Annotated in this window: 111 protein-coding genes and 11 pseudogenes (2 of these 122 only partly in view); 51 read left to right on the top strand and 71 right to left on the bottom strand. The window is 69.0% G+C overall.

Going from position 1 to position 111,613, the window contains the following annotated elements; translation table 11 throughout:
- Positions 1-155 (top strand): annotated as a pseudogene (locus tag ABT114_RS29320) (IS5 family transposase) (it extends 680 nt beyond the left edge of the window).
- Between the two features lie 425 nt (positions 156-580).
- Here ABT114_RS29320 and ABT114_RS29315 read toward each other — a convergent pair.
- The 14 genes and pseudogenes from ABT114_RS29315 to ABT114_RS29245 all read right to left on the bottom strand — a co-directional run bounded on the left by ABT114_RS29315 (position 581) and on the right by ABT114_RS29245 (position 14,939).
- Positions 581-1,345 carry a hypothetical protein gene (locus ABT114_RS29315; protein WP_351145882.1) on the bottom strand — a complete coding sequence of 255 codons (765 nt, stop codon included), beginning with the start codon at positions 1,343-1,345 and terminating at the stop codon, positions 581-583.
- An 822-nt stretch (positions 1,346-2,167) separates the two neighbouring features.
- Positions 2,168-2,428 (bottom strand): annotated as a pseudogene (locus ABT114_RS29305) (transporter); the annotation flags it as partial.
- A gap of 210 nt (positions 2,429-2,638) precedes the next feature.
- Positions 2,639-3,196 (bottom strand): DUF3291 domain-containing protein, encoded by a 558-nt coding sequence (locus ABT114_RS29300; RefSeq protein WP_351145881.1) that lies wholly within the window; start codon positions 3,194-3,196, stop codon positions 2,639-2,641.
- A 686-nt stretch (positions 3,197-3,882) separates the two neighbouring features.
- Complete coding sequence (locus ABT114_RS29295) at positions 3,883-4,275, bottom strand: DUF6262 family protein (RefSeq protein WP_351145880.1); 393 nt, start codon at positions 4,273-4,275, stop codon at positions 3,883-3,885.
- A 488-nt stretch (positions 4,276-4,763) separates the two neighbouring features.
- The gene (locus ABT114_RS29290) at positions 4,764-5,993 is read right to left on the bottom strand and encodes a PP2C family protein-serine/threonine phosphatase (protein WP_351145879.1); all 1,230 of its coding nucleotides are present in this window, start codon (positions 5,991-5,993) and stop codon (positions 4,764-4,766) included.
- A 377-nt stretch (positions 5,994-6,370) separates the two neighbouring features.
- Positions 6,371-6,811, bottom strand: coding sequence for a VOC family protein (locus ABT114_RS29285; protein WP_351145878.1), 441 nt, complete (start codon positions 6,809-6,811; stop codon positions 6,371-6,373).
- Between the two features lie 157 nt (positions 6,812-6,968).
- Entirely contained in the window at positions 6,969-7,280 is a 312-nt protein-coding gene (locus tag ABT114_RS29280) for a transposase (RefSeq protein WP_351145931.1), read from the bottom strand.
- A gap of 346 nt (positions 7,281-7,626) precedes the next feature.
- Positions 7,627-8,056, bottom strand: a pseudogene (locus tag ABT114_RS29275) (transposase); the annotation flags it as partial.
- Positions 8,057-8,231: 175 nt separating this feature from the next.
- Positions 8,232-9,101 (bottom strand): alpha/beta fold hydrolase, encoded by an 870-nt coding sequence (locus tag ABT114_RS29270; protein WP_351145877.1) that lies wholly within the window; start codon positions 9,099-9,101, stop codon positions 8,232-8,234.
- 335 nt (positions 9,102-9,436) lie between these two features.
- Positions 9,437-10,522 carry an S-(hydroxymethyl)mycothiol dehydrogenase gene (locus tag ABT114_RS29265; protein ID WP_351145876.1) on the bottom strand — a complete coding sequence of 362 codons (1,086 nt, stop codon included), beginning with the start codon at positions 10,520-10,522 and terminating at the stop codon, positions 9,437-9,439.
- Positions 10,523-10,575: 53 nt separating this feature from the next.
- On the bottom strand, positions 10,576-11,793 hold the full coding sequence (locus ABT114_RS29260) for a cytochrome P450 (protein ID WP_351145875.1): 1,218 nt from the start codon (positions 11,791-11,793) through the stop codon (positions 10,576-10,578).
- 41 nt (positions 11,794-11,834) lie between these two features.
- Positions 11,835-12,821, bottom strand: a complete 987-nt coding sequence (locus tag ABT114_RS29255; RefSeq protein ID WP_502988411.1) for a PDR/VanB family oxidoreductase — start codon at positions 12,819-12,821, stop codon at positions 11,835-11,837.
- Between the two features lie 122 nt (positions 12,822-12,943).
- Entirely contained in the window at positions 12,944-13,708 is a 765-nt protein-coding gene (locus ABT114_RS29250) for an IclR family transcriptional regulator (protein ID WP_351145874.1), read from the bottom strand.
- Positions 13,709-14,192: 484 nt separating this feature from the next.
- Positions 14,193-14,939 carry an SDR family NAD(P)-dependent oxidoreductase gene (locus tag ABT114_RS29245; RefSeq protein ID WP_351145873.1) on the bottom strand — a complete coding sequence of 249 codons (747 nt, stop codon included), beginning with the start codon at positions 14,937-14,939 and terminating at the stop codon, positions 14,193-14,195.
- A 240-nt stretch (positions 14,940-15,179) separates the two neighbouring features.
- Here ABT114_RS29245 and ABT114_RS29240 point away from each other — a divergent pair, with 240 nt between their 5' ends.
- Positions 15,180-16,781, top strand: a complete 1,602-nt coding sequence (locus ABT114_RS29240) for an FAD-binding oxidoreductase (protein WP_351145872.1) — start codon at positions 15,180-15,182, stop codon at positions 16,779-16,781.
- A 214-nt stretch (positions 16,782-16,995) separates the two neighbouring features.
- On the opposite strand, the gene ABT114_RS29235 is transcribed toward ABT114_RS29240, so the two are convergent.
- The 10 genes from ABT114_RS29235 to ABT114_RS29190 form a co-directional block, all read right to left on the bottom strand.
- A complete protein-coding gene (locus tag ABT114_RS29235; RefSeq protein WP_351145871.1) occupies positions 16,996-17,940 on the bottom strand; it encodes a helix-turn-helix domain-containing protein in 945 nt (314 codons plus the stop codon).
- A gap of 14 nt (positions 17,941-17,954) precedes the next feature.
- Positions 17,955-19,247, bottom strand: a complete 1,293-nt coding sequence (locus tag ABT114_RS29230) for an oxidoreductase (RefSeq protein ID WP_351145870.1) — start codon at positions 19,245-19,247, stop codon at positions 17,955-17,957.
- A gap of 212 nt (positions 19,248-19,459) precedes the next feature.
- Entirely contained in the window at positions 19,460-20,536 is a 1,077-nt protein-coding gene (locus ABT114_RS29225) for a maleylacetate reductase (RefSeq protein WP_351145869.1), read from the bottom strand.
- 14 nt (positions 20,537-20,550) lie between these two features.
- Positions 20,551-21,447, bottom strand: a complete 897-nt coding sequence (locus tag ABT114_RS29220) for a hydroxyquinol 1,2-dioxygenase (RefSeq protein ID WP_351145868.1) — start codon at positions 21,445-21,447, stop codon at positions 20,551-20,553.
- Positions 21,444-21,917, bottom strand: coding sequence for a DoxX family membrane protein (locus ABT114_RS29215; protein ID WP_351145867.1), 474 nt, complete (start codon positions 21,915-21,917; stop codon positions 21,444-21,446). Before ABT114_RS29215 ends, ABT114_RS29220 begins: the two co-directional genes overlap by 4 nt.
- Positions 21,910-22,905, bottom strand: coding sequence for an alpha/beta hydrolase fold domain-containing protein (locus ABT114_RS29210; protein ID WP_351145866.1), 996 nt, complete (start codon positions 22,903-22,905; stop codon positions 21,910-21,912). Before ABT114_RS29210 ends, ABT114_RS29215 begins: the two co-directional genes overlap by 8 nt.
- Positions 22,895-23,308, bottom strand: a complete 414-nt coding sequence (locus ABT114_RS29205; RefSeq protein WP_351145865.1) for a metal-sulfur cluster assembly factor — start codon at positions 23,306-23,308, stop codon at positions 22,895-22,897. Before ABT114_RS29205 ends, ABT114_RS29210 begins: the two co-directional genes overlap by 11 nt.
- Entirely contained in the window at positions 23,305-24,384 is a 1,080-nt protein-coding gene (locus tag ABT114_RS29200) for an amidohydrolase family protein (protein ID WP_351145864.1), read from the bottom strand. The genes ABT114_RS29205 and ABT114_RS29200 overlap by 4 nt, the downstream gene beginning before the upstream one ends.
- Before the next feature lie 52 nt (positions 24,385-24,436).
- On the bottom strand, positions 24,437-24,859 hold the full coding sequence (locus tag ABT114_RS29195) for a GlcG/HbpS family heme-binding protein (protein ID WP_351145863.1): 423 nt from the start codon (positions 24,857-24,859) through the stop codon (positions 24,437-24,439).
- Positions 24,856-26,517: a GMC family oxidoreductase gene (locus ABT114_RS29190; protein ID WP_351145862.1), complete on the bottom strand. Its 1,662-nt coding sequence runs from the start codon at positions 26,515-26,517 to the stop codon at positions 24,856-24,858. Before ABT114_RS29190 ends, ABT114_RS29195 begins: the two co-directional genes overlap by 4 nt.
- Positions 26,518-26,742: 225 nt before the next feature.
- Here ABT114_RS29190 and ABT114_RS29185 point away from each other — a divergent pair, with 225 nt between their 5' ends.
- The 3 genes from ABT114_RS29185 to ABT114_RS29175 are packed head-to-tail and all read left to right on the top strand — an operon-like array spanning position 26,743 to position 29,463.
- A complete protein-coding gene (locus tag ABT114_RS29185) occupies positions 26,743-28,074 on the top strand; it encodes a Rieske 2Fe-2S domain-containing protein (protein WP_351145861.1) in 1,332 nt (443 codons plus the stop codon).
- A gap of 7 nt (positions 28,075-28,081) precedes the next feature.
- On the top strand, positions 28,082-29,044 hold the full coding sequence (locus tag ABT114_RS29180) for a PDR/VanB family oxidoreductase (RefSeq protein WP_351145860.1): 963 nt from the start codon (positions 28,082-28,084) through the stop codon (positions 29,042-29,044).
- Positions 29,041-29,463: a nuclear transport factor 2 family protein gene (locus ABT114_RS29175; RefSeq protein WP_351145859.1), complete on the top strand. Its 423-nt coding sequence runs from the start codon at positions 29,041-29,043 to the stop codon at positions 29,461-29,463. The genes ABT114_RS29180 and ABT114_RS29175 overlap by 4 nt, the downstream gene beginning before the upstream one ends.
- Positions 29,464-29,482: 19 nt before the next feature.
- On the opposite strand, the gene ABT114_RS29170 is transcribed toward ABT114_RS29175, so the two are convergent.
- Together ABT114_RS29170 and ABT114_RS29165 are read right to left on the bottom strand one after the other, a co-directional pair.
- A complete protein-coding gene (locus ABT114_RS29170) occupies positions 29,483-30,181 on the bottom strand; it encodes a TetR/AcrR family transcriptional regulator (RefSeq protein WP_351145858.1) in 699 nt (232 codons plus the stop codon).
- 511 nt (positions 30,182-30,692) lie between these two features.
- A complete protein-coding gene (locus ABT114_RS29165; protein WP_351145857.1) occupies positions 30,693-31,892 on the bottom strand; it encodes an FAD-dependent monooxygenase in 1,200 nt (399 codons plus the stop codon).
- A 163-nt stretch (positions 31,893-32,055) separates the two neighbouring features.
- On the opposite strand from ABT114_RS29165, the gene ABT114_RS29160 reads away from it, so the two are divergent.
- The 4 genes from ABT114_RS29160 to ABT114_RS29145 all read left to right on the top strand — a co-directional run bounded on the left by ABT114_RS29160 (position 32,056) and on the right by ABT114_RS29145 (position 35,680).
- The gene (locus ABT114_RS29160) at positions 32,056-32,847 is read left to right on the top strand and encodes an IclR family transcriptional regulator (RefSeq protein WP_351145856.1); all 792 of its coding nucleotides are present in this window, start codon (positions 32,056-32,058) and stop codon (positions 32,845-32,847) included.
- Positions 32,848-33,308: 461 nt separating this feature from the next.
- Positions 33,309-34,115: an ABC transporter ATP-binding protein gene (locus ABT114_RS29155; RefSeq protein ID WP_351145855.1), complete on the top strand. Its 807-nt coding sequence runs from the start codon at positions 33,309-33,311 to the stop codon at positions 34,113-34,115.
- Positions 34,112-34,873, top strand: coding sequence for an ABC transporter permease (locus ABT114_RS29150; RefSeq protein ID WP_351145854.1), 762 nt, complete (start codon positions 34,112-34,114; stop codon positions 34,871-34,873). Before ABT114_RS29155 ends, ABT114_RS29150 begins: the two co-directional genes overlap by 4 nt.
- 15 nt (positions 34,874-34,888) lie before the next feature.
- Positions 34,889-35,680, top strand: coding sequence for a MerR family transcriptional regulator (locus ABT114_RS29145; RefSeq protein ID WP_351145853.1), 792 nt, complete (start codon positions 34,889-34,891; stop codon positions 35,678-35,680).
- Between the two features lie 78 nt (positions 35,681-35,758).
- On the opposite strand, the gene ABT114_RS29140 is transcribed toward ABT114_RS29145, so the two are convergent.
- Both ABT114_RS29140 and ABT114_RS29135 read right to left on the bottom strand, forming a co-directional pair.
- Positions 35,759-35,983, bottom strand: a complete 225-nt coding sequence (locus ABT114_RS29140) for a hypothetical protein (RefSeq protein ID WP_351145852.1) — start codon at positions 35,981-35,983, stop codon at positions 35,759-35,761.
- 1,037 nt (positions 35,984-37,020) lie between these two features.
- On the bottom strand, positions 37,021-37,341 hold the full coding sequence (locus ABT114_RS29135; RefSeq protein ID WP_351145851.1) for a transposase: 321 nt from the start codon (positions 37,339-37,341) through the stop codon (positions 37,021-37,023).
- A 76-nt stretch (positions 37,342-37,417) separates the two neighbouring features.
- Here ABT114_RS29135 and ABT114_RS29130 point away from each other — a divergent pair, with 76 nt between their 5' ends.
- Positions 37,418-37,831, top strand: coding sequence for a hypothetical protein (locus ABT114_RS29130; protein ID WP_351145850.1), 414 nt, complete (start codon positions 37,418-37,420; stop codon positions 37,829-37,831).
- Positions 37,832-37,930: 99 nt separating this feature from the next.
- On the opposite strand, the gene ABT114_RS29125 is transcribed toward ABT114_RS29130, so the two are convergent.
- Together ABT114_RS29125 and ABT114_RS29120 are read right to left on the bottom strand one after the other, a co-directional pair.
- Complete coding sequence (locus tag ABT114_RS29125) at positions 37,931-38,740, bottom strand: enoyl-CoA hydratase/isomerase family protein (protein WP_351145849.1); 810 nt, start codon at positions 38,738-38,740, stop codon at positions 37,931-37,933.
- A 16-nt stretch (positions 38,741-38,756) separates the two neighbouring features.
- The gene (locus ABT114_RS29120; RefSeq protein WP_351145848.1) at positions 38,757-39,374 is read right to left on the bottom strand and encodes a TetR/AcrR family transcriptional regulator; all 618 of its coding nucleotides are present in this window, start codon (positions 39,372-39,374) and stop codon (positions 38,757-38,759) included.
- Positions 39,375-39,462: 88 nt separating this feature from the next.
- On the opposite strand from ABT114_RS29120, the gene ABT114_RS29115 reads away from it, so the two are divergent.
- From ABT114_RS29115 to ABT114_RS29095, 5 genes are all read left to right on the top strand, one after another.
- Complete coding sequence (locus ABT114_RS29115; protein ID WP_351145847.1) at positions 39,463-40,668, top strand: enoyl-CoA hydratase-related protein; 1,206 nt, start codon at positions 39,463-39,465, stop codon at positions 40,666-40,668.
- Positions 40,665-41,876, top strand: a complete 1,212-nt coding sequence (locus ABT114_RS29110) for an acyl-CoA dehydrogenase family protein (protein WP_351145846.1) — start codon at positions 40,665-40,667, stop codon at positions 41,874-41,876. The genes ABT114_RS29115 and ABT114_RS29110 overlap by 4 nt, the downstream gene beginning before the upstream one ends.
- A gap of 12 nt (positions 41,877-41,888) precedes the next feature.
- Positions 41,889-43,019 (top strand): acyl-CoA dehydrogenase family protein, encoded by a 1,131-nt coding sequence (locus tag ABT114_RS29105; protein WP_351145845.1) that lies wholly within the window; start codon positions 41,889-41,891, stop codon positions 43,017-43,019.
- A 9-nt stretch (positions 43,020-43,028) separates the two neighbouring features.
- Positions 43,029-43,220, top strand: coding sequence for a hypothetical protein (locus ABT114_RS29100; protein WP_351145844.1), 192 nt, complete (start codon positions 43,029-43,031; stop codon positions 43,218-43,220).
- 442 nt (positions 43,221-43,662) lie between these two features.
- Positions 43,663-45,180: a class I adenylate-forming enzyme family protein gene (locus tag ABT114_RS29095; RefSeq protein WP_351145843.1), complete on the top strand. Its 1,518-nt coding sequence runs from the start codon at positions 43,663-43,665 to the stop codon at positions 45,178-45,180.
- A 113-nt stretch (positions 45,181-45,293) separates the two neighbouring features.
- On the opposite strand, the gene ABT114_RS29090 is transcribed toward ABT114_RS29095, so the two are convergent.
- Both ABT114_RS29090 and ABT114_RS29085 read right to left on the bottom strand, forming a co-directional pair.
- Positions 45,294-45,761 carry a contact-dependent growth inhibition system immunity protein gene (locus tag ABT114_RS29090; protein ID WP_351145842.1) on the bottom strand — a complete coding sequence of 156 codons (468 nt, stop codon included), beginning with the start codon at positions 45,759-45,761 and terminating at the stop codon, positions 45,294-45,296.
- Entirely contained in the window at positions 45,716-46,087 is a 372-nt protein-coding gene (locus tag ABT114_RS29085) for a hypothetical protein (RefSeq protein ID WP_351145841.1), read from the bottom strand. Before ABT114_RS29085 ends, ABT114_RS29090 begins: the two co-directional genes overlap by 46 nt.
- Before the next feature lie 265 nt (positions 46,088-46,352).
- On the opposite strand from ABT114_RS29085, the gene ABT114_RS29080 reads away from it, so the two are divergent.
- Positions 46,353-47,063 (top strand): hypothetical protein, encoded by a 711-nt coding sequence (locus ABT114_RS29080; RefSeq protein WP_351145840.1) that lies wholly within the window; start codon positions 46,353-46,355, stop codon positions 47,061-47,063.
- Between the two features lie 243 nt (positions 47,064-47,306).
- On the top strand, positions 47,307-47,456 hold the full coding sequence (locus ABT114_RS29075) for a hypothetical protein (protein ID WP_351145839.1): 150 nt from the start codon (positions 47,307-47,309) through the stop codon (positions 47,454-47,456).
- Here the strand turns inward: ABT114_RS29075 and ABT114_RS29070 are convergent, their stop codons facing one another.
- The 3 genes from ABT114_RS29070 to ABT114_RS29060 form a co-directional block, all read right to left on the bottom strand.
- Positions 47,457-47,927: a PH domain-containing protein gene (locus tag ABT114_RS29070; protein WP_351145838.1), complete on the bottom strand. Its 471-nt coding sequence runs from the start codon at positions 47,925-47,927 to the stop codon at positions 47,457-47,459. It abuts the gene before it with no gap.
- Positions 47,928-49,553: 1,626 nt separating this feature from the next.
- The gene (locus ABT114_RS29065) at positions 49,554-50,576 is read right to left on the bottom strand and encodes a S66 peptidase family protein (RefSeq protein ID WP_351145837.1); all 1,023 of its coding nucleotides are present in this window, start codon (positions 50,574-50,576) and stop codon (positions 49,554-49,556) included.
- A gap of 371 nt (positions 50,577-50,947) precedes the next feature.
- Complete coding sequence (locus ABT114_RS29060) at positions 50,948-51,919, bottom strand: AraC-like ligand-binding domain-containing protein (RefSeq protein WP_351145836.1); 972 nt, start codon at positions 51,917-51,919, stop codon at positions 50,948-50,950.
- A gap of 941 nt (positions 51,920-52,860) precedes the next feature.
- On the opposite strand from ABT114_RS29060, the gene ABT114_RS29055 reads away from it, so the two are divergent.
- From ABT114_RS29055 to ABT114_RS29040, 4 genes are all read left to right on the top strand, one after another.
- Positions 52,861-53,256, top strand: coding sequence for a peptidoglycan-binding domain-containing protein (locus ABT114_RS29055; protein WP_351145929.1), 396 nt, complete (start codon positions 52,861-52,863; stop codon positions 53,254-53,256).
- 1,373 nt (positions 53,257-54,629) lie between these two features.
- Positions 54,630-55,436 (top strand): hypothetical protein, encoded by an 807-nt coding sequence (locus ABT114_RS29050; RefSeq protein WP_351145835.1) that lies wholly within the window; start codon positions 54,630-54,632, stop codon positions 55,434-55,436.
- On the top strand, positions 55,433-55,780 hold the full coding sequence (locus ABT114_RS29045; protein WP_351145834.1) for a carboxypeptidase-like regulatory domain-containing protein: 348 nt from the start codon (positions 55,433-55,435) through the stop codon (positions 55,778-55,780). The genes ABT114_RS29050 and ABT114_RS29045 overlap by 4 nt, the downstream gene beginning before the upstream one ends.
- 91 nt (positions 55,781-55,871) lie before the next feature.
- Entirely contained in the window at positions 55,872-56,939 is a 1,068-nt protein-coding gene (locus ABT114_RS29040; protein ID WP_351145833.1) for a T6SS phospholipase effector Tle1-like catalytic domain-containing protein, read from the top strand.
- Between the two features lie 180 nt (positions 56,940-57,119).
- Here ABT114_RS29040 and ABT114_RS29035 read toward each other — a convergent pair whose 3' ends face one another.
- Positions 57,120-57,614: a tetratricopeptide repeat protein gene (locus ABT114_RS29035; RefSeq protein ID WP_351145832.1), complete on the bottom strand. Its 495-nt coding sequence runs from the start codon at positions 57,612-57,614 to the stop codon at positions 57,120-57,122.
- 344 nt (positions 57,615-57,958) lie between these two features.
- Positions 57,959-59,083 (bottom strand): hypothetical protein, encoded by a 1,125-nt coding sequence (locus ABT114_RS29030; protein ID WP_351145831.1) that lies wholly within the window; start codon positions 59,081-59,083, stop codon positions 57,959-57,961.
- 532 nt (positions 59,084-59,615) lie between these two features.
- On the opposite strand from ABT114_RS29030, the gene ABT114_RS29025 reads away from it, so the two are divergent.
- Positions 59,616-60,383 carry an SDR family NAD(P)-dependent oxidoreductase gene (locus ABT114_RS29025; protein WP_351145830.1) on the top strand — a complete coding sequence of 256 codons (768 nt, stop codon included), beginning with the start codon at positions 59,616-59,618 and terminating at the stop codon, positions 60,381-60,383.
- 600 nt (positions 60,384-60,983) lie between these two features.
- Positions 60,984-61,122: pseudogene (locus ABT114_RS50660) on the top strand (Tn3 family transposase); the annotation flags it as partial.
- A gap of 29 nt (positions 61,123-61,151) precedes the next feature.
- On the opposite strand, the gene ABT114_RS29020 reads toward ABT114_RS50660, so the two are convergent.
- Complete coding sequence (locus ABT114_RS29020; RefSeq protein WP_351145829.1) at positions 61,152-61,559, bottom strand: (2Fe-2S) ferredoxin domain-containing protein; 408 nt, start codon at positions 61,557-61,559, stop codon at positions 61,152-61,154.
- Positions 61,556-63,553 carry a heavy metal translocating P-type ATPase gene (locus ABT114_RS29015; protein ID WP_351145828.1) on the bottom strand — a complete coding sequence of 666 codons (1,998 nt, stop codon included), beginning with the start codon at positions 63,551-63,553 and terminating at the stop codon, positions 61,556-61,558. Before ABT114_RS29015 ends, ABT114_RS29020 begins: the two co-directional genes overlap by 4 nt.
- Positions 63,554-63,648: 95 nt before the next feature.
- Here ABT114_RS29015 and ABT114_RS29010 point away from each other — a divergent pair, with 95 nt between their 5' ends.
- Entirely contained in the window at positions 63,649-64,038 is a 390-nt protein-coding gene (locus ABT114_RS29010; protein WP_351145827.1) for an ArsR/SmtB family transcription factor, read from the top strand.
- 66 nt (positions 64,039-64,104) lie between these two features.
- Here ABT114_RS29010 and ABT114_RS29005 read toward each other — a convergent pair whose 3' ends face one another.
- A complete protein-coding gene (locus ABT114_RS29005) occupies positions 64,105-65,253 on the bottom strand; it encodes an MFS transporter (protein WP_351145928.1) in 1,149 nt (382 codons plus the stop codon).
- 44 nt (positions 65,254-65,297) lie between these two features.
- Positions 65,298-65,465 carry a hypothetical protein gene (locus tag ABT114_RS29000; protein ID WP_351145826.1) on the bottom strand — a complete coding sequence of 56 codons (168 nt, stop codon included), beginning with the start codon at positions 65,463-65,465 and terminating at the stop codon, positions 65,298-65,300.
- Between the two features lie 74 nt (positions 65,466-65,539).
- Here ABT114_RS29000 and ABT114_RS28995 point away from each other — a divergent pair, with 74 nt between their 5' ends.
- Positions 65,540-65,887 (top strand): DUF6233 domain-containing protein, encoded by a 348-nt coding sequence (locus ABT114_RS28995; RefSeq protein ID WP_351145825.1) that lies wholly within the window; start codon positions 65,540-65,542, stop codon positions 65,885-65,887.
- Here ABT114_RS28995 and ABT114_RS28990 read toward each other — a convergent pair.
- Positions 65,821-66,060 (bottom strand): annotated as a pseudogene (locus ABT114_RS28990) (hypothetical protein); the annotation flags it as partial. The gene ABT114_RS28995 and the pseudogene ABT114_RS28990 sit on opposite strands and share 67 nt — an antisense overlap.
- Positions 66,061-66,281: 221 nt before the next feature.
- Here ABT114_RS28990 and ABT114_RS28985 point away from each other — a divergent pair.
- Positions 66,282-67,730 carry a serine/threonine-protein kinase gene (locus ABT114_RS28985; protein WP_351145824.1) on the top strand — a complete coding sequence of 483 codons (1,449 nt, stop codon included), beginning with the start codon at positions 66,282-66,284 and terminating at the stop codon, positions 67,728-67,730.
- Here the strand turns inward: ABT114_RS28985 and ABT114_RS28980 are convergent.
- Positions 67,721-68,602, bottom strand: coding sequence for an SDR family oxidoreductase (locus tag ABT114_RS28980; RefSeq protein WP_351145823.1), 882 nt, complete (start codon positions 68,600-68,602; stop codon positions 67,721-67,723). The two genes, ABT114_RS28985 and ABT114_RS28980, sit on opposite strands and share 10 nt — an antisense overlap.
- Before the next feature lie 88 nt (positions 68,603-68,690).
- On the opposite strand from ABT114_RS28980, the gene ABT114_RS28975 reads away from it, so the two are divergent.
- Positions 68,691-69,269, top strand: a complete 579-nt coding sequence (locus ABT114_RS28975; RefSeq protein ID WP_351145822.1) for a TetR/AcrR family transcriptional regulator — start codon at positions 68,691-68,693, stop codon at positions 69,267-69,269.
- A 224-nt stretch (positions 69,270-69,493) separates the two neighbouring features.
- Positions 69,494-69,625 (top strand): annotated as a pseudogene (locus ABT114_RS50655) (IS256 family transposase); the annotation flags it as partial.
- Between the two features lie 41 nt (positions 69,626-69,666).
- Here the strand turns inward: ABT114_RS50655 and ABT114_RS28970 are convergent.
- From ABT114_RS28970 to ABT114_RS28935, 8 genes are all read right to left on the bottom strand, one after another.
- A complete protein-coding gene (locus tag ABT114_RS28970; RefSeq protein WP_351145821.1) occupies positions 69,667-70,938 on the bottom strand; it encodes an ABC transporter permease in 1,272 nt (423 codons plus the stop codon).
- Between the two features lies 1 nt (position 70,939).
- Positions 70,940-71,623, bottom strand: coding sequence for an ABC transporter ATP-binding protein (locus ABT114_RS28965; RefSeq protein WP_351145927.1), 684 nt, complete (start codon positions 71,621-71,623; stop codon positions 70,940-70,942).
- Positions 71,624-71,640: 17 nt separating this feature from the next.
- Positions 71,641-72,693, bottom strand: a complete 1,053-nt coding sequence (locus ABT114_RS28960; RefSeq protein WP_351145820.1) for an efflux RND transporter periplasmic adaptor subunit — start codon at positions 72,691-72,693, stop codon at positions 71,641-71,643.
- Positions 72,694-73,221 (bottom strand): hypothetical protein, encoded by a 528-nt coding sequence (locus ABT114_RS28955; protein WP_351145819.1) that lies wholly within the window; start codon positions 73,219-73,221, stop codon positions 72,694-72,696.
- A gap of 381 nt (positions 73,222-73,602) precedes the next feature.
- The gene (locus ABT114_RS28950; protein WP_351145818.1) at positions 73,603-74,121 is read right to left on the bottom strand and encodes a hypothetical protein; all 519 of its coding nucleotides are present in this window, start codon (positions 74,119-74,121) and stop codon (positions 73,603-73,605) included.
- 50 nt (positions 74,122-74,171) lie between these two features.
- Entirely contained in the window at positions 74,172-75,362 is a 1,191-nt protein-coding gene (locus ABT114_RS28945; RefSeq protein WP_351145817.1) for a sensor histidine kinase, read from the bottom strand.
- A 43-nt stretch (positions 75,363-75,405) separates the two neighbouring features.
- Positions 75,406-76,071 carry a response regulator transcription factor gene (locus ABT114_RS28940; protein ID WP_351145816.1) on the bottom strand — a complete coding sequence of 222 codons (666 nt, stop codon included), beginning with the start codon at positions 76,069-76,071 and terminating at the stop codon, positions 75,406-75,408.
- Positions 76,072-76,200: 129 nt separating this feature from the next.
- Positions 76,201-76,455 (bottom strand): helix-turn-helix domain-containing protein, encoded by a 255-nt coding sequence (locus ABT114_RS28935; RefSeq protein ID WP_351145815.1) that lies wholly within the window; start codon positions 76,453-76,455, stop codon positions 76,201-76,203.
- A gap of 327 nt (positions 76,456-76,782) precedes the next feature.
- On the opposite strand from ABT114_RS28935, the gene ABT114_RS28930 reads away from it, so the two are divergent.
- A complete protein-coding gene (locus tag ABT114_RS28930) occupies positions 76,783-77,373 on the top strand; it encodes a hypothetical protein (protein ID WP_351145814.1) in 591 nt (196 codons plus the stop codon).
- Between the two features lie 36 nt (positions 77,374-77,409).
- Positions 77,410-77,736, top strand: a complete 327-nt coding sequence (locus ABT114_RS28925; RefSeq protein ID WP_351145813.1) for a hypothetical protein — start codon at positions 77,410-77,412, stop codon at positions 77,734-77,736.
- A gap of 646 nt (positions 77,737-78,382) precedes the next feature.
- Here the strand turns inward: ABT114_RS28925 and ABT114_RS28920 are convergent.
- Entirely contained in the window at positions 78,383-78,691 is a 309-nt protein-coding gene (locus ABT114_RS28920; RefSeq protein ID WP_351145926.1) for a transposase, read from the bottom strand.
- A gap of 477 nt (positions 78,692-79,168) precedes the next feature.
- On the opposite strand from ABT114_RS28920, the gene ABT114_RS50650 reads away from it, so the two are divergent.
- The 6 genes and pseudogenes from ABT114_RS50650 to ABT114_RS28885 all read left to right on the top strand — a co-directional run.
- The gene (locus ABT114_RS50650) at positions 79,169-79,486 is read left to right on the top strand and encodes a hypothetical protein (RefSeq protein ID WP_502988414.1); all 318 of its coding nucleotides are present in this window, start codon (positions 79,169-79,171) and stop codon (positions 79,484-79,486) included.
- 99 nt (positions 79,487-79,585) lie between these two features.
- The gene (locus tag ABT114_RS28910; protein WP_351145812.1) at positions 79,586-80,113 is read left to right on the top strand and encodes a hypothetical protein; all 528 of its coding nucleotides are present in this window, start codon (positions 79,586-79,588) and stop codon (positions 80,111-80,113) included.
- Between the two features lie 186 nt (positions 80,114-80,299).
- A pseudogene (locus tag ABT114_RS28905) lies at positions 80,300-80,608 on the top strand (transposase); the annotation flags it as partial.
- 230 nt (positions 80,609-80,838) lie between these two features.
- Positions 80,839-81,072, top strand: a pseudogene (locus tag ABT114_RS28895) (IS256 family transposase); the annotation flags it as partial.
- Between the two features lie 113 nt (positions 81,073-81,185).
- Positions 81,186-81,881, top strand: a complete 696-nt coding sequence (locus ABT114_RS28890) for an alpha/beta fold hydrolase (RefSeq protein WP_351145811.1) — start codon at positions 81,186-81,188, stop codon at positions 81,879-81,881.
- A 218-nt stretch (positions 81,882-82,099) separates the two neighbouring features.
- Positions 82,100-82,597 (top strand): annotated as a pseudogene (locus tag ABT114_RS28885) (IS3 family transposase); the annotation flags it as partial.
- On the opposite strand, the pseudogene ABT114_RS28880 reads toward ABT114_RS28885, so the two are convergent.
- Both ABT114_RS28880 and ABT114_RS28875 read right to left on the bottom strand, forming a co-directional pair.
- Positions 82,591-83,400: pseudogene (locus ABT114_RS28880) on the bottom strand (IS701 family transposase); the annotation flags it as partial. The pseudogenes ABT114_RS28885 and ABT114_RS28880 overlap by 7 nt on opposite strands.
- A 139-nt stretch (positions 83,401-83,539) precedes the next feature.
- Entirely contained in the window at positions 83,540-84,034 is a 495-nt protein-coding gene (locus ABT114_RS28875) for a GNAT family N-acetyltransferase (RefSeq protein WP_351145810.1), read from the bottom strand.
- A gap of 495 nt (positions 84,035-84,529) precedes the next feature.
- Between ABT114_RS28875 and ABT114_RS28870 the strand changes: the two genes are divergently transcribed.
- The 3 genes and pseudogenes from ABT114_RS28870 to ABT114_RS50645 form a co-directional block, all read left to right on the top strand.
- Entirely contained in the window at positions 84,530-85,168 is a 639-nt protein-coding gene (locus ABT114_RS28870; RefSeq protein WP_351145809.1) for an NPCBM/NEW2 domain-containing protein, read from the top strand.
- Positions 85,169-85,348: 180 nt separating this feature from the next.
- Entirely contained in the window at positions 85,349-86,338 is a 990-nt protein-coding gene (locus tag ABT114_RS28865) for an integrase core domain-containing protein (RefSeq protein WP_351145808.1), read from the top strand.
- Positions 86,339-86,363: 25 nt separating this feature from the next.
- Positions 86,364-86,720: pseudogene (locus ABT114_RS50645) on the top strand (IS701 family transposase); the annotation flags it as partial.
- Positions 86,721-86,901: 181 nt separating this feature from the next.
- On the opposite strand, the gene ABT114_RS28860 reads toward ABT114_RS50645, so the two are convergent.
- The 5 genes from ABT114_RS28860 to ABT114_RS28840 all read right to left on the bottom strand — a co-directional run bounded on the left by ABT114_RS28860 (position 86,902) and on the right by ABT114_RS28840 (position 90,840).
- Positions 86,902-88,065, bottom strand: coding sequence for an LLM class flavin-dependent oxidoreductase (locus tag ABT114_RS28860; RefSeq protein WP_351145807.1), 1,164 nt, complete (start codon positions 88,063-88,065; stop codon positions 86,902-86,904).
- A gap of 66 nt (positions 88,066-88,131) precedes the next feature.
- Positions 88,132-88,569, bottom strand: coding sequence for a nuclear transport factor 2 family protein (locus ABT114_RS28855; protein WP_351145806.1), 438 nt, complete (start codon positions 88,567-88,569; stop codon positions 88,132-88,134).
- Between the two features lie 354 nt (positions 88,570-88,923).
- Positions 88,924-89,835 carry an SDR family NAD(P)-dependent oxidoreductase gene (locus ABT114_RS28850; protein ID WP_351145805.1) on the bottom strand — a complete coding sequence of 304 codons (912 nt, stop codon included), beginning with the start codon at positions 89,833-89,835 and terminating at the stop codon, positions 88,924-88,926.
- 148 nt (positions 89,836-89,983) lie between these two features.
- Positions 89,984-90,496: a flavin reductase family protein gene (locus tag ABT114_RS28845; protein WP_351145804.1), complete on the bottom strand. Its 513-nt coding sequence runs from the start codon at positions 90,494-90,496 to the stop codon at positions 89,984-89,986.
- Positions 90,497-90,507: 11 nt separating this feature from the next.
- Positions 90,508-90,840 carry a hypothetical protein gene (locus ABT114_RS28840; RefSeq protein WP_351145803.1) on the bottom strand — a complete coding sequence of 111 codons (333 nt, stop codon included), beginning with the start codon at positions 90,838-90,840 and terminating at the stop codon, positions 90,508-90,510.
- Positions 90,841-91,788: 948 nt separating this feature from the next.
- Here ABT114_RS28840 and ABT114_RS28835 point away from each other — a divergent pair.
- A complete protein-coding gene (locus ABT114_RS28835; protein ID WP_351145802.1) occupies positions 91,789-93,357 on the top strand; it encodes a class I adenylate-forming enzyme family protein in 1,569 nt (522 codons plus the stop codon).
- A 34-nt stretch (positions 93,358-93,391) separates the two neighbouring features.
- Here the strand turns inward: ABT114_RS28835 and ABT114_RS28830 are convergent, their stop codons facing one another.
- From ABT114_RS28830 to ABT114_RS28810, 5 genes are all read right to left on the bottom strand, one after another.
- The gene (locus ABT114_RS28830) at positions 93,392-94,210 is read right to left on the bottom strand and encodes a maleate cis-trans isomerase family protein (RefSeq protein ID WP_351145801.1); all 819 of its coding nucleotides are present in this window, start codon (positions 94,208-94,210) and stop codon (positions 93,392-93,394) included.
- Positions 94,207-95,064 (bottom strand): alpha/beta fold hydrolase, encoded by an 858-nt coding sequence (locus ABT114_RS28825; RefSeq protein WP_351145800.1) that lies wholly within the window; start codon positions 95,062-95,064, stop codon positions 94,207-94,209. Before ABT114_RS28825 ends, ABT114_RS28830 begins: the two co-directional genes overlap by 4 nt.
- 83 nt (positions 95,065-95,147) lie before the next feature.
- Positions 95,148-95,963 (bottom strand): alpha/beta fold hydrolase, encoded by an 816-nt coding sequence (locus tag ABT114_RS28820; RefSeq protein WP_351145799.1) that lies wholly within the window; start codon positions 95,961-95,963, stop codon positions 95,148-95,150.
- A 2-nt stretch (positions 95,964-95,965) separates the two neighbouring features.
- Positions 95,966-97,306, bottom strand: coding sequence for an MFS transporter (locus ABT114_RS28815; protein ID WP_351145798.1), 1,341 nt, complete (start codon positions 97,304-97,306; stop codon positions 95,966-95,968).
- Between the two features lie 319 nt (positions 97,307-97,625).
- Complete coding sequence (locus ABT114_RS28810) at positions 97,626-98,321, bottom strand: TetR/AcrR family transcriptional regulator (protein ID WP_351145797.1); 696 nt, start codon at positions 98,319-98,321, stop codon at positions 97,626-97,628.
- 187 nt (positions 98,322-98,508) lie between these two features.
- On the opposite strand from ABT114_RS28810, the gene ABT114_RS28805 reads away from it, so the two are divergent.
- The 10 genes from ABT114_RS28805 to ABT114_RS28760 all read left to right on the top strand — a co-directional run bounded on the left by ABT114_RS28805 (position 98,509) and on the right by ABT114_RS28760 (position 107,582).
- A complete protein-coding gene (locus ABT114_RS28805; protein WP_351145796.1) occupies positions 98,509-99,456 on the top strand; it encodes a PDR/VanB family oxidoreductase in 948 nt (315 codons plus the stop codon).
- A gap of 64 nt (positions 99,457-99,520) precedes the next feature.
- Entirely contained in the window at positions 99,521-100,759 is a 1,239-nt protein-coding gene (locus ABT114_RS28800; protein ID WP_351145795.1) for a Rieske 2Fe-2S domain-containing protein, read from the top strand.
- Positions 100,746-101,606: an alpha/beta fold hydrolase gene (locus tag ABT114_RS28795; protein WP_351145794.1), complete on the top strand. Its 861-nt coding sequence runs from the start codon at positions 100,746-100,748 to the stop codon at positions 101,604-101,606. Before ABT114_RS28800 ends, ABT114_RS28795 begins: the two co-directional genes overlap by 14 nt.
- Positions 101,607-101,612: 6 nt before the next feature.
- Positions 101,613-101,753 (top strand): hypothetical protein, encoded by a 141-nt coding sequence (locus ABT114_RS28790; protein WP_351145793.1) that lies wholly within the window; start codon positions 101,613-101,615, stop codon positions 101,751-101,753.
- Positions 101,750-103,066: a peptidase dimerization domain-containing protein gene (locus tag ABT114_RS28785; protein WP_351145792.1), complete on the top strand. Its 1,317-nt coding sequence runs from the start codon at positions 101,750-101,752 to the stop codon at positions 103,064-103,066. Before ABT114_RS28790 ends, ABT114_RS28785 begins: the two co-directional genes overlap by 4 nt.
- Positions 103,063-104,058, top strand: coding sequence for a DODA-type extradiol aromatic ring-opening family dioxygenase (locus ABT114_RS28780; protein WP_351145791.1), 996 nt, complete (start codon positions 103,063-103,065; stop codon positions 104,056-104,058). The genes ABT114_RS28785 and ABT114_RS28780 overlap by 4 nt, the downstream gene beginning before the upstream one ends.
- Positions 104,055-104,912 carry an alpha/beta fold hydrolase gene (locus ABT114_RS28775; protein WP_351145790.1) on the top strand — a complete coding sequence of 286 codons (858 nt, stop codon included), beginning with the start codon at positions 104,055-104,057 and terminating at the stop codon, positions 104,910-104,912. Before ABT114_RS28780 ends, ABT114_RS28775 begins: the two co-directional genes overlap by 4 nt.
- Complete coding sequence (locus tag ABT114_RS28770; RefSeq protein WP_351145789.1) at positions 104,909-105,940, top strand: LLM class flavin-dependent oxidoreductase; 1,032 nt, start codon at positions 104,909-104,911, stop codon at positions 105,938-105,940. Before ABT114_RS28775 ends, ABT114_RS28770 begins: the two co-directional genes overlap by 4 nt.
- Entirely contained in the window at positions 105,937-107,349 is a 1,413-nt protein-coding gene (locus tag ABT114_RS28765; protein ID WP_351145788.1) for an MmgE/PrpD family protein, read from the top strand. Before ABT114_RS28770 ends, ABT114_RS28765 begins: the two co-directional genes overlap by 4 nt.
- Positions 107,350-107,357: 8 nt before the next feature.
- Positions 107,358-107,582 (top strand): hypothetical protein, encoded by a 225-nt coding sequence (locus ABT114_RS28760; RefSeq protein ID WP_351145787.1) that lies wholly within the window; start codon positions 107,358-107,360, stop codon positions 107,580-107,582.
- Between the two features lie 158 nt (positions 107,583-107,740).
- Here the strand turns inward: ABT114_RS28760 and ABT114_RS28755 are convergent, their stop codons facing one another.
- A complete protein-coding gene (locus ABT114_RS28755; RefSeq protein WP_351145786.1) occupies positions 107,741-107,950 on the bottom strand; it encodes a hypothetical protein in 210 nt (69 codons plus the stop codon).
- 72 nt (positions 107,951-108,022) lie between these two features.
- Positions 108,023-108,604, bottom strand: a complete 582-nt coding sequence (locus ABT114_RS28750) for an Imm21 family immunity protein (RefSeq protein ID WP_351145785.1) — start codon at positions 108,602-108,604, stop codon at positions 108,023-108,025.
- Between the two features lie 141 nt (positions 108,605-108,745).
- On the opposite strand from ABT114_RS28750, the gene ABT114_RS28745 reads away from it, so the two are divergent.
- On the top strand, positions 108,746-109,198 hold the full coding sequence (locus tag ABT114_RS28745) for a hypothetical protein (protein WP_351145784.1): 453 nt from the start codon (positions 108,746-108,748) through the stop codon (positions 109,196-109,198).
- Here the strand turns inward: ABT114_RS28745 and ABT114_RS28740 are convergent.
- From ABT114_RS28740 to ABT114_RS28720, 5 genes are all read right to left on the bottom strand, one after another.
- Positions 109,180-109,434 (bottom strand): hypothetical protein, encoded by a 255-nt coding sequence (locus tag ABT114_RS28740; RefSeq protein WP_351145783.1) that lies wholly within the window; start codon positions 109,432-109,434, stop codon positions 109,180-109,182. The genes ABT114_RS28745 and ABT114_RS28740 overlap by 19 nt on opposite strands.
- 3 nt (positions 109,435-109,437) lie before the next feature.
- Entirely contained in the window at positions 109,438-109,572 is a 135-nt protein-coding gene (locus tag ABT114_RS28735; RefSeq protein ID WP_351145782.1) for a hypothetical protein, read from the bottom strand.
- 120 nt (positions 109,573-109,692) lie between these two features.
- On the bottom strand, positions 109,693-109,980 hold the full coding sequence (locus tag ABT114_RS28730; RefSeq protein ID WP_351145781.1) for a hypothetical protein: 288 nt from the start codon (positions 109,978-109,980) through the stop codon (positions 109,693-109,695).
- 57 nt (positions 109,981-110,037) lie between these two features.
- On the bottom strand, positions 110,038-111,294 hold the full coding sequence (locus ABT114_RS28725; protein WP_351145780.1) for an MFS transporter: 1,257 nt from the start codon (positions 111,292-111,294) through the stop codon (positions 110,038-110,040).
- Between the two features lie 76 nt (positions 111,295-111,370).
- On the bottom strand, positions 111,371-111,613 hold the 3' portion of the coding sequence (locus ABT114_RS28720; protein ID WP_351145779.1) for a benzaldehyde dehydrogenase. 1,212 nt of this gene lie beyond the right edge of the window; only the last 243 of its 1,455 coding nucleotides appear in the window; its start codon lies off the right edge, out of view; it ends in the stop codon at positions 111,371-111,373.

Raw genomic sequence — 111,613 nt, 5'->3', positions numbered from 1 at the left:
GAACGCCTTCCACCCTTGCTCGCTGCTACGAGCGCCGAGCCACCGTCATCAACGCCTTCTTCGATCTCGCGGACACGATCATCACCGTCCGTAGCCTGCTCCGCAGAGCCTGGACCAGTCACCGCTGGGACAACCGCCCGAAGCCTCGCCCATAAGTACCCGCCCAACTGCGCAAACTCTAACCTCGCGCTTTCACGAACGAGTCTGCCCGAAGCGTGATCAAGAAGGTGAGGAGTGCCTCTGACCTGGGACGATGGGACTTGTCTAGGGCCCTGGTCGTCGTCAAGAAAGCTGCACTCCTGAACGGAAAATCCCAGGCATGGGCGGCAGGAAGGGCTTCTTGTCCTCCATGCGTCCCGGCAGCGCCATCAGGCAGCCGGCACGAGGGTGACCTCGTGTCCGAGGGCTTTGAACTGGCGGACGAGGTCGCGGGTCTTGCGTTCAGGGTTCAGCCGTCGGGAGAGAGTCCGGCCCCAGATCGGCGTCACCCTCAGTCCAGCACGGGTAAGGAGGTGACGCCTTCCTCGCTGCAGCGCATCGATTTCACGGGCCCCGCTTCGAGGGACGCCCCTTTGTACGTTCAGCCACTCCGTTTGGTAACCGTCACCGGCGGGCTATAAGCGTCTTTAACGTCTCCGACTTCCTGCCCGCTATAATCGAGGGTAGGCCGCACAAGACTTTGATATTTCTCGGCTCGACCGGCCAAATATTCCTTCTTGCCATCGCCGAAGTCGACCGGAATCCACTCGTCTCTATCAGCGCTAGTCACGTTCACTTCAAGGCCAAACGTGCAATCGCGCGTCGGAGAAACAAAGTAGATCTCGAATGTGCGGGCGTCACCTTTATCCAAGGTCACTGTTTCAGTGAATGCCGCGCCGCCGAACTTCACATTGGTCTCCTGACCCTTTTCGGGGTACCCCTCAACAACCCTGGGTCGAGGCCTGGGTTCAGACAGATCGAAGCCGATGACGGTACGCTGCACATCGTCACCACCATCGCCGATGGGTTTGGGGATCACGAGGGTTCCGTTCATGGCCGTATCCGTGCACTGAAGGTCGGCCACCCTCATCCCCTGGATGATAGTGGTTCCTTCGTGCAACGCGTTGATGGTGATTCGACGTGAAGTGAGGCCAATCTCACGACCCTCGTGATCACGAAACCAACCGGACCACCGCGGATCTTCCATGTCGTAATTCGCCGCCTCCCCGAGCTTCCCAATGGGCTCCGGAAATGCATAGTTATATGCATACCATTCGGGATAGCCGGGGGTAAATTTCACCGGCGGACCATCTGCGATCTCCTTCTCGTCTTGCTCCTTCTTTTTCTCTCGCTCCTCAGCTGACACTGCCGCATCTGCACTCTTCTCTGAGGGAGCGAGTGCTTTCCAGGCAATAACCCCACCGATAATCGCGCACGCTAAAGGCACAATCACCGCTGCAACTACGAACTCCGGCTTCTTCCACCAGGGCGCCTCAGGCGGCGGCGGGGGCTGCGGAGGGTTCGGGGGCGCTGGGACAGGCCCGAATGGTGGCGGGACGGAGGGTGGAATGGAAGACGACACAGATCCCCCGAACAATGGACTCTCTCTGCGGGAGATCGTGTCTAGCAGAGACGACCTTTCGGCGCCAACTCAACGTCGAAAAACGGACATTGCCTCTTCTAGGGTTGGCTGAAAGCTATCTCGTTCAGGGGTGAGCCGTGGTCCGATGCACGGAACTGAAGGAGGGCACCCTGATCAGGCAGACGCTGGCAGACCGATGGTGCGGCGAAGCTCAGGCCATAGGTGACGAGTCGAGCACACGAGATGTCACATACAAGGCGGGTCCACGGTACTGCCCTGAGCATTGGGCGTGACCTGGGGATTCTCGGCCTGCGTGGGTCAGATCCTGGTCCACGCCTGGTCCACACGTACTGATGAACAACGCGACAGGGCCGGATCAAGGTGAGACAGGCCCCACGCAGAAGGGGCGCCCCTCATCGGGGGACACCCCTTCTGGCACGCTTCGACGGCGTCGTCGACGAGGCGGTGCAAAGCGGCGCCGAGGCAGTGGGGATGGTCAGTCACGGAGTGGCCATCCGGGTCTGGCTCGCGGCCCGCGCGCTCAACGTCACCACCGAAGACGTGGATGGCGTCCCGCCACGCACGACCATGCCAGCCGCCGGCGCGCTACGCCGCGGCGTAGCTGAGACGGAACAGGCCCTCGGCGCGCTCCAGATCCCGCTCCGTGCGCAGCTGCAGCTCCAGGTCGCCGGTGCCATGGTGACCGAGCCCCGTCACATCCCGGGTGAAGCCCGCAACGAGGTCGGCCTCCTTCGGGTCCGCCTTGAGGTAGACGAGGACCTTGGTCTGCTGCGGCGGGCAGACACAGGCAAAGTTCCGCAGCCGCTGGTAAGCGCGGTACTGCTTGCGCTGGATCCGCGTGACGCCTTTCCGGCCGGACGCAGGCGGCTCTCACGCAGAACCTGTCGACGACGCACCCGCGCCGCCGAGCGGACCGGCTTCCACCACCTGCACGCCACCCCGGCCCACCCCCTCACCCCGAGGATCGGACCACCGGACAGCAACGGCACACGGCCACGCCGCGCCGAAAAGCCCGCACACCACAGGCACACACAGAGTTCTAGAGACGCTTCTTTGTCAGCGAACCTGGTCGCTCTTCGGCCCGATGCCTTTGATCCTGGTCGGAGTTCCGTCCGGGGCGAATGAGTGGTGGAAGGTGAAGGCGTGCGGCACGGAGCCGTGGTCGTGGAGGTGCTCCAGCCTGGAAACCCCGTCCCGCCAGGTGGGTATCACGCCGTCGGAGACCCACCAGCACACGTAATTCGGATGCCCTGTCCTCTCGAACCAGTCGTAACGCCTGTTCAGCGCCTCACGGTGCAGACCGGTGTAGACGGCGTCGAAGGCGGGGCGCAGGTCGGTCCAGAGTGAGAGTGTCGCGGCCAGGGCGGTGGTTTCCACCGTATAGCCCTTGCTGTACCAGGTCGGTACGGCGAACTCTCCCCATGCACCCCAGTCCGCCTCGAAGAGCATGCCCCGGTCACCGTCTGCCGCTTCAGCACGCGCGAGGTATCCGGGGTGCTGACCGATCTTCCGGTAGACGGCCTCACCACTGTCGTAGAACTCGCGCGTGAGAGGTGCGGGATCGGCGAGAGGTGACTTCAGGACGCCGAATGTGTACAGAGCAAGATGGGGCATGCGTCTCTCCCTGGTTGGGGCTGCCCGGCGTGGACCCGGTTCGGTGGCTTACGCATGGGGGCGAGGGTTGGTGGGGCATGACCGACTCATCCCGTCGCGGGTGGCCCAGCCTGATGGAACCCCTGTGCGGCCGTGGGCGACCACCGAAGGCCAGGTAAAGGTAGCTGCCTCTGCGAGCCATGTCGAAGTTGCGATTTCCCTGTCCAAGTGGCCTCTTGCACAGGTCCTTGCGGGAACTGGGGCGGTGGCGCTGCCTGCCGCCGTGGAAGTCCGCATCGGCCCAGCAAATGCCGAGAAGCAGCATCGACAACCCCGCTCAAGCCGGTGTGCCGGGGCGACGCCAGCGGCGTTGTCGGCGTCGACTGGGTTGGATGACGGAACGACTGGGTTCACTGTCAAAGGACAGTTGCTGTAACTCGCCTGGGAGGTCTCATGGGACAGCCCGTCCACCGGGACGGTGGACGGGCCGTGGAGTGGTTGGGCGGGAGGGATCAGGACTTCGGTGCCGGTTCGGCGATGCGGGCTTCGAGGTCGGCGACGCGCCGGTCCTGGAAGCGCAGGTTCGAGCGGACGGCCGTGAGTCGCTCGTCGAGGGTGCGGTTGTCGGTGGTGAGCTGGCGGACGCGCTGTTTGAGGGTGGTGTTCTCGGTGGTGATCCGCTGGATGGCGCACTCGGTCCACTCAGCTCACAAGTCGTGTAACTGGCCGAGGAGTTCGCCGATCTGAGTGCGCTGAGCGAGGATCTCGGCGTGGGCGGCCTTGAGGGCGTCCTCGGCGTTCAGGGCGCGTTCGCGCCAGGTCGCTTCGCGTTCGTCGTCCTGTTCAGCGAGCGTGCGGGATTGGTGTTCGCCGGCCTGAGCCATAGCTGCGGCGACCGCGGCTCTGGCCTCGACGTTGTCGTAGAGGAAGGTGCGTGAGACGTCCGCTCGACGGGCGACGTCGGCGACGCTGACCTGGGCTTTCTCGCGTCGGAGCCGGGCGATGGCCTGGTGGACGCGTTCAAGGGCGGGTTCGGTCTTGCGGCGGCGTGCGGCCAGGGCCGCCGCGGTGCGAGGTTCGGGAACGGTGGCGGTGTTCATGCAGCGTCCTGTTCGGGGTCGTCGCCGTCGGCTGTGCACGTATCGCTGTACTCGTCCTGCTCGTCGCTGCGCGCGTCGGCGAGGTCGACGGCGCGGAAAGCGGTGGACCACACGCGGTGGAAGTAGTCCTGGGGTTTGCGCAGGTCCAGGGCGAGGGCGTCGTCGAGGAGGCCGAGGCCTGCCAGCGCCTTCTCCAGGCCGTCGATGGCGCGGGCAGTGGGCTCGAAGTGGCGGTGGAGGTAGTCGGCTGTCGCGTCATCCGGGGCGCCTTCGGCCAGCAGCCGCCACTGCTCGCGCTTACGACGCCAGTAGTACTGCGAGCGGGGTGTCCGCCGGCAGTCGGTGATCCAGGAACGGAAGACGTTTCCGCCGCGCTTGTGTTTCCGCTGGACCAGCAGGGTGTGCCGGGGCAGGAGCCGGTCGGCGGTGGCTGCGACGTGCTCGCGCTCGATGATCCCGGCGATGTGTGCGGGGATGGCGACGAACCCTCATGGAATCCTGTTCAGGCGGGCCATGAGGACGGTGATGTCGTCGTGGTGGCCCTCGGGATGCTGGTGCCGCATCAGTGCCTCACAGGTGTCCTCCAGCGACGAGCGCTGGGCGGTGAGTCTGCGGCCGAGCGCGCGGAGTGCCTCCTCGATGTCCTGCCCGCGGGTCTCCACCAGGCCGTCGGTGCACAGCAGGAGGAGGCTGCCGGGGTCCGTGAGGAGTTCCAGGGTGTCGAAGGTGACGCTGCCCACTCCGATCGGTGCGCCGACGGGGACCTTCAGCAGTTCATTGCTGCCGTCGGGCCCCACGAGGACTGGCGGAAGGTGGCCGGCGCTGGCGAGGGTGGAGCGGCCGGTCGTCGGGTCGTAGACGCAGTACAGGCAGGTGGCCAGCTGGGTGTGGCCCAGGTGCTGTGCGAAGGCGTCGAGCTGGGCCAGTAGCCGCCCAGGGGGCAGGTCCAAAGTGGCGAGGGTTCTGACCGCCGTGCGCAGCTGCCCCATGACGACCGCTGCGTGCAGGCCGTGACCTGCCACGTCGCCGATGGCGAGTCCGACTCGGTGGCCCGGCAGGGGGATCACGTCAAACCAGTCGCCTCCGACCTGCGTGGTGCGACTGCTGGGGTGATACCGGTAGGCGATCTCCACCCCTGGCAGGCGAGGGGGCGGCGTGGGAAGCAGGCTGCGCTGCAGCACCGCGGATGCCGTCGCTTCGTCGCTGTGGATCCGGGCGTTGTGCAGGGCCACGGCCGCCCGCTCGGCCACCTCCTCACAGGCTGTCAGGTCCGCGGCGACGAAAGCGGGGCGGTCGGGTTTGCGCCCGAACACCAGGAAGCCGAGGGCCCCGCCGTGCGCCACCAGAGGCACCAGCAGGACGGAGGAGCCCTTCAGCACCAACCGGGCGGCCGGGCTGTCGAGCTCCGCCGGAAGTTGCTGCAGGACCTCATCTCCTACCTGGGGAATGAGGACTGGTTCGATCTCCGCAAGGAATCGGGCCATGGCCGTGCCGGTCGTGTAGACGAAGGTCTTCCCCGGGCGGAGTTCCTCCCGGCAGTCCAGGTCCTCATGGTGGACTGCCGCCACGCGGTGCATCACCACCGCACCCTCCAGGCCCTGGGGCGCGAGGTCATCTTCCGACGCGACGACCTGATCGCACAGATGAACCGAAGCGAAGTCGGCGAACCCCGGCACCGCCAGGCCGGCCAGTTGGCCGGCCTGGTTCTTGAGATCCAAGGTTGTGCCGATAACGCGCACGGCGTCGCACAGGAAGGTCAGCCTGGCCGTGTCGGTGCTGGTGGCCGCACCGGGTGTCGCTCGGCGATCGGAGCCCGGGAGCGTCAGAGCGCATCGTTGTGTCTCTGGCGGCAAAGAGGCCCCCTGACGTGTGCCGGGCGCAGCCGCGCCCCTGGGATGACAAGGACAACTGCGGCCAGACCCGGCCCTCGAGACTGCCCAGACTTTCCGTTATGACCCTATCGCCCCAGCTCAGCAGAGGCGTTCACTCACAGGGGTGGTCCGCGCTGGTGGATCGGCGGTGTGGTGAAGAACCCGTGATCGAATTCCTGGCAGAGGACACTAGGTCGGCGCCTTTGTGAGCGGACTTCTCTTTCTCAGCTCAGCTGCTCGGCCAGCGCGAGGATGATTCCGCTCGGCCCGCGGAGATAGCAGAGCAGATAGCCGTCCTCGTAGCGCGTCACTTCGCCAACGAGTTCGGCGCCGTGCGGCCGGAGGCGGGCGAGGGTGTCCTCGATGTCGTCGACGGCGAACATGACGCGGTGCAGGCCCAGCGTGTTCGCCGGGGTGATCTCCGGCTTGGGGGTGATCGCCTTCGGGGTGTGGTACTTCGCCAGTTCGAGCCGGCCCGGGGCGTCCGGGATCCGCATCATCGCGATCTCGCATCGCATGTCGTCGAGCCCGACGACCTTTCCCGCCCAGCTTCCTTCGATCGGCATCCTGCCTTCCAGCTCCATGCCGAGCTCGGTGAAGAAAGCGACGGCAGCGTCGAGGTCGTCGACGACGATGCCGACGTTGTCCATGCGCTGAATCGTCATGTCCCCGAGGATAGGGGCCGCGTCCGACGCCGTCGGCTCAACCAGCCGTCTCGCCGGTCACCACTCCTTCTTACGGTTGTCGGGGTCGAGCGGCGGCACCGTCACCTTCGGGAAGTCGCGCTCGCCGTGCTCCCCACCGGGGAACCCACAGACGCCCCTATAACGGAGGGACGCTGGATACCGTCCTGACCAGGTTAAAAACCTCTGGGGCGGCATATCGCTTGAGGCATCGGGTGCTCTCACGTCGGGTCTTGCCCTCCTGAGTGCGGCGTTCGTAGTACGCCTGGGTGTGGGGATCGAAGCGCAGCCGAGTGAACACGATCCGGTGCAGGGCGGCGTTGGCCTGGCAGTCGCCGCCACGGTTGAGCCGACGCGAGGTCCGACGGCCCGAGGAGTACTCGATGGGACTGACTCCACACAAAGCGGCGAAGGAAGCCTCGGTTTTCAGCCGCTCGGGGTTGTCTCCCATGGTGATCAGGAGAGCGACGGCGCGGTCCGGGCCGATGCCCACCGGTACGAGCAGCTGCGGGGCGTGGCGTTCGACGAGCCGGGCCAGGCGCTGATTCAGCTCATCGATCTCCGGTGAGCTGCTCGATGCGCTGGGCCAGCAGGCTCAGGGTGATGTGGGTGGCCTGGGCCACGGCGTCCTCGTCGTCCCCGTCGCGCAGGCTGAAGCGCGCGCAGGTGCCGAACAGCTCGCGGTTGCCCAGGCTGGACAGCCGCTCCCGCAGGGTCGGGCCGGCTATGACCAGGACAGCTTTGAGCTGGTTGATCGTCTGAGTACGAGCCTTGACCGCGGAGTCCTTGGCGAGTTTGACGAACGAGTACGGCCAGCCGGGTATGAACTGGTCCGAGGAGCGACCGCCGCGGCCGTAGACGTGACAGAACAAGCCATTGGCGCTGGTGGGGGCATCAGGGCGGAGCCAGTGGCTGACGTCGACCGCGAGGACCAGGCGCCCGTAGGCGGCCTGCGGCATGGGCAGGCCGGCCAGCACCTGCCGCAGTCGGGGCACGTCCACGTTCCCGTTGTTCAGCGCGTCGTACATGGCGCCGTGCCCGCGCCGGTGCTCGGCCACCAGCGTCAAATCCACCGGCGTCCTCACCGGCCCGTCCGCACACAGCAACGCGTCCACCAGCTCGAACAGCTCGTCCCCCGCGCGCGGTCAGGGAGGCGAAGAGGTCGTCCCGGAAGCGGGACGCGGCCGCGAACGCTTCCCCGGGACCGGTGTCAGGCAGCAGACTCAACCTCACGGCCTCCGTCACGATCAGTGCACCTTGGTCGGAGCACATGATCAGACGAAGGCCGCCCCAGCGTCCGGCGAACACCACGGTCAGCGACCCAGTTCGAGACACATTTCGACATCGGAAGACGGTGTGCCGACAGCCGGGGATGAGGCCGGCCGGCGAACCCGTCGAAGCCCTATGTGCCCACGGCGCCTTGGACGAATCGCCGAAGGTGCGTACGCACAGCGTCGGGCTGCTCCAACCAGGGCTCATGCCCTGCGCCCTCGATCCGGGTCAGCGGAAGAGCGAGGCGGAGCGCGAGTGATTCAAGCGCCGAAACAGGACGGGGATCGTCGGCCCCACCGAGGAGCTCCGCCCGCGCAGGCAGGCGCGCACGTAGATCGGCAAGGTGCTCATCGAGCGGATCCGCGCGCCCTTCCCTGCCAAGCTCGCTGTTCATAGACCAGTTGACCGGGCGACGTCGCCGGGCGCCCTGGGCTGCCCAGTGCCACCCGCGTTCGGGATCGGCGTGGTCGGTGAACCAGGCCAGCGTGAGCAGCTCGACTTCCTGCTCCTCCGTGCGGTGCGGCAGCTCCTCCAATGCGCGGAGCCGCGCCTGCTGCGCCGCGGACATGCGGCGGCCGCGCTCCACTCTGTCCCCGGTACGCCAATCACCAACGAATGGCCCGCACATCAGCAGCATTGCGGCAACCCGGTCAGAGTGCCTCAGGCAGAACCGGCTCGCCAGATCGGTGCCGTAGGAGTGCCCAATCAGCACGGCCCTGGGCACGTCCCATGCGTCGAGCAACTCGGCGAGATCGTCGACATGTCGGGCGAAGGAATGAGGGCCCCGCCACGGGGATCGGCCCGTGCCACGCTGGTCATACCGGTACACAGGCGCGAGGTCCGCGATCACGGGGGCAACATCGCCCAGATAGTCCGGCAGACCCGGACCGCCATGGAGCAGGACCACGGCCGGCTTCCGAGCCGTGTCTCCCAGCGCCGTCCAGCACACCTGCGCCTCGTCGGTCATCGACACGAGACCCTGCGTCTCTATCAAAGTCACCGCGAAGAACCTACCGGTGTCACTGAGGCTCCGCCAAAGGCTAATGAGCCAGAGCCTGTAATTCCCCATGGAGGCCGCTGGTCCTGAAGGGACGGAAGATGGTGATCAGTCTGAGCGGGATCGCCGATCGGTCCGCCGGCACGGCGGAGGACAGGACGCCCGGCGGCCGCGGTCAGCGCAGGGATTTCCACTCCACATGATGAGTCATGGGAAAGACGTCACAGGAGAAGGATCAGGAGAAACCCCAGGCCACGACCGCTTTCTGGCCCCCGCCTGTCACGATTCAGCGGCCAGAGCGTCAAACATGACCAGGTGTTCGATGCGCATGGCGGCCATCAGAGGATCACCACCGAGCGCAGCACATCGCCCTCGTGCATGCGGGCGAAGGCGGCCTCGACGTCGTCCAGCGAGATCGTCTCGGTCACGAACGCGTCCAGGTCCAGGCGGCCCTGGAGGTAGAGGTCGACGATCATCGGGAAGTCGCGGGACGGCAGGCAGTCGCCGTACCAGCTCGACTTCAGTGCCCCGCCCCGCCCGAAGACGTCCAGCAGCGGCAGCTCCAGTCTCATCTCGGGGGTCGGTACGCCGACCAGGACGACCGTGCCGGCCAGGTCGCGGGCGTAGAACGCCTGCCGGTAGGTCTCCGGACGGCCGACTGCCTCGATGACGACGTCGGCACCGAAGCCGCCGGTCAGCTCCCGTACCGCTTCGACGGGGTCGGTTTCCTTGGCGTTGACGGTGTGGGTGGCGCCCAGGGCGCTGGCCGTCTCCAGTTTCCGGTCGTCGAGGTCGATGGCGATGATCTTCGCCGCGCCGGCCAGTCGGGCCCCGGCGACGGCCGCGTCACCGACACCACCGCAGCCGATGACCGCCACCGTGTCGCCGCGGCCGACGCCGCCGGTGTTGATCGCCGCGCCGATGCCGGCCATCACGCCGCAGCCGAGCAGTCCCGCAGCGGCGGGTGAGGCGGCCGGATCGACTTTGGTGCACTGCCCCGCCGCCACCAGCGTCTTCTCGGCGAACGCGCCGATACCGAGGGCCGGCGACAGCTCGGTGCCGTCGAGGAGGGTCATCCTCTGGCGGGCGTTGTGCGTGTCGAAGCAGTACTGCGGGCGTCCGCGTCGGCAGGCGCGGCAGCGGCCACAAACCGCCCGCCAGTTGAGAACGACGAAGTCGCCGGGTTCGACGTCCGTCACGTCCGGGCCGACCTGTTCGACGACGCCGGCCGCCTCGTGGCCGAGGAGGAAGGGGAAGTCGTCTTTGATGCCGCCCTGCCGGTAGTGCAGGTCCGTGTGGCACACCCCGCACGCCTGTACGTTGATCACCACCTCTCCCGGGCCTGGATCCGGCACGACGATCGTCTCGACGCGCACGGGTTCGCCCTTCGAGTGTGCGACGACACCGCGTACGTGCTGGGGCATGGCTGGTCCTCTCGATCTGATCTGACTGCTGGGGGCGGCGGGTCGTGCGCGGGTCACCTTGCCGTTCGGATCCGTACCGGGAGCGCGGCCCACGAGCGGAGCGTGTTGTTGAGGTGGCGCCGCGGTTCGCCCGCGAGCTCGATGTGGTCGACGCGGCGGGCGAGGGCGGTCAGCAGCGCCTCGGCCTCCAGGCGGGCGACGTGCTGGCCGACGCACTGGTGGATGCCCATGCCGAAGCCGACGTGGCCGGAGGGGTCGCGGGCGAGGTCGAAGCGGTCGGGGTCGTCCCAGCGGGCGGGGTCGCGGTTGGCGGCGCCCAGGAACATGAGGATCTTGCCGCCCTCGGGGATGACGGTGCCGGCCACGGAGACGTCGGTGGTGACCGTGCGGAAGAAAGTTTGCACCGGGGACTGCCAGCGCACCGCCTCGTCGAACGCCACCCGGGCCAACTCCGGCCGTTCCCGCAGCCGCTGCCACTGGTCGGGGAGGGTGGCGAAGGCGTAGAGGGTGGCCGCAAGTCCGTGGACGGTGGTGTCCACGCCGGCGGTGAGCAGGGAGCGCACCACCAGGGGCGCCTGCTCGCGGGTGAGGTCGCCCCGGTCGGCGGCAGCCCAGATCGCCGCGCCGAACCCCTCCTCGTCGAGCGCCTCGCGGGCGCACTGGGCGCCCACCCAGGCCGACAGCTCGGCCATGCGGGGTGCGTCGGCCTTCACCAGATCGTTGCGGGGTCCGAAGGCGTTGAAGGCCATGTTGCCGTAGGGCAGGAGGTTGTCACGTCCCTCGGGTCCCAGGCCGACGGCGTCGGGGAAGACGCGCAGGGGGAAGGCTTTCGCCAGCCTGTCGAAGGCGTCGAAGTGCGTGCCCTCGCCCGCCAGTACGGCGTCGACGAGTTCCTCGGCCGTCGTCTGCCACCTCTCCCGCAGCCGGCGCAGCGCGGGCGGGGCGAGGATCTCGCGCAGTACGCGTCGTGGGGCGTCGTGGTGCGGCGGGTCCGCCTCCAGCAGCAGGCTCGGGGGCCGCCAGGGCTTCTCGTGGCGGAAGTTGGCCAGGCCCACGCCGGCGGCGGACTGGAAGGTCTGCCAGTCGACGAGCGCGGCGTGCACCTCCTCGTAGCGGGCCAGGGCGTGGACGTCGTAGCGGGTGAGGTGGACGACCGGGCCGGCTTCGCGCAGGGCCTGGTGCAGTGACTCGGGGTGCTCCAGGTGTTCTGGAGCGAACGGGTCGGCATTACTGGTAGGTGGTGTGACGGAGGTGTGCAGCGTTTCGGTCATGGCGGCGGCTCCCAGCGCGTTCCGTGGGCGGTTTCGGCGGCTCAGATGTCCAGGACGAGGCGGTCGCCGCAGGAGCGGGACACGCAAGGGAACATGCAGTCGTTGGCAGCACGTTCGTGTTCGGCCAGGAGCGAGTCCCGGTGGTCGGGCACTCCTTCCAGCACGGGGGTCAGGCAGGTTCCGCAGGTGCCCTGCTCGCAGGAGGAGAGGACGTCGGCTCCGGCCCGGCGGATGGCCTGCAGGACCGAGACGCCGGGTTCGACTGTCACCGTGCTGCCCGTCCGGCGCAGCTCCACCTCGAAGGGGGTCCCGCGCACGGGCGCCGTCTGAACCGCCGCGGCGAAGCGTTCGGTGCGCAGACTGTATGACGGCCAGGTCGAACACGCCCGCTCCATGGCCGCCAGCAACGGCGCCGGTCCGCAGCAGTACACCTTGGTTCCCGGTGCGGGTTCGCCCAGCCAGGTCGCGAGGTCCAGCAGCCCGCACTCGTCCTGCGGTGCGAGGTGAACGCGGTCGCCGTACGTCTGCGACAACTCCTCGCGGAATGCCATCGAGGGGCGGGTGCGGCCCCCATAAAGCAACGACCAGTCGACGCCCATCAGTTCGGCCTGCTGGATCATCGGCAGCAGTGGGGTGATGCCGATGCCGCCCGCGACGAACAGGTACTGCCCGGCCGGCACCAGCGGGAAGTTGTTGCGAGGGCCGCCGATACCGACGAGGTCACCGGGGGCGAGTCGCTCGTGCACATAGGCCGAACCACCCCGGCCCGCCGGTTCCCGCAGGACCGCGATGCGGTAGCTGTGGGCGTCCCAGCGGTCGCCGCACAGCGAGTACTGCCGGATCGTCCCGTCCGGCAGGACCAGGTCGATGTGCGAGCCGGGCGTCCAGTCCGGCAGCCGTCCGCCGTCCGGGCGGGAAAGGGTGAGGGACACGACGCCGTCGGCGACGGCGTCCTTGCTGCGGATCTCCAACGTCACGGTGGTAGTGCTGCGTTGGGGAGCCGCCGAGATCAGGGTGTGTACGACCACGTTGTCGCCTCCCGTCTGTGGAATGCAGGAAGGATGCGCGTGGACGCGGTCACACCGCGACGCCATTCTCATTCAGTGAGAGAGGAACTTCGTGGGGAAGTCATACGGCCGTTGCGCCGCCGTCACATGGCTCCTGTCGAGCTGCGGGCGGCCAGGGCCCTGGAGATGCCACGGGCTGCGGTACGTACCACGGGGACGATGGCGTGACCGTGCGCGTCGTTCGGCACGATGACCGCCAGTGCCGCCGCCACTGAGCCGTCGCCGTCGCGGACCGGGGCGGCGATGCCCAGGGCCTCCTCGTGCACGTAGCCCGGGCAGTAGGCGTATCCCTGCTGCCGTATCTCGGCGAGCACGGCACGCAGACGCGCGGGCGAGGCCGGAGTGCGGGGGGTGTAGGCGGTACGAGAGCCGGCGAGAATGCGTTCCCTGAGGTCGGCGGAGCCGTGAGCGAGGAACACCAGGCCGCTGGAGGACGCGTGCAGTGGCAGCCGCCCGGCGATGCGGGTGTAGTTGACCACCGATCCGGGAGCGGAAAGCCGCTCCAGGAAGAGCACGTCTTCGCCGTCGAGAACGCCCAGCTGTACATGGTGGCCGACCACGTCGTGGACCCCCTCCATGAACGGCATGGCCGCGTCGCGCAGGGAGAGCGCGGGGGACGCCCGGGTCGCCAGCTCCCACAGGCGGACCCCGATCCGCACCTTGCGGTCGTCGTCCCGGCTCAGGAATCCGTGGGCGACCAGCTCGGCCACGAGCCGGGAGGCCGTCGCCACGTGCAGCCCCGTGCGACGTGCGATCTCGGAGACAGCCAGTGCGGGTGCGTCCTGGCTGAACGCCTCCAGGATGCGCGCCGCCCGGGAGAGAACCGACTCACCGTGAGGTGTCTTCATGTCGTGCCACTTCCAGCCGGACCTTCGAGCTGCCGGACGCCAGAGTGACACAGCCGAACATTTTCGGCAGCTGCCCGTAGCCCGGCCGAAAGAGTCGGTCGCACAGATCCGCTGGGGCGCCGCAACCGCGCCCCGTTGACGGCTCACCGCGGCAGGCCGGCACAACGAGTCCTGGCTTGTCCAGCCGCAGTTCCACGACCACGCTGGACGCTGGTCCCCCGAAATCCGGAGCCGACGTCCAGGACGACATCACCGTGCGCCAGGGCTAGCGGTTGTGTTCCTCCTTCCAGGCCGGAAACCTCCAACCCGATGGACGAGTGCATCACCGCGCGTATGTTCAACGACCCCGACAAGGGGATGCTCTTTGCTCCCCCGGTCTGATCCGGCAAAGACGAATGGCCCCGTCGCGAGACGCGGCCATTCGTTCTTGCGCTGGACTTGGCGAGGCGCATTGGTAGCCGCCGGCGCGTGAGCAATGCGACCGCTACATGATCGCGCCAGCCCCGCCGTCGACCACGATGTTCGTCCCCGTGACCCATGCGGCCTCGTCGGAGGCCAGGTACAGCCCCGCGTAGGCGACTGCCATCGGATCTCCCGGCTTTCCGGTGATCGTGCGCTCGAGCACGGGAGCGACGGGGGCGTTGGCCCCCATCTCCTCGTACATCGCGAGAACCGGCGGTGTTCCCATGGCGCCGGGGCTCACCGAATTCACGCGGACTCCGACAGCAATGCCCTCGGCTGCGAGCTGACGGGTCAAGGCCATGACCGCACCCTTGGCAGCGGCGTGAGCGGCCTGCGGCAACGTCCGGACGCCCGCGAGACCCGCTGCGGAACCGATGTTGACGATCGCACCGCGCACCTTCGCGAGGTGGGGCCATGCGATCTGCGACGCGCGCCAGACGAGATGCAGCTCGTTCTCGATCGTGAAGACATAGTCCTCGTCGCTCTGCTCGGCGAACGGAGCGAATTTCGGCATGCTCGCGTTGTTGTAGAGCACATCGATGCGCCCGTGCTTCGCCACCGCGTCCTGGATCCACGTCTGGACGTCGGAGTGATTGCTCAGGTCGACGGGAGCGCTGGAGTCGATGGTGCCGCCCTCGGCCTCGACCAGGCGGACAGTGCCGGCTGCACCCTCCGGGTTCAGGTCGCAGCCGACCACCGTGGCGCCCTCTCGTGCCAGGAGCTGTGCCGTCACCCGGCCCATTCCGCTGCCGATCCCGGTGAGCAGCACGACCTTGCCTTCAAGACGACCGGACACTGTCACTTCCTCCTTGGTTCTCTGCTGACGTGCCCGATCCCAGCACAGCGCACCGACGCGAGCTTGCTCCTCGCCTACGACGTGCAGGGAGTGCACAACTCTGTGCGGGATCTGCTCAGTCCGCTTGCACCGACCACCGTCCAGGCGCGTGCGCGAGTAGAACGGCCTGAAACCAACCACTCCGCAAACTGTTCAAGGGAGAGACGAGGAGCCATGCTCTACACCACCCGACCGATCCCACCCGGCTTGACCGAGGGCGACCTCGACCGTGCACTCGTCGCGATCGCCGCCGCGATCGGTGACGACAAGGTGGCCACCGACGCCGAGTCCCTCGCGGATTTCCAGGATCCCTACCAGTTTCCCGGTTCCGCCACGAACATCCCGTCGGGTGTCGTCAGCCCGACCAGCGTCGAGGAGGTCCAGGCGATCGTCCGGATCGCCAACGAGCACCGCGTCCCGGTCTGGCCGATCAGCCGTGGGAAGAACAACGGCTACGGCGGTGCCGCGCCGCAGGTGCGCGGCGCGCTGATGCTGTCGTTCAGGAACATGAACAAGGTCCTCGAGATCAACGAGGAGCTCGGCTACGCGATCGTGGAGCCGGGCGTGAGCTGGTTCGACCTGCACGACGCCATCGAGGCGGGCGGCCACAACCTTGTCGCCTCCATCGTCGACATCGGCTGGGGTGGCGTCGTCTCGAACACCCTCGAGCACGGTCTCACCTACATGCCGTACAGCATCGACCAGGCGTCGCACTGCGGCTTCGAGGTGGTGCTGCCGAACGGCGACCTCTTGCGCACCGGCTCCGGCGCGATGGACAACAACCCGACCTGGCCTCTCTACAAGCGCGGCCTCGGCCCGACGTCCACCGAGCTGTTCATGCAGTCGAACTACGGAATCGTCACGAAGATGGGCTACTGGCTGATGCCGAAGCCCGAGATCTACATGCCGCTGTGGCTGCAGCTGTGGGATGACTCGCAGATGCCCGCAGTGGTCGACGCGCTGCGCCAACTCATGCTTGACGGCACGATCGACATGCGCCCGCAGCTGTCGAACACCCTCTGTATGGCGTCGATGATGACCGCCCGAGCGGAGTGGTACGACGGCCCGGGCGCGATGCCTGAGGAGGTCATCGAGAAGATCGCCAAGGACCTCGGGCTCGGGCGCTGGATGATGCGCTTCGCGCTGTACGGCGACGAGGCGGTCGTGGACTACAACTTCGCCAAGCTCAAGAAGGGCTTCGAGTCGATCCCAACGGTCTCGGTCTTCGGCGAGAAGCACGGTGCCGACGAGTGGGAGACCCTCCCCAACCCGCACGAGCGGGTCCAGATCGGCGTTCCGAGCCTCGACCTCTACAAGATGGCCGGCTGGTCGGGCGGCGACGAGGGAGGGCACGTCGACTTCTCACCGGTGGTCCCGCTGACCGCACAGCACGCGAAGGCCGCCCAGGACCTGTTCTCCAAGATGTGCACCGACGCGGGCTTCGACTACCTCGGCGGAATGCTGCCGATCAACGCGCGGGCGACGACGTTCATCAACGTCATCCCCTTCGACACCAAAAACGAGACGCAGGTGCATGCCGCGTACGAGCACGCCAAGCGGATGGTCGCGGCAGCCGGGAAGCTCGGCTACGGCGAGTACCGCGCCCACCTGTCGTTCATGGACCTCGCGGCGGACCAGTTCGGCTTCAACGACCACGCGCAGCGGCGGTTCAACGAGACGATCAAGGACACGCTCGACCCCAACGGCATCATCGCGCCCGGCAAGTCGGGAATCTGGGGGACGCGCTTCCGCCAGGCGGGCTTCCCGCGACAGTAGACCTTCAGCGCAGCTGGGCCCCGTCCGCACGGACAGGGGCCCATCTCTGCCACTGCCCGGCTACGCAGCAACTGGCAGACGGACGCGGGAAAAGACGATGTTCTCGGTTGCGGCACGGCGGGCCCCGTCAGGCTGGCTGGCGAAGCGCGCCGATCCATACCGCTCGCCCTCCGAAGGCGGTCTTGCTGGACGGTTCCGAGCGATTGCTGTGCTGTCAGGCGCCACGGCGCAGATCGCGCGGGGAGCACCCGTAGGTCTGACGGAACACACGACTGAAGCTCGCGGGGTCGCGATACCCCCACCGCGACGCAATCGACGCGATCGAGGCATCGCTCGACTGGCGCAGATCGGCCAGTGCCCGTTCGAGCCGCTGCTCCCGGATCCAGGCGGACACGCCACATCCGGACGCGGCGAACAGTTTGTGCACGTAGCGCGTGGAGACGAAGTGTGCGCGCGCGATCTGTTCGGGCCCGAGCCCGGGGTCGTGCAGGTGCTCCAGGGTGTAGCGGCGCATCCGTCCGAGCAGGGCGCTCGAGCGAGTCGCCGGGGTCGGACCAGCGTCGCTGCCACTGTGCAGGGTCCACAGCATGGCGACGAGCACGTCGGACAGGCCCTCCGCCTCCTGCTCGGAGACAGGTGAGCTCTCGACGGTGCGCGCGAGCCCGGCGAGGAACGGCGTGCCGAGCCGGACCACGGACTCCTTGCCGTGCGCGATCTTCATCGCCGTACGCCGGGCGATGCCGTTGCCCCGCGCGCCGAGCAGCCACTTCGGGAAGCTGAACACCGCCACGTCCAAGCCGTCGCGCGCCTCGAAGGTCGAAGGCCGCGAGGTGTCGTGGAACGCGAGGGCGCCAGGTCCCAGCACGCAGGAACGATCGTCCTGCTCGATCCTGCAGGAGCCGTTGCGTAGCAGGTAGAGCAGGATGCAGTCAGGGTCCCCCTCGGCGATCATCCGAGAGGTCCGTCTGGCGGTGTGCGGCGCGCCGATGATCGAACGCACCGCGACGGCGCCCACCCGGCCGCCGGTGAGCCGCGCCTCGAACGGGCGCGGCCCGACCGACTCGACGCCCATCGGGAAGAAGTGCTCGGCGATGCCCGCCGACCAGTACTCCGGACGGTCGGACGGGGCGACCGCCCAGGTGTCGAGCAAGGTGCTCATCGCTGGGCGATCTCTCAGTGCTTCTTCTTCGGCAGGGCACGGGCGACCGCATCGGCCGTCTTCATCAGGAAGGCGTTGCCCGCGGCCCACACGACGAAGTTCTGACCCGGCGTGGAGACCTTCGCCCCCGGGTCCTCGCGACCCATCTCGGGGTTCTTGTGGCACGCCACCGGGATGTTGAGGACGAGCCGGCGCAGGCATGAGTTGGCGTGGTCGCACCACACGATCTCGGAGGTCCGGCCTTCGACGACCTTCAGTGCGTAGTCCGGATCAGCGAGTATCTGCCGGGCGAGCATCGTCGCATCGGCGTGCCCGGCGACGATCGCCTCGTCGGCCTGCTGCGGGTCGGGCGTACTCGACAGGAACAGCCGAACACCGTCGCCGACCGCCGCACGGAACGCCTGCGGCTCACCGTGCGCCAGCATGTTTCCAGAAGCGGACGGGATGTTGTCTCGCATCGACTCGTAGTTGCCCTCAGTGAGGGAGATGAAGTCGACGCCGGCCTTGACGATGTGGCCGGCCACCTCGGCGAAGCCATCGGTGTCCTGGCCATCAGGCATGTGGTCGTTCACGCTCATCCGGATGCCCACGGGGAAGTCGGGGCCGACCTCGGCGCGGACCGCGGCAACGGCGTCCCGCAGCGCACGGGCCCGGTTCTCTGCGGAGCCGCCGTACTCGTCGGTCCGCTTGTTCGCCAGCGGGGAGAGGAACGAGGAGTAGAAGTAACACATGTGCGCGGCGATCTCGACACCGTCGAAGCCGGCCGCCTGCGCCCGCCGCGCCGACGTGACCACGTCGCGCTCGAGGCCCTTGATCTCCTCGACCGTCGCCTCGTGCGGGAGCGGTGTGACGCGGCCGCCCGGGACATAGAGATGGTCGGGCAGTCCGCCGGAGCCGAAGTCGACCGGCTTCGGGCTCGCGGCTGAGATCCATGCGCCGTTCCGCGGCACGCCCATCCGGCCGAAGCTCGGGAAGAGTTGCGCGAAGATCGGCGATCCGGCCGCGTGCACCGCGTCGACCAGGCGGGCGAGGTCCGCGACGAACTCGTCCTTGTCGAAGCGGAGGTTCGGGAAGAAGGGCGACTCGTTCCACGCCCGCTCGCTCGCCACCGAGCCGCCGACGATGATCAGGCCCACACCGCCCCTGGCGCGCCGCGTGAGGAATGCGATGGTCTGCTCGCTCGGGCGGCCATCCTCCGTCGGACGAAGCACTGCCATCGGGCCGAGAACGATGCGGTTCTTGAGCTGCAGCTTGTTGACGGTGAATGGTGAGGCCAGCACCTCGGTGGTGGTGCCCGACGTCGTCACATTCCTCTCGTCTCCTTGGTGATGGCGGTTTTCACCGCCCTGGGTCGGGTGCAAGGTGCGCCCGTGCGCGACCGGGCGGGCATCTGCCTCCTCCGGCTTCGGGTCTGTGACGATCGCATCATGGTTCTCAGCCATGGGAATCCTTCCGAACTGGGTGGATCACAGTGCACACGTACGAAGGGCCCGCTGTACGGGCCCTTCGGAGCCGTTACTCAGTTCTCCGTGCCGCCCGACGCCATCGGGTCCGCGCCCGCCCACGCCGCGCGCAGGAGCTGCCGCAGACTGTCAGCAGTGACCGGGCGCGGGTTGTTCACCGGAACAGCCTCCAGGATCGCGTGCACAGCGTCCTCGATGTGCTCCTCGGCGAAGCCGTAATCGCGCAAGGCGGTCGGGGCGTCCACTGCCCGCCGCAGCCGCTGCAGGCCCTCGACGGCTGAAGTGGCGCCGAAGGCGTCCGCGATCCGCCGTGCGGCCTCCGGCGCGGCAGGCGCGTTGAAGGCGAGGACATAAGGCAGAACGACCGCGTGGGTCTGGGCGTGCGGCAGGTTGTAGGCACCGCCCAGCACATGGCAGATCTTGTGGTGCAGGCCCGAGCCCGCCGACGAGAACGCCACCGCCGACAGGTAGGCCCCGTACAGCACCTGCTCGCGTCCCGGCAGGCCGGCCGGGTCGCCGACGACGTCCGGCAGGCCGGCCGCGAGAGCACGGATGCCCTCCCCCGCCAGGACCCGGTCCACCGGGTCGGTGCGCGGGGCCCACATCGAGTCCACGCAGTGGGCGAGCGCGTTGAGCCCGGAGGCGACGCTCATCGCCACGGGCAGGGACAGGGTGAGTGCCGCATCGTAGACCACCGAGCGCGGCAGGACCCGTGGGTCCGACCCCGTGGTCTTGCGGGCACCTTCCGTCAGTCCCCAGACGCTGGTCACCTCCGAGCCGGCGTAGGTCGTGGGGACGGCGACGATGGGGAGTCCGCTGGTCAGAGCGATGGCCTTGGCCAGGCCGGTGGTGGAGCCGCCGCCCACGCTGACGATCAGGTCCACCTCATGCGCGGCGGCCGCGGCGCGGGCCCGTTCAGCGGCCGCGACCGGGACGTGCATGAGCACCTCGTCGTGGCACAGGACGACCGGCAGCTCCGCGGTCACCTTCCCGGCCAGGTCGTTCTCGGTCGCGGAGGCGATCACCATCACCCGCGAGCCGCCCAGCCGCTCCACCTCGGCGCGCACCGCCGTGGGCGCGTCACCAGGCGCGAAGCGGACGCGTTGCGCCAGGGTCTCGTGCTCGAATCGCATAGGGGGTTCTCTCCTCAAGGGGCTTGTGGGGCGAGCACGATGTCGAACCACACACGAGACCAGCTCTGCGCGCCCAGGTCCCGCCCGCCGGGCGCGGGAGTGCCGGGCGGCTGTCGCTCGAACCGTTTGACGAGGGAGTCCTTGACGCCGAACACGGCGTCCGAGCCGAGCAGTTCGTCGCCTTCGACGAAGATGTGTGTGACGAGGGTGCGCAGGTCGGGTGCGGTGACCTTGAAGTGCAGATGCGAAGCGCGCAGCGGCGAGCGGGCGGTCTTCTCCAGCAGGGCTCCCACGGGCCCGTCGTGCGGGATGGGGTACGGGGTGGGCGTGAGGCCCCAGAAGGAGTAGCGGCCCCGCTCGTCCGTGTGGAGGTGAGCCCGCCCAGCCAGACGGCCCTGGTCGTACTGGACGTCGTAGAAGCCGTCCTCGTCGGCCTCCCACACGTCCAGGCGCGCCCCGGCAACGGGCTTGCCGTCGATGTCGGTGACGGTGCCCTCGACCCAGCAGGGCTCGCCGGCGGCGCCGCCGGACGTGTCGCCGCCGAGGGGGATCTCGGGAGCGCCGTCGACGAAGAACGGGCCGACCACGGTGGCCTCGGTGGCCATGCCGTCGGCCTCGTGATTGATGTTGATGGTCTGCATGGAGGCGCCGAGGACGTCCGAGAGGAGGATGAACTCCTGCCGGGTGTCGGTGGTGATGTGGCCCACCGCGGTGAGGAAGTCGATGGCGTGCTGCCACTCGTCCTCGGTCAGCCGGACTTCGCGGAGAAAGGCGTGCAGGTGCCGTACGAGGGCCTGCATCACCTCCTTCATACGGGGCTCCGGGGTGTTCTCGAACGACGCGAGCACCCGACGGACCAGTTCGTCCTCGACCTGACGCTGCTGTTCGGAGACTGCGGGAGGGGAGGTCACGGTGTTGCTCCTTCCATGGGTGGCGGGGTGGCCGGCGCCTGCCCGGGCCGTCCACCCGTGAGAGCAGACGCAAGCAGGCCGCCGGCCAAGGCGACGTTCTTGAGGAAGTCTCCCTGCTGGTGGACGCGTTGCGGGCCGGGTGGCTCCTTCCAGAAGGGGAAGGCGGCGAGGGTGGTGGGCACCAGGGACCCGGCGAGAGCTGCGGCGCAGGCCCTCGGGGCGACGCCGGCGGCGAGCGCCACAGCGGCGGTCACGTGGAGCGCCGCGTTGGCGCGGACCAGCTGGCGGTCGGTGAAGCGGTCCAGCGGCGGCACCGCCCTGCGGCACCGATCGAGCAGGGACGAGGCCGCCTGCGCCGGGCCGTCCGGGCGCCGCCACACCTGGCTGCCTCCGGTGACGAAGACGGCGGCCAGGGCGACGCGGGAGAGGGCGCGCCCCACATCCCTGCCGCGTGCTGGTCTCTCAGGCATTCCAGGGGTCCGTTCGCAGGTGGCGGTCGAAGAAGCGCTCGACGAGGGCCGGTGTCAGCAGCGTCTGCCGTTCGGTACCGGGGCTGCGGGAGGAGCGCACGGTGGCGCTCCTCGGCCGCAGTTCCCAGTCGCCCGTGTTGAGGAAGCTGTGGTCGGCCCCGTGGACGAGCAGGAGATGGGACTCGGCGCCGGCGGCGGTCAGGGCGTCGTGCAGGCGGACACTCTGCCGGGGGCCGACGAGGAGGTCGGCGTCGCCGTGGAGCAGCAGGACGGGCGGTGCGTCCGGATGTGCCTGCCGCGCCGGGCTGGCTGCGACGGCGGCTTCGGGCCGATCGGCCGGGCGGCCGCCCAGCAGGCCCCAGGCCGGGTCGGAGGCGTCCACCCCCAGCACGCCGCCCGGCAGGGCGTCGTCGTCGAGCCGGAGCAGGTCGGTGGGCGGGTAGCCGGCCACCACCGCCCGGACGCCCGGCACCGCGGCCGTGCCGTCGGGTGCCGTGGCGAGCGCCGCGAGCAGTGCGAGGTGCGCGCCGGCCGAGCTGCCCCACAGGCCGATCGCGTCCGCGTCGATCCCGTGGTCGTCGGCGATGGAGTGCAGGTGGCGCAGCGCGGCCAGCACGTCGTGCAGCTGTGCCGGCCACTGCGCGGTGTCGGAGGAGCGGTACTCGATGTCGGCCATGGCGTAGCCGCGCTCGGCGAAGAGCCGGGCGAGGCGTGGCCCGTAGCCGCGGCGCTGGTGGCGCCAACCGCCCCCGGGGAACCAGACGATCGCCGGGGCCGGGGTTCCGGCCGATGCGGCCTGTGGGAGGTGGAGGTCCATCCTCAGGTCCGCCCCGCCGTCGGCGGCGCGGAACGCGATGTCACGCACCACCCGCACCGGAGCCGGGTCGACTCGCTCGGGCGGGGGCGGGGCCTGGCTGAGCCCCTCCATGAAGCGGCTCATGATCTCTGCGTTGCGGGCCGCCGCGTCCCGCGCGGTGTCAGTGCTCATCGTCGCGTCCGGCGGCAGCCGCGCTGCTCGCGACGAGCAGCGGGAGGGTACGGCGTTTGCGCGCGCGGTGCTCCTCCAGACGCTGCCGGTAGTCGGGGGCGAGCCGGTCCTGGGTCCAGTCGTAGTCGTCGGCGAGGCTGATCTCGACGGACGTGACGCCGGGCAGCGCGGCGAGGCGCGCGTGCGCCTCGCTCGCGAAGGAGCCGATGAGGACGCAGCTGGGCTCGGTCACGCCGACGGTGGCCGCGACGTGCCAGGCCCCCGTCCCGGCGGGGTCCTCCTCGACGCGGACACCGCTGACGAGTCCCATGTCGTCCAGGCCGGCCGGGACGCCCGCCGTGATGCTGCACGGGTCGACGATCTCGTTGAGGACCGCGCGGACCTGGGCTTCGGTGACGGTCACCGGGCACCTACCGGGACCTCGTCGCCCGCGGGCTCGATCCGCCCGCCCCACGCGGGCTGCAGCTCGTCGGTGTCGAACTCGTCCCCGCTGATGCGCTCGCGCAGCTTCTTCTCGTCGATGCCGTGCAGGCGCAGGAAGTTGCGGCCCAGGATGCCGGCCTTGATCTCCTTGGTGAGCTCCGGCATGCCGTACTCCTCGACGAGGTCGCGGGGCATCTCGAAGTTCCAGAACGCCTCGATCACCGGGCGAGGGTGGACCGCGTCGCAGCCGGTGGCCCAGATGATGCGGTCGCCCCCGCCGGCCTCGAGGAAAGCACCGATGGCCTGGGCGAAGCGCCGGGGTGCGTAGACGGCCATGAACGAGGTGGCCTCCAGGTTGACCCAGATGTTGCGGAACGACTCCAGCTGCAGGGCCGTCTCCTCGACGAAGGCCATACCGCCGTGGACGACCTCGAATTGCAGGTCGGGGAAGGCGAGTGCGGCGGCCTCGACGTCGGCCACGCCGAGCGCGGAGCTGGGGCCGGGGCCGACCGGGAGGGCCTTGTGGATGGCGACGACCTTGATGCCGTGCTGGCGGGCCCGTTCGAAGACGGGGAAGCAGACCTCCGGGTCGCCCATGTCCAGTGCGGTCACCCGGCCGTCGACGACATCGATCGGGTACAGCTTGAGGGCGTTGACGCGGTGCTTCTCGACGAGTTCGTCGACCCGGTCCAGCACGCCGGGCCGCAGGGGCGAGACCGCGCCGTAGATCAGCACCCGCTCGGGCCACTTCTCGCGCATCTCCAGGCCGACGTGCAGCGCAGAGCCGCCGTCCTTGAAGTGTCCGTAGATGGGTGTCTCGTGGAAGGCGACGATGTCGGTCTGGCTCTCGGCGAGCAGGGCCCGGCCGATGATGTCGGCACCGGCGCCCTGCATGTAGGTGGAGCGCTCCAGGGTGTAGGCGGGACCGCTGGTGCGCTTGTGCAGGCTGTAGAGGTGCTCGCCGATGGCGGCTCCGACGGGCGGGGTGACGCAGTTCTCGGGCCTGAAGTTGTAGTTGTGGGCCACGCCTTCGACGACGAGGTTGCCTTCTATCACTGCTCTTCTCCTCGGGAGTGAATGCGGTTACGGGATGGGCGAGCGGCCGTGTTCAGGCGAGCAGGTCGGCGATCGCTTTCAGGGCTTGGCGTGCAAGGCGGTCGTCGGTGGCGGCGTCCGCCCCGCCGATGCCGATGGCGCCGATGACTTCGCCGTCGTCGACGGTGATCGGTACCCCGCCGGGGACGGGGAGCAGCCGGTCGTCGAGGAGGTGCACGGGCGCGATGGCCATGGCGGGGCTCGCGGCGAGTTCCGCGAAGGCCGAGGTGGCCATGCCGGAGACGGCCGCGGTGTGGGCCTTTCGGCGGGCGGTCTCGATGCCGATGGGGCCGACGCCGTCGTCTGCGAGGAGCACCTTGGCGCCTCCGCTGCGGTCGGTGACGACGGCGCAGATGGCGGCGCTCTCGGCCCGGGCGGCTGCCAGCGCGGCCTCGGCGGCAGCGTGGGCGATGACGTAGCTCAGCGGCGCTCTCATGCCGCGCTCCTGTCCACGACGGAGGTACGGGTGGCCGTCGGGATGCCGCGGATCAGGTCGCCGGCCCGCTCGGCGACGGCGATGACGGTCGCGTTGACGTTGGCGCCGGGGACGGTCGGCAGGACGGACGCGTCGACGACCCGCAGTCCGTCTATGCCGTGCACACGCAGCTCGGGGTCGACGACGGCCTGGTCGTCCGTTCCGATGGCGCAGGTGCCGCTGGCGTGGTTGCCCGGGTAGGCGACCTCTCGCAGGAAGGCATCCAGCTCGGCGTCGGTGCGGATCTCGGGGCCGGGCATGCGTACCGCCTCGATCATGGGGGCGACCTCGGGGGTGTTCAGCAGCGCCAGGGTGGTGCGGACGATCTCGCGCAGGCCGGCGAGGTCGTCCGGCTCGGTGAGGAAGTTGTAGAGGATGCGCGGGGCGTGGGACGGGTCGGCGGAGCGCAGCCGGACCGAGCCCTTGGCACGCGGGGTGGCGACGGCGTTGAGGGCCACACAGTGGCGTCCGCGCAGTGGTTTGATCCCGGGGAACCAGGGGCGTGCGTCGAAGCCGCCGGCGAGGATGCCGAGGAAGCCGTCGGGCCGGTCCAGGTCGGGGCGGGTGCGCACGTAGGCGGAGAGGAACTCGGGCATTCCGCCGAGCGGTCCGCTGCCCGCGAGGAGCCAGCGCACCCCGTTGACGAGCAGACGGTCGGCCCGCAGGTGCTCGTGGAAGGTGACCGGCTCCTTGACGTCGAAGGCGACCGGGGCGGCCACATGTTCCTGCAGGTTGGCGCCGACGCCAGGCAGTTCGGCCTGTACCTCGATGCCGTGCTGCTGCAGCTGTGCGGCAGGTCCGATACCCGAACGCATCAGCACTTGGGGTGAGTTGAACGTACCGGCGCTGAGGATCACCTCGCGGGCGGCCCGGACGGTCCGGCTGCGGCCTTCCTTGACCAGGCGGACGCCGATGGCGCGTCTGTTCTCCAGCAGGACGGTGTCGACCAGCACTCCGGTGAGCAGCGTCAGGTTGGGGCGCTTGCGCAGGACGGGGCGCAGGTAGGCGGCGGCGGTGCTGTGGCGCCGGCCGCGGTGCAGGGCGTTCTCGCACTGGCCGGCGCCGGTGGGGTCGCCGGCCTGGGTGTCGTCGGGGATGGCGATACCCAGCGAGCGGGCCGCGCGGTCGAGGCGCTGCCCGAAGGGGCCGCGCCGGGAAGCGGTCGACACGGTGACGGGGCCGTAGCCGCCGTGGTGATCGGTGTCCCCGCGCCAACTGCGCTCGGAGCGGCGGAAGTAGGGCAGCAGGTCGTCCCAGCCCCAGCCGGTGGCGCCGGCCTTGACCCAGTCGTCGTAGTCGAGGCGGTGGGCGCGGACATGGGTCGAGCCGTTGATCGATCCGGTGCCGCCGACCAGGCGGCCCCGCGGGACCGGGACGGTCCGGCCGCCGAGGCCCGGTTCGGGCTCGCTCTCGTAGCCCCAGCTGATGTTGTCGCGTCCCGACAACAGGCCCACGCCCACGGGGAGTCTTACGAGCAGATCGCGGTCTGCGGGCGGGCCCGCCTCGATCAGCAGAACACGGGTGGCCGGATCGGCGGACAGGCGGGCCGCCAGGACGCAGCCGGCGGTTCCGGCGCCGACCACGACGTAGTCGTACGCGGTGCTGTTTCCGGCGCTCACGCGGAAGGTCCAGACATCGTCGTCTCCTTCGTGCAGGGGAAATACGCGGACCGGCGCGGGCCCTCGCAACGGCCCGGCACCTCGGCGCGGCGCCAACGTAACAGCGGACTCGTCACCCCGCCAGACCCTTGCAAGCATTTCATCAATGCAGGTCGGAAGCATTGACAGGAATTCATCAGGGCCGTACAAACGGCGTCACCGCCTCAACGCCGAGGAGACACCCGCATGACCGAGACCAGCATGGCCACCACCGCAGCCGGCACCGTTCCGGACACCGGCACCGGTTACGGCCGCAAGCCCGCCACCCACGACGCCCGCCTCACCGAGGTCGGTCCCGGCACGCCGATGGGAGAGGCGCTGCGCCGCCACTGGCACCCCATCGCCCGCTCCGCCGGCCTCACCTCCGAGGTCCCGCACCGCGCCCGCCTGCTCGGAGAGAACCTCATCGTCTTCCGGGACGGCCAGGGCCGTGCCGGCATCGTCTTCGAACGCTGCGCGCACCGCGGCAGCAGTCTCTACTACGGCCGCATCGAGGAGGACGGCATCCGCTGCTGTTACCACGGCTGGAAGTTCGACGTCCAGGGCCACTGCCTGGAACAAGCCTGTGAAAAGGACGGCGGCCTGCGCCGTAATCTTGCCCGACAGCCCTGGTACCCGGTCGAGGAGCGCTACGGCCTGGTCTTCGTCTACATGGGCCCGCCCGACCTCAAGCCGCCGCTGCCGCGATACGAGTGCCTGGAGCCGCTCGGCGAGGGCGAGTCCCACCACACGGACTGGATGGCCCCGGGAACCGAAGTCCTCGGCTTGGAACAGGACTTCAACTGGCTCCAGATCTTCGAGAACGCCGTCGACCCCGTGCACGCCGCCTGGCTGCACTCCAACCACAGCGGCTACCAGTTCCAGGGCACCGGGACGACAGGCTTCCCCGAGGACTACTACGACACCACCACGGCCGCCGAACGCACCTCCTACCACCGCACCGACCACGGAGTGAAGTACATCTGGCGCTACCAGGACACCAAAGGCGAGGGCAGCGAGCCCGTCGACCTGGACTGGTCGGTCGAATGCCTGCTGCCGAACATCCTCGCCCTGCCCGACTTCGTCCGGGCCACCCCCGACGTCCGGCACGACATGCTGATCTGGGTGGTGCCCGTCGACGACACCCACCACCGGCTGGTCTTCTCCATCCGCTCGGCCGACCCGGAGCGGGCTGCCTCTTTCGTCTTCGGCATCAAACAGAACGGCAAGAACGGCTGGGAGCTGACCGAGGAGGAGCAGCAGCGCTTCCCCGGCGACTACGAGGCCCAGCGCTCGCAGGGCGACATCACCCAGCACTCCGAGGAAACCCTCGCCCCCTCCGACCGCGGCGTCGTCATGCTCCGCCGCATGCTGCGCACGATGGTCGACGACGTCGAGGCCGGTCGCACCCCGCCCGGCGTCGCCGCACCCGGTGAGCCGGCCCGCCGCGTGGAGGCCGGTCTCTTCACCCGGCCGGAGCCCGAGGCCAACGCCACGGGCGCCGCGGGGACAGCTGCCCCCGCGGCCTCGGGAGCGTGACCGGGACGTGAGCACCACCTGGACGGACGCGGTCGTCGTCGCTCGCCACGACGCCACCCCGCGCATCGCCGTCTTCGACCTCGCCCGGGCCGACGGCGGTGAGTTGTGGGAGTACGAGCCCGGCGCCCACATCGACGTACAGCCGGGCGCGACGGCACCGGTCCGGCAGTACTCCCTGTGCGGACCGCCAGGGCTGCGCAAGCAATACCGGATCGCGGTGCTCGCCGAGCCCGCCTCGCGCGGCGGTTCGCGCGCCATGCACGCCCTCGCCGAGGGTGACGCTCTGCGCATCGCCGCCCCACGCAACCGCTTCGGCCTCGCTCCCGCGCTGCGCCATCGGCTCTTCGCGGGCGGCATCGGTATCACCCCTCTGCTGTCGATGGCCCAGGCCCTCGATGCCACGGGCGGCGACTACGACCTGCACTACTGCGCCCGCAGCCGTGCCGAGGCGGCCTTCGCCGCCGACTTGGCGAGCCATCCCCGCGTCACCCTGCACTTCGACGACGGGGGTCCTGCGGGCCGCCTCGACCTGGCCCGGGATCTGGGGGCACCCACCTCAGGCGTTGCGGTCTACGTCTGCGGCCCGGGCGGCTTCATGGACCACGTACTGGGCCAGGCCACGGCAATGGGATGGCCCGAGTCTGCCCTGCACAAGGAGCGTTTCAGCGCGGCTCCGGCCTCGGCCGGAGCCGACCAGGGACAGCCGGGCGGCTTCACCGTGCGCCTCGCCTCGACGGGGGCGGAGTATCCCGTCCCCGAGGACCAGAGCGTCCTGGACGTGCTCCTGGCGAACGGCGTCGAGGCGGCCTCCTCGTGCGGCCAGGGCATCTGCGGCGAGTGCATCGTGCGGGTGCTCGGCGGCGAGCCGGACCACCGGGACGACGTCCTGACCGCCGACGAGCGCGCCGAGGGGCTCTTCACCCCGTGCTCGTCCCGCTCGAACTCCCCGATTTTGGAGCTGGAACTGTGACCACCACGCCTCCCTCCCTTTCCACCCGGCCCGCCGCTCCGGCCACGGTCGAGGAGGCGGAGGCCGCCTGGCGCGCGGCCCAGACGCTCCCCGACCCGGAGCCGGCCCTGCGCGCCCTGCTGCACCCTGACTGCGTCATCGTGCACTCGGCGGTCGGCCACCTGCACAGTGCGGACGAGTGGCTGCGCTACGCGGGCCGGCTGGGCCGCACCAGCCAGGTGGACACCTTCGAGGTGACGGTGCGGAGGTTCGGCGGCACGGCCGTGGTCTCCTGCCTTCAGGAGATGCGCGTCGCCTTCGTTCCGGAACTGACCCCGTTCGTCATCCAGGCCGCTGTCACCCGCGTCTGGGCCGAGTCGCCGTCGGACGGCTGGCAGCTCGCGCATCTTCAAATGGCACGACGGATGCCGCCGGGGTGAGCGCCGTGCCGTCCGGCCCTCAAGCTCCAGGCTCGGGCGCGGACTCGGTCTCCTCGGACTCCCCGTCCGCTGCCGACTCGCCGAACGCAGCCTCGGCCAGCGCAGAGATCATCCGGGACACCTGCTCGGCATAGTGCTCGGTGAACTCCTGCGATGCCGGATCCTGCTGAGTGAACTCACGGGCGATCCACGGCAGGACAACCGGTGCGATGGACGCGGCGAAGAATGCAAGGGACACAGCACCGACATCGAGATCAGAGCGAAACTCGCCACGGGCCTGCCGGGCACGCAGCCCCTCGACGGTCTTGAACAGTTCGGCAGCCCGGTCGTCCTCGGCAGGCGGCCGTGCGCCGAACTCTTCACGAGCCAGCGTGCGCGCCCAGTCCGGGTCCTCGTGCGCCATGTGCACATAGCGCTGGACGGCCTCGGCGTAGGGGAGGGCGAGGGTGAGCGGCATGGTGGTTTCCAGCCACTGCTCGCTCAACGCCTCGTAGAGGCCGCGCTTACCGCCGAAGTAATAGGTGATCAGCTGGTGGCTGACGCCGGCGGCCTTCGCAATCCGCACGACCCGCGCGCCGTCGAAGCCGTGCGTTCCGAACTCGGCGGCGGCCGCAGTCAGGATGGCGCGCCGGGTACGCACCGGATCACGCCGGCGCCCGGGATCCTCGGGGCTTCTCCGGCTCTGCCGCTTACCTGACGTCGTCTCCTCCGCTGCCACGGTCCGACCCTACCTGCAGGGCGGTTCCCGGCCCTCCCCCCTGCACCCACCAGCCAGAAAGCTTCCTGTGCCGCACCCCGCCGTCACCCCGAAAGGCACTGCCCTCGTGTACACCCTGGACGCAACGCCCGGTACGTGGCGTCCAGGGACACCGAGGTCGATTACACACTCCTGCCGCGTACTTCAGCACGCCCCGCGGTCCTGTACCGCACCGCCGAAGAGTTTTTGGATCCCATCCCGGTCGGCGCTGGAACGATGGCTGCCGGTGGATAAGCCACGGCGGACCATCCACCTGTTGCCTACCAGGGACAGCGTCGCAACCGCACCGTCGAGACCAGGGCCGCCAAGGTGGTCTCCGGGTACCACCAGCGGAGACCACCACATATGCGGGCCGAAGAACCTGTTCCAGGGTGTCCCCCAAGCCTGGCAGCAGGACAGCCAGGCTCATCCCCCACCCGTAGTTCAAGACTTTCGGGGGGACCATCTGAATCCAGGGCCGGGAACAGAGTGGCTACGCGTCGAGCACAGCCTCGGCGTCGTAGCCGTAAATCCAACCGCTGGCCAGCAGTGGGTCGGCGTCGGCGAGGGAGGCGTCACGAGCCTGCTGTTCGGGCCCGTCGGCAAGGTGGTTGACGTTCTTACGGGCTCGGCTCACCTCTTGCAGGCGGGTGGTACGACCAATTCGCGCAGTCTCGTACCGGGCCAATGCCTGCTCCGGGGCATCCCCGCCCTCCGCCAGGCAGCGAGCGAGGACAGCGGCATCCTCAATGGACTGAGCGGCGCCCTGAGCGAAGAAGGGGAACATGGAATGTGCCGCGTCACCGAGAAGCGTCACCCGGCCAAGGGACCACTGCCGCAGCGGCGCCCGATCGAAGAGAGCCTGGCGCATGGGAGCCCCGTCGGCTGCCGCGATCAGGTCGGTTACCCGCGAATCCCAGCCGGCGTACTCAGCAAGAAACTCCTCAGCCGTGGCGGTCGCGGTCCACGATTCCTCGGCGTATTCCCCAGCCGGGGCCGCGGCGAAGATGTTGACGGCCTTGCCGCCTGCGAGTGGGTAATGAACAAAGTGGCGTCCAGGACCGATCCACAGGGTTTGGGCCGGACGGAGCGTGAATGCGGGCGCCGCCTCGGCGGGCACGATCGCGCGGAACACACACAGCCCCGAATACTCGGGCGGTCCAGGTTCCGCTACCGCCTCACGGACGGCGGAGTGGATGCCGTCTGCCCCGATCACGATGTCGGCCTCGGACCGGCTCCCATCGGCGAAGTGCAGCACCGCACGATCACCGTCCTGCTCCACCTTCGTGCACCGAGCCCCAAGCCGGATCCACTCGTCCGGCACAGCCGATCGCACCGTGGCGAGCAAGTCCGCCCTGTGCACTGCATAGGTGCGCTCGCCGTACAGTTCCTCACATCGACCGCTCAACTGTTCCACCGAAAGTACGTCGCCGTTCGCCCAACGCCGGAACTCCCAGCCCCACTCCAGCGGAACGGCACCGCACAGGAATCGGTCCATGACGTCGAGCCGACGCAGCATCCGCACGGCATTCGGTGCGACGATCAGCCCGGCACCGACCTCGGCGACCTCGGGCGCCTGCTCGTAGACGGTGGCGGTGAGCCCCGCCCGGCGCAGAAAGCCGGCGGCGGCGAGACCTCCGATACCGCCGCCGACGACGGCAATTCTCGGTCCATGCTGTGTGAGAGCGGACATCGCCCCACTCCTTCCTATGTAGGCATCGAGGTGAAAACCCCACTGACCGTTTGATGTTCATCGCACCCACCGGCAACTAGGAACAGCCCTGTCCGTTCAATGGACAGATACCAATCGCTCTGCGGGAGAAGCCGGAGCCTGAGACGGGAAAGAAGGAAGCGAGATGCCCCACTCCGCGCAGCCCGGCCGCAGCGTGAGCGCACGCCTGCTCGACGTACTCTTCGCCTTTCGGCCCGGCAGGCCCCAGCTCAGCCTCGCCGACCTGACCCGCGAGACCGGGATACCCCACGCCACCGTCCACCGGCTGACACGGGAACTGGTCCGGGCAGGCGCACTGGACCGGTCCCCGGACGGGGCCTTCACCGTGGGCCTGCGCCTATGGCAGCTGGGCACCCTCGCCCCGCTGAGTGCTTCGTTGCGCGCGGTCGCGCTCCCGTTCATGGACGACCTGCACACCGCCCTCCGCCAGCACGTCCAGCTCTCCGTTCTGGAGGGCGCCGAGGCGGTCCTCGTCGAGCGCCTCTCCGCGGGCAGGGCGGTGGACGTCGTCTCGCGGCTCGGCGGACGGCTGCCGCTGCACAGTTCCGGCGTCGGCAAGGTACTCCTCGCCCACGCCGACCACGAACTGCTGGACCGGATCCTGGCGCAGGACCTGCCGGCGTACACCGGACGGACAGTCACCGCTCCGGACCAGCTGAGAGCCCAACTGGCCGAGTGCCGTGAAAGCGGCGTCGCCGTCGTCCGCGAGGAGACGACGGCTGGCGTCGACTCCGTGGGCACGCGCATCCTCGACTCCGAGGGTCGGGTGGTCGCCGCCCTGTCGGTGGTCGTCGCCTCCGGATCGGTTGACTTGCACGCCGTACGCCCCGCCCTCATAGCCTCCGGCCTGGCGGTCTCTCGTCGCCTGGGGTGGCACCCGTCGGCCGGGGTCCAAGTCACAGGGCCCAGCCACTGACTGTGATCACCGGTGCGGCGGCATGCGTCGGCGTCCGGCCCTGGCACCAACCCGACCGGCGACACTGGGTGATCGCCCGCCGCAGCGCTTCGCATGCCTTGAGCGAACGTGCTCGTGCTGGCCGGGGGTGGCAGTCTGCCGGGCAGATTGTCTGGCAGGGCGGTTTCGGGGTTTCCCGCTCGTCGCCGGTGCCGCTCTGACGATCCGGCTCATGACGGACCCCGACTCTGAAAGACGCTGGGCCAAGTGCGAGTTCGGCGTGGCACGATCGCTCTGAGCCAGCAGGTGATCGACTTTGTGATCCGACGCCGCCGCCCCACGGGACGACCCGCATCAGCGCCAGCGATCTGGATGCCGCGGCCGGAACCGGCTTGACCTTGACGCTGGGTCAACCCTCCATCCTTCCGGCAGGGGTGTCCTCGCAAACGCGTGGAACAGCTCCGCAAAGGAGGCTGATGACCATGACGGCCCAAACGATCGCCGGTCCGGCGATGCGCGTGCAGGGTCTGGAGAAGTCGTACGGGAAGCTCGAAGTGCTGTGCGGTGTGGACTTCGACGTGGCGCCGGGCAGCATCTTCGCCCTGCTCGGCTCCAACGGGGCGGGCAAGACCACTACCGTGAGGATCCTCGCCACGCTCCTGAAGGCCGACGCAGGGACGGCGAGCGTCAATGGCTTCGACGTCGCCACGCAACCGGCGAACGTGCGGGAGTCCATCAGTCTCACCGGGCAGTTCGCGGCCGTCGACGAGATCCTCAGCGGTCGGGAGAACCTCGCCCTCGTCGCCAGGCTGCGCCACCTCAAGGACCCGGGCGCGATCGCGGATGACCTGCTGAGACGTTTCTCGCTGAGCGAGGCGGGCGCGCGGCGAGTGTCCACGTATTCGGGTGGGATGCGCCGCCGGCTGGACATCGCGATGAGCCTCATCGGGAATTCGCCGGTGATTTTCCTGGACGAGCCGACGGCCGGACTCGACCCCGAGGCGCGCATCGAGGTGTGGGATGCGGTCAAGGAGCTCGCCGGCCACGGAACGACGGTGCTGCTCACCACGCAGTATCTGGACGAGGCCGAGCAGCTGGCCGACCGGATCGCGATCCTCCACCAGGGTCGGATCATCGTGAACGGCACCCTCGCCGAGCTCAAGCAGCTCTTCCCGCCCGCCAAGGTCGAGTACGTCGAGAAGCAGCCGACTCTGGAGGAGATCTTCCTCGCGGTCATCGGCGGCGACAAGAGCGACGCCACTGGCACGACAACTGGGGGACAAGGATGACCGCGTACTTCTTCAGCGACACTGCCGCGCTCACGGGGCGGACCCTGCGCCATGTCACACGCAGCATGGACACCATCATCACGACCGTCATCACGCCGGTCGCCATGATGCTGATGTTCGTCTACGTGTTCGGCGGCGCCATTGATACCGGGGCGGTTTCGTACGTGAACTACATGCTGCCCGGCATCCTGCTCATGACCATCGCATCGGGCATCTCCTACACCGCGTACCGGCTGTTCACCGATGTGAAGAGCGGGATCTTCGAGCGATTCCAGTCCATGCCGATCGCGCGGTCAGGTGTGCTGTGGGCTCACGTCGTCACCTCTCTGGTCGCCAACCTGATCGCGCTCGTGCTCGTCGTGGGCGTCGCTGTGCTCATGGGCTTCCGCTCAGGGGCAGGAGTGTCGGCATGGCTCGCGGTCGCCGGCATCCTGCTCTTGTTCACCCTGGCGCTGACCTGGCTCGCCGTGATCCCCGGGCTCTCCGCGTCGTCGGTCGAGGGAGCGGGCGCGTTCGCCTACCCGCTCATCTTCCTGCCGTTCGTCAGCTCGGCGTTCGTGCCCACAAAGACGATGCCCGGCCCGGTGCGCTGGTTCGCCGAGCATCAGCCGGTGACGTCGATCGTCAACACGATCCGTGCTCTGTTCACAGGGCAGCAGGTCGGCGACGACATCTGGATCGCGCTCGCGTGGTGCGTGGGCATCCTCGTCGTGGCGTACGTCTTCGCGATGATCGCCTATCGCCGGAAGATCGCCTGAGGCAGGCTGAGACCCATGCTCACCATCAGCCAGCTGGCGGCGTACGCCGGGGTGACAGTACGGGCGGTACGCCACTACCACAAGATCGGGCTGCTGCCCGAGCCCGAGCGCGACCGGTCCGGGTACCGGACCTACGATGCCGCCGCGGTCGTGCGACTGATCCGGATCCACGCCCTGGCCGATGCCGGCGTGCCGCTGGCCAGGGTGCAGGAACTCCTCGACGCCGGCCCGGAGGAGTTCGCCGGCGGCGTCCAGGAGATCGACAAGGATCTGCGCGCCGAGATCCGGCGGCTGCAGGACACCCGCAGCCGACTCGCCCGGCTCGCCGCCGGAGAGCACCTGGCGCTCCCGCAGAGCGTCGTGGACTACCTCGACCGGCTGCGCGGTCTCGGCGTCGGAGAGCGGTACATCGAGCTGGAGCGGGATGCCTGGATCATGATCGCCGCGCAGGTGCCGCACCTGATCGACTCCGTGATTGCCAAGAAGCACGAGGAGCTGGACGACCCCGACATGGTGAGGCTCTACAGCTTCTTCACCGGGGAGCCCGACTGGCTGGCCGGCGATCCACGGATCGTCGAGATCGCCGACATCCTGGAGCGCCTGATGATTCGCGCCGTGGAGGCCGGCGAGGTGGGTGCCGACGGCTTCGACGATCAGTTCGTCGCCCTGATGGACTCAACCATGCTCGAGTCCGCACCGGGCGCCGAACTGGTGTTGGCGATTCTGAAGGAGCGTGGCTGGAGGGGCTGGACCCGCATCGAGCGAGTGCCTACCGACAGGCTCAACACTGAGCTGCCGCCATCTTGAAGTGGCAGGTCACGGGGCTGGTGTGACGTTGTTCGGGGTGTTCGTGCTGGTCGGGGCGGCAGTCTGCCGTGCAGATCGTCACTCACCGACAGGGCCAGTGGCTGCGAGCCCGGTTGCGTACTCACCCAGGAGCGCTCCGAGGTACCGGACGTAGGGGTCCCGCCGAACAAGGAGCCTTGTCATCGTCTCTCCCACTGGACTTCGACGGGCGAGCGCTGCGCCGGCGCCGAACGTGAGCGGGTCGGTGATGGGGGCGAGACGCCACTCACTCCCGGTGAGTTTCGACCAGACGAGCGCAGACACGCACTCCTCCTGGCCGTGGTCAGGTTGAAGGGGCCTGTGCGGAGATGCACGTTCAGCGGGGGCAGTTGTTGACGTGGCTGCCCGTTGAACCAGGCGCCGGGGATCTGCAGGAAGCCGGCCGCTTCAGCCATCGACTCGCCCGTAGCGATTTGGACAAGTTGGACCGCGGCAATGCGGCGGAGCTTGAGACTCCGCGGGAGGGGGCGAGGAGTGGAGGCTTCGCGGAGGACGGCAAACCACCCTCGGGCAGGTGTTACAGAATGTGCTCTGGAAGGTAGCCGCGTGGCCGGGGAGCAAGGACCGGCTCGTCGCCGGCAGGTATCCGTGGCTGCTGGGACTGGAATGCCTGCTTGATCTCATATTCGATGATCGGCGAGTGCTTGGAGGGCAGTAGGTTCCAGGTCCTGCCCCAGGCTGGATCCAGGTTGGAGGGAGCGTACTTGGCCAGGTCCTGGAGCTCTTTCCACAGCTCTCTCAGGGGCAGGTTCAACAGCTGCGATGCTCAGTATTGCTGCCGTTGCTGGGACAGAGGGGCGCGAATCGGCCATGGTTCGCCGACTGTCGGTGGGACTTCAGACCGTCGCCGGTCGCTGGCCAGCCGTCCCCGACACCGCAGCAGCCACGAACCCCTGAGCGCTGCCTTGCGGCTGGTGTCTGAGCTAGGACTTCGGGGCCTGCAACGCTGCTCTGGGCAGGGACCATCCCCGCGGGCGCGGGGAGCAGGAGGCAGGCATGACGTGGGACGGGATCCCGTGGGGAGCATCCCCGCGCGCGCAGGGATGACCCCGACGCCAGCAGGACGTCCAGGCGGCCTTCGTACTGCTCCCCGCACGCGCGGGGATGGTCCCCACCAAGGCGTTCAAAGAAGCCGTCGCCGGGGTGAGGTGTGACACGAGCTGATCTCCCAGTCGGCCGGGAATATGAACAGCGCCGAATCTGCCCCGCCCCACCCACCTCAGGCAAAACGATCAAGAGACCGCTTCACGATCATCGGATTCGAGAACGGTTCTGACACACGCACGCATTGCGCACCAGAGTCACACGCTCGCGTCAAAACCGGTATCGGTCAGTTCCGCGCCGAGCGCGTACTTCCAGTCGATCGCCCGGACCGCCATCGCGGCGGCCTGCCGGTCGGTCAGGTTCTCCGTGAACTGCAGCACCGTGACCAGCGACAACACCGCCGGCGCAAGGCCCGGCGCCCCCACGGCGTCCGACGCCTCGGTGAACGGCTCGTCCGCGAACACGTCGCTCAGCCGGTCCCGTGCCCGCATCGCCAACGTCCCGTGAGGGAACGCCGTTCGAGCAACCGCCACGGTCTGTGCCGGGATCTCTGGCAGCCCCTTCGGCTGCAACGACACGTGCCCCCCGTGGCCCACGACGCGCTCAGGGCCACGGAGACATTCATGCCGAACGCGCGACGCTCACCCAGCCGAATTGCGCAGCAGAGTCGGCCGCCACGACCAAGCCGAGCCACTCGCCCGGGAAGCCCTTGACGAGCATCGGGAAGAGGACCGGTTCGCCCTGGTCCTGCGGCTCGGCCTGGCGCGCAGCCTCAGCGGCCAGGTCCGCTACAAGCAAGCCCTCGCCGAGGCGCAGCACGCCGACGAGGTGCGCCGAAGCCTGCCGGAGGATCAGCGGCGCGCCGAGACCGGCGCCGTCGAACTGGCAGAGGCCACCGCCCTCCTGGGCCTGGACCGAAGCGCCGAGGCCCTCCTCCTAGCCGAGGCAGCCCATGACGCCTGCCTGACCGCCTTCGGACCGGACCACCGCCGCACCAAGGAGGCTCAAGTACTACTCGACCGCACGAGAGACGTGAGAGCCACGCCCGACCGGAACCGTCACAGCTGAAGCCGTCCCCGAGCGACCACGAGCGTATCGTTGGCGGGCAACTCGGACCGGCTACTCGGCGCCGTTGAAGCGGCCTCTTGAATCCGCCGAGTGAGGGGCTCACCGCCCCTGGAACGACGGCCTGCGACGGCTGAGGAAGGCGTCGACGCCCTCGACGACGTCCTCGCTGCGGTTCACCACGTCCACGGCCATCCCTAGCGTGTCGAGTGCCTGGTCCAGAGTCATGTCAGCGGCGCGGCGCATGAGCCGCTTGACGACCGATGCGGCGAGCGGCGCGGCGTCGGCCAGCCGACCGGCCAGCGAGCGCACGGCGTCGTCGAACTCGGCATCGGGCACGACTTCGCCGACCAGCCCCAGCCGCTGGGCAGTGGCCGCGTCGTACACCTCGCCCAGCAGACTCATCCGCAGAGCCGCCTCCAGCCCCATCGCTCGAGGAAAGAACCAGGCACCGCCCTCGTCCGGCAGCAGCCCGAGGCGGCCGGAGGTATCCCCGATGCGGGCACGCTGCCGCGCGATCCGCAGGTCGCAGGCTAGCGCGAAGGTCAGGCCGCCGGCCACGGCGGCGCCGTTGATTGCGGCGACCACGGGCTTGGCGACCGCGAGCAGGCTCCGGACCACGGTGTGCCCGGTGTCCCGCATGACGAAGCCGTGCCCGAACGGATGGGCGTCACCCTGGTCGATCTCCTCCGAGTGCTGGACGTCGCCTCCGGAGCAGAACGCGTCGCCGGCCCCGGTCAGCACGGCCACGCGGGTCACGGCGCTCCGGTCGAACACACGGAGGGCATGGCACAGCTCGTCGCAGAGTTGCTGGGTGTAGGCGTTCTTGCGTTCGGGGCGATTCAGGACGATCTCGGTGATCCGCTCATCACCCCCGAGCGGACGCACCAGGATGTCGCGGTAGCTGGTCATGAGGGCTCCTCTCGCCTCACGATGCCGACGGGCTCAGATAGCGGGTCAGCAGTTCCGGGATCTCCCGGCTCGCCACTTCGGGGTGGGCGCGGATGGTCCAAGTGTCCAGGCCGTCGAGCACGGTTCGCACGGTCGCGGTCAGCACCTCCGGTTCGCCGGCGCGGATGCGTCCGGCGGCCTGCCCGAGCTGGATGAGCCGCAGGGTCGCCGCGAACGCGCGGCGTTCCTCGGTCCGCGACTGCTCCCGGAGCAGGTGGCTGGCCTGGATGCGAGCCCGCGCCAGGCGCAGCAGGCCGCGGTACTCGCCGTTCAGTCGAGTAATGGTCGCGACGATGGCCGCGAGGGTTGCCTCCAGACCGGCGTCGAGCAGGTGCTCGATCGACTCGACCTGCTTCGTCTGCTTCTCGTACTCCTCGAAGCAGACGGCGAGACAGGCCTCGATCGCGTGGTCCTTCGTAGCGAAGTGCGAGTAGAAGGTCCCGATCGACACGCCTGCCCGGTCGGCCACGACCTCACCGGTGAACTCGCCGGTCTCCGCGATGACGTCGAGGGTGCAGCACTGGAGCAGCCGCCGCGTACGGGCGGCCTTGCCGCCGGGGCCGGACGATCTGTTCGTCGAACTTGAAGTGACCATCACTGAAGACTATAGCCCAGATTATTGACTAGTACTAAGTTTCTTGCTTACTTAAGTGAGTGTTACTCAATAAATCTTGGAGGCACTCATGACCCAGCCGCTTCTGCGTGACGTGGACGATGGCGTCGCCATCCTCACGTTCAACCGGCCCGATTCCGCGAACGCCTGGTCGGTCGACCTGCACGTCGCCTACCTCGAGGCGCTGCGGGAACTGGCCGTGGACAAGCGGGTGCGGGCGGTCGTGGTGACAGGCGCTGGCAGGCACTTCTGCGTCGGTGCGGACCTCTCCCAGCTCGATGCCGTACAGAACGGTGAGGAGCTACCACCCGAGCTGACCTCGGATTCGCTCCTCGAGCCCATCGACTTCCCCAAGCCGCTCATCGCCGCTGTCAACGGCTCTGCCGCAGGCATCGGCCTCGTGCACACACTGCTGTGCGACGTTCGGTTCGCCTCCGAGAACGCGCTCTTCACGACTTCTTTCGCGGAGCGGGGCCTAGTGGCCGAACACGGCGTCTCATGGCTGCTGCCTCAAGTGGTCGGACGCGGTCATGCGCTGGACCTCCTGTTGTCGGCCCGCCGCGTCGGTGCCGCGGAGGCCGAGCGAATCGGCCTGGTCCACCGTGTGGTTCCGGCCTACGAGCTGATGCAAACTGCGGTGGCCTATGCCCGCCAGCTCGCGGCCAACTGCTCGCCGGCTGCCATGCAGATGATCAAAAAGCAGGTCACGCGACACTCCACGCTGCAGCTGACAGAGGCGGAGAACGAGACGCTGCCCCTGGTCGACCGGTCGCTCACCGGTGCCGACTTCAAGGAGGGTGTGCTCAGCTTCGTCGAGCGTCGCGTGCCCCACTTCCCGCCGTTGGGGAGGGGGACCTCGTTCGACGAGCTGCCCTCGGTGGCGGACCCGGGTGCGGTCGCCGAGAAGTTCTTCGCAGCCACGGTGCGCAACGACTGGGACGCCGCCCTGGCGCTGCTGAGCCCCCGAGCCCGGGTGGCGAACCATCCCGGTCCGCCGCCGTCCGGCGTGGAAGGTCTGACCGAGCGCTGGCAGCGGCTGCGCGACTCGGTGGGACCGTGGGAGTACGTCAACGTCCGGCGCCTGGTCGCCGACAACGGCTTCTGCGAGCAGCATCTCGTCCGCTTCACCGATCTCGGTGTCGAGGCCGAGGCCTGCGTCGTGGCTTCGCTCGACGACAAGGGACTGATCGTGAGCCTTGATGAGTACGTCGACGGCGCAGCGCTGCGTGACGCCATACGGCGTCGCCGGGAGGAGCAGCCGGAGCCCGTCCGATGACCGCCGTTGAGGAGACCGGCAGCGGCACGTTCCGCGACGAGGTGCGCGCATTCCTCCGCGAGTACCTCCCCGCCGACTGGCGGGGCGTCGGCGGGCTCGAACCAGATGCTTACCGTGGGTTCCGCGAGCGCTGGCGTGCGCTCCTCGTCGAGCATCGGCTGATCGCGCCGTCCTGGCCGCGGGAGTACGGCGGCGGAGGGCATACTGCCGTGGAGAGCGCGATCGTGGCGGAGGAGTTCGCGCGGGTGGGCGTCCCCCGCGGCGGAGCCAACGACCCCTTCAGCATCCAGATGATCGGGAACACCCTGCTCGCATTGGGCACCGAGGAGCAGCGCCGGCGTTTCCTCCCGGGAATCGTCGACGGTACGTATGTATTCTGCCAGGGCTTCTCCGAGCCCAACCACGGAAGCGACCTCAGCAACATCACGACGCGAGCCCGCCGTGACGGCGCCGAGTGGGTGATCGACGGCCAGAAGATCTGGACCTCCAACGCGCTCACGGCGAACTGGGTCTTCGTACTGTGTCGTACCGGAGACAAGGACACCAGCCGCTACCAGGGCCTGACCCTGTTGCTCGTGCCTTTGGACCAGCCCGGCATCGAGCGACGACCGATCCGGATGATCAACGGGGTCGATGAGTTCTGCGAGACATTCTTCACCGGCGCTCGCACCGACGCCGATCTCGAGGTGGGCGGCGTCGGCGGAGGCTGGCAGGCCGCGACCCGGCTGCTGACCTTCGAGCGCGGCGAGACCACCGCCACCTTGCCGGTCCGCTTCCGCGCGGAGCTCGACCGGCTGCAGACCCTGCTCGAGCGGCGCGGAGCCTTCGCGGATCCCCTCGTACGGCGGGACTTCGCGTGGTGCTGGTCTCGTGTAGAGCTCATGCGGCTCAACGGCCAGCACAACCTGGCCCGCTGGAACCAGGGCGAGTCGATCGGATCCGAGTCCTCCCTCGAGAAACTGTGGTGGAGTGAACTGCACGGCAAGATCACCGGTCTCGCCTGCAGGGTGCTTGGCGCCGAGGCGACCACGTACTCCGGCCAGGACCCGGTTAGCTATTTCCTCTGCGACGAGCCCGGGGCGCCGGTGGACTCCGTCTCGTCATGGGTCAAGGTGCACCTGAGCACGCTCGGCGAGACTATCGCGGCCGGTACCTCCGAGATCCAGCGCAACATCATCGCCGAGCGGCTGCTCGGGCTCCCCCGCTGAAGGAGGAACGACATGGGCTTCTCGACCAACGAAGACCACGAGAGCGTCCGGCGGAATGTCCGCAGCTTCCTCGCCAAGTCGGGTACGGAGGCCGACGTACGCCGGATCATGGAGTCCGAGCCGGGCCACGACGTGGTCGGCTGGGCGAAGCTCTGCTCGGAGCTGGGCGTGGCCGCCATCGGCATCCCTGAGGAGCTCGGCGGTGCGGGTTTCGGGTTCGCGGAGCTGGCGGTCGTGCTCGAGGAGCTCGGAGCCGCGTTGTATCCGAGCCCGCTTTTCGCGAGCCGCGTACTCGCCGCCGAGGCACTGATACGCAGTGGCGACGAGACAGTGGCCGACGCGGTGGCCGCGCTTGCCGGCGGCGAGACGATCGGCTGCCTGGCGCTCTCAGAAGACACCGGTACCTGGCAGGCCGACCGGATCTCCGTCACTGCCACCCCGGTCGGCGACGGGTACGCGCTGAAGGGGCGAGCGTCGTTCGTTGTGGACGGTGCGGTCGCCGATCTGGTGGTCGTCGTCGCAGACCTGGCGGGTGAGCCGAGCCTCTTCCACGTCCGGTCAGGTGCCGAGGGCCTCGAACGCGAACCTCTCCAGACCGTGGACCTGACGCGGCGCCAGGCGCGCCTGACGTTCGACGGGTGCATCGCCCGCCTGGTCGGCTCTCCCGGTACGGCGCCGCGGGTCGTCGACTCTGTGCTGGACCTCGCGGCCATCGCCTTGGCTGCCGAACAGGTCGGTGGGGCACAGCGCTGCCTCGATCTGGCCGTCGACCACGCGAAGAACCGGATCCAATTCGGCCGGCCGATCGGGTCATTCCAGGCCATCAAGCACAAGTGCGCCAACGTCCTTCTTGAGCTCGACGCCGCGCGCTCTGCCGCACGCACCGCTGCTTGGTCGGTCGACAACGCTCCGGACGACATTCCGGTGCTCGCTTCCGTGGCGAAGGCGCACTGCTCGGAGATGTACGAGCTGGCGGCCCGGGAGTGCATTCAGATCCACGGCGGCATGGGGTTCACCTGGGAGTTCGCCGCCCAGTTGTACTTCAAGCGGGCGTACTCGTCGGCCCTGATGTTCGGCACCCCCGACCACCACCGTGAGGCCCTCGCCCGCCGACTCGGGCTTGGTACCCGATCGGTGGCATGAGGAGGAGCGATGAGCACGGACGAGCTGCAAGACAAGGTCGCTCTCGTCACTGGGGCCACGAGGGGGCTGAGCCGGGCCATCGCCGAGGAGCTCGCTGCGGCCGGCGCCATCGAGACTGCGTCGCCCAGGGCACCAGACGGCGAGGCCGCCGCCACGCCACCACGATGCACCGAAACCGCGGCGCGGATCACCATGACGTGACCGCCCTGCGCGCTGGCTCTACAGGGCACCCTCCGCCGCCAACCACGCCTCAAGGGCGTCACGGCATGCCTCGGACCGTTCGTACTCGTACTCACCGCCACGGCCCACGCGGTCCATCGCCCACTCAAGGGCCAGCCGCGGTCGGATCGAGCAGGCCGTCCCGAAACCGCTGAGATCGGTCGTCCTCGGCGATCGCCTGGTCGCCGATACAGGTGAGCCGGGCACCTTCGTCTGAGGGGGGATCACGTGCTCGGCTCCATCGGCCCCAACATCGCCGGGGGGGGACCGATGAGATGCAGCGCAACATCATCGGGGAGCGGATCCTGGGGCTCCCGCCGGAGCCGCGCGTCGATAAGGGCGTGGCCTGGAGCAAGGTACCCCGATATCCGAACCACGGAAGGGAAACACCTTGGAACCCACACAGATTAAGCAGGTCCGCGCCATGACCATGGCTGCGCTCCTCGACGAGCACGCTGCCTGGACGCCGGAGGCGCTGGCACTCACGGTTGCCGACCGCGCGCACACGTTCGCCGAGTTGGCCGCGGCCGCGGACCGCTATGCGCGGGCGTTCGAAGCTTCCGGGGTCCGGCCCGGCGACCGGGTGCTGTTCCTCGCGCACAATGGGCTGCCGTTCGTCGCCGTGCACTTCGCCGCTTCGCGCGCGGGTGCGGTCCTGGTGGGCGTCAACTGGCGGCTCTCGGCGTTCGAGATCGCCCAGATCGTCCAGGACTCCGCGCCCTCGCTGGTCCTGGCCGAGCACGACCTGCTCGACCTGCTCGCCCAGGCCGAGGGACTCCCGCGGGTGGTCACGCTCGACGGTCCCCGCTCAGACCTCGAGGAGTGGCTGGCGAGCGGCGACGCGGTGGGTCTGGCCGACCACAGCGCCCCCGAGAACGTCCTCATGATGCTCTACACGACAGGTACAACAGGCCGGGCCAAGGGTGTCGTGATCAGTGAGCGAAACGTCAACCAGATGCTCCGCGAGGTCAGTGTGCGCTGGCTGATGCGGCCCGACATGAGCTTCGTCGCCGTACTCCCGCTTTTCCACGTCAGTGGCACTGGGGCGATCTTCAGTACTCTGTTCGCCGGCGGCGAGGTGATCCTCCCGGCGGATGCGTCCGCAGAGACCATCGCCCGCACGATCGACGAGCGGAAAGTCACGCATTCGGCTCTGGTGCCGACGGTCCTCAACAGCTTCGTGCACGATCCATCGCTGCAGAAGTACGACCTGTCCAGCCTCGAGGTGCTGATCTACGGAGCGGCCCCGTCCGGCGGGACCCTCATCCAGGACGCGATGGCGCTGATGCCGCGGTGCGGCTTCACTCAGGGGTACGGCCTGACCGAGACGACCGGCGGGGTCTCGGTGGCTCCGCTGCGGCACCATGGCGAGGAGGACGACCGCCCTGGCACCGTGGGCCAGGCCTGCACGAAGTATGAGATCAGGGTCGTCGACCCGGCCACGCTCGAGGACGTCCCGGCGGGCACAGACGGCGAGGTCTGGCTGCGCGGCCCACAGAACGCCCTGGGCTACTGGGACCGCCCCGAGGAGACGGCTGCCGCCTTCCTGCCGGACGGGTGGTTCCGGACCGGAGACATCGGAGTTCTCGACGAGGACGGCTACCTCTATCTCAAGGACCGGCTGAAGGACGTGATCATCTCCGGTGGGGAGAACATCTACTCGGTGGAGGTCGAGAGCGCGCTTCTCGCGCACCCCGAGATCCTCGAGGTGGCGGTGTACGGTGTCTCCGACGAGCACTGGGGCGAACGGGTCAAGGCCGTGGTGGTCAGGATCCCGGGCTCGACTCTGGACGAGGCCGGGGTGCTGGAGCATGCACGCACCCGGCTGGCGAGGTACAAGTGCCCGCGCGTCATCGAATTCGCCGCGGAAATGCCCAAGAGCGCCTCGGGGAAGATCCTCAAGCACGCGCTGCGCCAACGGGAGGCAGACGTCACCGGATGAGAGTGGTTCGCCGCCTGACTCACGGCCGCCCCGCGACACGGCCAGGACCGCGCCCACTCGTGCGGCAGCAGCCCTCGTAGGCAGTGCGATCACACCGGCCCGCGCCAAAACACCTACCGAGTCAGGAACCTCGCGGTCTCCTGCATCAAGGACGGCGGCAGATCGGTCAGCTCCGAGACGACTACGCCCAGCTCCCGGCCGAGCTCGGGCCGCTCTTTCCAGACTGCTGGACTTCTGGTCAGAACGGCGGACAGCAGATCGCCCTCGTACATGTCGCCCTCGGCCATCGGGTCGTCCCGCAGCACCTCCAGCGCGAGCGGCAGAAGATAAGCAAGTCCCACGTCCTGCCCGATCAACAGACGCATGTCCTCGACGGTCAGCTCGCCGATAGGCCGACGCCGAAGGGCGTGCACCGTCGCAACAAGGCGACTTGCCTCAGCCGACGGGGTCGGCCAACGGTCGCGCTCAAGCTCCTCCAGAGAGCGGTCACGGTCTACGAGTCGAGTCACCGGTCGATCATCCCACGCCACAGATCTCAAACGCGGTCTCCGAGCGCGAATTGTTGTTGCGGGGAGCACCATCGGCAGTCGGGGTTGGTGCGGGAGTTGATGAGGTCCCGCACCCGCGCGCGGGTGCGGGGGCGGTGCAGGACGCTGGCGTGGTCGAAGTCGTCGTCGTGGAGGCAGCACACGGCGTGCATGAAGTGACTGACGGCTTCAGCGGCTGCAAGGGCGTTGAGCGGGAGGACGCCGGCGGCTGGCGTGCCGGGGACGTGTTGCGCGGCAGCTCGGTCGGCGGGGGCGTGCATGTCGATGGCGAGGTCGGTGGGGTTGATCAGTCCGTCGCACCACAGGCAACCGGTTCCGGGGAGAAGAGTCGGCTGACCCTCCGTCGCCGCTGCCTGCACCCGTTGCTGATCTCGTACGCGCCTACCTGGCGGAACAGCCCCGCCTCGCCCGTGCCAGCAGCCACAGCACGCACTGTCCTCCAAGCCCCCCCGTTCCCGTCATCGCTCAGGCCCTCGGCTACCACCCCAAGACCACCCCTCACCTGGGCGTCGAAGCAGGTGGAACCTGGAGCCGATACGCCCCGGGCGATCACCGAAGGTGAGTCCCAACCGCGAACTCATGCGGCCCCGGCTGTCCTGGCAGCCCAGCCGCTACCTTCCTCACATGGAACGGGCCATCATCCTGAGCAGCCTCGCCGCGAGTGGAACTGACACCGCCCCGCAGCGGCTCACCGAACTTGCCACCGAACTCGACATACCGGCCGCCGACCTTCTCGTTGTCGCAGGCCACCCGGTGCCGGCGGAACTCCTTCCCCCGGAGCGCGACGCCAGGGTCATGAGGCAGTTCGCATACCGCGTCAGTTACTGCGACCACTCGCAGCTTGCCGCACTGGAGGCTTTCGTCCGCTCGCTGCCCCGCGTCGCCGCTCCAGAACCCTTCGTGCAGCCGGCGTGGCCGGGCCGCCGTCCCGCCGAGGCCAGGGTTGCCGCCGTGCTCGGCGCGCTGATTCGCAATCGCGGCTTCGGTATCCGGGAACTGCCGTTCATGGGACTGTCCCTCAGCACGCTGCACGGGATGGTGTGGCGCTGGGACCCGAGTCCGCACCGCCGGCAGCAGCTATCTGCCGTAGCAGGTCCGCTGGGCTGGACCCTGCCCGATCTCTTCGCGGTCGCCGATGAGCCGTACTCGGAGGAACTCCGCCCGATGCTGCACTGCCACCACCTCGGGCGGGTCTTCGTGGCGGCCGTCCCCTTGACCACCGCACAGCTGATCGAGACTGCGGGGGAAGCGGATCGACTGAGCGTGCGTGAGGACCACGGCGTATGGCAGCCCGTCTCGCAGGGCTTTGCCGAGGAGTGCCCGGACTTCCCCTGACAGCAAGGGCTGCCTTGGTGCCTTCTGGCATGGTCGGGCGCCTTCGCACGTTGTCCGCGCCAGGCGGCGGTAGCCCTTGGCGATCGACGTCCTCCGAGCTCGCGCTGATCACTCAGCGCGAGCCCCCTTTGGACTCGGCTGCGAATAGGCACACCTGAACATGCGAGCTCACCAGTCCCGGGGCCGGGAAAGCTGAACGACCGTGCCAGGCTCGCGGGCAGGCCCCGAACGTGGTCGTGGCCCGTGGAGAACGGGCGGCTGCTGCACACCCAGGTCGACCACGTCCTGGTGAGCCGGGACTTCCAGGTGAGCTCGGCGCACTTCGTCTCGCTGCCGGGCTCGGACCATCGGGGTCTCGTCGTCGAGCTGGAACTGCAGGCGGAATCCAGGTAGTCATGGGGTGTCGGGCCTGTAGTGATGGTGTGCTGCGCGCAGGGCGCGCAGCTGGTCCTCGAAGCTGAACGCGTCCACGGAGCCGGCGTACGGCACCGGAAGCCAGACGGCTTCGCCGCTGCGCAGCTTGGCCATGACACGAAGGTTGTGGGTGCTGAGGCGGCGGTCGCCGGGTTGCACCCGCACGTCATCGAAGCGGTCGATCTCGTCCCATTCCAGTCGGTGCCACCGCAGCACTGTGCGGTACCGCAGCCCGTCCTGGCCCGCCTCCAGGCGGCGCCCGAGGAACCCGAAAGCCGTTATCAGGGTCCCCGCAGCGAGGACCGAGGAGCAGCCCACCCACTGAGCGTGCCCCGGAACACCGAGACCGGCCGCAACCCCTGCCCCGATCGCCGCCAGCGCGGCCAGCGCGGTCGCCCAGCGTGCGGACGCGCCCATGATGCGGAAGGACAGCTCAGCATCGCTTGTCATCCTCGTGATCCTTCCATCCGCCTGCCGCCGTGGGTAGATCCCGTCAGACCGCAAGCTGTCGGTCCTCGTGAACAAAGCCATGCGAGTCCTTGTCTCATCAGATCCAGTCGTCGTGCAAAGCAGGCGGATGTGGCTAGACCCTGACGTGCAATCCGCTTCGCACGAGGAGCGCGATCCGATTCAGATCCAGCACGGCGCTCAACTCGGCGTACGCGGAAGGCTCACGAGCCGAAATGGCTGACCTGCCAGGTCAGCCATCACGACACCTGACTGTCCATTGCAGAGCCAGTGCACGCCACGTGACATCGCCTGGTGTACTACTGGTGACCCTGAGGATGAACCGCTCGGGGTCCAGGTGCGAGACGGTTTAAGGGAAGTCCGGTACGCCGTCGGTCGGCCGTGCGGTGGGTGCCGGGTCGATCAGGTCGGCTTCGAAGGCGCGCAACTCTTGCGGCGCCATGGGCGCAGGGGCCAGAGCATGCCGAGCCGCTCACGGGCCCCGCGGGTCGCGTACTACGCCGGCGCCTGGCCGCCCGCCGCCGTGGGCGGCCACGGGTCGCGCTGCTCACGTCCAGGCCGTGGCCGCCCTCGCCCTGGCGGCGCTGCGGGGGCCGGCGGACACCGGCACGGGCTTGCACACGGTGGTGTGGCGCGCAGCTGGCAGCGTGCCGTGTCCGAGGCCCAAGCAGTCCTTGAGCGCGAGCAGGGAGCGGACCGCGACGCTGCGCCCTGACGCCCGCGCCCGCTGCCTGTCCCTTCGGCCGGTGCACCGGGCTTGTCCCGGCGCGAGGCGCGGAGGCCCCGCCGACGCGCAACAGCCACCAGGCCGCCCCCGATCCCCCGGCCGCACTGCCCGCCCATTCCGCCCGCCGTCCCCTTCACCTCCTTCCTTCTTTCTGTTCTTGGGGCGAGCGCGGGGTGTGCAGCAGGGGATGTCGGGCTGGCGACCACGACCAGACAGGCGTGGTGACCTGCAGATATGCAGGCCTGCGGGTGGGAGGGCGCGGGCAGTTGTGGGCGGGGTTGCTCACTGTCGGTTGCGCTCCACGGGCAGGGCGAAAGGTGCAGGTCGTCAGGCGCGTAGGCCAGCCAGAGTGAGCAACAGGACGCAGAGGCGCCGCCATGCCCCCGGCCTAGTGAAGTTCAGCCTCGGCCTGACCACCGCCCCGGCGCGCAGACACCCAGCAGCTCGGGATCGGCGCGGCACCCGGACGGCAGACCCACCGGGTGGAAGGCATGGCACGTAACGTGGACGCTGCCGGAACCGATGCTGGCCACCCCGACCGCCGACCCCAACCTCCCGCCAGGTTGGGCCGCGGAGCCGAAATGCGTCTGGCCTGACGTCCCCTGCCACTCAAGCCGGCGACCTCCACGAGCTGATCTCCCGGCGCATCGCCGTGAGCCGCTCGATCGCGATCGCCGCCAACCGGGCGCCCCAGGCTGGTATTCGCTGCTCCGGCACCCGGTCGTCGCCGAATCGCTCCTGGACGAGCTGATCAACACGAGCCAGCAGGTGGTCATGAACGGCCCCTCCCACAGGCCGAACAAACGGCCCAAGGCGGCGATCACCAAAGCGTGAGTCGGCCCCTGGGCTACCGAGGCAGTCGGCTCACTGTTCCTCGTTGCTCAACCGACCGGTCCCGTCATCGCGTGCGGCCGTACCGCCGGTTCGAGCAGCGACAACGTCCGCTCCTCTGCATCGAGGGCGGCACGGATACCGACCGGCATCGGCAGATTCGGGCCTGCGTGCCCGACCTCGACGTTGCCCAGGACCGGGATGTCGCGGTCACCGAGGACATCGAGGACGATCTCGGCCAGGGTCGGAGAGCCGTCCGGCGAGTCGAGTCCGTCGATCGCCTCCGGAACGCCCACGACCATGCCGGAGATCCGATCGAGAATCCCGCTGTGCCGCAGTATCTGCAGATAGCTCCACACGTACGATGCCTGGCCGCCCAGCTCCTCCCAGAACAGCACCGCGCCGTCGAAGCATTCGAGCGGCAGCGCGAAAGGCGTCGCCTGCGCCAGCACGATGCGATTGATGACCCCGCCGATCAGCGGACCTTCGGCCCGCCCGGCACGCCAGCACTCCCACGATGGACCGGCGGGCAGCGCACCGATCGGCTCCGTGTCGGTCAGCAGCGCCGAGTACAGCTTCCCCAGCTCCTCCCGGCGGGCCGCGGACGCTCTTTGCCAGTGCCCTCCGAGACCGGGCGTGGCCACGTCGGCATGGAACCCGACCAGACCCGTGCGCGCGTAGAGCACCAGGTGCAGCAGCGAGATGTCGCTGTAGCCGAGGATCGGCTTGGGGTCGGCCCTGATCGCGTCGAAGTCGATCAGGTCGAGGTATCCGAACACCGTATGGCCACCGTCGTGCGCGACGATCGCGCGCACCTCGGGATCACGCAGCAGACCGTTGAACTCCTTGGCGATCTCGTCCGGCCGCGCCGCGCTCCACCAGCGGTGCCGTCCGGCTTCGAGGAGCGGCGCGAGACGCACACGGAATCCCATCCGTTCGATCTCGGCCACCGCCCGTTCGAGATCGGGCGCGTATCTGGCATAGAGCGGCCCGGACAGCGCCGCGACAACGACGAGGTCTCCGGGCACCAGGGCGCGAGGGCGCAGCAGTTGAGACAGTGCAGTACGGGTCACCGAGGCAGTGTCCCGACACCCATAACAACACGCTACTCATTTACCGATCGGCCCCGCAGTGGCCCCTCCTGTGTGGGAATACTCGCCAGCATCTCGAGCTTCCGCTCGGAGTCGGTGCGAAGGCAACAGCGGGACCGGCTCCTGGGACTCGCCGACACCGACAGGGGCCTGAGCCACCTCGAACGCGTACCGCAGCACACTCCGCCAACCGGCCCCGGCCCGCCCAACCCGCCTGATGACAACCGCTCACCCGAATCACCCCCATGACCGAGCCGTGCCGCCGGTCCGTGTACGCAGACTGCGCGAGCCAAGGGGCGCTCACCGTTTTGCAGCCTCTCCCACATGCCGGCGCAGGGCGTAGGACACGGGGCCTACTCGGCTTGCTGGATCCGCCGGTATTCGCGCGGTGAGACCCCGTACGTGTAGCGGAACAACCGGGTGAAGTGCTCCGGGTGTGTGAAGCCCCATCGGTGGGCGATCGCGTAGATGGGGGTGAGGCTGGATACAGGGTCGGCGAGGTCACGGCGGCAGCGCTCCAGCCTGCTTTGCTGGATCAAGCTGGAGACCGTGGTGCCCTGCCGCTGGAAGAGCAGGTGGAGGTAACGCACGGATATGTGGTGGGCGGCGGCGATCGCAGGGGGCGCCAGCTCCGGGTCGGCGAGGTTTTGGTCGATGAAGGCGCGGATGCGGGTGATCAGGACACTCTGCCTGGTCTCCGGTGACAGGACGTCCTGTGTTTCGCTCAGGTCGGCGAGAAAGGCGGCGGCCAGCTCCAGAGCGGCACTACCCAGATGGACGGCTTCTGTCGGTCGCAGTTGCGCACCGCGGGCGACCGTGTCGGTGAGCAGTCGTGCCAGCAGGGCGCCGTTGCCCTTGTGGGCGGGTAGCCGCGAGCCGATGAAGCGGTCGACCTGACGCTCTGACAGGGACAGTGTGGTGCGAGGAACCTGCATTACCAGGTGGCTGACGGCACCATGGGCTGCCGCGGCGCTCGCCCCATAGGGGTGCCAGGTCCCGAACAGCTGCATGTCCCCGGCGGCTGCGGTCCCCTGGCGGCGCTGGTGTTCCAGGGTCGTGGTGCCGCGCAGGATGAGGGAGAGCTGGTACAGCTCCGGGTCGGAGCGGCGCACATGGACCGGGGACCGGTAACCGGACATTGCGGTGTAGTGCATCTCCGTGATCTGGACCGGTCCCAGGACGAGCTGTCGTATCCCGCCCTGGAACTCCTTGGGGTGCTCGGTGGACAGACTCAACGGAAGGAGGTCCCGTCCGCTCACCTCACACCACTGGTCAAAGCGGCTGTCCGGCGGAAAACAGTCGCTGTTGAATACGTTCTCGATCAACGCAGATCCTTTCCACGACACATCATGATCATTGAAAGCTGCTCGAGAGTCGAGAACAGGTCAACTAATGACCGACGTTGTCCCAACATGGTCGCCCAGACGTCCCGCTGTCCGTGCACGGCCGGGCGTAGGCGTGTCCATGCGGACACTCCCCCAAGTGGCCAGGAGGGGCCTCCGATCTGAAGGCGGCGTCGGGATGAGTGACGACTGCAAGCAGTAATCAAGGAAAGTGAGGCGCTGGGTCCTGTGGCGCGGGAACTGCCTGCTGTCCGGCCGGCGTCGATCGGACGGGCAAGGCCGAATCGGTCCTTCGCCGCGGTGCTCGGGCAGCGCTTGGTCGCCATGCGGGCAAGGAAAGATCAGGGGCTGCCGCAGCGACCCGCCTGCCGATCAGACCGGAGGCCGCTGCCCTGCGCGGGCGGTTCCCCTCGCCACCCCGGCAGCGGCCTCTTGAACGGCCGGGGTCGTCAAGCGGGGCCGGTCCTGCCGAGGGGCAGTGCGATGCCCTTTCAGTTCGGATGTGCTCTTCCGCTGCGCCACCTTGGATCTCTTCCCCTGGGTGACGAGGTGTCGAGCACCCAGGTGCCGGAATCTCAAGGATCGCTCCATGCCGCACATGCAGCAACGCCCCCAGTCCTTGCTGCGGTACGCGTCCGGCATTGCGCTGTGAGTCAACAGCAGAGCACCTGAGGTCCTGTTGTCCAGGAGGATGCGCAGCGAGACTCGTGGTGCAGCGGCCCGGCACCCACGTTGCTCGTGGTGCTGGTACGGGGGGCGCTGACCAGGTACAACAACGTGGTCCGACTCCGGACAAGGCTCGGGCAGCCGTCCCAGGGGAGTTGATGTGAGCACATGCAGAAGCATCGCTCGACTGGCGCGGCTTCCTTTGAAGGGGAAATTCTGTGAGGAAGAAGATCGCTTCTCTGGCCGTCATCGTCGTCATGGCGGGGGGCCTCGGCCTGGCTACGGCGGGAACCAGCGAAGCCGCTGTTCCCACGCAGGTGTCGGCCGCCTCCACGTCGACCGTCTACAACTTCGGCCTGACGACCACCCAGGCCAAGTACGTCCAGTGCTGGCTGAACTACTGGGACTTCGGCAACCTCACCGTCGACGGCGAACTGGGTACCGCCAGCTGGAAGGCGTTCCAGCGGGAGCTGACACAGTACTGGGGTTACACCGGCGCCATCGACGGCATACCGGGGACGAACACGATCAAGGCCCTGCAGAGGCTGCTGAAGGCCAACTGGGGCTACACGGGTGCGATCGACGGCGAAGCCGGATCCGGCACCCAGGCGGCCTTCTCCCGCTTCGCCAACAACAATTCAGGGATGTGCTGACCCAGGGCACAAAGGTCCGTTCAGCAGTCGCCGGGTCGCCCCGCTCGAAGGACCAGGCAGTCAAGTGCGCTGACGGTCCAGACGCCTGAGACGGTCGCCTCCCCTGTCTGTCAGACCGGTCTTGCCGTTCACTTCGCGTTGGGCGGCGACCAGTCCGGTGCCGGTGATCGCGGCGAGCTCCTCGCCGCGATCACGGAGTGGGCCGCTGACGCATCACCCGCCGTACTCACCGCTCGGCGGCCCGGGCCGTGATCCGTCCGGTCCCACCCCTCCGGCCCTCCGGTCGAAGCCACGGTGCGCCGGGTCCTGCAGCACGTGGACGGCGACGCCCTCGAGACGGCGGATTAGTCAAGTGGCGGGGAGTGTCGTTCACCGTACAGACAGTGCCTAGCACTGCGGCCGCCCCACGGGGCAGCTGTGTCCGATGCAGCATCAGTCAGTCCGTGACCAGCGGGTTGTACCCCAAGGAAGCCCAGCCGCGAAGGTCGCCGCCTGGCGCCGTACCCTGGGCGCATGCGGAGCCGGTTGATGTCGTCGAGGACCAGGGCGCGGACTCCGTGGTCGCGCAGCTAGGTTGGATTGTGCGCCGCGTGCCAGCGCAAGACCCACAAGTACGGCCGGGGCGGCTGTCCTTTTTCTCTCGGTGTGGGTTGGGTCTGGTGTGACGTGGTGTGAGGTGGGATCGTTGGGTCTTCGGGACTCGTTCTCGGGGGGTGTGGCTCTGTGGCGGGTTGTTGTACGACTCGTGGCAGGAGTAGTTGATGCGGGCGTTTCCCGTGGTGATGCCGTCCGGGCAGAGGTACTGGACAGTCCTCGATGACGACCTGGAGGTCGTCCCTGTTGCTGACCGGTGGCTTCGGAATCTGCGCTTCGGCCGGGACCGGGCGAAGCTGACCACGAAGGCGTACGCCAGCGGTGTCGCCCTGTATCTGAGCTGGTGCCGGTCGACGAGCCGGGAATGGACGGAGGCGGGCCGGGATCTCGGCCTGTTCATGGTCTGGCTGAAGTACACCCCGGCCCCCGGGACGGGGTGGCGTCGGTGGTGCGGCTGGGGCCTGGAGCGGAGTCGGTACGGGGCGAGCGGCGGATCAACCGGGTGCTGGTCGCCGTGCGGGGCCTGCTGTCGTACGCGGTGTCGGTGCGTGAGGCGCCGAGGTCGGTCCTCGGGCAGATCTACGAACTCGCCGACAGTCGGGACCTTCCGGCGGAGGCGCAGGGCGAGGAAGGCGGCCTCTTCTACCGGCTGCGGCCAGGGCACCGGCTCAGGGAGCCGGAGGCCGTGGTGGACCGGGCGGCCGATGCCGAGCTGGTGGCCATGTTCGTGGCCCGCCGCAACGCGCGCGACCGCCTGATCGTCCTGCTGGTGGGCCGAGTTGGGCTCCGACGTGGCCAGGTGGCGGGCCTGCGGCGCAGTGATGTGCACCTGCTGCCGGACTCCCGCGGAGAGCGCGGCGCCGGCAGGGGATCAGCGGCTGGAGGAAGTTCTTCGTGCCCTGGACGAGGACTTCCTCGCCCTGCTGGGCTGGGACTGGGAGCGGCGGGTGATCACGTGGCCGCGGCAGCATCCGGTGATCGGTCTGCCAGACTGCCCCGTGCCGGGCTGCCCGCTGGCGATCACGGTCCTGACGCGGCCGATGTGCGGGGGCTGTCTGGAGCGGTGGCGCGACTCCAGTCTTCCGCTTGAGGAGTTCCTGCTCGTGCCGAAGGAGACGAGCCGCGGGGTCGGGCAGGGTCCGTGCACGGTGGAGGGCTGCCGGCGGCCCCGGCACACGGTCGCCAGCCGGCTGTGTCTGGCCCACCATACGCAGCGCACCGGCACCAGCCTGAGCACGCTGGGCTGGGAGGAGTTCCTCGCCCATCCGAAGGTGAACGGGTACGCCTCGTCCGGGCGGTGCGAGGTGGCCGCGTGCTATCTCGACCGTGTCGGCCGCCAGGATCCGTACTGCAGGGCGCACATCCAGCGTCTGCGCCGGGCCCAGATTGCGCCCGGCTTCGACGAGGCGCTCTGGCGCCGGACGGACAAGGCGATCAGCACCACCCGCGAGGTCAGCCTGCGCGGCATGCCGGACCTGCTCGTCGCTGAACTCCTCTACGGACTGTGGGCCCGCACGCAGGAGGGGCTCAGGGCCCGGCCCGAGTGCCTGCGACCGCTCTACGACCGGCTGCGCGCCCACCAGTGACCGTGCCGGTCGCCCTGGCCGCGGATGAACTGGGCCCGCTGGTCACCACCCAGACGATCCGGACGACCACGATCGGGGAGGCGGGCGCCGATGCGGTGATCCGGATCGGCGGGAGCGTGCTGACCGCGGACGGCGCCCCGATCCCCGGCGCCTGGGTGCGGCTGGAGACCCCGGCCGGCGACCCGGTCCACACCACGTACACCACCTCCCAGGGCCACTACCTCGTCGACCGCCTCCCCGCCGGCCGCTATCGCTGCCGGGCCCGCGTCACCGGCCTCGGGGAACGGATACGCGAGTTCGACGTCCCCGGCCCCGCGGGCGGCTACGACGTCACCTTCGACTGACGACCGGGCCCGCTGTATCTGCCGGGCGCCCCCGGCCTCATCTCTACAAGGACCTGGGATCCACCCAGGGAGCAGGGGGAGGTGGCACGCCATGGCCAAGCGCCTGGTGATCTGCTGCGACGGAACATGGAACCGGGCCGACCAGCCGAACAGGACCAATGTCGCCAAGGTCGCCCTCACGGTCCGCCGTAACGCCGAGGACGGCACCGAACAGCGGGTCTACTACCACGCCGGAGTCGGCGTCAAGCGCTGGGAGCGGCTGCGGGGCGGCGCGTTCGGCTTCGGCCTGTCCCGGCACGTGCTTGACGCCTACCGCTTCCTGGTCGCCGGCTACGACCCCGGCGACCAGCTCTACCTGTTCGGGTTCAGCCGGGGCGCCTTCACCGCCCGCAGCCTCGCCGGGCTGGTACGCAACAGCGGCATCCTGCGCCGGGAGCACGCCGACCGGATCGAGGAGGCGTGGGCCCTGTACCGCAGCCGGACCGACAACCCGTCCAGCGATGCCGCACGCCTGTTCCGCGGCACGTACGCGTACGAGACGGACATCCGCTTCATCGGCGTGTGGGACACGGTCGGCTCCCTCGGCATCCCCGACCTGGGCCCCCGCCTGCCCAAGTGGCTGACCGGCCCGATCAACCACCGCTGGGCCTTCCACGACACCAACCTGAGCAAGTACGTGAACGGCGCCTTCCAGGCTCTGGCCATCGACGAGGAGCGCCCGCCGTTCCAGCCGACGCTGTGGCACCAGCAGCCCGGCGCGGTGGAGCGGAAGCAGGAGCTGAGGCAGGTGTGGTTCACCGGCGTGCACGTCGACATAGGCGGCGGCTTCCCGGACACGGGCCTCTCCGACATCACCCTCCTCTGGATGGTCGGCCACGCCGTCCGGTACGGCCTGGAGTTCGACAACAACCCCCGCTTCCCCGCACACCCCAACCCCATGGCCAAGCTCCGCCTCTCCCGAGAGGGCCTGTACCGGCTGATACCCGCGTATCACAGGCCCATCGGCCGGGTGGTGGACGACAAGACCCGACAGCCCGACGGCCGCGAGTACCTGGCCAAGACCGCCAAGCAGCGCTACGACAACCGGGACACCGCCTACCGACCGCCCCAACTGACCCGCTATCTTGACGATTTCGGCGGCGGACACTTCGAACCGTGACCCGTGCAAGCATTCCGTACGGGTTACAACGGGTGAACATACATCCCCAAATAGGGAGTTCATCGGCATGAGCAGCAGGAGCCGCAGCTCGCGCCAGAGGACGAACGCGTCCGCCGTGAAGATGGCCGACAATCTGGTCGCCGCCTTCCGACGGGCCGCCGGCTTCACCCAGCGGCGAGGTTAAGGATCGGTCGATTGAGCAACACTTCTGCGTTTGCCTTCTTCTCGAGAACTGGTCAGGGCCTTCCGGGTGGCGAGGGTGTCGGGGTGGTCGGGACCCAGCACCCGTTCCCTGTCCGGGAGCAGCTGCTCGAAAGCGGCGGCCGCGCCGATCGCATCCCCCGCCTTGCCCCGCCAGTAGGCGACGATGTGGCGGGCAGCGAGGGTGTCGGGGTGATCGGGTCCCAGGTGGTGCCGGGTGGTGCCGGCCAGGTGCTGGAAGTGGTGAAGGGCGGCCGCGGCCTGGCCGGCCTCGCCGTCGGGCAACACGTCGATGAGGGTGCGCGATCGGTCGGCCAGCCGGTGTCGGTAGGTGACGCAGTCCAGACCGACATCGAAGAGGTAGGCGGCGGCCTGGGACAGCGCGAGCGGCAGGAATCCGAGGTCGTCGGCGAGACCAGCGAGCTGGTCGGGGCACGAAGCACAACGCGAACGCGTCGAAGTGGACCTCAGCATATGCGTGGTACGCCTCCTGGTGGCCAAGGTAGAAGGCTTCGAATTCGAGCGGCAGCACGGTACCGACCTTGGGAGGCTGGACTGCGTCTTGGGAATCGCCGCGGTCTGCAAGAGCCTCTATGGCCAACGCCCCTGGAGCACCGGTCGGAGCCGCGCCAGGTAGGCGGGAACGGTCTCCCGAATGGCCGACTACGGCCGCGATCTCCGTATCCTTCAACCCAATCCCATGGAGCGTGAGAACCGTACGTTGCTGCTTCGGGAGCACCTCACTTCACGTGGTCGCCCCTGACACTCGTCACCGCGCCATCAGCCACAAAGCCGCACGTCGCTCAGAGCCCGATGATTCAGAAGCGACGAGCCGCCCAGTCGTGCAGGAAGACGAAATGAGGCTCGCGGAGGCGGCTGAGAGTGGGGACCTTGAATGACAACTGGTCGAGCTCGACAAACGGAGACTTCACTCTCACCGGAACGACGAAACGTTTCCATTCCACGCGCGGAATTCGCATGGTCGAATTCAGTTGCCTTGTGAGCTCGGCAAGGAGTTGGTGTTGCTCCTGAACAAGCCGCAGGTCACCCGATGCGTAAGCTGCCGACAGCCGGCCGACGTACATCCGGTACGACGCGGCTCGCTCGCGCAGCTCGAGGACTCGATCGGCCAGGGCTCGCGGGTCTGCCGACCCCGCCTTGACCATCTCCCAGAAACTGGGCATCGCTAGAACGGGCAGGCTGACGGGTCCTGCCTGCAACTGATCGGACAGGGCGGCACGAACATGATCGTCGAAGGATTGCAGGAGCCCCACGGCAATCTCCGCATAGTAGTCAGAGCTGAAACGCCGGTCGCTTCCACGGGCAACAGCCGTGAAGTCATGCTCTGCCAACGCCAGCAGGATGGGGTTCCGCAACGAATAGGGCGTGTACGGGAGACCTGTCAGTGCGCCGAGTGCGAGGTAGAAGAAGGTACGGAATACCATCGGTTCAATCTGGTGGGACTCCGGTACATAGTCAGGCCGTGCCGTGCCCGCGATTTCCGTATGAAGGAATCCAAAAATGTGGGACAGATGCAGGGGCTCACGCGAGTGACGACTTCGGGATGCGCGATACGCGATGCTGTACAGGCGTCTGCCGATCTCCTCGCCTCCGCTCATCGCGCGGGACACCTGCCCCATGACCGGCCCACGGTCGGCGCCTACGCCAACGCCCCGTACCAGCCCGGGGAAGAGCTCCGAGATCTCCCCCACCGCGGGCGCCTGGTAGCGCTGCTCTCCGTCGACATAGACCGCTTCATGAAGGATCAAGGACTCGACCAGGTTGGACATTCCACGGTCGACGAGGTCCTCGGCCCACCACATGCCGCCCCAACTGCACTCACGCCTGGCCTGCTCCGAAGCCAGCGGCAGACAGGTGAAAAGCGTTGTGTTGTCCAGGAGAACTGAGTTCGGCCGAACTGACCCGGCGTCATCAATCTGCATGGCAACTCCTCGCAGTGCCGAGTCGGGCCCCACGCCCCGCCTCTGAACAACGCCATCTCACACCACGGACACCCTGCTCCGCCGCAATTCACCCAAAAACAGTTCAGCGAGGGCGGTTGCCACCGATCCCGCTGCGGACGGTGGGCAGATAGCGGAGACATCGCACGGCGAAGACCTTGCTGAGCAGGTGAACACCATCCGGGTGCGGCATCGGCTCATTTCCACTTGGGCTCGTACGGGCTCGAGCCACGCAAGTACGGGCGCGGGTCTTCTGGTGTGATCGCCGGAGGTTCCGGTAGTCGTGGGTTCGGGTTGTCTGTCCCGGCTGCCGTCCCTGGGCCATACGGGCCATCGAGTGCCGCCGTTCGATGGATACGGCGGTCGGGTCCGATGCGGCTGTCGTCCGGCTGGGACATCTTCCGTGCGGGCGTACCGATGGATACGCCCCGGCCCGAAGAGGAACCCAGTGTCGTGCGGGTTCCGAACCGCTTGCCCGTCGTTCACCTGAGTGGTTGCAGGAAGGACCCTCGACGTGTCTGATCCCGTCGTCCTCATCACGGGCGCACTCACCGGTATCGGCCGCGCCACGGCCTTGGCCTACGCACGTCAAGGCGCGAACCTTGTGGTCTCCGGCCGCCACGAGGACGTGGGTGAGCAGTTTGCCGGGGAGCTGGCCGGCCTCGGCGCCCCGGCGGAGTTCGTGCGTGCCGATGTCCGTTTCGACGCCGGTGTGAAGGACCTCGTCGACCGTGCGGTCGCGCGGTTCGGGCGGATCGATGTCGCTGTCAACAACGCCGGCACGGAGGGAACACCCGGCCCTGTCACCGAGGTGACCGACGAGGCTTATCAGGCCACCTTCGATACCAATGTCAAGGGAACGCTGCTGTGCTTGAAGCACGAGTTCCGGGTCATGAGGGAACAGGGCGGCGGCAGCATCGTCAACGTCAGCTCCACCTTGGGCGTGATGGGTTACCCCGGGGCGACCTTGTACGTCGGCAGCAAGCACGCCGTCGTCGGCATCACCAAGGCGGCCGCACTCGAAGGCGCCGCCCAAGGTATCCGGGTCAACGCGGTCGCGCCCGGCTACACCCGGACCGCTATGTACGAGCGGTTCACCGGCGACGACACGGCGCGTGACGCGGTCGATTCGGTGCTGCCTATGCACCGGGCAGGCACCCCGGAGGAGATCGCCGAGGCTGTCCAGTACCTGGGTTCGGACAAGGCGAGCTACGTCACCGGGCACATCCTCGTGGTCGACGGCGGCCTCATGGCGGGCGGGCCCCTGTTCCCGAGCACGTGAATCGCAGGTCGGCGTAGGCCGTGTCGGCCTCGGCGGCGCGCTGGCCGCCCACCGGGATGTTCCGGTTCTCATCGTGACCAAGCGGGCGGCCCCACAGCACACGAGCGACACCAAAAGTCACTGACATTGATCACGCCGCTCCCCGAGAAACGGCTCCCGAAGCAACGACGAAACGACTCCCTCAGAAACCGACACAGCCACCAGCCCTGGGGGAGGATCCGACCGGGTCTTGGCGGTAGCGATTGGAGGATTGGACGGCCAGTAGTGAAGCGGTCAGGCGCTGGTGGGAGTCGTTGCTGAGCGTTGGCGGAGTGCAGCGAAGTCGGCGTGGGCCGCCTTGACGGCCTCCGGGAATGCCTGGGCCTTCTCGTGTTGGGCGAGGGCCCGGTAGATGCTGGTAGGGGTGGCGCTCGACGTCGTCGGCGTCGGCCGGGGCGGGGTCGTGAGGGTCCGCCTTGGCCCCGGATCCTCGCACAACTTGGTTCTCAGAACAGGGTGTGACCCGGTCTTGAGTGAGAACAGGTTGTGCGAGCCGATCCGGCGGCCGGGCGGCCTTCCGGGCCCCGGGTTGATCTTGCTCTGGGAAAGGACCGTTTATGAGAGTGGCTCGACGCCGCCGTCGCCCAGCTGCGCGCCGAGGGCACGAGTCCGGGACGAGGACATCGCCCGCCTGTCCCCGCTCAAGCACCGCAAGCTCAACGTCCTGGGCCGCTACAGCTTCACGGCCTCCGCTCCGGCCGGATGCGACAGCACCCGGCCCGGCGCCGGTCAGTCTTCGAGTTCGTGGCGGATGCGTCGGGAGGGCTGGAAGGTGTAGAGGTCGAGGACGTCGGGCGTTTCGGCGAGGCCGGGGCCGCCGTTCTTGACCCAGGCGGTGATGTCGGCAGCGGCGCCGGGGTCGTTGACCTGCCCGAGCCAGACCGGACGTCCGCCGACTTTACGGCCTTCGGCGGAGGGCTGGATGACGATGACGTTGGCGCGCTCGCACGCGTCGAGGCAGTCGGTTCGCCGAACCATCGCGACTCCTGCCAGCTGGCTGCGCAGGTCGGTGATCTGGGCTTCGTGGTCCAGGCGCGGCACCTTGGCCGGGGTGCCGCAGCAGCAGCCGCGGCAGACGGTGACGGTGGGCCGGGCCGCCCCCGGTGTGGGGGCGGCCTTCTTGGTCCGGCGGCTCACCGCAGGTCCTTCGCGGCGCGGTTCCATGCGGCGTCGCGCAGCAGCCGCAGTCCGTTGAGGCCGACGATGACGGTCGATCCCTCGTGGCCGAGCACGCCGAGGGGCAGCGGCAGGTGGCCCGCCAGGTCCCAGATGACCAGGCCGGAGATGAACACTGCGGCGATGACGAGGTTCTGCACCACCAGGCGGCGGGCGGCGCGGGACAGGTTCACGACGGTGGGGACGGTGGCGAGTTCGTCGCGGACGATGACGGCGTCGGCGGTTTGCAGGGCGAGGTCGGAGCCGGCGCGGCCCATGGCGATGCCGGTGTGGGCGGCGGCCAGGGCGGGGGCGTCATTGACGCCGTCACCGATGACCAGCACCTTGCGCCCTTGGGCTTCCAGGCGCTGTACGGCTTCGACCTTCTCCTGAGGCAGGAGGGCGGCGTGGATGTCGTCGCCGGTGATGCCGGCCTCGGCGGCCAGGCGGCCGGCGGCGCGCGGGTTGTCGCCGGTCACCAGCACCGGGGGGCTACCGGTCAGGGTGGTCAGGGCGGAGACGGTCGCGGCAGCGTCGGGACGCAGCCGGTCGGCGATGCCCAGCACGCCGACCGGGGCGCCGTCGCGCAGGACCAGGACAGCTGTGCGGCCGCCGTTCTCCAGGGCGGCCGCGACCTCGGCGGCGCGGACCGAGCAGGTGTCGTGGCTGTCGTCGAGGAGGCGGGCGGGGGCGCCGACCGCAACGGTGTGGCCGTCGACGGTGGCGGTGGCGGTGACGCCAACGCCGGGGGCGGAGATGAAGTCCCGCATGCCGGTGATGGCCAGGCCCCGGGTGCGGGCGGCGTCGACGACGGCGCGGGCCAGGGGGTGTTCGCTGGGGTGCTCGGCGGCGGCCGCGAGCGCGAGCAGGGTGTCCTCGTCCAGGCCGGAGCCGGATAGGGGGCGGATGTCGGTGACGCGGGGGGTGCCCTCGGTGAGGGTGCCGGTCTTGTCGAATGCGACCGCGTCGACCTGCCCGAGACGCTCCATGACGACGGCGGACTTCACCAGGACGCCGTGACGTCCGGCGTTGGCGATGGCCGAGAGCAGTGGCGGCATCGTCGCCAGGACCACCGCGCACGGCGAGGCCACGATCATGAAGGTCATCGCTCGCAGCAGCGAGCCGGTGAGGTCCGCACCGCACGCGAGAGGGATCAGGAAGACGGCCAGGGTCGCGGAGACCATGCCGAGGCTGTAGCGCTGCTCGACCTTCTCGATGAACAGCTGGGTGGGCGCCTTGGTCTCGGAGGCTTCCTCGACCATGGCCACGATCCGGGCGATCACCGAGTCCGAAGGGTCCCGCTCGACCTTGACCCGCAGGGCCCCGGTCCCGTTCAAAGTGCCGGCGAAGACCTCGTCACCGGCCCCCTTCGCGACCGGCAGCGGCTCGCCGGTGATGGTGGCCTGGTCCACCTCGCTGGCCCCCTCCAGCACCCGGCCGTCCGCGCCGACCCGCTCCCCGGGCCGGACCAGGATGATGTCACCGGCCACCAGGTCCTCTGTCGCGACGCTCTCCTCGCTCCCGTCATCGGCCAGCCGGGCCGCGGTGGCGGGGGCCAGGTCGAGCAGACCGCGCACCGCGTCCTGAGTGCGGGCGGTGGCCAGAGCCTCCAGAGCGCCCGAGGTCGCGAAGATGACGATCAGCAGTGCACCGTCCATCACCTGCCCGATCGAGGCCGCACCGATCGCGGCCACGATCATCAGCAGGTCCACATCCAAGGTCTTCTCCCGCAGCGCCGTCAGTCCCGCCCAAGCCGGTTCCCACCCGCCGGTGACGTAGGCGGCGGCGTACAGCGGACCCCACGCCCAGGCGGGCGCGCCGGTCAGCTGGAGCGGCAGCGCGATGAGGAACAGCACCAGCGCCGCGGCGGCCCAGCGTGCCTCGGCCAGGGCGAACACCCGCGTACGCCGCTTCGGCGCCGTACGCGAGGCGGCCGGAGCGACCCGTCCGGGCCGCTGGAGCAAGGCGGAAGGCATGACAAAACAACCCCTTCAGGGCGGAAGACGGCGACAGGTCCACCGTACAGGAACATCTGAACAGGTCTTCACATGTGACCGGTAGGATGGGCGGCATGGGTCACGGAGCCGACGACAAGAAGCACGCCACCCCCCGCGAGCGCCTGGACGCGGCGGGGGCCACCGACGTCGCCGCCACCCTCCAGGCCCTGGCCACCCCGTCACGGCTGTACATCCTGGCCCGCCTCCAGGAAGGCCCCTGCGCGGTCGGCGACCTCGCCGAGGCCGTCGGCATGGAAGCCTCCGCCTGCTCCCACCAGCTCCGCCTGCTGCGCAATCTCGGGCTCGTCACCGGGGAGCGCCGGGGCCGTTCAATCGTCTACGCGCTTTACGACAACCACGTCGCCGAACTCCTGGAACAGGCCCTCTTCCACGTCGAGCACCTGCGCCTCGGCCTGCGCGACGCCCCCGCGGCCGAAGCGGCGCCGCCCTCGGTCCGGCGGTAGCGACCTTCGGAACCATCGGCGCAGCCTGAAGACGACGACAGGAAGGAGAAGCAGGCCGTGTCCGGCTCAGGCCGGGGGCGTGGGAGCGGGAGATGCGTCGCGCCGGGCGAGTACGGCGAGCGGTGCGAGGGCCAGCAGGAGAGCCAGGGCAGCGTAGCCGTAGGTGAGGGTGGTTGTGGTGGCGACGGCGGCGACCAGCAGTGGGCCACCCGCGTCGCCGAGTTCACGGCCGAGTTCGGCCGAGCCCATCGTCTGGCCAAGACGCTCTTGGGGGGTAACTGCGGCCAGGGCGGCGAAGCCAAGCGGAGTGATCAGGCCGGCGCCGGTGCCGATCAGGAGGGCGGCGGACAGCAGCCCGGCCAGGCCCGGAAGTATCGCGCAGGCCAGTCCGGCGGCCGTGAGGGCAAGGCCGCTGCCAAGTCCGGTGCGGGTGGTGATCCGTCCGTCATCCAGGGCACACCCGGCCCACGGCTGGACGAGAGCGGCGCTGGCGGCCAGGACCGACACGGCAGCGCCGGTGGCCACCGTGCCCAGGTGAACCGCGGCGCCGGAGACCGGCAGGAAGCCGACGCCGACCGACAGGGCGGCGGTCGCGCCCGCCAGCGCAGCAGTCGGCTGCCAAAACGCCGGGACCGTCAGCCGCCGGGCGAAGTCCAGCACGGTCTGCCGGGATTTCGGCAGGGGCGCCACATGCGGCACCGCGAGCATCGCCCATACAGCGACGGCCGCTGCCAGCACCGCCAGCACCGTGAACAGCAGCCGCAGCCCCGCGGCCCACACCAGGACGCCGCCCAGCAGCGGGCCCAGGGTGTAGCCGACGGACTTGCAGAAGCCGTACCTGCCGAACGCCCGCCCGTGCTTGGCGGCTGGGTTGAGCCGGACGACCAGGGAGGAGGCCGCGGGAGAGAACGCAGAAGCGGCAGCTCCCTGCCCCAGGCGGGCCGCCCACAGCCAGCCCGGGCTGCCGGCAACCGCGTACAGGGCGGAGGCGGCGGCGAAGGCGGCGAGGCCGCCGAGTAGCACAGGGCGGGCGCCGATCCGGTCCGCGAGGCTGCCGAAGACGGGTTTGAGTAGCACCTCGGCTCCGTCGTAGAGGGCGAGCAGCCCGCCCAGGACCAGCAGCGAGGTCACCGCATTCTTCGAGCCGCCGAGGCTGGCCGCGACGCTGTGCGCGCCGAAAGCGGTGGTGAACCCCGCCGCGCACAGCGGCCACATCCGCCCCGCCGTGGGCACGGCGGCTTGCTCCTTCGGTATGCGGCTCACGAAGGGCCTCCCGCGCCGTCGGCGCCGAAGGCACGCAGGTGGGCGAACACCCGGTCGCCGTAGTCCTCGAACCGCTGTGTGCACGCGACGAGCCGCGCTTCGGCCTCGGAGGCGGGCAGCTTCTTGCGGTGGATCAGGTGCGGCAACTGCTTCAACGCCTTCACGACCGGGGCACCGTCCGTTGATGTGACAGCTGCTGTCTAACTCCGCGCAGCCTTGACAATGTTGATTCCACAGAATGCGGGTCTGGCACACCCTGTGGCTGCAGCGCATCGACGCGAAGATCGCCGCGCTCCAGCGGCGGCAGGCCGAGGAAGAACACGGCCGCCGAAACCGGCCGGCACTACCGGAGTGGACCGTCGAACTCGGGATCGGCACCGGCCGGCCGCCCGTCCAGGTACACGCCGGTGACTGCTACATGGCGGGCCAGCGCCGCCGCCCCGTGGACCGCGAGGAAGCCCGCCGCCTGCTCGCCACAGGGCTGCGGGCGTGCAGCCACTGCCAGCCCGACATCCAGCAGCCGACGCCCTCGTCAGGCGGGAGGCCGTCGCGCAGCGGTACGTGGACGATCGTGTGCCGGGAGTAGGCGGCGAAGGAGAACAGGGACGCAAGCCGGTTCAGCCCGTCGTGGTCGCCGAGCAGCAGGCCGATGGGCTTGGGGGCGCGCAGTGAGGTGCGGCGAAGGGGCTGCCGGGGCTGGACGACACGGTGCTCGTGCGGCCCGGTCCGGGGCCTGAACTGGCGCAGCCTCAGCCGCATGCGGAGTTCCTCATGGCCTCAGGATCGCGGGCGGCGAGTCTCTTCGGCCACGGAGATTCGGCCCAGTGGACCGCGGCCATGGACGAGCCCGGAGCCGGGCTGTAACAGCAGGCGTCTGTCAAGCTGTTGCGCTTGTGAAACTTGTGGGAACCACCTACTGGACGCCAGCGTGATCGGTGATGCTGAGGTTCTCGGCGTGGACAGGTCACTGGAGGTAGCAGGTGGAACGGGGCGCCCTGATCGCGGGCAGGTACGAGCTGACCGAACTGCTGGGCCGAGGAGGCATGGGCGAGGTCTGGGCCGGCCGTGACCGCGAGCTCCACCGCAGCGTCGCTGTCAAACTCCTGCACCACGACGACAACGCTCCCCCCGAGCTGGTCCAGCGCTTCGAGCGCGAGGCAGTGGCCGCGGCCCAGATCAACTACCCCAACATCGTTGCCCTCTACGACCGCGGCACGCACGGCCACCTGCAGTTCCTGGTCATGGAGCACGTTGAGGGCACCAGCCTGGCCCAGTACCTGCACCGTCAAGGCCCCCTGAACCTGGACCGGGCCCTGGAGATCGCCCAAGAGATCTGTACCGCCCTCGTCGCCGCACACGAGGCGAATGTCGTCCACTACGACATCAAGCCCTCCAACGTCATGCTCACCGCCAACGGCTCCATCAAGGTCGTGGACTTCGGTATCGCGGGCTTCACTCACACTCACACCTTCACCGTCGCGCCCACAACCGCGCTCTCCCCGGTCGGAACCGCCCAGTACGGAGCGCCGGAACAGTTCCTGGACCAACGAGGCGACGAGCGCTCCGACCTCTACGCCCTGGGCGGCGTCCTGTTCGCTCTGCTCACCGGGGAGCCCCCGTTCGAAGACGGCACCCCCTTGTCGTTGATCCGCCGCAAACTCGATGAAGAACCCCGTCCGGTGGCCGCACTGCGCCCCGATGTCCCCGCACCGGTTGCCCAGTTGCTGACGGACCTCCTGCGGCGCGACCCCGAGGACCGCCCCAGAACGGCCGTATCAGTCCGGCAGCGCCTCGCCCGTCTGCGCACGGTTTCGGCCGGCCGGGACACCGGCGAGGCCGAGACCGAGTCCGTTGCGCCGCCCGCGGCGACTCGTAAGCTCAGCACCGGCTGGCCGGAGGCTGAAGACGCGGCCCGGAGCACGGACGCCGAGCCGCCGAAGGCTCCGGTCTCCGCGCGCCGATGGACCGCAAGCAGACGCGTCCGACTCCTGGCGGCGGCCTTGCCCATATCCCTTGTGCTGGCGGTGACCGCCGTCACCTACTACTCCTCTGCGGCCCGCCACCGCGACACCACCAGCCCCTCGCCCAGCGAGAGCGCCACTGCGCCGGCCCGGTACCTGAGGATGCCGGACTTCTGCGGGTACCTCCAGCGCAACGAGTTCCGGGGGCGACAGGAAATGACGGCATCGGAACTGGGATCGGACACCGCCAACACCAGTACAAAGGCAAACTGCGGGTGGAAAAGCCCCGACTCCAGCACTACCGGGTTCGAGATGACACTCAGCGCGACGCTGCTGAGCAAGGAGGGAGCGGCCGAGGAGATGGCCTCGATCAAGCTTGGCCGCAGCACGGTAGACATCGGCAGAACGGTGAGCCAGTTGAGGCATGCGTTGCTCGGGCCGTGTTCTGTCGAAACCCGTCAGGGCTGAATGTTCTCCAAGTCCTCGAGGAGGCTGGAGTGCGTCGGCTGCCATCCGAGGGCATCGCGGGTGTGGGCGCTGGACGCCGGCTGGTCCATGGCGAAGATCGGGCCGAACGGGCCGAAGTTTTCCTGCGGAACCTTCTCGACCGGCAGGCCCAGTCGCCGGCCGATGACTGTCGCGATGTCCCGCACCGCGTCGCCCTCGTCGCCGACGGCGTGCCAGGACGTCCCGGCCGGTGCCGACTCAAGGACCAGACGGAACAGGACCGCTGCGTCGAGCGCGTGCACGGCCGGCCAGCGCTGGGTGCCGTCGCCCGGGTAACCGGACACCCCGGTGCGGCGCGCTGCATCGACCAACAGGCCGGCGAATCCGCCCTGTCCCTCGTTGTGGACGGTGCGCGGCATGCGGACAGCCATGCTGCGCAGACCGCGCGAGGCGAGATCCAGCAGCGCTGTGACCGAACGGCCTCGTCCGCCCACCGGTCCGTCGGTCGGCAGCGGATCGGCCTCGGTGCAGGCGCGCCCTGGCACCCAGGGCGTACCCGAGACCGTGACGATCGGGCGGTCGCTGCCGATGAGTTCCTGCCCCAGTGCGGCGAGAGCGGCGCTCTCCTCGGCGATGGCCTGGGCGAGCGCATCCAGACTGCTGTAGTCGCGTCTGAACGCCAGGCTGATCACGCCGTCACACTGTGCAGCGCCGGACCGCAGGACGTCGAGGTCCGCCAGGTCTCCTCGCAGCACCTTGGCACCAGCGCTCCCAAGGGCCTGCGCGGACCCGTCCGAGCGAGCCAGTGCGAGAACGGTGTGGCCGTTGCCGAGCAGTTCAGCGACGACGGCGGAGCCGATGGTGCCGGTACCGCCGGTGATGAAGACGCGCATGAGCTCTCCCTGAAAGTGATGGGACACCTGTCCCATCACTGACCTTACCCGGTGACGGGACAGGTGTCCCATCACCTATTCTGGTCTCATGGCTAGATGGCAACCGGGGGCGACCCAGCGACTCGTCGTTGCGGCCGTCGACCTGTTCACCGAGCAGGGGTACGACGCCACCACGGTGACGCAGATCGCCGAGCGCGCCGGCGTCACCAAGAGCACCTTCTTCCGGCACTTCTCCGACAAGCGCGAGCTACTGGTCGCCGGCCAGGAGACGCTCAGCAGGCTGCTCGCCGACGGCATCACCGAGGCGCCTGCGAGCGCCAGCCCGCTCCAGGCGGTGGCAGCCGGTCTCGAGCGCGCATCGAGCGCCATGGGGCCGACGAACCGCGAACTCGGCCCCCGCCTCAAAGCAGCCGTGGCAGCCAGCACCGAACTCCAGGAGCGCGACGCCCTCAAGAGCGTCGGTCTCGCGGCCGCCATGACGGCCGCACTCATCGCCCGCGGTGTCCCCGACCCGACCGCGCATCTCGCGGGCGAACTGGGAGTCCTCGCGTTCAAGCGGGGCTACGCGCAGTGGTCCGAAAGCGATCGTGATGACGCGGAAGGGCTCGCGCCTCATGCACTGGCAGCCCTGGAGGACCTGCGCGCGGCAACTGCGTCGCTGGGCTGATGGATGCCACCTGACTGTTCGCCGACCGGGCCCTGTCGGCGCCGTGAGTGCTGCGCCCCATGCCGCATCACATGGCTTGACAGCGCTACGGCTGCTCAGCAGTCCCTTGAGGCCATCACAGCCGAGAAGACGGCCGCCGTGTCAGCCGCCCAGGCGAGTACGCCCCGGCCTGCCGGTCCGAGAGGAAGGGCCCACCCCCGTTACGGGGGTGGGCACCCGGAACACACGCCGAGGACAAGGAGCACGCGGCCGCCGCGGTCAAGGCGTTCGCCAAGCAGTACGGCGCGAAGTTCCCCAAGGCTGTCAAGGAGATCGTCGATGACGAGGGCGAGCTGCTGGCGTTCTACGACTTCCCAGTTGGAGACCCTTCCCCGGACGATGCCGTGGGGAATACCGATCAAGGCGTCGCCAGCGCTTCCGTCGGCTCCAGCCGGGAGGCCCGGATCGCCGGGTACAAGCCCGCGATGGCACCGATCAGTACGGTTGCGCCGACGCCGCCGGCGAGGACCCACAACGGTACGACCGTGGGCCAGTTCTGCGTCATGGCGTAGGTTCCGGTGACCAGGTAGCCCAGGAGCGCGCCGGCCGCCCCGCCGATCATCGACAGCAGGAGCGATTCGCCGACGAACTGCGTTCGGATCTGGCCCTTCGTAGCGCCGAGCGATCGGCGCAGACCGATCTCCGAACGGCGTTCCAGCACCGAGATGACCATCGTGTTGGCGACGCCGATCCCGCCCACGAGCAGCGCGACCGACCCCAGTCCGAGCAGCAGCGAGGTGAAGGTCGCGTTCGTGGCGCGGCGCAGGCTCAGCACATCGGACGGCCTCGACACGTCGACCTCGGTCGGCGCCGACGGGTTGGCCGTGGCCGCGAGCACCGTGCGCACCGCCTCGACCTGCGATTCCGCCGACCGCGTGTAGACGGTCGTGGGGTGCCCGTCGAAGGCGAGGTACGTCGCTGCCGCCGGCCATCCCATGATCACCGATGTGTCGAGTTCCGATGCGAGCGCCGCCTTCTGCAGCACGCCGACGACCGCCCACGTCCGGCCGCCGATGTAGACGGTGGGTCCGCCGCCCAGCCGCTCGGCCGCTGTCGCGCCGAGCACCACCGCCGGGTACCGGTCGGTCGCCCGGTTGAGCCAGACGCCGTGGTCGAGCTCGACGCCGACCGCGGTGAGCAGGTCGAGCTTGGCCGCGACCACGGACAGGCCGTTGGTCTGCGTTACCGGGATCCGGTCGTTGCGGTAGGCGTGCACGGTACCGACGACACCGGTCGCCGTGGCCGTTTGCACCGGTCCGATCCGCTTGATCATTGCGACCGAGTCGTCGGGCAGCGTGGACTGCTTGCCGAACATCGTCTTGCCGGGTGACACCGTCAGCATGTTGGTGCCGAGCTTCGCCAGTTCCCGGTCGAGGTCGGCGTGGCTGGAAGCGGAGATCCCGACCACCGAGATCATCGCCGCGATGCCGATCGCGATGCCCAGCGCCGAGAGCACGGCGCGCAGCGGACGCGAACGCAGACCGTACCCGCCCAGCCGGATCAGGTCCGGTACGCGCAGCCGGGCGGGCCGTAGTGCGTCTTCGGGCCGTTTACGGTCACCGGGCGGAACGCTCCGACGGCGTTCTTCGACCAGATTCGAGGAGTTGGGCAGTCCGGTCGGATGTGACATCTCAGACCACCTGCCCATCGCGCATCTGTACCTGCCGAGGCAGACTGTCGGCGATCTCCCGGTCGTGCGTGATGACCAAGATCGTCGTACCCGCCTCGTTCAGCTCATGCAGCAGCTCCATCACCCCGGCGCCGGAGACCGAGTCCAGGTTGCCGGTCGGCTCGTCGGCGAGCAGGAGCGGCGGGTCGCCCGCGACGGCACGCGCGATCGCGACCCGCTGCCGCTCGCCGCCGGAGAGCTGGTACGGGCGGTGGGTCAGCCGTTCACCCAGTCCGACCCGTACCAGCGCGGCCTCGGCACGCTGTTCGCGATCCCGCTTGGCGGCGCCGCTGTAGAGCAGGCCGTCGGCGACGTTGCTCAGCGCGTCCCGTCCCGCCGCGAGGTGGAACTGCTGGAACACGAAGCCGATGCGCCGGGAGCGCAGCGCTGACAGCTGCCGGTCGGACAGTGCCGCCACGTCGTACCCGTCGATGCGCACGGTGCCCGACGAAGGGCGGTCCAGCGTGCCGATCAGGTTCAGCATCGTGGACTTGCCGGACCCGGACGGCCCGACGATCGCCAGCAGCTCGCCGTATTCGACGGCCATGTCCACCGAGCCCAGCGCGGCGACCCCGCCCGGGTATCTCTTGCTGACCCCGGCGAGCTCGATCACCGGGTGACCGGCAGTGCCGTTCTCACTGGTCATGACGGCCTCGAGAGGATTCACGACGGCATCACCACCTTCTGGCCGGCCTGCAGCCCGGACCCGGTGATCTCCACCTTGCCGTCGGCGAACAGCCCGGTCTCCACCGCCGCCATGCGCATCGTGCTTCCCTCGACCAGTTCCACCCCGTACCCGCCCTCGGCGAGCGCGACCAGCGCGGCCACCGGAACCGTCAGCACGTCCGGCCGCTGCCCGGCGGTGAAAGCGACGCTGACGGCGGCCACTCCCTGGCTTTTGACGTCCTTGTCGAAGCTGATCGTCACCTGGAACTTCGTGGTGTTCGACTCGCCGTCCTCCGCCTCGGCCACGAGCGTCGCCACCTTTTTGATCTTCCCCGTGACGGTCTTCCCGTCCGAGAGTTTGATCTGCACCGCGGCCCCCAGCTTGGCCAGCTGCCCCGAGCTCGAGTCCAGGACGACCGTGACCAGCGGCGAGGTGCCGGTGATCTTCTCGATCTCGGTGCCCGGCGCGACCATCGCTCCGCGCTGCAGACTCAGCGAGTCCACCCGGATCGTGCCGTCGGCGTACACGATCTGAGACGGCTCGACCGAGCCCGTCTCCTTGAGGCCGAGATCGTCCTGCCAATCCTTCACCGCGTAGGCGGTCGCCCAGGTGTAGGTGGAGTCCGGGGTGAAGCCGCGGTAGCCGAGCGCCCAGAGGTTGAGCTCGAACTGCTTGACGTCGGTGCCCTTCGCACCCGTCTTCAGTGTGCGGTAAGGAGGCAGCGAGCCGTGCAGCAAGGTGACCGGCTTGTTGTCGAGGCGGTAGATCGACTTCCCGCGGGAGATCGTCGAGCCCTCGACGGGCAGCGCGGTGATCGTGCCGCCGACCCGTGCCGAGATCGTCGTGCTGTCGCCGTGGGCCAGAGTGCCGTCATGGCTCTCCCGGTCGACGAGCGTCTGCTGGGTGATCTCGGCAGTCGACGCCGGCGTCTCGCCGGCCGAACTGGGGCTGTCATCTGGATCCGACAGGGTGAAGACCGTGATCGCGGTGGCGACCGCGCCGACCGCCAGCACAGCGCTCGCCACGCCCGCCGTGCGCCGTATTCTCATTTACTTTTCCTGACCGGTCGGGAAGAACTTCTGGCACTCCTGCTGCGCCTTCTTGACCGTCGGGTCGTCGTTGTCGATCCCGAGCTTCTCGTCGATGTGCAGGTTGCCGTTCGCGTCGGGGTCGGGGTAGTTCGTGACTCCGTGCTCCCGCATGCACTTCGCCGCCTTCTGGATCTTGGCGATGTCCTCGGCGGGGGCCTTGCCCGACTTGCCTCCGCCGGGGTAGTACTTCTTGCACGCTGTTTCGGCGGCCTCGAGCTTCTTGGGATCGGTGCCGTCGGGCACGCTCACCGACAGGCCGCCGTCCGCCTGCGGGTCGGGGTACCACGTGAGGCCCTGCTCTCGCATGCACCGCGAGTACTTGATGGGCGAGGCCTGACTGCCGCCGGCCGTGCCGTCGGCGGTCGTGGCGCTGGGATTGGCACTGGCGACCTGCGGCTCCTCGTCCTTGCCGCAGCCCATCGTTCCCAGCGCGAGCGTCAGGGCGATCGCGGAGATCACCAATAGCGGGCGACGTTTCCTGGTCATTGTCGTCATGCTTCTTTTTTACGCACCGACCGGTCACACCGCGGGCACAAAAACGTCCAGTGACTTTTCCCCGTTCGAGGACACGTGATGTGAGTCGATCTCAAGTCGGCTGAAAGGAACCGTCCGTGCCCGCGCCTCGCTCGCCGGGGTACCGGCAGCACGCCGAGGGGCCGGCCGTGGCCTGTCTAAGACAACGCCGCGACCGGGGAGATCTGTTCGGGGAGCGCGGTTTACCGGCGGACGTCCATCCAGGTGGCAATGGCGTCCCATGCCTGTCGGGATTCCAGCGCATCACCAGCGGCAGAACAAGGCGAGCGGTCGAACAGCGAACGACGGCTGTTCAACCGTCGGACCGGCACAGTTGAACAGCGCAAGGACCGGTCACGGCACCGGTGCGTACTTCTGGCATTCCTGTTGCGCCTGTTTGACGGCCGGGTCATCGGGTGAGATCCCCAGATTCTTGTCGATGTTGATGCTCCCGTTCTCGTCGGGGTCGGGGAACTTCGCGAATCCGTGGTCCCGCATGCACTGCGACACCTTCCGGAGCTTGTCCAGCTCGTCGGAGCTCTTCTTGTTGCCGCTGCCGCTCCCCCAGGGGGCGTACACCTCGCACTTCTTCTGGGCCTGCTGATATTTGGCCCGGTCGAGGCCCTCCGGCTCGTTCGCGCTCAGGTTGCCCCCGGCGTCCGGGTCGGGATACCACGTGAAGCCCTGCTCGCGCATGCACCGCGAGAACCTCAAAGGCGAGGGCTCGTCCTCGGCGGTCCCGCCGCCACTGGCATTGTGCCGGCCCGGGTCGCCGTCCTCGCCTCCGCCGCATCCCGCGATTCCCAACGCCAGCACCAGAGCGAATGCGGAAAGGACCAGAAGCGGGCGTTGTTTGCTCGTCAAAGTCGCCATGCTTCAAGGTCTACGCTTCGGCCAGTCACACGACGGGCACAAAAAGAGAGCTACCCGGAAATCGCCTGCGACTTCTCCGCCGGGAAGCAAACCCGGATCGAAAGGCCGCCCTCCGGCCGGGCACGTACGCTCAGGTCGGCCGAGTGCGCCACGGCGATCGACTGCACGATGGACAGCCCCAGGCCATGATGACCGTCATCTGCCGTGCGCTCGAGCCGCTGGAACGGGTTGAGCAGCCGGTCCACCGTCTCCGGCGGGACACGTGGCCCGGCGTTGGTCACCGACAGGAAGCAGCCCTCGCCCGCCGCACCGGTGACGACCTCCATCCAGCCGTCCGGGACGTTGTAGCTCATCGCGTTGTCCACCAGGTTGGCCACCAGCCGCTCGACGAGGGCGGAATCACCGGTGACCCACGCCGGCCGGACTCGCTCCACGACGGTCAGGTTCTGTTTGCACGCCCTCGGCTCGGCGGCGCGCAGCACGCCGCCGACGAGCTCCGACAGGTCCACGCGTTCCAACCGGTCCAGGCCGCGTTCGCTGGTCGCCAGCATCAGCAGCGACTCCAGGAGCTGGGCCTGCTGCTCGCTGACGACCACCAGGTCCTCGAATCGCGCCCGGTACGAATCCACCGTCGCGTCCGGATCGATGATGGCCTCTTCCAACAGGGCGTGCTCCAGCGTCAGCGGCGTCCGCAGCTCGTGCGCGGCATTGGCGACGAACCGCTTGTGCGAGTCGAGCGCCATCTCCAGCCGGCCGAGCAACCCGTCCACGGTGTCCGCGAGAGCCTTGAGCTCATCAGGCGGCCCGCTGAAGGCCAGCCGCTCGTGCACGTTCCGCGCCGAGATGAGCTGAATGCCGTCGGTCATGACCCGCAGCGGCCGCAGCACCCGCCCGGCCATCAGCCAGCCCAGGGCCGCCGAGATGGCCGACATGATCGCCAGGGCGACGCCCGACTTCGCCAGCAGCTGGTTCCCGAACTCCTCGCGCTGTTGCACGGCCTGCTGCCGGGCCGCTGCGATGAGGCGCCGTTCCGTTTCGGTGAGTGGAGCGTCCTCCGATGCACCGTCGCCCACGACGATGTTGCTGATGCTCTGATCACCTGAGCGCGATGAGTTGGACGAGGACATCGAGATGCCCGACCCGCTCTGGGTGACGAGAAGAAAGGTGATGGCCAGCAGGACGGCGCCGGAGAGCAGGAACAGCACGCTGTAAAGCAGGGTCAGCCGCAGAGGGACCCGCATGCCGGAGATTCTGGCCATCAGCCTCATGACAAGTCCCAACCCTTCAAATGCGATAACCCCCGCGGGGAACGGTCTCGATGACCGAGGGCTTACCGAGCTTCGACCTGAGACGGTTCATCGTGGCCTTGACCGTCGTGGTAAACGGGTCGGCGGCCTCGTCCCATACCCGTTCCAGCAACTCCTCGGCGGAGATCACCCGGCCCCGCTCGGTGAGCAGGTATTCCAGCACGGCCAGTTCCTTGGGATTGAGCGGCAGCCGGACCCCAGCCCGGGTCGCCACCCGCTGGGCGGGATCGAGCCTCAGCTCACCGTGCTCGAGGATGGGCGGCACGGCGGTCCGGGACCGGCGGCCGAGCGCCCGGATGCGCGCCACCAACTCGGGATAGGCGAACGGTTTCGGCAGGTAGTCGTCGGCGCCGATGGTGAGTCCCTGCACCCGGTCGGTGATGGTCCCGGCCGCGGTCAGCATCAGCACCCGGGCACGCGACGACTCCCGCGTCGCCTCTTGCATCAGCTGCCGGCACACATCGTCGCCGTGCACACCCGGCAGGTCCCGGTCGAGGACCACCACGTCGTAGTCCACCTCGACGGTGCGCTCGAGCGCCGCCGTCCCGTCGTGAACCGCATCCACCGCCATGCCCTCGCGCCGCAGTACCCGCGCCACCGAATCGGCCAGCCGCACATGATCCTCAACCACCAGGACCCTCATCCGTCTTCTTCCCGATCTGTCTCGACCGCGGGACCGTACCGATGGTCAGACTACCGACACTGCAGTCACACAGCCGTCACAGCGCCCTCCCGCGCTTATACGAGTGCGGTTCCTCTGGGGGGACCTTGATCAGCGCGTCAGCGCCTCTTCCTCCGCCTGGATCTCCAGGAGTTCCGCGCTGAGGTCGCCGCGGCTGCGGACCCCGAGTTTTCGGAACACCCGGGTCATGTGCTGCTCGACGGTGCTGAGCGTGATGAACGGCTCCTCAGCGATCTCGCGGTTGGACTGTCTGCGGGCGGCCAGGCTGGCAACCCTGAGTTCCGCGTCTGGCCACGGAGTTGATGGGGGTTCTGCGAAATCGGCCAGGGACGCTCGTCGCCTCATTCCGTACGACGTTCTACGGAGTGGAGAGCTTCAACGAGCGCCACGCGCGTTGCCGGGCCAGGTCGCCCGCTGATGACGTGTACGGGTGGCCCGGTAGGTGAGTTTCGGGAACGTCTGTTGCTTCGACTGCGCGATAGCCCCGATTGACTACGGGGCGCCGTCATAGGACGGCTCTGGCGGTACGAACGCCCGGATAGCGCCGACGTGTGGCGGGCCTGTTGCCGACAGACTGAAGGCGGTGCAGTGGGAGGTCCGGGGTGAGATGCGCCAGGTTTCGGGGCGGGGCTAGGGTCGGCGGCGTTGCGACCACCAGCAGCGGGAGACTCCATGCCGTCAGGGCACACGCAGCAGGACGCCGCCCAGGCCCGGCCGACCGGGCCCCGGCCGCTGGCTCCGCTTCCCTTTGACGTCGAGGCAGTCTTTCCGGAGCTGATCGGTACGGCGCGCGAGGTCACCCTCCTCTACCCCCGGGCCGGGAAGCCGGGCCCGGGGGACAGCTCCATCGGTGGGCCACTGCTGTGGCCGGCCGACGAGCCCTGGCCGATGTGCGCCGAACCGGGCCACTACAAGCCGCTCGACGCGCCCGTCGGGCCAGAGCCGGTCGCGATGGTCCCGGTAGTCCAGCTGTACGCACGGGATGTGCCCGGCCTTGTCTTCCCCGCCGGCACCGACCTGTTGCAGATCCTGTGGTGCCCACTCGTTCACGAGGACGACCAGGCCGCGGCCAACCCCCAGCTCCACTGGCGCAGCGCGACGCTCACGGCCGCTGGCGCCGCTGCCGGGCAACCACCTCGCCCGCATACCGCGGAGGAGGACTACCTGCCGCGCCCGTGCGCCCTGTCCCCCACTCCGGCCGTGGAGTACCCGAACTGGGACCTGCCGGAGGGACTCAGCAAGCTGCTCGACCAGCGGTTTTAGGCCCTGCGGGAGGAACGGGGCTACGACTACTTCGAGGTGGCCACCACGCAACAGAGCAAGGTCGGCGGTTACCCGGGGTGGACCCAGCCGCCTGACTGGCCCGACTGCGCAGGCTGCGGCACCCGCATGGAACATCTGCTCAGCGTCACTGCGACTGAACCAGGCATGGGCCGGTGGCTCCCCATGGACGACTGGGGCCCCCGCCAGCACGGGGCCGCGATCCCGTCCTGGCGGGCCGAGGCCGATCCCGCCGCCCTCGACGCGTTCGGGCACGACATGGCCCTGGGCGACCTGGGCGGCATGTACTTCTTCGTCTGCCGCATCTGCCCCGACACCCCGTGCTCCCACCGCTACGACTGCTGAGGCCTGTCCGGTCGGGTCGCGCGCCCGCGACGTAGCTGGCCACCAGGCGGCCCCTGCTCTGGCGGCTGGCCGCAGGTGAGTGCGGAATTGCCTGGGGAATCAAGCTGAGCAACTCTGAGAACACTCCGAGCCCCGGGTGGGGAGATTCAGGGTTCTGACCGCAGTTCCGTGAATGATCTTGTGGACGAGATGGCGGATCATGCGCCGCTTGTGCGCCACTCGGTCAGGTCATGCGGATGCCTGCGGATCTACGCTTTCCAGCATGTCGGCAAGGGGGGTGCCAGTTCGGGCTGCTGCGATTCGTCGTACTCGCAGTTGGGCTCGGGTACGGGGGCGGAACTTTGGGTCCTTGCCGCAGCCACAGGGCTCGCGGCCCTCGTAACGCAGTCCGGCGTTCAGCACGGCAGCCACGACGGTCCATGCCTTGGTGTCTCGGCGCCGTGGAGCCGCGAAGTCGTGGCCAGCACAGACCATTGGTTCTGAGCATCGGGGGCATCGGTGCTCGCCGGGCCCCGGATGCCGCTTGAACGCGACACGGCAAGGCACGCACGCGTAGTGCAGCTTGTAGGGCTTCTCGGCGTGGTAGCACACGAGGTGAACGTATCTGGCATCGTGGCGGCTGACGAGACGGTTTTCGTGGCCCAGATCATGGTTGGATGAGGATGCGGGTCCGGAGGAGCTCGAACGAGGCCCGGCCATACATGGCTCGCTTGAGCCTTTTCACTCGGTTCACGTTGCCCTCGACGACGCCGGAACTCCATTCCAGAGTGAGGCCGGCAGTGACGGCGTCGGGGTCCTGGCGGAGGAAGCCCGTGAAGCCGCAAACAGGTGCGGGAGCGTCCTGTTCGGCCTGGCGGATCCAGTCCATCAGCAGGAGTCCGCGGCGGTGGGGGCTCCCCGAGAACGCTCCGGCAGCCTCTTGTCGGCTGCCGGGGCGTTCATGCGTTGGGCGCACACCTCGGGTGGCGGGTGATGAGGTTCTTACGAAGTCACAGTGCACCCGGCGAGGTTCGGCAACTCTTGTGCGAGCGCTGTCGGGGAGTCCTGAGCCCGCGTCAGGGCTTCTTGGCACCGTGGGGTCAATTTCGACGCTACGGCCTGAAGAGCAGAAAGGTCGGAAGGAAGAGGGAGCGGAGCACCGGGTGCTGCGTAAGCGGCTGAGGCGATGCCTGTGAGTGCCAGGGGGACGGAGAGGGCGGCTGCCGCCGCTGTGAGGACGAGACGCGACCTGAGCATGAAGGCAGACCTACCTGTAAGGCGGGTGGTTCACGTCCCCTCACCGTTGATCACTGTCCGGCGGTCCGCATCTCGTGTACGGCCAGCGGGCGGAGCTCACAACTGAAGCTCCCCCTTGATCGCTGCAGCATGGCGAGCACTATTCGCCAGGAGCATCCCGATACTGTCCTGGCAAGAACCGCCGTGCTGTCAAAACTTGGTTCTGGCACAGATCTTGGAGAGCGGTCGCGGAGCGTTACTGGAGGACCACCTTGCGGAGCAGTTCGAATCCGGCTCGTCCGTAGAGCTGCCTCTTGATCTTCTTGATGCGGTTCACGGCGCCTTCGGTGCCGTCGGAGTTCCACTCCAGGGTGAGTCCGGCCGTCACGGCGTCGAGGTCGCGAAGCAGGTGGAGTGCGAAGCCGGTGATGCCGGGCAGCAGGCTGGCATCGACGGCATCGATCCAGGCGGGAAGAGCGGCGCCGAGGCGGCCGGTGAGTATCTCGCCGAAGCCGCGGACATCGACCGCCTGTGAGGCTGTGACCGGCGCGAGCTATGAGCGGCGCGTGTCTGCGGTCTGGGGGCCGAAGGCCCGGCTCAAGCGGCGCCGCGCGGGCTCCGATAGCCTGCGACGGTGGCTGATGCTTCGTTGAAGTTCCTGATTGATGCCGATCACGGGCAGTTCTACGTCCAAGACCTCGAACCCTATGACGCCTGGATGGCCGAACACGCGACGGACCCGGACCTGCCGCCAGCCGGATGGACCAAGGAAGCAGTCCATGTTCATCGCATCGGGGTGGAACCGCACTCGATCTCTGTCGGCACCGCCCGGGACGACATGGTCGAGTCGCGGATCACCGTCCACGAGTCCGCACCGATGACGGAGCCGACGGCCGAGCACATTGTCGAGTCGGACCTCTATGCCTCAACCGGCCAACTCGCCGTGTCCAGCCCGGGAGTCCTTCCGGAGGACGGACCGAGCATGACCGTTCCCTCTGGGCTGCTACGCGTCCGGGTCTCCTACATCCCCTCCGAGCCACCGGCCGTCGACACCAACGGCGGCCCAGGTGACCACTTTCTCTATCAGATCGACCTATGGCCCACCGACCAGGCGCGCAGGCTCGCCATCCTCAAGCAGGGGCCGAATCCCTGGGCCGGATAGGTCCTCCCCACCGTCGACTGAGCAGTGCTCATGACCTGTGGATCAGCCCTGGGAAGGACACGGAGGGCGTACCTTCCCGTGTGATCGACTTCTGGTCATCGAGTAGGCCGACGTTGCACCGTCGGTCAGGATGGTACGCCCGTGCTGAGCGTAGTGAATGCCGACGGAACGACAGAGACCAGCTCCCTGATCGACGACATCGTTCGCAAGGGCGCGAGGCGGATGCTGGCCGCAGCCCTGGAAGCTGAAGTCAACGCCTATATAGCAGAGTTGGCCGATCAGCGTGACGAGCAGGGGCGCCGTCTGGTAGTCCGTAACGGCTATCACCAGGCGAGGAAGGTCACGACCGCGGCCGGGGAGGTCGAGGTGAAGGCCCCGCGGGTGAAAGACAAGCGCAGCGGTTTTCCTCGGCGATCCTGCCGCCGTGGTGCCGCAAGTCCCCGAAGATCAGCGAGGTGCTGCCACTGCTCTACCTCCACGGGCTGTCCTCCGGCGGATTCGCGGTAGCCGTCAGCCATGGCGATCAGCTCTTTGGCGCCGTCTGTGCGCACCCCCATCAGTACCAGAACGCACGACTTCGCCTCCCGCAGGCGGATGCGCAGATGGATGCCGTCGGCCCAGATGTAGACGTAGTCGCTGCCCGACAGAGGGCTCTCGCAGGCGACCGTGACGCGGCTGACGGCCCAGTGGCAGGCCGATCACCAGGCATTCGGCGAGCGCGATCGCTGCGGACCACGAATCCGATCGAGTCGACCTTCGCCACCGTCCGGCTACGTACCAAGGTCACCCGGGGCGCCGGCAGCTCGGTCGCCGCCCTTGCCATGGTCTTCAAGCTCGTCGAGTCCGCCCAGGCCCGCTGGCGGGCCGTGAACGCACCCCACCTCGTCGCCCTGGTCAGAGCCGGAGCCCGCTTCGAACGAGGTCAGCTTGTTGAACGCCCTGGGACCTTTGCGGCGTGAACAACCCCAACCGATCCGCGTCTTGGCTTTACTCCCTTGCTCTGCCGCAAGCCTCCACAGCAGAACTGAATTCAATTATGGTTCGGTTGGTATCGTTGACGAGGAGGTCAATCATGGCGTTCGTTCTCATCCATGGGGCAAGCTTCGGCGCGAACTGTTGGGACGAGCTGATCCCCCACCTAAGTGCGGAAGCGTTGGCGGTCGACCTTCCGGGACGCGGGACCAGGGCCGAAGTCGACCTGGGCACGGTCACACTCGCGGACTGCGCCGATGCGGTCCGCGAGGACGTCGAAGTGAAGGATCTGCGCGACGTAATACTGGTCGGTCACTCCTTCGCGGGCGTCACGATCCCGCGTGTCCTGGACCTCATACCTGACCGGATCCGCCACGTCGTCCTCGTGTCGGCCGTGGTGCCGGCGGACAGATCCCGGGTGCTTGACCAGATCGATCCCGGAGTGCGGGGTCTGGTGGAGCAGTCCATCACCGACGGCGTCTACCACCAGACCCGCGAGGGCGCCGCCGCAATGCTGTGCAACGACATGGGCCAGGCGACCGCCGCGTCCACCCTGGACCGGCTGGCCGACGACTCGGCCGCCCTGCTGAGCGAGGCCGTGAACCTGAGCGGCTACAGACGCGAGATCCCCCGGACGTACGTGCACCTCACGCGCGACCAGTGCTACGTCGAGGAACTCCAGCAGCGATCCATTGCGCTGCTTCGGCCCGACGTCATCGATCTCGACACCGGCCACATGGCCATGATCAGTGCGCCCGAAAAGCTTGCCGCCGTCCTCAACGCCATCCACGGCTGATCGCCGGCTCGGCCTACGGCTGGCGGACCATGAACGCACCCACCTCGTGGCCCTGGTCAGAGCCGGAGCCCGCTTCGAACGAGGTCAGCTCGTCGAACGCCCCGAGACCCTTGCGGCGTGAACAACCCCAACCGATCCACAAGATTTGATGCGATGAAGGGGCGGGGCCTCCGCCCCTTCATCGCATCAGTGTCGAGCCGATCTGCCGCGTGCTGACCATGCACGACTGCAGCATCGCCCCCTCCACCTACTACGCCCACAAACAGCGTCAGGCCACCCCGTCCGCCCGACAGGTCCGCGACGAGGAACTCAAGGCACTGATCCAGGAGGTCTTCGATACCAACTACCGTGTCTACCGGGCCAGAAAGATCTGGCGTGAGCTGAACCGGCAGGGGCATGCGGTGGCCCGCTGCACTGTCGAACGGCTCATGCGTGAACTGGGCATCGTCGCAGCGGTCCGCGGCAAGCGCGTGATCACGACCATCGCGGACCCGGCCGCCGAGCGGGCGCCGGACCGGCTGGAGCGGAACTTCGTCGCCGCCGCACCGAACCGCACCTGGGTCGCCGACTTCACACACGTCGCGGCCTGGGCCGGCACCGTCTACGTCGCCTTCGTCGTCACCTTCTCCCGCCGCATCGTCGGCTGGTCCGCAGCCACCACCAAGCACACCGAACTCGTCCTGGCCGCACTGGAGATGGCGCTGTGGCAGCGCAACCGGACCGGCACCCGGCCGGTAGCGGGTGAGCTGATCCACCACTCGGACGCGGGTTCGAAGCGGTGCCCCTTGGCACCGGCCCCGACCGACAGCTTCTGCCAGGCCCGCTTGGGCACCTTCGCGGCCAGGGCATCCGCGCGGAACTTCCCCGCGCCGGTGGTGGCTTCATGTGAGCAGGCGACGGCGAGCACGTAGCCGACCTGGCGCTCTTCCAGCGCGGAGCACAGCTTTGGGTTGCCGCCGTAGACCTCGTCTGCCGCGACCCAGCCGGCGCGGTGCCCGGCATCGAGAAATCGGCCGATCATGCGGGCGGCCAGCTCCGGCTTGGGCGCGAAGACGGTGTCCTCGTCCAGGCCCGCGGCTCGGCAGCGATCTGGGTCGCGCGTCCAGGAGTGCGGTATGTACAGCTCCCGGTCCACCGCCGCGTGCCCGCGCAGTCCCGCGTAGACGAGGTAGACAGCGACTTGCGCGTTTTCGATCCTCCCGGCGGTGCCGGTGTACTGGCGCTGGACGCCGACGGTGTGCGTGCCCTTCTTCACGTCCCCGGTCTCGTCGACCACCAGCACTGCGCCCTCGTCGTGTAGATGCTCCAGGACGTACTCGCGCACGTCATCGCGCACGGCGTCGGCATCCCATCAGGCCCGGCCGAGCAGGTGCTGCATGCCGTCCGGGGTGGCCTCTCCGGCCCACTCGGCGATGCTCCAACAGTTTTTGCGTGGCAGGTCCGACAGCAGCCCCAGCGTCAGATCCCGTACCCGACGCCGGGGTTCAACCCAGGCGAACCGGCCGGCTATCCGGCTCATCAGGCCCTCGAACGTTTCCTGCCAGCGAGCAGGGTCCACGCTGTGACCTGCGGCCATCGCAAGATCGTTAGTCTTCGCACACCGATGATCAGCGGTGGCCGCAGCCTACCCGCAGCCGACCCACGAGCAAGATCAAGGTCTATGGCTGGAGGTCGCGCTGGTACCAAGTGCCTGACTTGCCGCCGAGATCGGCCGGGGTGGCAGGGCCAATCGAGACGAACCCGGCCTTGGCCAAGACTTTCTGGGACGCGGCGTTGTCGTGGGAGGTGGCCGCCCGCAGTGTGCGCAGGCCGTGCATCGCTGTCGCCATCCGGCACAGCTCCCGGACGGTCGCGGTCGCCACGCCGCGGCCGGCGACCCGCTCCGCGACCCGGTAGCCGAGTCTGGCAGTGCCATCCTCCAAGTCGTACAGGTTGAACCTGCCGAGTACCGAGCCATCCTCGGCGACGAGCACGTAGAAGGCGCAGATGCCGGCCTCCTGCTCGGCCAGCGAGGCGTTGTACCGGTCGGTGAACTGGTCGAAGAAGTCGTCGCCGCGGTCGGAGATCGAGGCAGCGAAGTAGGTGCGGTTCGCCAGCTCGAAGGCCAGGACCGCCGGGGCGTGGCCGGCAAGCAGCCGCTTCAGCTCGGGCATTGCCCGACTCTACCCAGATCGCGCGCTGAGGCCACCTGAGTTTCCGCCAGTGGCAGACAGCCCCAAGACCAGGGCACATAACGATCTACGGCTGGAGTACCAGCTGTAGATCGTGATCTCGGCGGCGGCTGAATCGTTTTCCGTGCAAGACGATGACGGCCACCGCGACAGCACCGTCACCGAAATCCGATCCGGCTCCTGTGGTCGCGTAGCTGGCCTTGGGTGCTCTCGTCACACCGTATGCTCGGCCTGGCGGTGGCGGACTGCTTGGAGACGGGCGAAGCGCTCAGCCTCAATGAGCTGTTTCGGCCGATGCGTCTGCGACGCTCTGTCTGTCCTGGGCATGATCGGGTTCAATGTTGTGCGATCAGGCCGCGTCTGAAGGGGGCAGAGCGTGAGTGGACCGTCGCCGGGAATACCGCCGGTACCTGGGAACCCGCCGGGCCCGGTACCAGGTCCACCGGTTCCGCCGGTGCCGGGCCCGCACCAGACCCAGTGCCGGATCCGTCGCCTCGCGGACGCAGGCTGGGCGACGTTGCGGCGCTGATCTCGGCGTTCGCGGCCGTGGTCGGTCTGCTGCTCGGCTTCTTCGGTCTGCCGACTGTGGTCAACTCGCCCACAGCGCAGACGGTGACGGCCACCGCGACGGCAACGGTCACGGTGACCGCGCCCGCCCCGACCCCGTCCGGTTCCAACGACGAAGCCTCGGCGAACCCGTCGAGCCTGGCACCCCTGCCCACAGGCACGGTGCCGCTGACCGACCTTTCCCCTGTGCATGGCAGTGGCTCGTTCAACCTTCGGTCGGTGACCATGGGGTCGAGGCAATACGAGCAGGCTATGACATTGACCTACCCCTGTAGCATGGCGACGGGAATCGAATACAGCATCAATGAGAGATACAGCTCGCTCACTTTGATCCTCGGACTGGACGACAACAGCACGGCCGAGCTGATCAAGGTGACGGTCAAGGGCGACGGCCGTGCGCTGAAGACCGTGGGTGCAGAGATCAACCGGCCGCAGAACGTGACCGTGGACGTGACAGGTGTCGTCAAACTCGTCATCACATCCACTGGCGAGTGCAGTGACAGCGACAGAATCCTGCTCGCGCTGGCCGACGCCACGCTCCACTCGTGATCTGGGGATGTGGGGCTCGTAAAGTCATCGCTGCTGGTGGGAGCCCGTGTGCAAGGCCCTCGGTGGTGGCTGGGATGCTGCACCCCGTGATCATCTCGATCCTGTACCGGGCCACCCGGGCGTTGCTGTCCGTGCCTGCGGTCCTGCTGCGCCAGGACCGCCAAGGACGCTGAACTGCTGGTGCTGCGGCACGAGAACGCGGTGCTGCGACGACACCTCAGCGGTCCGGTCCGCTACGAGCCCGCAGACCGGTTCTGGCTGGCCGCGCTGTCCTCGCTGACACCGCGCCGCCGCTGGAGCTGCGTCTTCCCGGTCACGCCGGGAACGCTACTGGCCTGGCACCGCAGGCTGATCGCCACGAAGTGGGACTACTCCGACCGACGCCGACGCACCGGGCGCCCGCCCACGACCGCCGCGCTCAAGAAGCTGGTTCTGCGTCTGGCAAAGGAGAACCCGCGGTGGGGCCACCGGCGGATCCAGGGTGAACTGGCCCGGCTGGAGCCGCCAATCGCGCCGTCCACGGTGTGGGAGATCCTGCACGCGGCCGGCATCGGCCCGGCCCCGCGCCGTACCGGCCCGAACTGGCACGAGTCCCTCTCCACCCAGCCCGAGGGGATCACCGCGGCGGATTTCTTCCACGTGGACACCGTGACCGGCAGGCGGCTGTACGCGCTGGCGTTCCTTGAGCACGGCACCCGCAGGCTCCACGTCACCGGCGTCACCGCCCACCCCACCGCGCAGCGGGCGACCCAGCAGGCCCGCAATCTCGCCGCCGACCTCGGCACCCGCGTCGAGTCGCTGCACTTCGTTCTCCGCAACCGCGACAGGAAGTACACCGACTCCTTCGACGCCGTCTTCGAAGCCGAGGACACCGAGGTACTGCTCAGCGCACCTCGGGCGCCGCGCGTGAATGCCCACTGCGAGCGAGTAATCGGCACGATCCGGCGCGAAGCCCTCGACCATATTCTGATCATGAACGAGGCCCACGCCCGACAGGTCCTCGCCGAGTATCAGGAGCACTACAACTGCCACCGGCCACACCGATCACGAGACCAACGACCACCCGAAGCCCCGGGACAGCCAGCGGTGTTGCACGATCGCGTGCCCCGCAGGCTCCTGCGCACCCACGTCCTCGGCGGGCTCATCAACGAGTACCGATACGCGGCTTGAGCTGCAGCGATGACTTTTCGAGCCCCGCAAGGTCAAGGATGAACTCGGCTGGGCCGATTTCCAGGTCCGCTCCGAGCGTGCCATCCGCCGCCACCAGACCCTGGTCAACTGCGCCTTCTCCTTCTGCTGGGACCAGTGGTTCGCTCCACCCGGACCGCTGGATGCCACCGCGCCCGATCCGTGCCCCGACGACGGGCCAGGGAGGGGGCCCCGCCATACCCCACCAGCCCCAATCGCCCTGCTGGCCCAGGGCCTTACGCGCCATCCGTTCCTGGCTCACCCCCGCCGTAACCCTCGACCGGTGGCGAGCCTGGACGGACAAGGACCCACCCTCCGAGCTCCAGGCCCTGATCGACGCGGTCACCACCGGACACGGCATTGACCTCTACTGCCGAATTTAACGAACTACCGGTAACACTAACGGTAAGTGACACACCCACATACGACGTGTCCTGTGATGCCGTTGTGGATCTCTGGGACCGGTACGGTATCTCGTCGCTCCTGGTGGTCAACGGCAGAACACAGGTCGTGGCCTGGCGGGCGTGCAGCAGTTGAGGGAAGGGTCAGCGGGCGGTGGCCCCCTGCTGGGCGTACTTCTCGGAAGCGGCGTTGATCGCCGCCATCGTCTTGCTCTTCCATTCGTTGTCGCGAACCCAAGCGTTGTGCTCGCGGATGGAGTGCAGCTGGCCCCGGAACTCCGGGATGACGTACTCGGCCCAGAGCTCGACCGCGCGCTTTTGCTTGTCGAAGGTGGTGAAGTCGGTCAGCGTCATCACGAAGCTGCCGAAGCCGCCGGTCTGGTCCGCCAGCTTTCGGATGAGCTCGATGGCCGTGTCCGGCGTCCCGATCAGGACCGACCCGGACTCGATTGCCTCGTCGATCATTCCCTCGATGTCCGGCTTTTCCGAGGCCGGCAACGGCGAGATGTGGGCAAGGTAGTTCCAGATCTCTTCGAACCCGTAGGTGCAGTCCTTGCGGGCCTGCTCCTCGGTCTCGGCGATGTGGGTTATGGCGGAGAGACGCCAGTTCTTGCGGTCGATGGTCCGGCCGTGGGCCGCGGCCTCCTTTTCCGCGATACTCCAGTGCGTTCGGAGCGCCTCGAAGGCCGCCGGCGAACTCGCGGAGAGGTTGATCATGCCGATGCCGAGCCTGCCGGCGGTGACCGGACCCGAGGGCGAGGTGACCGCGGCGACGACCACGTCCAGCTCAGGGACGGTGTAGGGGCGCAGCTGCAGCTTCGCCTCGTGCAGGTCGTACCAGTCGGTCTTCTCTGTGACGGTCTCGCCGCGCAGAAGTCGCATGATGACGTCGGCCGCCTCGAGCATCCGGTCGCGCTGGGTGGCCGGATCAATGCCCAACATGTAGGCGTCCGAGATCAGTTGCCCCGGGCCGAAGCCCATGATCGCGCGTCCGTGGGTGAGGTGGTCGAGCGTCACCAGCCGCTCGGCGAGTAGGAACGGGTTGTGGTAGGGCAGCGAATTCACCGCCGTGCCGAGCTTGATGTTGCGTGTGGTCCGCGAGACTGCGGCGAGCATCAGCTCTGGGGATCCGATCGGCTCGTGGCCTCCGGAGTGGTGCTCACCCAGCCAGGCCTCCTGGAAGCCGAGCCGGTCGGCCATCTCGATGATGGCCAGGTCCCGCTCGAAGAGAACGGTCGGGCTGACGCCGATCTTGTGGAAGGGAGCCATGAAGACGCCGAAGTTGGTCGGGTAGTGCGATGTGGACATGATGATGAGCCTCTCGTTGGCGAGCGTTCGCAGGCAGAGGGGATGGGGGCAGAGTGTGCGCGCGCCTCAGAGCGATGGCGGCGTCACATTGCCGCCGAAGGCGACGACCAGCGGGATCGGGTCGTAGTACTCCAGGAAGTGGGCGATCTTGCCGTTCCGGATGGTGAAGCGGGTGATGTACTCGTTCTTGTACTCGACCGGCTGCACCATCTTCATGTCGCTCTTGTAGAAGGCGACAACCTGGCCGGGGTCGGAGTGCAGGGTCTCGACGCGAATGTCGTACAGACCCTCGGTGACGATGGACTCAGGTAGCGGAGCGAGGAACTCCATGACGGCCTCCACGCCGTCGATGCGGCGCGGGAACCCCTCCGGCGCCCACCGCATCTCGAAGACCACGTCGGGCGCGAGCAGTTCGCGCTTGACGTCGAAGTCCCAGTCGTTGATCGCCTGGAGATACCGCTTGGCGATCGCCGTGTTCGTCTGCCGCAGTGCGTCTTGTTCCACAGGATGCCCTCACTGAGTTTGGTTGATCTGCACAGGGAATCTGAGCGGCCTTTCATGGGGAGCGCTCCGGTCGGACGTTGCTACGCCGCCGGATGCTCTGAACCGACCGAGCGCTCCCAGGCAGCGATGCTGTCCCACAGAAGGCGCCGGTTCAGCGGGACATTGCTGCAGTGCGCGGCGCCGTGAGTGTCTTCCAGACGTCGGTGGCCGGCACGACCGCCACTGGTCACTCGGCGGGTCGCAGTTCACAGCACGTACTGACGGCGGTGGGACCGGGATGCGTCACATCCGCGCACACGATCGCCGAGGACCTCCCCATCGCGGATGTCCTGAGACGGTCCACGCGAAACGGTCTCACCCCCGGCCGGCCACCAGCCCCGATACCCTCGCCTCGGCGACCATCGGTGAGTGCTCGGTGAAGCCGCCGTCGACCCTGATCACCTGACCAGTGATGTAGCGGGCCGCGTCGGAGGCAAGGAAAGCCACCACGTTGGCGGTGTCTTCGGGTTGGCCAACGTACGGTGTGTCGCAGTGGCGGGTGTACTGCGCGATCAGGTCCTCGCCGATCTTCAGTCCGGGGGAGCTGAGGATCAGCCCCGGGGCGACGGCGTTGCAGCGGATCCCTTGTTTGCCGTACTGGGCGGACACCGCACGGACGAGCTGGTTGATGCCCGCCTTGGCGACCCCGTAGACGGTCAGGTTGAGCTCTCCCATCTCGCCGGAGATGGAGGAGGTGCAGGTGATGCTCCCGCCGCCGGTTTCAAGCATCACCGGGATCGCGTGCTTGCAACCAAGCATCGGGCCGAGGAGCACTGTCTCGAGCTGCGCGTGCCAATTCTCGACCGTCATCTCGGTGATCGCCGGGTCTCCCGGATCCCATTGGCGCGACAGGTCGGCCGCGTTGTTGTGCAGGATGTCGAGACGGCCGAAGTTCTCCACGGCCGTATCCACCATGCGCTGGACGTCCTCTTCGACGCGGACGTCGGCCTCGAGGGCGACCGCGACGCCCCCTTGGGTCCGGATCGCCTCGGCACGCTCCTCGGCGACGGCACCGTTGATGTCCGCCAGCACGACAGCGGCGCCGAGGCGAGCGAGCGTGCTGGACGTGGCTGCTCCTTGTCCGACCCGGTACGGGTCGTCGTCGCCGTGGTATGAGGCGGCACCGGTGACAATGGCGACTTTGCCATGAAGGTCGATCACGGAAACTCCTTGTGGTGAGAAATTTGGAGCTCGTGGGCAACAGCTTTTGGGGCCGGTGGTGAGCACCGTCCCGCTTCGCGTCGAAGTCCGGCGATTGATGGCATGGGAGCGGCACAGCAGGTCGGCGCCGTCAGGGTGGGGTGCGGTTGTGTCATCGATGTTCGTGCGTCATGCGTCATGCGTCATGCCGTCCAGGAGCCGACGGAGGACAGGCCTACTGCCCCGGCTTCCGGCCCACGAGTTCGTCGTCCAGTCGTCCCATCCGGCCACGGAAGTAAGCCAGCGGGGATCCTTCGCGAGAGCGAGCCCGGTCGACCTCTGCGAGAAAGACGGAATGAGTGCCGCCGCTCACTTCCCGCACCACCCGGCATTCGAGGATGGCGAGGGACCCGTCCAACAGTGGCGGCCCGTCAGGATCCCCCGAGAAGGTCACGTCGGCGAACTTGTCGCCGCCCTTGCGGGCGAACCGCTCAGCTGTGGCGACCTGGTCCTCGCTGAGGATGTTCACGGCGAAGGTGCGCGAGACGGTGATCGCCTGTGCGGTCACAGACTGCCTGTTCATGCAGACCAGAATCATCGGGGGTTCGAGCGACAGTGAACTGACTGCGCTGACGGTCGTGCCGCACGGTCTGCCGTCATGGCGCGCAGAGACGACAGTGATGCCGCTCGCGAAGTGCCCGATGACATACCGGAAATCATCGGAAGACGGCGTCTCCCAGGTCGTCACGGACGGCTGCGTCATCGCGGGCCTCCCTGCTGCGACTCGAGGTGTGCACGGAGCGACGGGCCGGCCGCGAGCCATCCTCTGGCCCGGGCGTAGTCCATCATCGCGTCGAAGCCGGCCAGCCACTCGGGGTCAGCGGCGCGTTCGCCGCTGAGCCGCCGCAGGGCTTCCACCAGCAGGCAGGCATGCCCGTCAGCGTCGACCGTCCCCACGCCTGCAAGCGCCTCTGCCAAGCCTCCCGTGTTGCCGTCATCGCTCAGGACAACGACTTTGAGGGACCGGAAGTCGTCCGCTTCCAGGAGCGCGGTGGATGCGGCTGCTGATCGGAGATCAACCTGAACGTACATGATGTGACGTTTCTCCCTGATCGAAGGTCGCCCGGCGGCCTGAGATCGGCATGCCCGGTCGTCCCGCGAGTACCGACAGGTGCTGACGGTTCGTTGCGAGCAGGAGCCTGAATCGAAGTCAGGTTGATTGAAGGACGTACTCCGCGATCCAGTCAATAGGCGTGCCGAACCTCGCCCGCACGTTGACTGCGGCCGAGCGTCGGGCTAGCTTCCTGAAAATGAAGTTAATTCGCTTCACCTAGGATCTCGATATCAAGTAGCGCCAGGTCTCAACGAAGAGAGTGAGTGACAGTGGTCGACTGGATGCGCTTCGGCGTCTTCCTCACTCCGTTCCACTCCTCGCCCACCCAGAACCTGACCTGGGCCCTCCGGGGGACGTCGAGCTGGTCAAGCCCTACGGCATGCTCGGCGGTCCGGCCCGCCGCCCGCCCCGCGCTTCGTCTGCCTTGCGGGAAGTCGTCGGCCTGCCGGGCGGTGCCGCTCCGTGCGCCGTCGGCCGGGCGTCCGTGTCCTCACGGGAGCCCGGCGAACAGTCCTCTCACTGTCCCGTCTGGACGCCCAGCCACCGCATTCCCACCCGCCTGGGCCGCACCGGCACCTGGCCACCGCATCGTTCGCCACCGGCCCGGAGGCCTGTTGGAGGCTGCCGGGCCGGCTGCGCCCGCACAGTGAAATCCTCGCAGTGGACACCAAGCGCACCGGGGCCGACGGTGCGGTGGCGGCCTGCTTCCCACTCGTCAGGGGTGTGATGGCGGTCGACCTGGAGGGTCCGGCAACGGACCGCGGCGGAGTGGGAAGCGGCTGGCCGCGTCGACGCGCGCGCAGCCGAACGCGCGGAGCCGGCCATAGCCGGGACCGGTGTTCCGGCGTGATCGAGGCGGCGCGTGGCGAGTTACGCCCGAGCGACGAGATGCCGGGCACGACCGTGGGAGTAGGGACGGAAGACCGATGAGCAAACAAGCCACATCCGAGACGACCCTCGCGAAGAGCCTGGACCGCCACCGGCGGGAGCGACCGCACTATCGCGCCATCACGACGCCGGCGGGCACGCGCACCTACGCCGCGCTTGCGCGCGACGTCGCCCGTATCGCCTGCAGGCTGAAGGAAGAGCACGCCGCTCGCGGATCCCGGATCGCGGTGATCGCGAGAAACGGGCTGCCGTACGTGCAGCTCGTGTATGCCGCCTCCTGGGCGGGAGCGCAACTCGTGTGCGTGAACTGGCGTCTCGAACCCGAGGAGAGCCAGGCCATCCTCAGCGACAGCGCGCCAGTCCTGGTATTCGCGGAGCGAGAGTTCGCCCATCTGGTCGGCCCGCATCGGCACGTCGTATGGCTCGACCGGTCCGAGCACGACCCGGCCGACTTCGAGGACTGGTACGCCACGGGCGACCCGCACACGCCGATCGACCCAGGACAAGGCGCGGAGTCGGTGGCCCTCCTGCTCTACACCACCGGAACCACCGGCCAGCCGAAGGGTGTCCAGCTGGTCGAACGGAACTTCAGCCACATGTGCGAGCAGGCCACGAAGGCCTGGCGCATGCACCCCGAGATGAGGTTCATGGCATGCCTGCCGATGTTCCACGTCAGCGGCATGAGTTCAGTCATGTGTCGTGTGCACATGGGCGGCGAGCTCGTCGTGCCAGCCGGCACCTCTGTCGCCGAGCTGGGCAGGGCCGTCGAGGAGCGTGGTGTCTCCCACACCGTCCTGGTTCCGACCGTGCTGACCCGGCTGGTGGCGGAGAAGGCGGCACAGACCTACGACCTCAGCTCCCTCGAAGTGGTCATCTACGGCTCCGCACCGTCAGGCAGCACGCTCATCGAGAGGGCCATGGAGATGCTGCCTCACACCGGATTCTCGCAAGGCTACGGGCTCACCGAGACCTGTGCCGGCGTCGCCATCGCGCCCATCTGCAAGCACGGGGACGTCGACCGGCATCCCGGCTCGGTCGGGACGGTCCTGGACAACTGCGAGTGCCGCATAGTCGCCCCACTGACAGGCGAGGATGTCGCGTCCGGCGCAGACGGCGAGATCTGGCTGCGCACGCCTCAACTCATGGCCGGCTACCTGAACAAGCCGGAGGAGACTGCTGCGGCGATCTCGCCCGACGGGTGGTTCCGCACCGGTGACATCGGCTGCCGGGACGAGCAGGGGTTCCTCTACATCCGAGACCGCCTCAAGGACGTGATCATCTCGGGAGGAGAGAACATCTACTCGGTCGAGGTCGAGAACGCCATCGCGGCTCATCCAGCCGTCCTCGAGGCGGCGGTTGTCGGCGTACCCGACCCTGCGTGGGGCGAGACCGTCAAGGCCGTCGTGGCGTTGCGCAAGGGCCAGACACTCGACGGCTCAGCACTGCGGGCATGGCTCGACGGACGTCTCGCTCGCTACAAGAGACCGCGGATCATCGAGTTCGTCGACGACCTGCCGAAGACGGGCAGCGGCAAGATTCTGAAGGGTGCGCTGAGAAGCCATCCGCATACCGCTCATGGGGTGGGTGTGGTCGCACAGGGCTCCTGATCGACGATCGCGTGGGCCGCATGACCGCAAGGCCTCATGTCATCTCCGGGCTCAGACGGCGGATCGGCTCCACCAGCTCACCTCCCTCGCGCGTGCCGTCGGGATGGAACGCCTCATACGGGTCGTCGCGCTTGTGGTAGCCCACGCGGCCGGAGAGCAGCGCCCCGTATCCGGCGGGGCGGGCGGGGACATCGAGGGTGCGCAGCAGATGCCACAGCAGTGCCTGGTTGCTGGCCACCACCGGCAGGCCGAGCAGGTCCTCGATCCGTTCCAGCTCCCCGGCCACGCGGATTCCGGCGCAGCTGAGCAGCACCCCGTCGACCGCCGACGGGTCGAGCGTGGCGGCTAGTTCGGTCCAGCGGTCCGGCTCGATCGCGGCCTGCTCGACGGGGGTCGCGCGCGGAATGCTCCGGTGGACGGCGACCTCGATGCCCCGCGTGCTCAGGAACTCCCGTTCCGCCGCGACGACTTCGTCCGGGTACGGCGTCAGCAGCGCGGGGCGGCGGATGCCCGAGGCGGTGAGAGCGGCGAGCACTGCCTCGATGGTGGTGACGGAGCGGATGCCGGTAGCCCGGGTGACCCGCTCGTTGATCCTGTCCGGTCCCACCAGGAGGGTCGCGGCGGTGCAGTTGACCGCGATGGCGCTCACCTCGGCGTCGGCGAGCAGCCGGGCGTGCCGCTCGATGTCCTCGGTCAGCGCCAGGTCGTCGGCGAGGCCGGTGCGGCGGAACGGGAGTCGGGTCGTGACGAACTGGACGCCGTCGGGTGCCATGAGCTGGATCTCGTAGTCGCACAGGCCGCCCGACGGGTAGAGGTGGCCGATCCGGGCGAGGGTGCCGTATCCGAGACTCATCCGGTGCTCGCCCGTCCGGCGGGCACTGCCGTGGCCGTCCCGTCCAGGTGGCCGGTGACCAGGGCTGCGAACCGGTCGGCCTGGTCGACCATCGGGGAGTGCCCGGCACCCGGCATCTCCACCGAGGCAGCGGTGGGGATACCGGCGACGAGCTGGGCCGAGTGCTCGGCGCTGCGTGCGCTGTCCTCGCTGCCCCGCACCACCAGGGTCGGCGCGGTGATCCGGCCGAGGCGCCCGGTGAGGTCGAGGCGCCGTGCGCCGCCGAGGACCGCCGCCAGGTATGCCGGGTCGGTGCGCAGTACGGCCTGGACGTACGTCTCCCAGGTCGCGGCGTCGGGCCGGCCGGTGAACAGCATGCCGACCGTCTCCTCCACGGCGGCCCGGGAAGCGGCCCCGCCGTCGCGGGCCGCCTCGATCCACCGGTCCACGGCGCCCGCGAATCCGGGCAGCGCGCCCGCGGTGCTCGCGCCGGTGCCGACGAGGACGAGGCGTCGTACCCGCTTGGGCAGGGTGGAGGCGATGACCTGGGCGACGATTCCGCCGACCGAGTTGCCGACGACGTCGGCTCGGTTGAGGCCCTCGGCGTCCATCATCGCGGCGACGGCGTCGGCGAGGTACTCGGGTCCGACTGTTGCGGGCCACTGCCCGGCGGCCGGGGAGTAGAAGTCGACGGCGTAGCAGGGGCGGCCGGTGAGTTGCCGGATGGTGGAGGTCCAGAACTGCCAGCAGCCGAACCACGGGTGCAGGAACACCACCGGGGTGCCCGGCGCGGTCTCTCGCGCCACGTGGTAGGTCAGCGAGGTGCCGGGCAGGGGGACGACGCGGGTCGTGGTGGACGGGGCTTGTTCGTGCACCGTGGGTTGCTCCTCGGTCTGTGGATATTCGTGTGCCGTGGGTTGCGTCGCGGTGTGCGGAAGGTGTGCGCAGGGGCCCGGCGTCAGAGGGTCTGCAGGAAGGCCCGCAGCTGGGCGGCGAACAGGTCGGGTCGGTGGTCCACCGCAGGGACGCCGGTGCCGGGCAGGACGGCCGAGCGGGCCCCCGGGATCGCCTCGGTGATTTTGGGGAGGTCGGGGAGGGAGAAGGTGTCGAGTGCGCCGCACAGTGCCAGAGTCGGCGCCTTGACCAGCCCGATGCGGTCCTCCATGCGGTAGCGGTTGACGGCGAGGTGGCCCTCCTCCGCCCGGTCGAGCACGCCCAGCGCGTCCCGCACCAGGCGCTCCAGGAGGTCGGGCCTGTCGGGCGGGTAGTACGGGGCCCGGTTGGCCCACAGGGCACGTAGGTGGGAGCCGTCCGGGGCGGGGTCTACGTGGTCGATGGGCGGGCGGTCCTCGGCGACGGTCTTGCGGCGGGCGGCGTCGACGTAGGGCATCCCGGAGAGCACCAGTGCGTGGACGAGGTCCGGGGCGCGGGCGGCGGTTTCCAGGGCGATGACGGCGCCGGTGTGGTGGCCGACCAGGACGGGCTTTTCCAGGGCCAGGGCGGCGCAGAGGTCGAGGACGGCGTCGGCGAACAGTTCGATGCTGAAGGGCTGCTGGGGCCGGGCGGACGCCCCGAATCCCAGGGTGTCCATGGCGATGGCCCGGAACTCGTCGCCGAGCAGCGGGAGTACGTCGCGGTACTCGTCCCAGGAGCGTGGGGTCTGGTGCAGCAGGAGGACGGGCCGGCCGCTGCCGTACTCGGCGTAGTGGATCTGTCCGTGGCGGGTGTCGGCGTATGCGTGGCGCGGGCTGTGGGGTCGGGCCGTCGGGGGCATGGTCAGACCTCGGTGGTGAGTGCGGTGGCCGGGGACGGTGCCGCACCGGATGCCCGGTCCGGCGGCGTCGCCCCGGCTTCGCGCAGCAGGCATCCCGCCACGACCGACAGCAGGGACACGCCCGCCATGTAGAGGGCTATGGTCGTCCAGCTGCCGGTCGCGTCCATGATCGACGTGGCGACGGCGGGGGCGATGGCGTTGGAGGCGATGAGCCCGATCGTGAACCCGAGGGACATCCCGGTGAAGCGGACGGCCGGCGGGAAGGCCTGCGAGAAGAAGGCGGGCACGGTCGCGTAGTTGGCGGCGTAGCCCACCAGGATCAGCACGTGCCCGATGAGCATCGGCAAGTAGCTGCGGGTGTCGAGCAGCGGGAACCAGACGAACGGCAGCACCATCAGCGAGAGAGCGCCCGCCAGGAACACCCGGCGCACCCCGAGCCGGTCGGCGAGCCGACCGAACAGCGGCAGCGCGACGAGGACGATGGCGATGGCGGGCAGGAGCAGGGTGAGTGTCTCGTCGCGGCCCAGGCCGAGGTGCGTCTTCTCGTACGTCAGGGAATAGACGGAGACCATCGTGAAGGCGGTGCCGGAGGCGAGGATGCCGAAGGCGACGAGGAGGACGGAGCCCAGGTGGCCCTGGAGCACGTCGACGATGGGCCGCCGGCGTACGGCGCCGTCCTCGCGCGCCTCCGCGAAGTCGGGGGTCTCCTCGAGGGCGAGGCGGGCGATCAGCCCGACGACCACGAGTACGCCGCTGAGCAGGAACGGAATCCGCCAGCCCCACGCCTGCATCTGGTCGTCGGGCAGTTGCAGGACCAGCAGGAACACCGCGTTGGCCAGCAGCAGTCCGGCCGTGGCGCCGGTGTTGACCAGGGAGCCGAGCAGTCCGCGTCGGTGCTGCCCCGAGTGTTCCACCGTCATCAGGACGGCACCGCCGTACTCGCCGCCGACCGAGAACCCCTGGAGGAGGCGGGCGACGACCAGCAGGACGGGGGCGGCCACGCCGATCGTGCCGTAGTCCGGCAGCAGCCCGATGAGGAAGGTCGCCGCTCCCATCAGGACCAGGGTGACCACGAGGGTGGTCTTGCGTCCGACGCGGTCGCCGAAGTGGCCGAAGACGATCGCGCCGAGGGGGCGGGCCACGTAGCCGATGGCGAAGCTGCTCAGCGACAGCAGGGTGCCGATGACCGGGTTGGTGGCGGGGAAGAACAGATCGGCGAAGACCAGCGAGGCGGCCAGTCCGTACACCGCGAAGTCGTAGTACTCGATCGTGGTGCCGATCCAGCTCGCGAAAACGGCCTTGGCGGTGCCGCGCGCCGCGGGCGGCCTGGGGGTGTGGGTCATGCGCGTCCTCGGGAAGTGCGGCCGACACGGGTGGTCGGCCGGGGCGAACAGGGACGTCAGCTGATGCGGGGCCAATCGTCTGATGCGGGGACCGATCGTCGTCGAGGTCCCCGGTAAGCGAGACAGCCGGTGTGCCGGACCCTTTCCCGCAAGGCGGGGCTGGGCCGGACGGTGCACGGTCACGCCGTTCGGCCGAGCAACGTGACCGTGCAATGCCCCGTACTTTGTACGGAACACTGCACGCCCGTCAAGAGTCCCTGAACGCCGCGAGGCCGACCGGAACACCGGTCGGCCTCTCGTCACGAACTTTGGACGGGGGTCAGGAACCGCCGCGCGGCAGCAGGCGCAGTGTGCTGTCGATGTACGCCTCAAGACCCGCGCTGAACTCCTCGTTGCTGGACAGAGCAGCGACCTTGTCGGCGTACTCCACCATCACCGGGAACTCGTCCCTGGGGAGCCCCGCGTAGTAGTGGGTGCGCTGCCGGTGGTGCTCGGAGCCCTCGATGTCCGTCATCCGCCCCCAGGGGCGCGGCCGCTGATAGCTGGCGAACCCGATGGCGTAGGTGATGAGGAAGCCGTAGCAGCGCACGGCCAGCGGACCGGGGATGCCCGCGTCGACGAACCGCTGCAGGACCGCCTCCATGGCGCCTTTCAGGGCCGCGGGACTGTCGGTGATGCGCGTGCCGAACAGGCGCGCCACGCTGGGGTGGTCGCGCATCATCTCCAGGAAGGCGTGCCCTACCGCGCGCAGCGTCTCGGCCGGTCCGGCGTCCGGTTCTTCCGGCAGCCGCATGCGCCCCAGCACATGGTCGGCCATCGCGTCGAGGATCTCATCCTTGCCGCGGAAGTAGCCGTACAGCGTCATGGTGCCGATGCCCAGGTCGGCGGCGAGCCGTCGGACGGTGAGCCCGTCCAGGTCGCCCTCGCCATCGGCGATACGGAGAGCGGCCGCGATGATCCGCTCGGCGGTGAGCGGTTCGTCGCGGCGCCGGGACTGCTTCTGCGGGCGCGCCATGGGACTCCTCGGAAAGTGCGCTGCGGGCCTGCGCGTGGCAGCCGGAATCAACGGCCCAGGGCCCCGGCGCCAGCGGCCAGAACACCGTACCGGACAGCGTCCGGATCAGAGCCCGTCGCCGAAAAGGGGGGTTCCCAAGATCTCACGTATCTCGTACCGTACTAAGTACGAACCCGCGGAGGTGACCATGCCCGACAGTGAGAACGGCGTGCTGGAACTGGAGGTCGTCGCACTGCGGCGAGAATCCGACTGCGTCCTGTCCGTCGAACTCGCCGACCCCGAACGGCGCCTGCTGCCCCCCTGGGAGCCAGGCGCCCACATCGACCTCGGCCTGCCGGACCAGGTGCGTCAGTACTCGCTGTGCGGCGACCCGGCACAGCGCCGGCACTACCGCATCGCGGTACTGCGCGAGCCCGCGTCCTCGGGCGGCTCGGCCTACGTCCACGACCGGCTGCGCCCCGGTGAGCTCGTCGAGGTCGGCGGACCCCGCAACCTCTTCCCGCTCACCGACGACGCGAAGTGCCATGTGTTCGTCGCCGGCGGCATCGGCATCACACCCCTGCTGCCGATGATCCGCACGCTGGAGGCCGACGGCCGCGACTGGCGACTGCTGTACGGCGGGCGCTCGCGGCGCTCGATGGCGTTCCTGGCGGAACTCGCGGCGTACGGCGACAAGGTGGAGGTACGGCCGTTCGACGAGAGCGGCCACCTCGACCTCCAGGCCGGTCTCGGTGAGAGCGCCGAGAAGGTCGCGGTGTACTGCTGCGGGCCCGAGCCGCTCATCGCCGCCGCCGAAGAACACTGCTCCACCTGGCCCGACGACGCCCTGCACGTCGAGCGGTTCGCCGCGCCCGCCCGCGCGGACGAGGGTGACCTCGCGGCCTTCGACCTGGTCCTGGAACGGTCGGGGCAGCGGCTCGCGGTGCCCGCCGACTGCTCGGCCCTCGACGTCCTCGACGCGGCCGGGATCGCCGTGCCGAACGCCTGCCGCGACGGCATCTGCGGCTCGTGCGAGACCAAGGTCCTCGGCGGACTCCCGCTCCACCGCGATCTGTTGAGCGATCCCGACCGCACGGACGCCTTCCTGCCGTGTGTGTCCCGGGCACGCGGCGGCGAACTCGTCGTCGACCTGTGAGCCGTACCCCCACTCGTTTCCTGACGCTCCGTCACCACTCTTACTCCCGCCCCCTGGAGGCAGCGTGAGCTCGAGCACCCTTCCGTCCCCCGACGCCGCCCCCCGCCGGGCCCCGCGCGCCCGCGGTGCCGCCGCGGCCAAGGCGTCCGCCCCGGCCGTGCCCGGTCCTCCCGTGCAGGACGGCGCCGACTGGTCGGCGTGGCCGGCCTACGACTCGGCCGAACTGGGCTTCCGCGACTACTGGTACCCGACGATCTGGGCGCACCAGGTCGCCGACAAGCCCGTCCCGATCACCCTGGCCGGCGAGCGGATCGTGCTGGTGCGCGACGGCGACACGGTGCGCGCCCTGCACGACCGGTGTCCCCACCGCGGGGTGCCGCTCTCCCACGGCCGCCGCCAGTACCCCGGCACCATCAGCTGCGCGTACCACGGCTGGACGTTCGGCACCGACGACGGCAAGCTCAAGGCCGTCCTCACCGACGGCCCCGACAGCCCCATCTGCGGCAAGCTGTCGGTGGCGACGTACCCGGTCGAGGTGCGCCTCGGCCTGGTGTGGGTCTACATCGGCGACGTCCCCGAGGGCGAGCAGCCGCCGCCGGTCGAGCGGGAGATCCCCGCCGAGCTGGCCGAGAACACGCTGGCGCTCGGCGGGCGCACCGAAGTCCGCCCGGGCAACTGGCGGTTCGCCGCCGAGAACGGCTTCGACGAGGGCCATGCCAAGTACCTGCACAACACGGCCCTGTGGCGGCTGTTCAAGGTGATGCCCGCCTGGAACGAGACCCGGATCGTCGAGCGCGACGGCTGGCTGATCCGCGTCCAGGACGAGGTGCACTGGGAGGCGGACTTCCCCGGCGTCGGAAAGTTCACCAACAAGCGCTGGTGGAAGCGGATGCCACTGCCCGACCACCCCGGCAAGAACGGCGACGCCGACCCGGTCATCGCCGCCCTCGACATCCCCGGATTCGTCTCGGTGCGGCTGCCCGGACTGCTGCGCGTCGCCTACCCGAAGTTCATCCACTACGAGTGGTACGTCCCCGTCGACGCCGACCATGTGCGCTACGTCCAGTTGATGGTCCGCTTCCGTACGGGTCTTGCCGCGGCGGCGTTCAAGGCCAAGTACCTGGCTGCCTTCCGGTGGCTGTTCCACGGCCAGTTCACCCGGCAGGACGCCTGGATGGTCGACGTGACCGACGCCCCGCCGGAGCGCCTGTACCGGCCGGATCTGTCGATCACCGCCTGGCGCCGGCACGTCGAGCGGAGCAAGCCGGTCGTCCAGCCCACCGAGCGCCGTGTCGGGCACTGACGCCCCGGCAGCCCCGCCCCTGGCGCACGGGTGGGCGGGCGCCACGTCGGGTCCGGTGACCGTCGTGCTGCACGGCGGCGGCCCCGGCTGCCATGCCACCTCCGACTTCGGCGCGGTGCTGGCGGCCCTGCCGCAGCGCCGCTGGCTGTGGGCGGATCTGCCGGGGTACGGCGCCTCGCCCGCGCCCCGCCCCGCACCTGGGGGTGCCGAGGGGGCGGCTGACGCGCTCGCCTTGCTCCTCGACGGGCTCGGGAAGCCTCAAGTCGACGTACTGGCCCAGTCGTTCGGCGGGACGGTCGCACTGCGGCTCGCCGCCGCGCGGCCGGAGCTGATCCGCCGGATCGTGCTCATCGGCAGCCAGCCGTCCGCCGCGCCGGGCGGCACGAGTGGGCTGCGCACCGACCCGCACCTGGCATCCCGGGCACGCGCCGCCTACTACGGGGGCACGGGCCCCACCCCGGCCAAGATGCGGACCCTGCTGGCCGAGCTGGAGTGGTACGACGCCGACGCCATCCCCGAGCCGACCGTACGGGCCCGCTTCGCGGCGAGCACCACGGCCGACGCACTCGCCCGCGCCCACGTCACCGCGCCCACCGCCGACCTGGGCCCGCAGCTCGGCTCCGTCGAGGCTCCGGTGCTGGTGCTGTGGGGCCGCCACGACCCGTTCGCCGGACCCGACTACGCGGCGGCCCTTGCCGATGCGCTGCCCCGCGGCGACCTGACCGTCGTGGGCCGTGCCGCGCACCACCCGCAGGCCGAGCGGCCCGCGCTCGTCGCGGCACTGGCCAACGCGTTCCTCGGCGCCACCCCGTCTCCTCTCATCTCCCCTTCCTCCTCCAGGAGTTGACGCCTCATGGCCTCCCGAACCCGCAGCCGCGCCGCCGTCGTACTCGCCGCCGGTGCCGCTGCCGTCCTCCTCGCCCAGCGCGCGGGCCTCATCGCCCGCCTCGGGCGCGGCACCACCGTCCGCACCGTCCGGCCGGGCGCCCGATGAGCCCCCTCAGCGCACAGCAGCGGGCCTGGGTCGACGCCGCCTGGAAACTCATCGAGCCGCAGCGGCTCACCGAACTCGTCGTCGGCATGGTCAACATCCCCAGCCCCACCGGCGAGGAGGCGGACCTCGCCCGCTGGCTCACCGGTGTCCTCGCCGAGTCCGGGCTCGACGCCCGCTACCAGCCCATCGACGACCGCCAGGGCAACGCCACCGCCCGCCTGCGCGGCGACGGCACCGGCGAGGACCTTCTCCTCTACGCGCCGATCGACACGCTCACCGTCGGCGACGCCGACGAGGACGTGCCCTGGGTCGGCCCCGACCTGCGGGCCGACATGCGCCCACACGCCGAGGTCCACGGTCACCACGTGCTCGGCCTCGGCGCCAGCAACCCCAAGGGGCACGGCGCGGCCGTCGTCGCCGCGGCGGAGGTGATCGCGCGGGCCGGGATTCCGCTGCGCGGTGATCTGCTGCTCGGGCTCGGTGCGGGCGGCATGCCGACCAACGGGCGCACCACGCGCGGCCTGAACAGGCTCAACACCGGTCAGGGCGTGGGCTGTTCGTTCATGCTGGAGCAGGGCTGGTGGGCCGACCACGCACTGATCGCCAAACCGGGCTGGTCGGTGGCCTGGGAGGAGGTCGGCCTGTGCTGGTTCGAGGTGCGGGTGCGCGGCACGTACACGTACGTCGGCAGCCGGCACCGGATGCCGTACCGCAACGCCATCGCGGGCGCCGCCACCGTCATCGAGGCGCTGGAGCGCTGGTTCCCCCAGTACGCCGAGCGGCACACCGGCGGACTCGTCGCACCGCAAGGCGTGGTGTCGTCGGTGGAGGGCGGCTGGCCGCGGATGGCGGCGGTCACGCCCGCCCTGTGCCGGATCCGCGTCGACCTGCGCACCAGCCCCCGCTCCACCCCGGCCGACGTACGCCGGGAGTTCGCCGCCGCGCTCGACGCGATCCGCGCCGAACACCCTGACCTCGACCTCGACTGGGACATGGTCCTGGCGATCCCCGGCACCCACACCCCCGAGGACGCGCCCGTGGTGGCCGCCGCGAAGGACGCCTGGGAGGAGATCGAGGGGCGCCCGCACGAGGTGATCGTCGCCAACAGCGGTGCCACGGACGCCAACATCCTGCGCTCGCGCGGCCTGCCCGCCGCCCGCATCGGCATGGACCGGATCGGCCCGGACGCGCCGCTGCCGCTGGACTTCCCCTCCGGGATGAACGTCGTCGACATCCGGGAGGCAGTCCGCCTGACCCGGGCCATCGTGCACACCGCCGTCGCCCTGTGCACCCGGGAACGGAGCCGTCGATGAGCGAGATCGTCCTGGGGATCGGGGCCTCCCACTCCACCCTCATGAACACCCACTGGGCCGAGGTCGACCACCTGCCCGCCGCGCACAGCTTCCGCGACGGGCTCGGCGCGGCGCGCGAGGCACTGGCCGCCGCCCGACCGGACGCCGTCGTGGTGATCGGCTCGAACCACTTCCGCGGCATGTTCCTCGACCTGATGCCCGCGTTCACGGTGGGCGTCGGCGAGGTGCACGGCGCCGGGGAGGCGGGCACCCCCGGCGGGCCGCTGCCGGCCGACACGGACCTGGCGCGCGTGGTCGTGGACGGTCTCGTCGGCGACGGCTTCGACCCGGCGTTCTCGCTGCGGCTCACCGTCGACCACGGCATCACGCACTCCTTGCAGCACCTGCTGCCCGCGCTCGACGTACCCGTCGTACCGATCGTGGTCAACATGTTCGCGCCGCCGCTGCCGTCGCTGCGCCGCTGCCATGCGCTCGGCGGCGCGATCGGCGCGGCGATCCGCGGTGACGGCCAGGACGGCAAACGGGTCGCGGTGATCGCCTCCGGCGGGCTCTCGCACCGGCTGCCGTGGCCCAAGTGGTTCGCGGCGCTCTCCGACGACGACCGGTTCCTGGTGGAGGCGTGGCTCAACGGCCGTGATTCCTGGACGACGTACGAGGTGCGCCGGCGGCAGATCATCCGCGCCGCGCGGCCGGACATCAACGAGGAGTTCGACCGCTGGTTCCTCCAGCTCCTCGAAAGCGGCGACCTCACCCCCCTCCTCGACCACACCGACGCCGATCTGGAGAAGGCGGCCGGCAACGGGGCGCAGGAGCTGCGCTCCTGGATCGCCATGACCGCAGCCCTCACCACCCCCGGCGGCCAACCGCCGACCGGCCGCACCCTCGCCTACGGCGCCGTACCCGACTGGCTGACCGGCATGGGCGTCAGCCTCCTCACCCCGCACACCGAAGCCCCGCACACCAACAGCAAGGATCAGGAGACCGCACGATGAGCCTGTGGACACAACTGACCGGCACCAACTACTCCATCTCCCACGACCCGGTGAACGGCGCCCTCACCCGCGTCCTGCGCGCGGGCGAGGCTCCCTCCGGCTCCGGACGCGAGGCGGTGATCCTGCTGCACGGCACCAGCGGCCACCTGGAGGCGTTCGTCCGCAACGTGCCGGTGCTCGCCGAGCGGTACGAGGTGCACGCCCTGGACATGCTGGGCCACGGCTATACCGAGAACCCCGGCGGCGACCTGCGCATCCCCCGCTACGTCCAGCACGTCATCGACTACCTCGACGCTCGCGGCATCCAGCGCGCCCACTTCATCGGCGAGTCACTCGGCGGCTGGGTGTCCGGGCGGCTCGCCGCTGACCACCCCGGCCGGGTCGGCCGGCTGATCCTCGTCGCCCCCGGCGGCACGGTCGCCAACCCGGAGGTCATGGACCGCATCCGCACCAGCACCCGGGCCGCCGTCACCAGCGACGACCGCGCCCTGACCCGGCGCCGCCTCGAACTGCTCATGCACGACCCCTCGAACGTCTCCGACGAACTCGTCGACGTACGCCACGCCATCTACCACCGGCCCGAGTTCGTCGCCGGCATCGACGCCCTGCTGTGCCTGCAGCAGATGGAGAACCGCACCGAGGACCTGCTCACGCCCGAGCAGATGGCCCGCATCCAGGCGCGCACCCTCATCGTCTGGGGCGCGCAGAACCCGTTCGGCGACGTACCCGAGGCACACCGCATGCAGCAGTCGATCCCCGGCTCGGCGCTGGAGATCTTCCCCGAGTGCGGGCACTGGCCGCAGCATGAGCACGCCGAGAAGTTCAACAAGCTGGCACTGGAGTTCCTGGCATGAGGGTCGGGCTGCGGATCCCGCCGTGCGCTCCGGCGGGACGGATCGCCGAGGCGGCCCGGGAGGCCGAGCGGGCGGGCTTCGACGAGGTGTGGTTCCCGGACTCGCAGCTGCTGTGGCGCGACGTGTTCGCCGTCGCCACGGCGGCGGCCGCCGCCACCTCGCACGTCGGCCTCGGCACCGCGGTCACCAACTTCGTGACCCGGCATCCCGCCGTCGTCGCCTCGGCGGCCCGTACGGTCGCCGAGGTCGCGGACGGCCGGTTCGTGCTCGGCGTCGGGGTGGGCGACAGCTCCGTCGGCCCGGTGGGGCTGCGCCCGTCGACGGCGGCCGAACTGCGGGCCCGGCTGACCGTCGTTCGGGCTCTGCTGGCGGGCCGGGCGGTGGATTTCGACGGGGTCACCTCGCGGCTGCGCGACCCGGTCGAGATGCCGGTCAGGCTCGCGGCCAGCGGTCCGCGCAACCTGCGCCTGGCCGGTGAACTGGCCGACGGCGCCATCCTGTTGTCCGGGGTGGCACCGGGCCCGCTGGCCGCCGCCACCGCCAAGGTCCAGGAGGGCGCGGCCGCCGCGGGCCGCGGCCGGGTGCCGATGACCGTGTCGGCGTTCTGCCGGGTCACCGACGACGTGCCGCGCGCCGCACGCGAGCTGAAGCCGATCTGCGCACGGATCGCCCAGAACGGCGGCGCGTCGTTCCTCGCCCTCGCCGGTGTGCACGTCGACGTGCCCGAGCGGCTGACCGGGGTGTACCCGGACCTGGTGCACGCCGAGGACTGGGCGGCGGCAGTGCGGGTGTGCGACCCGTATGTGAGCGACGAGGCCGCCGCCGCGTTCGCTCGGGGGTTCTGTCTGTACGGGACGGCGGCCGACATCGTCGCCCGGCTCGCCGAGGTGCGCGCGGCGGGCGCCGACGCGGTATTCCTGCAGCACGTCGGCTCCTACGACCTGCCGGAGCAGCTCATGGCCGACGTGTCGGGGCAGGTGCTGCCACTGCTGCGCGCCACCGCGGACAGCACACCGGGTGCCGCATGAGCGTGCTCGCCGAGATCGCGGCCCGCTCCCGCGCCGCCGCACAGGACGCCGACGCGCAGGTACTGGCCCTCGCGGGACGGCAGGTCCTGGACACCATGGCCTGCGTGGCGCTCGGCGCCACACATCCGCTACCGGGCCGCTGGCTCGGGCTCCTCGAGCCCGGGCCGCCGGCCAGCGCGCGGGCGGTGGGCGTAGCAGGCCGGTGGAGCCAGGTGACTGCGGTGGAGATCGAGTCGACGCTCGCGCACCTCGACGAGTTCGACCCGCTGCACGGCCCGGCGGCTGTCGCCCCCGGCGCCGCCGTCGTCCCCGCCGCGCTGCTCACCGGCGCGGCCCGGCACGCCTCCGGCGCCGATGTCGCGCGCGCCGTGGTCGCCGGGTACGAGGCCGTCGTCGAGGCCGCCCTGCGCTGCGGCGGGCCCGACCTGTACGCGCGCGGCTGGTGGCCGACGGCCCTGTTCGGCGCCCTCGGGTCGGCCGCCGCGAGCGCACTCCTGCTCGGGCTCGACGAGGCCGACACCACCACGGCCCTGGCGCTGGCCACGGCGCCGCTCGGCGGGCTGCTCAGCGGTGACGACCTCGGCGACGGCCACTACCTGCTGTGCGGGCGAGCCGCCGCCCACGGCGCCTGGTCGGCGCGGGCCGCGCTGGCCGGACTGACCGCGAGCGACACACTCCTCGACGGGCCGGCGGCCGCCGCGTTCGGCCGTACGACCGCACCACCCAGCCCGCAGGGCGCCCCGCACCTGGCCGCGACGACGCTCAAGAGCTGGCCGTGCGCCCGCCCGCTGCACACGGTGCTCGCCGCGCTCGACGATCTCGCAGCCGACGGCGTACACCCCGCACCGGGCGGCACGGTCGAGATCGCTCTGCCGTCGGCGGCACTGCGCTTCGTCACCGACACACGCCGCCCGGCGAGCCCGGTCGACGCCGCCGCCAGCGCCGCGGTGGCCGTCGCGGGTGCCGTCGCGGGCCGCGCGCGCGACCCGCGCTGGTATCGCGCGGCCGGCAGCGGAGGCATCGCCCTGCCGGACATCGCGGTACGGCTGTGCGCGAGCCAGAACCTGGACGGGTTGTTCCCCGCCCGCTGGGGCGCAGACGTCACCGTACGGGCGCCGCACGGCACGCTCAGCGGCCGACGCCGCAGGCTGACCGCACCCGGCGACCCGGCCGCTCCTCTCACCGACGAGGCCGTCCTGGCCAAGGCCGCCACGGTTGCCGGACTGCCGACCGGGGCACCGGTGCTGGAGCGGCTGCTAAACCTCGCCGACGAGCCGGACAGCGCGGTGGTACGGGCCGCGCTGGTCGGCTCGTTGAACGGGCGGACTGCCTGGACTCTGCGCCATCTGGAGCCGACAGCGGCACAACATCTGCCACTGGCTCAGGGGGCAGATGAGCTTGATCCTTAACGTCTGGCTTGGTCTCGTTCGTGGAGGGTGCTCGGGCGATTGACGGTTTTACCCACGTCGTGACGGGTAGCGGAGTGCCGGTTCTTGGAAACCTGCCGATACTTCAGCAGCACACCGGATCCAGGGTCTTCGCTGAGCTGAAGGCCGCCGGGATGAACGGCATGCACTTGAGCGACCAGGCTCTGCATCAAGCCGCGCTGCTGGTCTCTGCCTTGCTCATCACCCGGCTGTGAACTTGGGCGAATCCGTTGAGGTGTCAGCCCTCCGCGTTTTCATGAGTGAACGCGTAGGTGCGGACCGGGTCGAGGTGCAGTTCGTAGGGCCCGAAGCAGTCCGCGGCAAGTGTGACGACTCGGGCTCCGCAGGGGCAGGCCCGGTTGGGGCCCTCGGTTCAGTTCGGTCCACAGCATCCGGTGGTGTTCTCCCAGTTCGGGAGGGGCCGCAGCGCGGGCGCGTCATCGGGGTGGACCACGATCGTGTTGCGGACCCCGGCCGAGACGACGAAACCCTCCTCAGTGGCCATGAGAGTCCCGCGGGCTGCGACGGCACAGTAGAAGGCCGTCATGGGTCCGTTGTAGCCGTAGATCTTCCCGTCCTGCACCTCACTTATGTCCGGCTCTCACAGGCATGGGCAACGCGCTGGGAAAGCAGCAGCGAGATGGCGACGACTCGGTCAGTGGTTCAACTGAGCCATCAACTCCCGGTTCGCGGCATGTGCGGCGGCGAGGTCTTCGTAGCGCTCAGCGAGTTCGGTCCGGAGGCCGAGGATCTGCTGCTCCGGGTCGCCGATCCAGCGGGTGAGCGTTTCGACGTCGGCTGGGGCGCCCCGGCTACAGCGGAGTCCAGGAGAACCGCTGCCCCATCGGTCTCCCAGACCCCCACAGTCTTCCCAGTCGGTTGCAGGGTCCTCCATGACGGCCTTGGCAGCTTCAAGGAGCTCGACATCAGAGTCGGCTGCAAGCCATCGCAGGAAGATGTTCTGCTCAGGGAGGTAGCAGGTCGTGGCGGGCTCGTCGGCCAGCACCAACCCGGATCCCTCGGTGCCGACCTCGACGATCCCAGCCCAGCCCTCCACGTCACATGCACGGTCGTAGTCATCGGGAACGTCGGTGCCGCCGACGATCACTCCGTCTTCCGTGCACCCGCCCCACTGGTCCAGCGCAGAGACCGGGATAATGATCAATGGGCCACCCATCGACTGCACCCAAGCAAGATCGGCATGGACGTGACGAGAGACGTTGCGAGATGCGGTCATGTGATCAGTCTGCCCTGGTCGACTGACAACGCCTGAGGCGCTATTCCGCACCGACGAGCGCGTGTGACTGGTCGAGATGGTTGTCACTTGGCCGCGATATCTGTCACCCGCGTCAGCTCGGCGGGCTGCCATCATGCTCAGATGGCCCACGACATAGTGTTCTTCCTCGCCCCCGACGACGAGACCGCCGCTGCGACGCGCCTGCGGGGACCTGGTGAGGCCTTTGAGTCTGTGACCTGCCGTTTTATTGAGCCGGACAGTGCCATCGCCGAGTGGGACATGTACTTCGAGGAGCCTTCGGCCGAGGTCCCGACGGTTGAGCAGCTCCTTGGGTGGGCGTGGCCGGAGTGGGTCACCGCCCCCTTGAACGATGGCGTTGAGGTGTTCGCTCTGCCGAGGCGGCTGACCCGAGCGCTGGCCAACGCGAGCTGCGCCGAACTCGAAGAGCTCGCAGGTCGCTGGACCACGCGGCTCTGGTCTGAGGACGGGGACGACATGACCGACGATGATCTACTGGCGGTCCTGCAGGGAGTTGCCCGGCTCGCGGTGTCTGCGGTGAACACGGGTGGGTGCCTCTACAGCTGGAGCTTCTGACCATCCTCCTGCGAAGGTGGCTCGCGTTCGACGCCACTGCACGCCAAGAGCTCGGTCCCGGTGGCGTTGAAGTACAGCGTGAAGTGCCACGACTGGTCTGCTGCGTCGATGATGCCGGTGCGCAACTGCTCGTCGCAGTGCTGAGCCAGGATCTCAACGGTCTCGTCGAGGCCGAGGGTCGTCGGGCCGATTTTCAACGACCGTCTCAGCCTCGTCGCAGCGATGCCAGCAACCATCCACTAGGGCACCTCGGTGTCCCAGACCACTACCTTGCCGTCAGCGGCGATGGCGTCGCGTGCCTTGCAGGCGCGGATCTGGTCGGTGAGCATCGCGGCGATGTCGGGCTGACTTGGGTTCTCGTCCTCGGTGGCCATGCGGTGACTGCAGGGAGCGAACGCGAGCGTTGCTACAGGATTCGGCGTGGCCTGCGCGGGGCGCTGGGCCACTCTGCGCCTCCCGCGGTCCAGTCGAGCTGAACCGGCTGCCCCGCCCGCCTATTCCGCACGAATGCGATTGATCTCCCCGCCGATCAGGCGGCCTTCGGTGCGGCCGGCACGCCAGCACTCCCACGTCGGGGTGGCCGGCAGCGCACCGATCGGCTCCGTACCGGTCAGCAGCCTCGAGTAGAGCTTTTCAAGTTCCGCTCTGCGTGCCGTGGGCGCGGCCTGCCAGTGTCCGCCGAGTCCAGGGGTGGCCAGGTCGGCATGGAAGCCGACCAGACCCGTGCGCGCGTAGAGAACCAGATGCAGCAGGGAGATGTATGGCGTGTACGGCAGCGGCACAGGCCCCAGTGCGGAGCCCGTGCCGCTGCACGGTGGCGGGCAGTGCCCACAGGCGCGTCAGGCGACGGTCTCGACACCCTCCACCTGGGCGTTCGCCGCCCGGCGCGGCAGGGTCAGCACGGCCACGAAGCCGAGGACCGCGACCACGGCGAAGAAGTAGAAGCCCCACGGGTGGCCGATTCCGGCGGTGACCAGGGCGCCGGTGATCGTCGGGCCGACGATCGAGCCGATCCGTCCGATGCCGGAGGCCGAGCCGAGAGCGGTGCCGCGAATGGCGGCCGGGTAGTAGTTCGTCACGTAGGCGTAGACGAGCACCTGGGCCGAGAAGACGAACACGCCGGTGAAGAAGACGACGACGTCGAGCAGGATGGTGCTCTCCATCTTGATGCTCAGGCACGCCAGCATGACTACCGAGACGGCGAACCAGCCGAGCGCGGTGCCCTTGATGCCCCGCCGGTCGGCGATGAGGCCGCCGACGACCAGGCCGACGACGCCGCCGACGTTGAGCACGAGAAGCTGGGTGACGGCCGTGGGGACGGGGTAGCCGGCCTCGTTCATGAGCTTGGGCAGCCAGGTGTTGAGGCCGTAGACCAGCAGCAGTCCCATGAAGGAGGCGAGCCAGATCCCGATGCCCGCGCGGAGGTACGCCGGCTTGAGCAGCTCGGTGAACGGAACGCGCTGGGACTCGGTCGCCTGCTTGGCGTGGACGAAGGCCTCAGACTCGGGCAGGTAGAACCACTGGATACCGGCAACGACGAAACCGACGATGCCGAGGACATAGAAGAGGATCTTCCAGTTGTCGGTCACCTGCAGCGCCAGCAGCGAGGTGATCACGGCACCGGTGTGGTAGCCGGTCATCGTCAGCGTGCTGGCGCGCGCCCGCCGGCTGGCCGGCATGTGCTCGGACATCATGGTGAGCGAGACGGGCATGCAGGCACCGAGGCCCAGGCCGGCGATGAGGCGGAGCGCGGCGAACATCGCGACGGAGTCGGCCAGCGGCACCAGGATGGTGAAGATCGAGAACAGCACCACCGACCCGATGAGCAGGTGGCGCCGCCCCAGCCGGTCGGCCAGCGGGCCGACGCAGACCGCGCCGATGGCCACGCCGACGAGCGAGAGCGTCGCGATGGTGGTCGCGTCACCCGCGGTCATGCCGAGGTGATGGGTCTTGAGCAGCGTCGGGATGATGGCGCCGAGGACCACGAGGTCGTAGCCCTCGAGCATGACGGTGATCCAGCAAAGGATCACCGTCCAGGCGCTGCGTCTGTCGGTGCCGGTCTGTGCCGGCGCGTGGGACGAGATGACGGATGGCATGGTGGGAATTCCCCCCTGGGGCGGCTGCGGGAGATGGAGCGGATACGGGGGTGGGGCGGCTGCGGGAGAGCCGGGATCAGAACGGGTAGTCGGCGATGTCCGGGCGGACCGTGACCCACTGGGTCTCGGTGAAGGCCTCGATGTTGGCCGCGGCACCGCCGAAGCGGGATCCGGTGCCGGAGGCCTTGACCCCGCCGAAGGGGGCGCCCGGCTCGTCGCTGACGGTCTGCTCGTTGATGTGGATCTTGCCGGAGTCGATCCGGTCCGCGAGCTTCATCGCCGTGCCGACGTCCCCGAGGATGCCGACGGACAGCCCGTA

Source organism: Streptomyces sp. NPDC002088 (assembly GCF_040296605.1).
Classification (GTDB): domain Bacteria; phylum Actinomycetota; class Actinomycetes; order Streptomycetales; family Streptomycetaceae; genus Streptomyces.
The sequence above is the reverse complement of the archived record's forward strand: the minus strand, read 5'-3'. Positions and strand labels throughout refer to the sequence as shown.

What these genes read in the sequence shown, in the direction of transcription:
- ABT114_RS29300 (WP_351145881.1), bottom strand. Translation starts at nt 3,196, where the DNA reads ATGCCCCATCTTGCTCTGTACACATTCGGCGTCCTGAAGTCACCTCTC.
- ABT114_RS29295 (WP_351145880.1), bottom strand. Translation starts at nt 4,275, where the DNA reads ATGAACACCGCCACCGTTCCCGAACCTCGCACCGCGGCGGCCCTGGCC.
- ABT114_RS29285 (WP_351145878.1), bottom strand. Translation starts at nt 6,811, where the DNA reads ATGACGATTCAGCGCATGGACAACGTCGGCATCGTCGTCGACGACCTC.
- ABT114_RS29280 (WP_351145931.1), bottom strand. Translation starts at nt 7,280, where the DNA reads ATGGGAGACAACCCCGAGCGGCTGAAAACCGAGGCTTCCTTCGCCGCT.
- ABT114_RS29265 (WP_351145876.1), bottom strand. Translation starts at nt 10,522, where the DNA reads ATGCCCCAGCACGTACGCGGTGTCGTCGCACACTCGAAGGGCGAACCC.
- ABT114_RS29260 (WP_351145875.1), bottom strand. Translation starts at nt 11,793, where the DNA reads ATGACCGAAACGCTGCACACCTCCGTCACACCACCTACCAGTAATGCC.
- ABT114_RS29250 (WP_351145874.1), bottom strand. Translation starts at nt 13,708, where the DNA reads ATGAAGACACCTCACGGTGAGTCGGTTCTCTCCCGGGCGGCGCGCATC.
- ABT114_RS29240 (WP_351145872.1), top strand. Translation starts at nt 15,180, where the DNA reads ATGCTCTACACCACCCGACCGATCCCACCCGGCTTGACCGAGGGCGAC.
- ABT114_RS29235 (WP_351145871.1), bottom strand. Translation starts at nt 17,940, where the DNA reads ATGAGCACCTTGCTCGACACCTGGGCGGTCGCCCCGTCCGACCGTCCG.
- ABT114_RS29225 (WP_351145869.1), bottom strand. Translation starts at nt 20,536, where the DNA reads ATGCGATTCGAGCACGAGACCCTGGCGCAACGCGTCCGCTTCGCGCCT.
- ABT114_RS29215 (WP_351145867.1), bottom strand. Translation starts at nt 21,917, where the DNA reads ATGCCTGAGAGACCAGCACGCGGCAGGGATGTGGGGCGCGCCCTCTCC.
- ABT114_RS29210 (WP_351145866.1), bottom strand. Translation starts at nt 22,905, where the DNA reads ATGAGCACTGACACCGCGCGGGACGCGGCGGCCCGCAACGCAGAGATC.
- ABT114_RS29195 (WP_351145863.1), bottom strand. Translation starts at nt 24,859, where the DNA reads ATGAGAGCGCCGCTGAGCTACGTCATCGCCCACGCTGCCGCCGAGGCC.
- ABT114_RS29185 (WP_351145861.1), top strand. Translation starts at nt 26,743, where the DNA reads ATGACCGAGACCAGCATGGCCACCACCGCAGCCGGCACCGTTCCGGAC.
- ABT114_RS29165 (WP_351145857.1), bottom strand. Translation starts at nt 31,892, where the DNA reads ATGTCCGCTCTCACACAGCATGGACCGAGAATTGCCGTCGTCGGCGGC.
- ABT114_RS29160 (WP_351145856.1), top strand. Translation starts at nt 32,056, where the DNA reads ATGCCCCACTCCGCGCAGCCCGGCCGCAGCGTGAGCGCACGCCTGCTC.
- ABT114_RS29155 (WP_351145855.1), top strand. Translation starts at nt 33,309, where the DNA reads ATGACGGCCCAAACGATCGCCGGTCCGGCGATGCGCGTGCAGGGTCTG.
- ABT114_RS29150 (WP_351145854.1), top strand. Translation starts at nt 34,112, where the DNA reads ATGACCGCGTACTTCTTCAGCGACACTGCCGCGCTCACGGGGCGGACC.
- ABT114_RS29145 (WP_351145853.1), top strand. Translation starts at nt 34,889, where the DNA reads ATGCTCACCATCAGCCAGCTGGCGGCGTACGCCGGGGTGACAGTACGG.
- ABT114_RS29125 (WP_351145849.1), bottom strand. Translation starts at nt 38,740, where the DNA reads ATGACCAGCTACCGCGACATCCTGGTGCGTCCGCTCGGGGGTGATGAG.
- ABT114_RS29120 (WP_351145848.1), bottom strand. Translation starts at nt 39,374, where the DNA reads ATGGTCACTTCAAGTTCGACGAACAGATCGTCCGGCCCCGGCGGCAAG.
- ABT114_RS29115 (WP_351145847.1), top strand. Translation starts at nt 39,463, where the DNA reads ATGACCCAGCCGCTTCTGCGTGACGTGGACGATGGCGTCGCCATCCTC.
- ABT114_RS29110 (WP_351145846.1), top strand. Translation starts at nt 40,665, where the DNA reads ATGACCGCCGTTGAGGAGACCGGCAGCGGCACGTTCCGCGACGAGGTG.
- ABT114_RS29105 (WP_351145845.1), top strand. Translation starts at nt 41,889, where the DNA reads ATGGGCTTCTCGACCAACGAAGACCACGAGAGCGTCCGGCGGAATGTC.
- ABT114_RS29100 (WP_351145844.1), top strand. Translation starts at nt 43,029, where the DNA reads ATGAGCACGGACGAGCTGCAAGACAAGGTCGCTCTCGTCACTGGGGCC.
- ABT114_RS29095 (WP_351145843.1), top strand. Translation starts at nt 43,663, where the DNA reads ATGACCATGGCTGCGCTCCTCGACGAGCACGCTGCCTGGACGCCGGAG.
- ABT114_RS29090 (WP_351145842.1), bottom strand. Translation starts at nt 45,761, where the DNA reads ATGGTGCTCCCCGCAACAACAATTCGCGCTCGGAGACCGCGTTTGAGA.
- ABT114_RS29080 (WP_351145840.1), top strand. Translation starts at nt 46,353, where the DNA reads ATGGAACGGGCCATCATCCTGAGCAGCCTCGCCGCGAGTGGAACTGAC.
- ABT114_RS29070 (WP_351145838.1), bottom strand. Translation starts at nt 47,927, where the DNA reads ATGACAAGCGATGCTGAGCTGTCCTTCCGCATCATGGGCGCGTCCGCA.
- ABT114_RS29055 (WP_351145929.1), top strand. Translation starts at nt 52,861, where the DNA reads ATGGCGGGGGGCCTCGGCCTGGCTACGGCGGGAACCAGCGAAGCCGCT.
- ABT114_RS29040 (WP_351145833.1), top strand. Translation starts at nt 55,872, where the DNA reads ATGGCCAAGCGCCTGGTGATCTGCTGCGACGGAACATGGAACCGGGCC.
- ABT114_RS29035 (WP_351145832.1), bottom strand. Translation starts at nt 57,614, where the DNA reads ATGCTGAGGTCCACTTCGACGCGTTCGCGTTGTGCTTCGTGCCCCGAC.
- ABT114_RS29030 (WP_351145831.1), bottom strand. Translation starts at nt 59,083, where the DNA reads ATGCAGATTGATGACGCCGGGTCAGTTCGGCCGAACTCAGTTCTCCTG.
- ABT114_RS29015 (WP_351145828.1), bottom strand. Translation starts at nt 63,553, where the DNA reads ATGCCTTCCGCCTTGCTCCAGCGGCCCGGACGGGTCGCTCCGGCCGCC.
- ABT114_RS29010 (WP_351145827.1), top strand. Translation starts at nt 63,649, where the DNA reads ATGGGTCACGGAGCCGACGACAAGAAGCACGCCACCCCCCGCGAGCGC.
- ABT114_RS29005 (WP_351145928.1), bottom strand. Translation starts at nt 65,253, where the DNA reads ATGTGGCCGCTGTGCGCGGCGGGGTTCACCACCGCTTTCGGCGCGCAC.
- ABT114_RS28995 (WP_351145825.1), top strand. Translation starts at nt 65,540, where the DNA reads ATGCGGGTCTGGCACACCCTGTGGCTGCAGCGCATCGACGCGAAGATC.
- ABT114_RS28980 (WP_351145823.1), bottom strand. Translation starts at nt 68,602, where the DNA reads ATGCGCGTCTTCATCACCGGCGGTACCGGCACCATCGGCTCCGCCGTC.
- ABT114_RS28975 (WP_351145822.1), top strand. Translation starts at nt 68,691, where the DNA reads ATGGCTAGATGGCAACCGGGGGCGACCCAGCGACTCGTCGTTGCGGCC.
- ABT114_RS28970 (WP_351145821.1), bottom strand. Translation starts at nt 70,938, where the DNA reads ATGTCACATCCGACCGGACTGCCCAACTCCTCGAATCTGGTCGAAGAA.
- ABT114_RS28965 (WP_351145927.1), bottom strand. Translation starts at nt 71,623, where the DNA reads ATGACCAGTGAGAACGGCACTGCCGGTCACCCGGTGATCGAGCTCGCC.
- ABT114_RS28960 (WP_351145820.1), bottom strand. Translation starts at nt 72,693, where the DNA reads ATGAGAATACGGCGCACGGCGGGCGTGGCGAGCGCTGTGCTGGCGGTC.
- ABT114_RS28955 (WP_351145819.1), bottom strand. Translation starts at nt 73,221, where the DNA reads ATGACCAGGAAACGTCGCCCGCTATTGGTGATCTCCGCGATCGCCCTG.
- ABT114_RS28950 (WP_351145818.1), bottom strand. Translation starts at nt 74,121, where the DNA reads ATGGCGACTTTGACGAGCAAACAACGCCCGCTTCTGGTCCTTTCCGCA.
- ABT114_RS28945 (WP_351145817.1), bottom strand. Translation starts at nt 75,362, where the DNA reads ATGCGGGTCCCTCTGCGGCTGACCCTGCTTTACAGCGTGCTGTTCCTG.
- ABT114_RS28940 (WP_351145816.1), bottom strand. Translation starts at nt 76,071, where the DNA reads ATGAGGGTCCTGGTGGTTGAGGATCATGTGCGGCTGGCCGATTCGGTG.
- ABT114_RS28935 (WP_351145815.1), bottom strand. Translation starts at nt 76,455, where the DNA reads ATGAGGCGACGAGCGTCCCTGGCCGATTTCGCAGAACCCCCATCAACT.
- ABT114_RS28930 (WP_351145814.1), top strand. Translation starts at nt 76,783, where the DNA reads ATGCCGTCAGGGCACACGCAGCAGGACGCCGCCCAGGCCCGGCCGACC.
- ABT114_RS28890 (WP_351145811.1), top strand. Translation starts at nt 81,186, where the DNA reads ATGGCGTTCGTTCTCATCCATGGGGCAAGCTTCGGCGCGAACTGTTGG.
- ABT114_RS28875 (WP_351145810.1), bottom strand. Translation starts at nt 84,034, where the DNA reads ATGCCCGAGCTGAAGCGGCTGCTTGCCGGCCACGCCCCGGCGGTCCTG.
- ABT114_RS28860 (WP_351145807.1), bottom strand. Translation starts at nt 88,065, where the DNA reads ATGTCCACATCGCACTACCCGACCAACTTCGGCGTCTTCATGGCTCCC.
- ABT114_RS28840 (WP_351145803.1), bottom strand. Translation starts at nt 90,840, where the DNA reads ATGTACGTTCAGGTTGATCTCCGATCAGCAGCCGCATCCACCGCGCTC.
- ABT114_RS28835 (WP_351145802.1), top strand. Translation starts at nt 91,789, where the DNA reads ATGAGCAAACAAGCCACATCCGAGACGACCCTCGCGAAGAGCCTGGAC.
- ABT114_RS28830 (WP_351145801.1), bottom strand. Translation starts at nt 94,210, where the DNA reads ATGAGTCTCGGATACGGCACCCTCGCCCGGATCGGCCACCTCTACCCG.
- ABT114_RS28820 (WP_351145799.1), bottom strand. Translation starts at nt 95,963, where the DNA reads ATGCCCCCGACGGCCCGACCCCACAGCCCGCGCCACGCATACGCCGAC.
- ABT114_RS28815 (WP_351145798.1), bottom strand. Translation starts at nt 97,306, where the DNA reads ATGACCCACACCCCCAGGCCGCCCGCGGCGCGCGGCACCGCCAAGGCC.
- ABT114_RS28810 (WP_351145797.1), bottom strand. Translation starts at nt 98,321, where the DNA reads ATGGCGCGCCCGCAGAAGCAGTCCCGGCGCCGCGACGAACCGCTCACC.
- ABT114_RS28805 (WP_351145796.1), top strand. Translation starts at nt 98,509, where the DNA reads ATGCCCGACAGTGAGAACGGCGTGCTGGAACTGGAGGTCGTCGCACTG.
- ABT114_RS28790 (WP_351145793.1), top strand. Translation starts at nt 101,613, where the DNA reads ATGGCCTCCCGAACCCGCAGCCGCGCCGCCGTCGTACTCGCCGCCGGT.
- ABT114_RS28785 (WP_351145792.1), top strand. Translation starts at nt 101,750, where the DNA reads ATGAGCCCCCTCAGCGCACAGCAGCGGGCCTGGGTCGACGCCGCCTGG.
- ABT114_RS28780 (WP_351145791.1), top strand. Translation starts at nt 103,063, where the DNA reads ATGAGCGAGATCGTCCTGGGGATCGGGGCCTCCCACTCCACCCTCATG.
- ABT114_RS28775 (WP_351145790.1), top strand. Translation starts at nt 104,055, where the DNA reads ATGAGCCTGTGGACACAACTGACCGGCACCAACTACTCCATCTCCCAC.
- ABT114_RS28770 (WP_351145789.1), top strand. Translation starts at nt 104,909, where the DNA reads ATGAGGGTCGGGCTGCGGATCCCGCCGTGCGCTCCGGCGGGACGGATC.
- ABT114_RS28765 (WP_351145788.1), top strand. Translation starts at nt 105,937, where the DNA reads ATGAGCGTGCTCGCCGAGATCGCGGCCCGCTCCCGCGCCGCCGCACAG.
- ABT114_RS28750 (WP_351145785.1), bottom strand. Translation starts at nt 108,604, where the DNA reads ATGACCGCATCTCGCAACGTCTCTCGTCACGTCCATGCCGATCTTGCT.
- ABT114_RS28745 (WP_351145784.1), top strand. Translation starts at nt 108,746, where the DNA reads ATGGCCCACGACATAGTGTTCTTCCTCGCCCCCGACGACGAGACCGCC.
- ABT114_RS28740 (WP_351145783.1), bottom strand. Translation starts at nt 109,434, where the DNA reads ATGGTTGCTGGCATCGCTGCGACGAGGCTGAGACGGTCGTTGAAAATC.
- ABT114_RS28735 (WP_351145782.1), bottom strand. Translation starts at nt 109,572, where the DNA reads ATGGCCACCGAGGACGAGAACCCAAGTCAGCCCGACATCGCCGCGATG.
- ABT114_RS28725 (WP_351145780.1), bottom strand. Translation starts at nt 111,294, where the DNA reads ATGCCATCCGTCATCTCGTCCCACGCGCCGGCACAGACCGGCACCGAC.